A 115343-nucleotide genomic window follows, 5' to 3' on the forward strand; every position below is an offset into this window, starting at 1 on the left:
TGCTGAAATTAAATTTGGAAACGGTCATTACATTCTAAGAAATGGTGTATGGTACAAAGTAAACTGTGATTTTGTGTCAGCAGTTGATGACTACCTCAGCGATATTGATATTCATCCATTCTCATTTCCCATATATTCTCATGATGATGAGGGCGACTATAATGAGCTGGTTGCTAAAACAAACAGCGGTTTTTGTTTGATGGATAAAAAGAATATCCAAATTGGTGGACCTTATGACAAATTAGAGCACTGTGATTTAATAAAGGGTGGAAATGAATTTGTTCATGTAAAATTATACAGAAGCTCAAGCACACTCAGCCACCTTTTCTCTCAAGGATTTGTGGCTGCGGAAGCGTTTATAAAAGACCTTGATTACAGAGAGAAACTGAACCCGAAATTGCCTGCATCAATCAAATTGTCTGACCCCAAACCAAGGCCTGAACCAAGTAAATATAGGGTGGTTTATGCAATTGCTACGACCAAGGATATACCTAAAGAGCTCCCATTTTTTTCAAAGGTTACATTAAAGAATTCTTTAAAAACATTAAGGGCATTAAATTACAATATTTCTCTATCTAAAATAGATATTGACCCCCATTGGTTAAAGACTAAAAAGTGCAAGCCAAAGAAAAACTAACAAGAGACTATACTCCCAATAAAAACCTCACCGTTCCCGAAACCGAATCTGCTCAGCAACTCTACCTAAATTGAAAATGGAGATACGTTGGCTGAGCTCTTGTAGTCTGGTTGCTGCCCCAAAACACTTTATGACTCACTCTCTGTCTTTTGTTGTGTCCCAAGTTTCAGGGGCGAAATTTCATAAGCCAGCGTTTTTCGGTAAGCGAGTTTGTAAATAAACACGACTAATGCTGAAGCAAGGATAAACAGTGAATAAAAGTAAGGGACGGATTTGATGTGGCGTAGGGCTGTCAGCCAGACGCCTCCGGGTGGAACCCAGTAAAGCGGTAATGTTCCGATGACAGAAATCAGGAATGCCCAGAAAAGTAACCATAAGAACAGTTTCACCAGCACATCGGCATGATCAAGCAGTTTATCTTTTGTCGCGAAAACCCAGAATACGGCAATTGCCAGTGACATTCCGGCGACTGATTTGGCGTTTGATTCTACATAAGGGTAAAGCTGTAATTCAGTCGAGTAGTCCAGATTAATTGAAAAGTATCCCAACACGATATTTACGATAAATACAAACTGAGCGCCCCAGAATGGAAAATGGAGCAGTTTCATTTTCTTCAATAAAGGAAAGCCGATGAGAAAATGCCAGGTTAAAAACCATCCGGCCCAGCCAATTGTATAAGTCGTCAGTGCTGTCATTGCATTATTCATGGCATATCTTGTGTAATTCTCTTTGACGGATAAACCGAGTAAAACAGACTTCGATCATGCATACTACGTTGATTTCCCCACTCATTCGGGCAAAATCACGCAAGTAATGATGCGGAGGAATTTATGACGGCATGTCTTTTTATCGGTGGTGCGCGCAGTGGGAAATCACGTTATGCGGAGCAGCAGGCGTTGGCGCTTCTGGAGCAGCGTTTGTCTGAAGGTGCGGCGGCCCGGTTACATTATGTGGCGACGGCGATTGCGTTTGATAGGGAGATGCAGCAGCGGATTGAACTGCATCAGCAGCGGCGCGGGCCGGAGTGGTGTAATCATGAATCGCCGGTTTTGCTCGCACAGACACTGGCGCAGTTTCAGGCGCAGGATGTGGTGCTGGTTGACTGCCTGACGCTGTGGCTGAACAACGTGATCTATAACGAGGGTGAGACAGCTACGGTAGCGATGATTGAGCAGCAGGTGCAGGCGCTGGTTGATGTGCTGAAGGATTCTCCGGCGACGATTTTATGTGTTTCCAACGAAGTCGGTTTGGGTATTGTGCCGATGGGCGAAGTTTCCCGGCTGTATGTGGATCATGCCGGGTGGATGAATCAGGCGATTGCGGCGGTGGCAGAACAGGTGACTTTTATGGCCGCCGGTCTGCCGATGCAACTGAAAGGTCGCTGATTTACGCAGCGTGCGAAAAGATCTCGCCCAATGCCTGTAATAACTGCTGGTTGTCCTGATGGGATTTGATCGCCACCCGGTAATGCCGGGCTGATAAGCCGGGGTAGTTGGCGCAGTGGCGGATCAGAATTTTGTGGTGCATCAGCGCATCCTGCAAATCCAGATCGGGCTGATTAAGGCGGAAGAAAATATAGTTGGCGGTCGGCGGATAAACCGTCAGCGCGGGCAACTGCGATAAGCCCTGATACAAAGCGTGTTGTTCGGCTTTCAGCCAGCGGTAGGTTTGCTTGGCATAAGCGTGATCCTCAAACAGGATTTCTCCGCCCAGTGCAGCGAATGCATTGATGGTCCACGGCTCCCGGATATCCCGCAGCGGCGTAAGCACCTGCTGGTTGGAAGAGAGCAGATAGCCGAGACGCAGCCCCGGAATGGCGTAGAACTTGGTCATCGAGCGGAGCAGAAACAGGTTGGGAAAGTCACGCAATGCTGCGGTCAGCCCCGGATTCTCCGGGATAAAGTCGATAAATGATTCATCCACAAACAGATTAATATTCAGTTCTGCGGTACGTTGCAGCAAACGCTGAAGTAACGTTGTTTCCGGCATCAGCCCGGTCGGGTTATTCGGCGTACAGAGAAACAGACAGTCCAGCCCGTCATGCAATGCATCCAGCAGACGTTCCGTCACCTCAAATCCTTCTTCTTCCCGGAGCATAAAGGCTTCAATGTCACACGAGTAACGGGTCAGTGCCCGGCGATATTCAGCAAAGGTCGGCTCGACGATCAACGCCCGTTGCGGGCGGGTTTGCTGCACCCACTGGAAAATCAGCTCCGTCGCGCCGTTCCCGGCGACAATATAATTTTCATAACTTTCCGGAGAAGTATTCTGCTGCGGCCAGTGATGACGGGCAATCGCCTGATGTAACTGCTGATAATCGATATCCGGATAACGTTCCACACAGGACATCTGGTCAATGATGGCATCCCGGAGTGTCTGCGGCATGCCAAGCGGATTGATATTGGCGCTGAAGTCCAACAGATCTTCGGCGTTCAGTCCGTACTTTTCCGCCATTTGTCGCGTATTACCGCCATGTTGCCCGCTCTTTGCCATGTCTTAATACTTCTGTGCCATATCTCTGTGTGAATGGCTGACAATGTAGCGGATTCCTCCCTAAAGCTCCAGTGATGAGTTAATACGTCTGTGCCTGTGTTCTATGCCACCACCGGAGCCTCTAAAAACTGCCGGATATGTTGTTGATTACCATTCGGATCTGAACCCTGAGCAATGTCGTAACACTGCTGGGCGGTCTGATGAACCAGCCCGGTGAGGGCTTTATCCAGTTTACCGTCATTGGCCATTTCATCAATGATAGTCAGTACATCTGTCAGTGACATGCCTTCCCGGTAAGGGCGGTTCTGCACTAAGGCCTGAAAGACATCAGCGACTGCAATAATTCTGGCTTCGATACTTAGCTCCTGTTTTTGTGGGTGGAAAGGGTAACCGACACCATTCAACCCTTCGTGATGGAATGCAGCCCAGCGGGCAATCTCTTCCATTCCCTGAATATGACGCAATATCTCATAAGTCTCATAACTGTGCTGATTGATGATGGAGCGTTCGATATGGTCGAGCGGGCCGGGTTTTTCCAGAATTTCATCGGGAGTGAGCAGTTTGCCCAGATCGTGCAGCAATCCGGCGATTTCGATACGGATACATTGCTCGGCAGACAGGCCATAAGCCTCGCCAAGAAAGCGGGCAACATCGGCAACTCTGACCGAGTGTTGTGCGGTAAACTGGCTCTTCTGGTCAACGATATAGGCCAGAATCAGTGAAAGGTGTTTGATCTCATTGAGAGACAACATATGGTTACTGGCTAAGCGTCCCATATCCCAGGTATAGCGGGTGACATGACGATTTTGCAGCGCAATCCAGAATGCTTCCGAATCGCTGGCCTTGTGAAATGCATCGACCAGCACCGGATCAAAATAGCTGCCGGAATATCGATTGATTTCTTCGTGAATATCCTGGCAGGCGAGAAGAATATCGCTTTCATAGTGAGCGGCGCCCAGCACATCAATCCGATCGGCAAGATAAATCAGATTTGCCATCTGGGCATCGTAGAAAGAGAGGTTCAGGGCAGCCAGTTCCTGCCAGGGTGTGTGGTGGTAGCGTATCGGCAGGGCAAACTTTTGCAGGGGAGGAAAGTCTTTCAGCAGGCGATAACCGATCTCACAATGGATGTGTGCATCTTTCCAGTTAAAATGGTTGACCAGATTCTGGTGCATCTGGGTGGTCGATACCCCGCAATCGTGGAGCATTCCCAGTTCAAATACATATTGTAAGTCACTGTCACTCAGGCCGATCTTTTGCCCGAGCTGGCTGGCAATATAGCCGACCCGTTTACCGTGATTGGTGTCATCGACCCCGACCAGCGAGACAGCGGTTTCAATGGCGAGAATCATCTGTCTGAGATCGACGTTCAGGGTAGTATTTGGTTCCATCAGATTCCCCTTCAGACTTGTCATTACTATATATTCAGCATAGTTCACTCTGAGGAGAATCCTGATGGTTTTGATATGTACTCCGGCACGTTATTGGGACAATCTCCCGCTATTGATGCAAAGAATATTATCCGTTTCCCTGTGTTCAGTTTTCCCAGCGATAAATCGTCCAGTGATTTTTCCCTTCAGCCTGTTGGTGGAGTTGTGCTGCCGGGTTGATGAGATAGACATAATCGGCCTGCTGACACAATGGCAAGTCATTGATTGAGTCGGTGTAGAAGTGAACGGCTGAAAAAGGCTGTGGCTGAGCTGCGACCCAGTTGTTCAATCGCTGGATTTTGCCTTCCCGGTAGCTGGGAATACCGTGGATCTGCGATGTGTAGCAGTTATTCTGCTCCACGAGATCGATGCCCAGCGCCTCAGAAATACCGATTTTTTCCGCGACCCGGTGGACAATAAAACTGACGGTGGCGGAGATAATCAGCATTGGTGTGTCCTGTTCGGCTAACCGGTCGATAATGCTTTGTGCTTCACGGAAAACCCGCGGCAGCACCCGCGTGGTGACACATTCTTCAACCAGCGTATCCACAGTATTTTTCGGCAGTTGAGCCAGCGGTTCGAGCGTAAAATTGAGATACGTTTCCATGTCCATCTTTCCCGCCGCGTACAGATCCATCATGTAACGGTCCTGCGTTAGAAAATCCGGGTCGGTGACAATCCCTTTATCGACTAAAAATTCGTTCCATATCACAGAGCAATCCCCGTCGATCAGGGTGTCATCCATATCGAAAACGTACAAAGGGTTGGACATATTAATTTCTCACAGGTTGTATTTCGTTCAGGTTAAATAAAAGTTCCAGCTGATGTCCAGCCGGAAGCAGTCTTTCTGAGGAGCGGTTGAGCAAATCAACGGTCAGGTGTTGTGAACCGATAGCCGTGGTATAGCGGATCACATTGCCCAGTAACTGATGACTGATCACGGTGGCCGCTTTCGGGGCAGAAATATGCGCGCCATACTGCCGCCCGGTTTCTCTGACGTAAATCGATTCGGGACGAATGGCAACCTGACCGGAACAGTCGATGCCGAACCAGTCTTTGGCCGTCGGTGCATCAATGAGATTGTAGTGGCCCATAAATCCGGCGACAAAGGTGTTGACCGGTTGAGTATAAATACTTTCTGGGCTGCCTTGCTGGACAATCTCTCCCTGATTCATCAGAAAAATCCGGTCGGAAAGCTGCATCGCCTCTTCCTGATCGTGGGTGACAAAAATAGTCGTCAGCCCGAGTTCTTTCTGAATGTCCCGGATTTGCTGGCGCAGATTCTTCCTGATTTTGGCATCCAGTGCCGAAAGCGGTTCATCCAGCAACAGAATCCGCGGCCGCATGACCAGTGCTCTGGCTAACGCGACCCGCTGGCACTGACCGCCGGAAAGCTCATGCGGGTAATGTCGCTCTTTTCCTTCTAACTCAACCAACTTAATAAAGCGCTGAATTTCTTTCCGGGCAGTTTGTTTGTCCATGCCTTTCATTTTCAGACCGAAGCCAATATTGTCGGCCACAGTCATATTGGGGAACAGTGCATAAGACTGAAACACCATGCCGATTTCCCGTTTCTGCGGGACTTCACGGGAAATGTCGTTGCCGTTGACCCAGATTTCTCCGCCGTCGATTTGATCCAGTCCGGCAATGCTGCGCAGCAGGGTTGATTTCCCGCATCCGCTGGGGCCGAGCAGGGTGATGAATTCACCTTTTTCGATAGTAAAGTGAATATCGGCAAAAACAGTTTGTTCACCGAATGCTTTGGTGAGTTGGTTAACGTGGACATAGCTCATTGTTGGGCTCTCATGGTTGTACTCTCATCGCTGTACTCTCATTGCCGGGCATCCCGGTTAAAGCGGCTGGCAAGCCAGGTACAGAGAAAAATAAACAGGAAATAGGTCATTACCAGCGCGGAAGTAAAGTGGCCGCTGGTCTGGCGCATGTTATACAGATAAACCTGCAGGGTTTCGTAACGGGTGCCGACCAGAATATTGGCAAACACAAACTCACCGAGCAGAAAAGAGAATGACAGAAATAGTGAAGCCATCAGTCCTTTTTTCAGGTTCGGCAGAATAATCAGCAGAAACGCTTTGGTGGTGCTGGCGCCGAGCAGATGGGCGGCATCAATTAAATCGCGCAGATGAATTGCCAGCAGGTTATTGGCAATGGCCCGGTACATAAATGGCAGCGCGATGGTGAAGTAAGTTCCGATCAGAATCCATGGCGTGCCGATCAGAGAGAGATCACTGTCGGCGTAGAGTTGTAGCAATCCCACGGAAGAGACAACCGGTGGCACGGCAAAAGGCAGCAGGATCAGGATATTCATCACTTTATCCAGTTTCGGATAGTAATAGAAAATGACGAAAATCATCGGTACAACCAGCACAGTTGCCAGCAACAGCGCTGCGATACAGACGAACAGTGAACGTCCGAATGCGGCCAGAAAACGGGGATCGGCAAGTAACTGTAAGTACCAGTCGAAGGTGAATCCTTCGGGAAGGATGGTCGCGCCCCATTGTTGCGCCAGTGCATAAGCAAATGTCGCCGCAATGGGAATCAGTAAGATGGTGAGAATCCCGTAGACGACACTTTTGTGGTAAATCAGATTAGTGTTTTGCATCAGAACCTCTGGTCTTTCTGCTCTGGGTCTTTTCACTCTGGGTATGGCCGCTCTTGGTGATCAGCCATTGGTTGACCACCGTCACCAGCGCCAGAATGGCGATCAGTAATACGGAGATTGCCGCAGCAAGGTTGGGTTCGAGGAACAGGTCGCCGGAGACCAGACTGGCAATCCGGATGGTGATCAGATTGTAGTTCCCTAAGGTGAGTGCATACGCACTGGCGTAAGCACCGATAGCGTTGGCAAACAGGATAATGAAAGTCCCGAACAGCGCCGGGGCAAGTACCGGCAGGGCGATTCTGAGCCAGTACTGACGTGTATTCGCGCCAAGCAGAGCCGCGGCTTCCTGCCAGTCTTTTTTCAGCGCATCGAATGCCGGATACAGCAGCAGTGCGCCGAGCGGGATCTGAAAATAAGTGTAAATTGCCAGCAGTCCCCAACGGCCATACAGATTGAATTCATCCAGAATACCGAACTTGCGCAGTAACAGCGTGAGTGCGCCGTTGGTGCCGAGAATAATGATAAAGGCGAATGCCAGCGGTACACCGACGAAGTTGCTGCTCATATTGGTGAAAGCAATCACCATATCGCGGATGCGACTGTTGAGATGGCGCAGAGATGACACCAGCAATGCAGCGATAAACAGACCGGCCAGACTGGACCAGAAAGCAATCCACAGACTGTTACCGAAGCCCTGAAGAATAAAAGGGGAGTCGAAAATCTCCCGGTAATTTTCCAGTGAAGCCTGTGTGCCGTCGCTGAAACTGTTGGTCACGACCCACAGCATCGGGGAAAGCTGGAAAATATAGAAAAACACCGCAAACGGGATGATCAGCAGTAATGGCTGCCATTTTTTCAGCCGGGCAAACCGGGTGACCGAATGGCTGTGCCGTACAGGGCTGATTCGCATATCATGAGTTTTCAATGGCGCTGTCACGCTCTCTTTATGATTCATCGGAGTATGCCCTCTGCACTAGGTTTGTCGTGAAGCAGTCCGAGTAACTCACACAGCACACCACAGATGTCGGTCTGGGCGATCAATGCTGACTGCTGGTGACTGAAGCGGTCGCCGATGACAAACAGAGGCACTTCACGCTCTTCTGCCAGGGTGCCGCCGTGGGAACCGTCATTGTTCATACCGTGGTCACTGGTGATCAGGATCTGATAACCGGCAGCAATCCACTGCGGCAGGAAGTCCGATAAAATCATATCGGCTTTGCGGGCGGTATTGCGGTATTGTGGTGAATCGAGACCGTACTGATGACCGCTGTCGTCAATGTTCATCGGATGGATCAGCAGAAAATCCGGGTCGTAACGGCGGCGCAGATGTTCGCCATCCAGAAACAGTGCTTCGTCGGGGTAATGATCCCAGTGATAAAACAGGCCATGTTGAATATTGAGTGCCGGGTCGTCGGTAAAACGGTCTTCGACCGGATGATAAGGCGAACGGTTGTACAGTTCACTGACCCAGTGATAGGCCGCAGCTGCGGTTTTTCTGCCTTGTTGCCTTGCCAGGCTGAACACCGACTCGTGCTCAGAGCAACGGTTGATGTAATTATGCACAATTCCGCTTTCCACCGGACGAACGCCGGTCAGCAGGCATTCATACAACGGACGGGAGAGTGACGGCAGTTCGCAGGTAATCGGATATAAGGTTGCTTGCTGAGATTCGATCAGGCCATTCAGGTAGCCCAGACATTGCCGGGCTACTGAATGATTGAGGCCATCGAGAACAACAAGAATAACTTTATTGCTCATCAGACTGCCTTACTGCTGGTGGATGAGGACATTTTCCTGCCACTGACGCGGCAGACGGCGGGCTGATTTTTCCCAGGCATTGAAGTTACTGATTGGATGAACGTTTTTATACTGAGTGTTATCCAGCAGTTTGGCTTTGGTTTCTGCCGGTAATTCAATATTGGTCCGGATTGGGCGGGCATAGCCGTTTGCCAGATTAATCTGTCCCTGATCGCTGAAGATATATTCACGGGCCAGTTTGGCAGCATTCGGGTTTTTCGCGTATTTATTGATGATGGTGGTGTAGCCGGAAATCACGGAACCATCCTGCGGAATGCTGACAGTAAAGCGGGAGCGATCAATTTTATCGCGGTAGTTCAGCGCGTTGAAATCCCACAGGATCGCGACTTCAACTTCGCCTTTTTCAAGGTTTGCCAGACTCGGGTCGGTGAAAGACAAGCGGCCTTGTTGTGCCAGTTTGCCGAAGAATTTCAGCGCAGGTTTCAGATTGGACTCATTGCCTCCATTGGCAAATGCCGCGGCCAGCACCGCATTATTGGCCTGAGATGCGACACCAACATCACCGACCGTGACTTTATATTTTCCTTGCAGCAGGTCGGCCCATGTCTTCGGTGGATTTTTTACCAGATTGTTATTGGACATAAATGCGATGGTGCCAGTGTAAGCCAGTGCCCAGTAACCATCTTTATCTTTGGCCCAGTCGGGAATTTCATTCCAGGTCGATGGTTTATAGGGCTGAGCCACACCTTTCTGCACGGCAATCCGGCCAAAGGCAAAGCCGACATCACCGATATCTGCGGTGGCGTTTTTCTTTTCAGCAGCAAATTTAGCAATCTCCTGAGCAGAACTCATATCCGTATCCTGATGCTGAAGATGATATTTGCTGTCCAGATCCCGCCAGGTATCTTTCCAGTTGGCCCAGCTGTCGGGCATGCCTACGCTGTAAACCTGTCCTTCTGATTTTGCTGCCGCAGTCAGTTCGTCAAGTGATTGTGTTTTTGCTGCTGCGCCAAAAGTAAATGCGAGTGAGATAAGTGATGCTGTTTTAAGCAGGGTTTGAGTGGTGCAAATGGGTTTCATAAAGCCGTCCTCTGGACTAGTTCAGTTTGTTCGACTTTCATCCTATTGGGCAAATGTGACGATTCATTGGCTGTTTTTTAAATTATTTATGACGGTTTGGTGAATCTTTTATGCACTGTATTGCCTGTATCAGCACGAGACCTTACATTGAAAGAAGTCTCTGTTGGACTAGATCAGGAAAAGAAGAAGTCAATGACTCAGTTAGCCAGAATTAAAGATGTCATACGGGAACAAATTCGCGGTGGGGCAATGGGCAGTCGTCAGAAGTTGCCTTCGGAGCGGGAGTTGTGCGAGCTGTTTTCGACCACACGAATTACGGTGAAAGATTCTCTGGCATCACTGGAAACCGAAGGTTTGATTTACCGGGAAGAACGCCGGGGCTGGTTTGTTTCGCCACCGAGAATTCACTATAACCCGCTGTCGCGCAGTCACTTTCATCAGATGATCAGTGAACAGGACCGGATTGCCGAAACCCGTTTGATTCAGGTCCAGAGCCGGATGGCTGCCAGTGAAGAAGCGAAGTTGCTGACTCTGACAGAAATGACGCCGCTGCATATCATTAAAAGACTGCGTTTCATTGATGGGCGGGCGGTGCTGTATGTTGAGAACTGCCTGATTGCCCGGTGGTTTCCCGATATTCTCGAAGAAAATCTGACCCAGTCGCTGACTGCGCTGTATCAGCAGAAGTATGGTTATGTCACCAGCCGTTCCCGTTTCCATGTGATTTCAACTTCTGCTACTGCGGAGGTGGCAAAAGCGCTGAATATTGCAGCAGGTCAGCAGGTGCTGAAGATCTGCCGGGTCAACTATAAACAGGATGGAGCAGTGATCGATTGTGAATTCGAATACTGGCGTCCGGATGCGGTGATGATTACCATCGATAGTCATACGGAGCATGGCTGACCATGATGGATGATGCGGATATATTCAGAGAATCTCAGACTGTCGGATTCAGCATGTTTTCAATAGCTTCCGTGTCGAAGACCGCATACCCCTTTCGGGTAGTTTTATTTTCGAATTGATTTATATCATCTCCCGTTTTTGCCGGGCATTGAACAATCCGTTCCAGTCATCAATAAAATTTCTGGAACTGCATATGAGCAAATCAAAGCTGGTGGTGATCGGCAATGGCATGGTCGGACACCGATATCTGGCTGACTTCGTTGAAAAAGCAGATCTTTCCCAATGGGAAATTACCGTCTTCTGTGAAGAACCTCGGGTCGCTTATGATCGGGTTCATCTCTCTTCTTATTTCTCTCATCATACGGCGGATGAGCTGTCTCTGGTCAGTGAAGGATTCTATGAAAAACACGGGATTCAGGTGTTGGTCGGAGAGCGGGCGATCAATGTGAATCGCGAGCACCGGATTGTTTATTCTGCGAGCGGACGTGAAGTCCGGTACGACACCTTAATTCTGGCAACCGGTGCTTATCCGTTTGTGCCACCGATTCAGGGCAATGAAGGTAAAGACTGTTTTGTCTACCGAACTATTGAAGATCTGAAAGCGATTGAAGCTGCGGCGAGAAAAAGTCAGCGCGGTGCGGTGATTGGTGGTGGTCTGCTCGGGCTGGAAGCTGCCGGGGCACTGAAAGCCTTGGGGCTGGAAACACATGTGATTGAATTTGCTCCGGTACTGATGGCAGAACAGCTGGACCAGCAGGGCGGGGCGCAGTTACGCCGGAAAATCGAACAGATGGGCGTTCAGGTTCACACCGGAAAGAATACGCTGGAAATTGCGCCGCAGGGTGAACAGGCAAGAAATACCATGCAGTTTGCCGACGGAAGTGCGCTGGAAGTCGATCTGGTGGTGTTCTCGGCCGGAATTCGTCCTCAGGACAAACTGGCCCGTCAGATGAAGCTGGATATTGCGCCACGCGGCGGGATTGTTATCAATGATTTCTGTCAGACTTCTGATGAGTATATCTATGCGATTGGCGAGTGTGCGTCGTGGAATAACGCTTTCTTCGGACTGGTTGCACCGGGTTATAAGATGGCGACGGTTGCTGTCGACCATCTGTTAGGCGGTTCTGCGCAGTTTGAAGGGGCCGATATGAGTGCCAAACTCAAACTGTTGGGCGTGAAAGTCGGTTCAATCGGTGATGCGAATGGCAGAACTCCGGGATGTAAGAGCTACGTTTATCAGAACGATGCGCAGGACGTGTATAAAAAGATTGTGGTCTCCGAAGATGGTAAGCAGCTCTTAGGTGCGGTGCTGGTCGGTGATACTTCCGATTATGGCGACCTGTTGCAACTGAAACTTAATGAGATAGAACTGCCGGAAAATCCCGATTCATTGATTCTTCCTTCACATGCCGGTGCAAAGAAACCGGCTTTGGGTGCGGATGCACTGCCGGAAACTGCGGTGATCTGTTCCTGTTTTGATGTCACTAAAGGCAAGATTGCTCAGGCTGTTGCCGACGGACATCATACGTTTGCTGCTGTGAAAGCCGCGACGGGTGCCGGAACAGGCTGTGGCGGGTGTATTCCGCTGGTGACATCGGTGCTGAATGCCGAGCTGGCAAAATCGGGTATCGAAGTGAAAAACGATCTGTGTGCACACTTTGCCTATTCCCGTCAGGAGCTGTTTCATCTCATTCGTATCGAAGGGATTAAAACTTTTGATGAACTGCTGGAAAAACATGGTCACGGCTACGGCTGTGAAGTTTGTAAACCGGCGGTTGGTTCGATTCTGGCTTCCTGCTGGGGAGAACATATTCTCAAACCTGAGCTGGTCAAACTGCATGATACCAACGATAACTTCCTCGGAAATATGCAAAAAGACGGCACTTATTCGGTGATTCCGCGTATGGCCGGTGGTGAAGTGACGCCTCAGGCGCTGGCGGCTCTGGCTGCTATTGCCGAAGAATATCATCTTTATACCAAAGTCACCGGTGCTCAGCGGATTGGCCTGCTCGGTGCGCAGAAAGATGATTTACCGGCGATCTGGCAGAAACTGATCAGCGCCGGATTCGAAACCGGTCAGGCCTATGCCAAAGCCCTGCGCATGGCAAAAACCTGTGTCGGTTCGACCTGGTGTCGTTACGGTGTACAGGATTCGGTTGGTCTGGGTGTGGCGATTGAGAATCGCTATAAAGGCATCCGGACGCCACATAAGATGAAATTCGGGGTTTCCGGCTGTACCCGTGAATGTGCCGAAGCGCAGGGAAAAGATCTCGGAATTATTGCCACTGATGCCGGATGGAATTTGTATGTGTGCGGGAATGGCGGGATGAAACCCCGCCATGCTGACCTGCTGGCAAGCGATCTGGATCGGGAAACTCTGATTCAGTACATCGACCGTTTCATGATGTTTTATATCCGGACGGCAGCGCCACTTCAGCGCACTTCGGTGTGGCTGGGAAATATGGAAGGGGGAATCGATTATCTGCGTGATGTGATTGTCAGTGACAAACTGGGAATTAATGACCAGCTTGAAGCCGATGTTGCCCGGCTGATTGCTGAATATCAGTGCGAGTGGCAGGCCACTCTGGAAGAACCGACTCAGCTCAGACGTTTTGCTCATTTTATCAATTCAGACCTGCGGGATGACAATGTAGTGTTTGTTCCGGAACGGGCCCAACACCGTCCGGCGACGGTTGAAGAAAAATATCCCGGTCAGAGCCGGGGCGATATTCTGCATGTCACACTGGAGGAAGAAGCATGAGTTCAGAGACGATTCATCATTTTGCCGCGACCGGTCATTTTGAAAATATCTGTCAGATCGAAGACATCACTCCCGGAACCGGTGTATGTGCGCTGGTCGGCGGAGAGCAGGTCGCGGTTTTCCGCCCGGATGCCTCGGAGCAGGTATTTGCCATCCATAACATGGATCCGTTTGCCCGCTCGAATGTGCTTTCCCGTGGATTGATCTGCGAACATCAGGGTGAATATTGGGTTGCCAGCCCACTGAAAAAGCAGCGTTTTCAGCTTAAAACCGGTTTATGTATGGAAGATGAACGCTTCAGTATCCGGACTTTTGCCGCCAGAGTCACCAACGGTTATGTGGAAGTTTCTTCAGGAGAGAAGGAATAGACCAAACGCTCCGGGCAGGAGCGTTTTCCTATTCAATCTTTCATTTTCAGAGGAAATAACCATGTTTACAACGCCAATTCAGAAATGCGGCGATAATGCGCTGCGGATCAAGCAATTGCTTAAGGAGAACCCACTCGGATTCTGGATCAGTTCCGCAATGGCCGGTGCTTATGTCGGGCTCGGGATTATTCTGATTTTCACGCTGGGAAATCTGGTTGACCCGTCGATTCGTCCATTGGTGATGGGAGCAACCTTCGGTGTTGCCCTGACACTGGTGATTGTCGCCGGATCGGAGCTGTATACCGGTCATACGATGTTTTTGGCGCTGGGTGCCAAAACCGGTCAGATTTCATGGGCTGATAATCTGAAAATTCTGCCACAAACCTGGCTGGGAAATCTGCTGGGCTCTGTTCTGGTGGCGGCACTTTATCTGTACGCCGGTGGTGGGAAATTACTGCCGGATGCATCGAGTCTGATTCATAAAGTAGCACTGGCAAAAACCATGGCTCCGGCATCGGTGCTGTTTTTTAAAGGTGTTCTGTGTAACTGGCTGGTTTGTCTGGCAATCTGGATGTGTCAGCGGGAAACCGGTACGGCACGTTTCATTGCCATCTGGTGGTGTTTACTGGCCTTTATTGCATCGGGTTATGAGCACTCGATTGCCAATATGACAATTTTTGCACTGTCCTGGTTTGGCAATGCAGCAGACGGTTACACCATGACCGGAATCGGGCATAACCTGTTGTGGGTTTCATTAGGAAATGCTGTCTCAGGTGCAGTGTTTATGGGACTGGGATACTGGTATGCAACACCGGCTGCACAACGTCCGGTTGTCGATAGTCAAATGAGCTATCGGCAGGCTCAGACTAAAGCCGGATAATTATTTTTCAGATTACTCATCTGTAACATTTAATTACTAAAATCAACAACCTCTGCTAGAGTATGAGCTCGGTTTTATTTATATCAATAGTGTGAGGCAATTTTTTTGGGAGCATCGCTGGTTATTTAGATTCCGGCGATGTTTTTTCTCGCCTTTGCTAAGCTAAAATGAGTTCGCATTTAAAAAAGAGTTTGTCTTATAGCACTGCCATGACAGATCGAAGGATTGATATCTGACTCATGGCATCGTGATATATGAAGTGATTGATGTACAGAGGAGCATTCGGTGGAACCAAGGATTAGTATTATCACACTCGGTGTGAAAAATTTAGAAACTTCATATAATTTTTATTCTTCACTCGGCTTTACTTCGCCGCAAAAACCGGCTGATGGAATTATCTTTTTTAAGACGGGTGGTGTCTGTCTTGCACTTTATCCGTTAGATGAGCTGGCAAGTGATGTCTCTCCGGACTTCTCGCCACAATGTTCCGGATTCTCAGGTGTAACACTGGCGCACAACACACGTTCAAAAGAGGAAGTTGATGAAGTGTTGGCACTGGCAGTCAGTGTGGGGGCAAAACTGGAAAAACCGGCGCAGGATGTTTTCTGGGGAGGTTACAGCGGATACTTTTCTGATCCTGACGGTTACCTGTGGGAAGTTGCCTACGGTGACTGCTGGGATTTTAACGAAGATGGAAGTCTGGTGATTCAGTAAAAATTTAGTGTAGTTTAGATAAACCGAAATATAAGAAATGCGGAGAGGGGGAGCTCTCCGCAAAAAGTGACCCGTTGGATTGAGGGACCGGGTCGTAAACTGAATTTACGTTTATTTATAACAAAACGATTTAACACAAAATCAATCGGTTATGAAATTATCGGTAACGAAAGTACTCTTTCAGATATTTGTTTGCTGTAGAAATTGTAGTTTCTGGATCTTTCGGTAAGTCGTGTTCAACGATGTACCATTTCACCCGGATTTTCTGGGCTTCCGGCAGAATTTCGTCCCATGCAAGCAAACCGTCACCCGCGCCGATGGCAGTAAAGTTGCCTTCATCATTCCGTTCGCCGATAGCGGTATTGTCTTTCACATGAATCGCGATGACCCGCCCGGCCAGACTACGGATTAGTTCAGCCGGATCTTGTCCGCCCCGGAATACCCATGCAACATCAGCTTCTATTTTCAGGTTTGCCGGAGAAGTTGCATCAAGCATCCATTCCAGAGCTAGTCTGCCATCATATTTTTTCATTTCGAAATTATGATTGTGGTAAGCAAGGGTCAGACCGTGACGACGTAGTTTGTCACCGATCTTGTCCAGCTCTCTTCCCATTTCGCGCCATGCTTCAGCAGACTGAGGGCGTTCCTCGGTACCCAGCCACGGCATCACAATAATTTTGTTGCTGATGGCTTTATTGAATTTGATGACATTTTTCAGGTCATTGCGTAATGCAGCCAGCTGAACATGGTCAGAGATCGCTTTAATATTATATTTCGCCAGCAGACGATTCATTTCTGCAGCCTGAACACCGTGGTCTCCAACCAGTTCAATGGCGTGATAACCAGCCCGGGAAGCCATAGCCAGTTGTTCTTCCAGTGTACCGACGTTTCTCAGGGTATACATCTGCAGTGCAATTCGCTGTGAATCCTTATGGTGCAGTTCGTTGGCACTGACAGCGAAAGCACTCATGATGCCGCAGGACAGCAAGAATAATTTTATAAATTTATTAAATATTTTCATGTTGTTAGCTCTTTTCATGAATACATAGGATTGTTGACCTATCGTGGTTGAATTTAATTGCTGCAAAACATCACGAAAGATCATCAACCCCTAATAGTATTCGGTTAATGTGAGGGTCTTTCTCTCCAGAGGCAAAGTCGTCAAAAACTTTACTGGTTTTGGTAATCATGTGTCGTGTGATAAATTCTGCTCCTTCCTGTGCGCCTTGTTCTGAATCTTTCAGACAACATTCCCATTCCAGGACTGCCCAACCGGAAAAGTCATACTGAGTCAGTTTGCTGAAAATTTGTGTAAAGTCGATTTGTCCGTCTCCGAGAGATCGAAAGCGACCGGCTCTGTTGGTCCAGTCTGCATAACCGCAGTACACCCCTTGTGATGCATTCGGACGAAACTCTGCATCTTTGACATGGAAGGCTTTAATCCGGTCGTGATATTTGTCGATAAACCCCAGATAATCCATTGCCTGAAGTAGCATGTGGCTAGGGTCGTACAGAATATTTGCCCGTGGATGGTGATCGACTGCTGCGAGGAAACGCTCGAAAGTCGTACCATCAAACAGATCTTCTCCCGGATGAAGTTCGAAACAGACATCGACACCATAATGGTCAAAGGTATCGAGGATCGGCAGCCAACGACGTGCCAGTTCAGCAAATCCATCTTCAATCAGATGATCTGAGCGTTGCGGCCACGGATAAACGTAAGGCCACATCAGCGCACCGGAAAAGGTTGCATGAGCGGTTAACCCAAGGTTTGCTGATGCTTTGGCAGCCAGTTTTAACTGTTCAGTTGCCCATACCGTACGTGCCGGACCGTTGTTACGCAGCGATTCCGGCACAAACTGATCCATGAGTGGGTCATAAGCGGGATGTACTGCGACCAACTGCCCCTGAATATGGGTAGAGAGTTCGCTCAGTTCCAGACCATAATCTTGCAGGACTGCAAGGATATTCTCACAGTAGCTTTGATCTTCTGCTGCCCGTTCTAAATCGAAAATCTCCGGATTGAGTGTCGGCATTTGTACAGCTTTATAGCCTTTTTGCGCTGCCCATTCCGCAATGCCTCTTAATGTATTAAAAGGTGCCTCATCGGAAATAAACTGAGCAAGAAAAATAGCCGGACCTTTCATGTGACTCATAACGAATACCTCAAATAATGGAGGGAGAGTGGTGTTTCTCCATCTCCCTCATCAAAAATTACAATGCTTCCGCCTGACTGGCGTTTTTAGTGTTTTTTTCCTTGAATGCCAGAATAAACAGTAGTGCGATACCGGCAGCAAAAGATGCTGGTAACCACCAGAAGCTTGCCCAGTTGTCGGTGGTCAGTGCTGCTTGTCCGTCAAGGAAGCGGTTATAGATCATTCCGGCAACCTGTGCGCCTACCAACATACCGATACCGTAAGTGACCAGAACCAGAAGTCCCTGAGCCTGCCCGCGGTTTTTATCGGTACACTGTTTGTCGATATAGATCTGACCGGTAACAAAGAAGAAGTCATAACAGATACCGTGTAGCGCGATACCAAGCATAATCATCCACATCACAGAATCCGGTGCACTGATAGCAAATAGTGCATAACGCAGTACCCAGGCGAACATGCCGACAACCAGCATCCACTTCACACCCAGATGACGGAAGAAGAGTGGCATGAGCAGCATAAAGATGATTTCGGAAAACTGACCGAGAGTCTGGATTCCGGCGATATTTTCAACATTCATGGCACTCAGGAAAAGTTGGGTAAAGTTGTAGTAGGCTGCCAGTGGAATACAGATAAGGAATGATGCCAGCATGAAGACAAAGAATGCCGGACTTGCCAGATCTTTCACGACACTCAGGCCAGAAATTTCCTTAAACGAAATCTGTTTGCCTGATGATTCGGGTTGCGTATCCGGCAGGGTAAAGCTGTACAGCCCCAGCAGAGCACTGGCAACGGCTGCCGTATATAAAGGAAGGGCTGTTTTTTCAGCAGTAATACCGAGTGCTCCGCCCAGCACAAAACTGATAAACAGACCTGCGACAATCCAGCCGATTGTGCCGAATACCCGGATCGAAGGGAATTGTTTCTCCTGATCATCGATATTACGGAAAGCTATCGAGTTGGACAGCCCCAGAGTCGGCATGTAACACAGGTTATAAATCAGCAGTATGATGATGAAAACCGTGGGATTTTCTATTGTCGACGGGGCCAGAAACAGAAAGACTGCTCCGGCAATATGTAAGAGTCCCAGTACTTTTTGCGTAGCGAAGTACTTGTCTGCAATCAAACCGATAAAAAACGGAGCAATGACGGCAGCGATTGGGTTTACGGTATATGGCCAGTGGGTCAGATCGCCCATGCCGACTTCAGACATATATACAGCGATTGAAGTGTACCAGGCACCCCAAACGAAAAACTGCATAAACATCATGGTACGAAGTCTGGACATAATAGATGTATTATTTTTCATATTGTTATCCATATTCAATGGTGAAAATGTAGGGTTGTTTCCAGGTTATTAGTGTTTAGTTAATTAACATTTCAGGTTATTCGACAGAAACCCACCGTTTCTCTTTCACTGAGCGCAATGATGCGTCAATGAGTCGGGCAGCCCGCAGACCATCCGTAAACGTTGGAACCCCCAAAGGTGATTCACCCAGAATGGTGTCGTAGACATCTTTGATGAAGGCATCAAAGCAGTGACTGTACCCCTGAGCGTGACCGGCCGGAGTCAGAGAGAGACGTTTTTGTTCATCAGAGCCCTGACTGGGATCACGGACCAGTAACGATCTCGATTTACGAGTGCTGACCCATAGTTGTTCCGGTGTTTCCTGATCGAATTCGATACTTTGTTCACTGGCGTCGATCTCAAACCACAGACGGTTTTTTCGTCCGGCTGAAACCTGACTGACGGTGAGAGTTGCCGGTGTATTTTTGTTGGTTCGCATCAGCAGTGTGGCGATGTCTTCGGTTGTGACTTTGACCTTTTCGGCATTTTCATCGGTGGTGTGGTGGCTGCTGAATGTTTCTGCTGTATCGCTGTTGCGTTCTGACTGCGCTGTATGGAAGTTGGCAACAAGTTCGACAAAACGCTCGCCCGTGATCCACTCAACCAAATCACACCAGTGGCTGCCAATATCGGCGAATGCACGTGATGCGCCACCCTGTTTCGGGTCAACCCGCCAGTTATTATCGGTTTGATCCAGTAACCAGTCCTGAAGATAACTACCATGTATCAAATGTAACGCACCGGTTTCTCCTGATTCGATCAGGGCTTTGGCCTCCCGGACCATCGGGTGATAACGGTAGACGAATGGAACTGCATGAACCACATTATGCTGTTCTGCCAGTGCTTTCAGTTCCAGCGCATCTTCAAGAGTTGTTGCCAGTGGCTTTTCGCAGATGACATGTTTACCTGCTATCAGTGCCCCCTTGGCGAGTTCGTAATGAAATCGGTTTGGTGTACAAACATGAATGACATTAACTTCTTCTGAATCAAAGGCTTCCTGTGCATTATCAAAAACACGCACTTGCCATGATTTAGCAACTGCTTCTGCCTGTTCCCGGTTCGCATCGACCAAACCGACCACATTGACACCCGCTGCTTTCAGTGAACGAAAGTGTACATGCGCGATCATACCGGTTCCGATGATGACCGCATTAATGTTCGCTCTGCTCATTTGTATTCCTTGACTTGTTGATGAAACATTTAATGTAACATTACATTTTGTTTCATGATGGTATACAATGCATTCGCTGAGAAAAAGAATTAAGTCAGTTTTCCGGCAAAATTCATGGTCTCTATCACAGATAGGCAGGTTAATGTGAAATTCATCACATTCATGCTCAAAATGGTGCTATTGAGGATAGGTAGAGAGATGTAGAGATACATGCTAAATTCACTCTAGTTTTGAATAACAACATCATGATTACAGGCAATAATATGCGTCCATCCGTCGCTGATGTGGCAAAGTATGCAGGGGTTTCAACTGCAACTGTTTCCCGGGTTCTGAATGACAGCCCGTCGATACGGCCACATACCAGAGAAAAGGTCCAGCAAGCTATTGAAGCTCTGGGCTATAAATTACCCGGAACTCCGGGATCGAAAGTTGTCGGTACCAAACCTGTGATGGTTTTGGTTCCTGATATCAATAACCCTTTTTACAGTGGAATCGTCACCGGAATTGAAGTTGCTGCCCGGGAGAAAAACTACTCTGTCATGTTGACCAATACCCAGGGAGAAAGCTGGGTTGAACTTCGTTATCTGGATATGCTTGAACAGAATCAGGTATGCGGTGTGATTAGTCTGGATCCAATGAATGAACAGATGAAACTGCCGGGAAAAATCAGCAAACTGCCCTGGATTAACTGCTCGGAATATGTCCCTGATTCAGATGTTGCCTACGTCAGCATTGACCATAAACAAGCGGCACAAGATGCAGTTCTCTATTTGGTTTCTCAGGGACATACGAAGATTGCCATGGTGAATTCTGACGAACGTTATATCTATGCCCGGCAACGGCGGGAAGGTTATGAGGCAGCAATGGAAAGCGCAGGATTAACCATTGAACCGGGTTATCTTCAGGCCATCGGCGGTATCGACTATCCGTTGGGAGAGCTTGCTGCCAGACGTTTGCTGACACTGCAAAATCCCCCGACTGCAATATTTGCAGTGTCCGATACACTGGCGATTGGGGTGATGAAAGCCGTTTTCCGCATCGGGAAGAAAATTCCTGATGATGTGGCCGTGATCGGTTTTGATGACATTCCAATTGCAGATATGTTTGAACCTTCACTGACCACTATTTCTCAGCCGACATTTGAAATGGGACAAACCGCAATGAAAATGCTGATCCAGCGCATTGAAGGGCTGGACGTGACTTCTAAACAGATTAACCATTCTTTAATTATCCGGGATTCTGCTTAGACTGGTTAACCTTTATTGGCCGGATTTTATTCAGTCTGTTCAGGAAATTATGCATTTATGTGATAAATGCGGTTTCGCTACCTGAGCAATCATAGGTTTGTTATCCGGCTTTGACGAATCTCTCAGGTTCGCCGGACAGAAGTGGATAGAATACGGCGATTAATCATGGAAGTAACCTGCAGAGAAGACAATGTCAGGGACGTAGCAGATGAGTAAAATGTAATAGATATAATGTCATTACATTTTCAGGCGGAACCTGTTTGTTCTTGGTAGGAAATTGCCAGAGTTTTTTAATTTGTATGTTTGGGATTTAAATAAAAGTTGGAGGATTTATGCCCTATCAATTTGCTTTGATTGGCGACATTGGTGGAACAAACGCCCGGCTGGCGTTGTGTGAACTTGCTACAGGGAAAGTCAGTCACGCAAGAACATATGCCTGTGCCGAGTATCCCAGTCTTGAATCGGTGATACAGCATTATATTGGAGAATCAGAAGCGGAAATTAAACAAGCCTGTATTGCGATTGCATGCCCGGTTCAGGGCGACTGGATTTCAATGACCAATCATAGCTGGCAATTTTCAGTCGGGACACTCCAGAGTAATCTCGGTCTTGAGACCTTTAAGGTCATCAACGATTTTACGGCGGTGTCGATGGCAATTCCGGTTCTGAGCGAATCCGATGTTGTTAAAATCGGTCCGGGAACCGCGGTTCAGGGGAAACCGATCGCAATCTATGGTGCCGGTACGGGGCTGGGGGTTGCACATTTGCTGCAGGCTGGTAATGAATGGCTGAGTCTTCCCGGTGAAGGTGGGCATGTTGATTTTGCACCCGGCAGTCAGGAAGAAGATCGCATTTTAGCAGAGTTACGTAAAGCGTTTGGCCGGGTCTCTGCTGAACGTTGTCTTTCCGGACAGGGGATTGTGAATCTTTACCACAGTCTTGTGCGTGCTGACGGCCGTGAGCCGGAAGCGTATGAACCGAAGGATATTGTTGAAAACGCACTGGAAGACAGTCAGGCGGACTGTAAGAAGGCTCTGGAACTGTTTTGTGTGCTGATGGGGCGTTTTGCCGGTAATCTGGCACTGAATATGGGAACCTTTGGCGGTGTTTATATTGCCGGTGGTGTTGTTCCCCGGTTTGTTGAGTTTTTCCTCAATTCCGGATTCCGGGCGGCTTTTGAAGACAAAGGACGGTTCAACACATATTTACAGGATATTCCTGTATTCCTGATCACCCACAAAGAGCCGGGATTACTCGGTGCCGGTGCTTATCTGAGACAGTCACTAGGGCTTTCTCTTTCCCACCAATAAAACGGCTTCCGGAGGCTGTCAGCTTGTCGTCATTGAGCATGATGCTTATTCACATTCTGACAGCCACCGGGCCAGTTGTTCACACAACCATATCGGATTATCTAAAGGAATATCATGCCCGTCATCCGGGTTGCTGATAAAATCGGCCTGCCAGTGCATCGCCATAGCCTGAGTTGCCTTATAGCTGACCAGACGATCTTTCAGGGAAGAAATGAACAACAGACGGCAGTCAGGTTGTTTCCCGCTAAAAGTCAGCGATGCGGTGAGCTGACGAACGAAATTCATGCGCTGCATCGGATAACGGTGATTGAGTAATGTCCAGTGTTTCACGATATCTGTGTTGAGTGGCTGGTTGGAAATCATAGAATAAATCAATGCTTCCCGTGTTGCCGGCTTTGAGAACAGCGCCCGAATGATTTTCAGGTAATTCTTTGGCAATAAGCGTTGATAGAATGGTGTGAACTCTTTGGTGCTGGTATTGATGCAAACCAGATGCCCGACTTCTTCCGGATACAGTTCCGCCCATTTCAGGGCAATCATACCTCCCATTGATATAGAAATAATGTCGATTTTTCCGGCTGGTTTCAGGCGGGCACGGATACTTTCAACCATGCCTTCAATTGTATTGGGTGAACGTTCCGCAGAGCGTTCACCACATCCGGCGATATCGGCCAGAATAATATTCTTGTGTGGGAAACGGCTTTGTAACACATCCGGAAATATCCCCCAGTGATATTTTCCCCGGAATAATCCCCGGATCAAAATCATATCGGAACACACCGATGCTTTTTTTCCGTTCATTTCTGACATGCCTGCAAATGTTTTGCGCTGCGGTTAAAGTTCGTACTGACCGGACGGGATTCAACCGCCGTTAGAGAATTAATCCTCCGGTATGAAAAGTATAGAACCACAGCAGGGCGAAGCAGAGAAAAAGCATGGTAATTGCGTAGCGCCAGTTCATTTTGAGCAGGCTGATTGCACTGATTTCATAGCGGGACTGGATGCTGAGCTGGACGCCGGAGAAAGGAGAGAGACCGATACCGAGTGACCAGCCCATTAATAATGTCATTCCCAGCAGATTCGGATCGCTGACCGATGGTGAGAGCAAACTACCAGCCAGCACCACGCTGGTTACCGGATGCATACCGGTCATTGCCAGCCCGACCAGAATTAAAACGGTGATGCTGGCTTCCATTGGGCCAAAATGAGTTGGAGCGAGCTGAATATTCAGCGAGGAAAGCGTTGCGGCGACTCCGGCTGCGAGTAACGCTGCGGCAGCAAACAGCACGACTTCCCCGGCAGAACCGGCAATACCGGATTCAATGTGTTGCCGAAAGCGGAATAATCCTCTGATGCCATGTGTTGTCATCAGCCAGATGAAGGTAAAGATAATTGCGGTGAGTGTCACCAGTGTCAGAACACTGATCTGCGGCTGCCATTCATGCATACCGATGACAATAAATGCCAGCAGACAAGGCATCCAGAGCGAGTGTATTGCAATCGGGTAGCCGTGTAGCTCCCGCACGTCGGGTTGTCTGGTGATTTCCCATGCGCTGAAGGCGATACCGGCGATACTGATAGGAATGCCGTATAACACCAGTGTGCTGAGCTGGGCTCCGGGAGAGCTGAGCAGTGCCAGTCCCATTGCTGCAAAGAAAGGCGACCAAAAGGCACAGATACAAAACGCTCTGAGGAGTAAGATTCCCTGAAGTGGCGTGACCCGGCTCTGACTTGCCAGCCGGTCACCAACAATAATCACTGAGGACATGTTCAGGACTGCCCCGAACAGGTGTGTGCCCAGTAATGTACGGAGAAGTGCGCCTTTACCTTTCGGTAAACTTTCCTGAGTACGGATATTCTCAGTTGCAAAAATCTTCAGGAAACCAACACCAATCAACATGTTAATGACTTTCTGATTGGCTTCCATCGCCTTGAAAATGTAGGTGAAATCAGCATGGTTTAACAAACCGAACAACAGACCGGCCAGCCCGACGCCCAGCAGAATGAAGATCTGTCTTTTTTGGGTCGTTTTGAGTGAAGGGAGCAGAAAACAGGAAGCGAGCCAGACGGGAATTCCGGCCCAGTACACCGGAACAAGATCACTGAAGGCAGAGATGACGGATATGCTCAGACTAAGCATCAGCATCCAGCCACAGACGTTTGCTATTTTTTCTTTCATTTCGAATCTGCCACGATAAATAAAGTAACCTACGCCAACCGTTAATATCATGACCAGAAGGTAAGGATGATACCCGGCAATTGTGTTCTTCACACCCGTGAACATGTCTTCAGAATACGCCGTCGAACCAGAAAGCATGCCGTAAGGCAGGAGAAACAGGGCAGATAATTACCGGCATATGCTTCGGGGTGTATACCGTTAATCATACGCATTAACAAAAATAACAGCAATAGATTGCTTAGATATTGTACGATTTTTTTTGCAATATTTTGTTCTTACTGACTCACTTTTGAGAATAAAAGGTTCTTTGCCCTGAGAATATGGTGTTGTGCTGTGGATTGGTCTAAGAGAGCGTTCCTTCAGTCTCAGAGCTGCGTATCACTGTAAGAGTAAGCCTTGAAGCGCATCATTGGTGCACAAAATAGAATAACGGCCGCCATAAATTTGTGGTATCAATCACTTGTACAGTGTTCAGAATCGTAGGTAAACTCGATGATGAAAACGGGCGTTGTCGCGAAAAATAGCCTATATACCCCAATAACCTCAGGATTCAGTTTCGTCGATAGCTGAGGTGAAACAGCGTATTGAGACATTGTCGTTTTGCATCGGCAATCGGGTATACAAAGTCACTCGGCAGTGACAGAGGGACAGGGATGAGTGATGTAGATTTCCACGAATATGCAACAGCTTGTGATCACTGTGACTGGGTGAATGTGATTTCACCGATGCGGGCAGGAGATCAACTGCACTGTGCCCGTTGCGGGCATACTATTATTACCTTACATCCCAATGCCGCATCACAATTGTTAAGCAACGGATGTTCGGCGGCACTGATGTTTATCATGTCGCTGTGTTTTGTGTTTCTGGGATTTTCTTCAAGCGGCACCAGCCAGCAGATCACCCTGCTGGACTGTATCTACAGCCTGATGGGTGAGCACTATATTTCCCTCGGTATTATTGTCACACTGACCTTACTGGTTTTGCCGATCGTTTATCTGACGGCGGTGATTTTGATTGCTTTGGCCATGCGGAAAGGGAGAATCCGCCGGAGCTATTACGGACTGCTACACACATTGAGTGCATTACAACCCTGGCTGATGGTTGATGTTTTTCTGTTGGGTGGTCTGGTCGCTTTAGTTAAACTGCATAGTCTGGCGGATATCCAGCTGGGATTGTCCTTTTGGGCTTTTTGCGCCTTTACTATTCTGCTGGTCAGGACGGCTTCATTTGTCGATAAACGCTGGATCTGGTACCGATTATGTGGACCGGCTCCAGAAGTGGCTGTCCGTCAGGCCTCGGCATTATCTCAGGGGCTGAAAGGGTGCCAGTATTGTGGTGCTCTGGTTCCGGAACAGAAACATAAGTGTCAGCGTTGCCATCATGTTTTGCATCACCGTAAAAAAGGAAGTCTGGGCAATACGCTTGCTTTATTAATGGCTGCCTGCGCTTTATACGTTCCTGCCAATCTGTTCCCGATCATGATTACCACATTTCTGGGCAGAAGCGAGCCATCAACCATCATGGGTGGTGTCATTTTATTATGGGGACTGAAATCATATCTGGTGGCTATGGTGATTCTGGTTGCGAGTATTCTGGTACCGGTGGCAAAAATTCTGGCACTGTTCTGGTTATGCTGGCAAACCCGTTTCCATTCTGCCGGTTTGCTTCAGCAAAAGCAGACACAACGAATCTATCAGATGACAGAATTTGTCGGGCGCTGGTCGATGGTTGATGTGTTTGTGGTTGCTATTTTGTCGGCACTGGTCCAGCTTGGTGCTGTGATGAATATTATTCCCGGCGTTGCAGCAATCTCTTTTGCTGCTGTTGTTATTCTGACGATGCTTGCTGCAATGTCGTTTGATTCCCGGTTGCTTTGGGACAAATCTGAGGAGATCACCATTTGAGTCGTTCATCATCTTCTGTGAAATCCGAACGCCGGATGCATTTTAATTCAATCTGGTTCGTTCCTTTTATCGCAGTCATTGTAGCCGTGTGGATGTTTGTTGAAAACTGGTCTCAACAGGGGCCGGAGATCACGGTTGTGGCAGAAAATGCGGATGGTCTGGAAGCGGGAAAAACCAAGGTGAAAGCCCATAATGTGGATGTCGGCGAAGTGACCGATATCCGGCTCAGCGATGATTTTAATCATGCAATTATCCGAATCCGGATGCAACAGGGCTCCGAAGGAATGCTCAATAGCGAGACTCAGTTTTGGGTAGTGAAACCCAGAGTCGGTAAAGAAGGGATCAGCGGTTTGGGAACAATCCTGTCCGGTGCTTTTATTAATGTTAATCCGGGAAAGCAGGGCGCAGGGCGTGAGCATTTTGAGATGCTGAAACAACCACCATTATCGACAGCAGATAATCAGGGAATCCGTCTGAAGCTTTACTCGACTGATAATGCCAAAATGGAGGTCGGTGCACCGGTACATTTCCGTGGTTTCGAGGTCGGCTATATTGAGAAAGTTGATTTCGATGTGGAACGAAAAGCGATCACTTACCGTATCTTTATCAACGCACCTTATGATGCTCTGGTTCACAGTAATGTTCAGTTCTGGATGACGCCGGGATTGTCGATTGAAGGAACTGCAAAAGGATTGGAAGTACGTATGGATTCTTTGCAGTCTCTTATTTCCGGCGGAATCTCATTTGGTATGACAAATAGTCAGAGTACAGGAACAGTTGTGGAGGATCTGACTGAGTTCCGGCTTTTCTCTTCTAAAGATGCTGCAGCGAATAACCGTTATGACAAATATATCGACTATGTCATGTTGATTCAGGGCAGTATTAGCGGACTGCTGCCGGGAGCGCCGCTGGAATATAACGGTGTTCGTCTCGGCACTGTCAAAGAAGTTCCGTTCCATGGTGGGGCAATCAAGAGTGCTGAAGATATTCGGATGCAGTCGATACCGATTCTGGTTCGTTTTGAACCGCAGAGAATTGAATCTCATCTCAGTCATACGGAGATTCATCTGGATGAGTGGAAGAAAATGTTAGCGCAAGGATTTGCCGGAGGAATGCGGGCGACGCTGAGTAGCAGTAATCTGCTGACCGGTGCTAAAGTCGTTTCGATCACGTTCATCAAAGATCCCGCGCCACTGAAGGAAACGATGTATCATGGCTACCCGCTCTTCCCGACAGTAAGCAGCTCTCTGGCTTCCATGCAGGAAAAAGTCACGCTGATTCTGGATCGTCTGGCGAAGTTGCCGGTCGAGCAGACGGTCGGACAACTGAATAAAACGCTGGTTTCTGCCGATGATACGCTCAAAGAATTACATGCCGCCAGCCGGAACCTGAAACAGTTGCTGGAGCAGGAAAAAACTCAGGCTGTCCCTGACAGACTGGTGACTGCATTGGAAACTCTGAACGAGACCCTGAGTGACTATCAGGCTCAGGGTGCTCTGGGGCAGAATATTCAGCAAAGCCTTGATGCTGTGCAACGCAATCTTGAAGCATTGTATCCACTGTTACAGGATCTGCGTCAGCAGCCGAACTCGATTATTTTCGGTAAGCAGCATGAACAGGATATTGAGCCACAGGCGACAAAGGGGAGAAGTGAATGATATCAGCACGTGTACTTTTGTTATGGATGATGCTGGCTCTGATCGGTGGTTGTTCGGGAAGTTCCGCATTAGAAACCACACAGTATCTGTTGCCGATGTCTGAAACTGTTCCTGCCATGCAGCACGAACCGCAGATCCGGCAACCGATTCAGATTAAAGCGATCAAAATGCCGGGATATCTGGAAAAGCCAAATATCGTAATGGTTGATCCGGATGGACAGGTCTATCTGGCATCACAGAATTTGTGGGCGGAGTCTCTGAGTTCTCAGTTGGAAAAGATGACCTTGAGACGTTTGAAAGAGCGTTTACCTGCTTTGACATGGATTCCTTCATATCAGTATATCCGGCCGAAACTATTACTCGATATCGAGGTGTATAACTTTCACGCCGATATGAAGGGTAGAATTATCGCCTCCGGACACTGGTCACTCTGGTCGGACTCGAAACAACTGTTGCATGAAGCATCATTTGAAAAATCAGTGCTGATGCAGGAAAACGGTTATCCGGCAATGACAAAACAGTTGTCCCGTATCTGGCTGGAACAGGTGATTGACCCGATTGCTGTCACCCTGACTCACCTCAAGTGATTTCTTCACTTTATCCTGTGGCGGATACCGGCACGGGCATTCCGATTGTGCTTTCCCGGTATTAATGTTCTGAAAAACCGTTGCATCTTGTATTTCAGGGTGCCGGGTTATGATTTATTAATGAAATAACCGTTATTTTTATGATTCTCACTAAAGAATGCGTGATTCAAACCGCTAAAATGATGTCCGGTGATGATTTTTATCTCATTACTATTTCACAAAAATAAGACATTCATTTTTTCTGGGATAGCATTTATGAGTAGGTAATGATTTAATGTGACCGGTAACATAGGTAATCTGATGCACGGTAACGTGACTGATTTAGAGATGTTTCACAGATACTTTCTTCTATCTTTATATTGTTCACCTATAGTTAATAAGTAGAAAACATGTGTCATGCAGTGGGGAACTTTTTCTCTGATCCCATGATGTGTTGTAAATAAAAACAAGACGATAGATTGTTTCACAAATTTAAGGAGTGCTTCCTATGCAACTTAGCTTGAAAAGGAAGATCGTTCTTTCTGTCATTGCTGCTATTACTCTAACGGCAGTAATTCTGGTTATTGTCAGTTATCAGTCTTTTAAGAAAGACAGTTGGCGGGCGATTCAAAGTGAGAGTCAACATACATTGCAGGCTTATGCTAAAGGGATTAGTGAGTGGTTCCACGATAAGCAACTCGCAATTGAAGGGCTGAAAGAGGAAATTGAGCAGAACCCTACGCTGGATGTTGTACCTCATTTAAGACAAACACTGAAGTCTGGCGGGTTCGGATTAAGTTATTACGGTAATGAAAAAGGTGAAATGTTCAGACAGGATCCTTCCCTGAATAAACCGGGATACGATCCTCGGGTCCGGGGTTGGTATAAACTGGCGAAGTCACAGGATAAAGCAGTAACGACCGATCCTTATATCAGTGTCACAATGAAAACTCTGGTTGTAACACTTGCCGATCCAGTCCGGCAGAATGGCCAGCTAATCGGGGTGGCAGCTTCGAATCTGGCTCTGGACCGCTTAATCGGTGATGTACTGAAAATGTCGGTGCTGGGAGACGGATATGCCATTCTGGTCAATAAAAAGGGAACCGTGGTTGCCCACCCCAATAAAGATTTGATCCTGAAGCCAATCAGTGAAGCGATTCCACAGTTGACGGTTCAGTCTCTGTCTCAGGCGTCCGATTCCGGAGAGCCGCTGTTTATCGATATCGGTGGAAAAGACAAAGTCGTGATGGGTAAAGGTATTGAGCATACTGACTGGATGCTGATCATGATTATGGATCAGGCGACACTGGAAAAACCGATGAATGCTTTGCTGGTAAGTCAGATTACGATTGCTATCGTCATCCTGATTGTTATGGCACTGCTGACATCATGGGTATTGTCCAGACAGTTAAGTGCAATTGGTGCTATTGGCTCGGCTCTGGCAGAAATTGCTGAAGGTGATGGTGATCTGACTAAACGCCTGGAAGTCAACAGTCAGGATGAACTGGGGATGTTGGCCGACCGGTTCAACAAGTTTGTCGATCGTCTCCACGTCATGGTGAAAAAAGTCAGTGATGTATCGATTGCCCTGAATCATAAAGCCGACAGTGCTGCATCTGCAGCGGCTCAGCGTAGTAAGCAGTTGAGAACTCAGCAGGATGAGATCACCATGGTGGCAACAGCAGTTACTGAGATGGCTTCAGCAACCGCTGAAATTGCCGGAAATGCTGAAAATACAGCGAAAAGTGCCAATCAGTCGGTTGAGCTGGGTGCCGAAGGTTATGAACAAATGCAGAAGAGTATGCAGTCCATTAACCAGTTGGCGGAAGAATTGAACCGGGCTGCAGGAATTATCGGAGATCTTGAAGTTCACGCGAACGAAATCTCAACCATTCTGTCGACAATCCGTGCCATTGCGGAACAAACTAACCTGCTGGCACTGAATGCTGCGATTGAGGCTGCAAGAGCTGGAGAGCAGGGACGTGGATTTGCTGTGGTTGCCGATGAAGTCCGGGTTCTTTCTCAGAGAACTCATGCTTCCACCGAAGAGATTCAGTCTAAGATCGAAGGTTTGCAGAAAGTAACAACCAATGCAGTGAGTGTGATGCAGGAAAGTCACCATCTGGTTGAAAATAGTGTGCAGGATTTCAGTCATACTGGTGAAAAACTACATGCGATCAGTGAGTCGATCACCATGATTAGTGATATGGCGACACAGATTGCTTCCGCAGCGGAAGAACAGTCGCTGGTGACTGCGGATATCAATGGAAATACTGAATCCGTCCGGGAAGTGAGTGACCAGATGACTCATGAAGCACAGATTGCAGCCGAAGAAGCTCAGGAAGTGCACCGTTTGATGACTGAACTGGGACGGGAAATTTCACGGTTTAAACTCTGAAACACCGGAAAATACCAATGAAGGTGAATTGAACGAAAATATAAAGCCCCGGTCAGAAATGATTGGGGTTTTTTATTACAGAGTCGCTAATATAAAAATGATGACAGAGGAAGTGATCGATGAAAATTATTAACGCACGTTTAAGAGGTTCAGACGTTCTTTATTCGATTCAGATAAAGGACGGTATTTTTCAGGCGATTCAGCCGCAGGGTGGTATTTCTCACGAAACGGCTGATATTGATGCAATGGGCAAGTTTGTTGTGCTCCTTTTGTTGAACCTCACATCCATCTGGATGCGGTTTTGACTGCCGGTGAACCCCGCTGGAATATGAGTGGGACGCTTTTTGAAGGCATTGAGTGCTGGGCAGAAAGGAAGGCGACACTGAGTATTGACGATGTTAAGCAGCGGGTACTGACGACCGCAGAACTTCTGATTGCTAACGGAGTGCAATATGTTCGCACCCATGTGGATGTAACAGATCCGGAATTGATTGCTCTGAAAGCGATTAATCAACTAAAGCCTATACTTCAGCCGTATCTTGACCTACAGATTGTTGCTTTTCCTCAGGAAGGCATATTCTCTTATCCCAACGGTAAAGACTTGATGGAACAAGCGCTTGAGATCGGTATTGATGTCGTTGGGGGAATTCCGCATTTTGAATTTACCCGGGAATATGGCGTTGAATCAATGCACTGGGTGATGGATTTTGCCCGCCGGCATGGAAAGCTGGTGGATGTTCATTGTGATGAAATTGATGATGAAAACTCTCGTTTTCTGGAAGTATTGGCAACGGCTGCACTGGAACAGGGTATGGGGCCAAAAGTTACGGCCAGCCACACTACTGCCATGCACTCTTATAACAATGCTTACTGTTCTAAGTTATTCCGGTTGTTGAAAAAGTCACAGATTAACTTTGTTTCCTGTCCAACGGAAAACCTGCATTTGCAGGGGCGTTTTGATGAGTTTCCAAAGCGACGGGGAATTACCCGGGTGAAGGAGCTTCATCGGGCTGGGATCAATGTGGCTTTGGCACAGGACTCGATACAAGACCCGTGGTACACACTGGGGAACGGAAAGCTGCTCCGTGAACTGGACTTTGCAATTCATGCCTGTCATATGATGGGATATGAAGATTTAGCTACAGCGCTGAGTTTTATTACCGATCATGGTGCCAGAGTGCTGAATATTACTGAGCGGTATGGTATTGCTGAAGGAAAACCTGCCAGTCTGATTATTCTGAACGGGAAAGATGATGTATCTGTTCTGAGAGAACAGAGTGATGTTTTGTGGTCCGTCAGGGAAGGAAACGTTCTGCTTGAACGTCAGCCTGCAACGATCAGACAGAGTGTCAGGCTGAGTTCTCAACTCAGACAGGATATTTAATATTGTTGGTGATTTTTTAATCTAAACAAGTTAATCTGTTGCAAATAAAAAATAATCTCTTTCAAATAAGAAAGTTATGATGAGCGTTTTGTTATGAGTGATTATTTTACTGGTATCTGAAAACGCTCTGAAAATAATGCTAATATGATTTGAGAATTCGCGACTATGGATAGTGCAAATTCGCCTTTGGGAAGTGAACGACATTTGCTGTGGATTATTCAACTGGCACCGGTGCTGGTTGTTGGTTGCCTTGCAGTGTTGTTGAACGGTTATCTGTATGAGGCTGACAGAAAGAGATTTACCGAGAATAGTGATTCGCTACGCTATGAAATGACGGTCTCAGAGAAATCGTTGATGCAGCAGCATGTGGCTCTGATTCATAAAGAGTTTGAACGGCAGAAATCATATCTCATGCAACGCCTTCAGTCCCGGGTTCGTCAGCGGGTTTATGATGCTTATGAGATGATTAACCACCTCTATTATCAAAATAATGTCCTTTCTCCGGAAGAAATCAAACATTCAGTAACGCAGGCATTACAGTCACAGGGCTCTATTGGCCGTTCCGGTTATTTCTTCATTCAATCCCGTCGTCATTCTCAGCAACTGGGAGCTCTGGCAGAGAATATTCAGGTATTTCCGGCTTCTTTCCATCCTGACTCACCCGTCTCTGATGCATTTATGGCACAAATTGAGCGTAAGGGAGAGTCTTTCTTTCGCTGGAAAGTTCAGCCGCAGTTCCATCAGTCTTCAGTTGAGAGAATGGGATTCGGTAAGTATTTTTCCCCGTTGGGATGGGTTATTGGTGCGGTCGAAAATGTTTCGGCAATGGAATATGACGTCCAGCAGTCGTTATTGAACTGGATTGACCAATATCCTTACGAGCAGGTTCGCCATCAAAGTGGTGATACCTATGTCATCTCTGTTGTTGATCGCAATGGTCAGATTCTGGCTCATAGCGAGCCGTCTTATATCGGCAGACAGCTTGAAGGTATACAGACATCAACAGAGAAAACCGTTCCCTGGTCAACCTTCGGTTTATCTCATCTTCCCGGCAGTTTCGTGCAGGGGCAGATGAAATTCAGTGATGGTCTGACTGCTGAAAATTCGATTCTTTATATGGATGGTCTGGGTAAGTGGGGCTGGACGATTGTCGCTGGTTTCCCGATGACGCGTTTTGATGATTATTTTCAGCAGAAACTGGCTCATATGAAGCGTAAGAGTGATGAGGCATTGTGGAATATCGTTGTCTTCAGTGCCTTGTTTTCGGGGATGATTCTGTTGATTTCTTATTATGTCGGCAGGATGATCGCCGGGCGCTTTTCCCGCTATCAGGAAAAAATTCGCCAGCATATTCAGCATGTTGAAGATGCCCGGGATCAGATGCATTTTATGGCAATGCATGATGTCCTGACATCGTTACCCAATCGGATGATGTTTCTGAATGGTATCAACCAGGAAATTTCAAGACTCCGTTTTAAATCGCCGGAACAATATCTGGTTGTTGTATTTGTCGATCTTGATGATTTCAAAAAAATCAATGATAAATATGGTCATGCGATTGGTGATCAACTGTTGGTCATGGTTGCTGAGCGTTTTAAACACCTGCTGGATGAGCATGAATCCGTTGCCAGATTCGGGGGCGATGAGTTTGTATTCCGTTTTTCGGGATTTGCCCGGAAAGAAGATGCAGAACAGAAAGTTTCGCGAATACAGCATGTATTTGATGAGCCATTTGATCTGGATGGTACTCATTTACATACAACCTGTAGTATCGGAGCAAGTCTGTATCCCGATGATGGTGAATCCGCTGAAGAGCTATTACATAAAGCTGATATTGTGCTTTATCAGGCGAAGAAAAATCAGCGGGGAAGCATCGTTTTCTACAATCAGGATATTCATGCGCACCTGCAACATTTTCTCGCGATTGAAGCCCAGCTTGAACATGCGTTGAATAAGCAGGAATTGTTTATCTGTTACCAGCCGTTAGTTCACGTCAAAACATGGAATGTTCTTGGTGTTGAAGCATTGGTCCGGTGGAATAATGATGTGCTCGGCGTCGTGAAACCTGAAGAGTTTATCCATATTGCTGAAGATGTCGGCCTGATCTATCCGTTGGGAAATTACATTTTTGAGCGGGCCTGCCGGGAAGTTCTGGCAATCAGTCCAAACGGTCTCTGTGCGCTGACTCTGAATGTGAATGTCTCCGCCAAACAGCTACTGGCTCCGGGATTTGTGCGGGATATTGTTGCGATTGTCCACAAAGTTGGAATCGATATTCACCGAATTCATTTGGAAATTACGGAAAGTGCATTTATCCGGGAATTCCGGCAGGCCCGTGAAATTTTACTGTCTTTGAAGCGGGAAGGTGTTCGGATCTCACTGGATGATTTCGGTAAAGGTTATGCCTCTCTGAGTTATCTGAATCAGTTACCGATTGATGAGGTTAAAATTGATAAGAGCTTTATTGATAAAATGTTATGCAGTGAAGAGAGCCGTTCTCTGATTAAATCGATACTGGCAATTGGGCAGTCTGCTCATTTCAATGTAGTTGCCGAAGGAGTTGAAACCCATGCCCAGTTACTGGAACTGACCAATCATTCCCCGACAGGTTGTCTGGCTCAGGGTTATTACTTTGATAAACCAATGAGTGTCGAAATGATTCAGGAAAGAATGCGGTCGTCAAAACGCTGGGGTTGTGGGCTCCGGTGAACTTCATCTGGCTGCCTCCGATAGCCAGAATTCCCTCTAACTTACTGCAAATAGCATTTATATAGGCACATAAATGAATATTCGTAGGATCAGGCAAAAATACGGTAATAATGGGCTATAAGCCTGTCGATAACTCACGTTATATTTCACTATCAGACAAAGAATGATGTTGTTGTAACTTCGTTTGAAGTGAGTACCGGTTAACGGGTTCATTGAGTTATATGACAAGGGAGTCATCCAGATGAGTGAAGATATAAATCAGACAAGAAGAAAAGCGATGAAAGCAACCGGTGCAGTTGGTGTCGGTATGATGCTTTCAAACCCAGTGAATGTTCTGGCAAGTCAATCCGGTGCTGAGGGTAAAATCCAGTCGCGTGGATACGCTGCTTTTGATACCTCGGGAAAACTGGCACCATGGAAATTTGAGCGTCGCCCGGTCGGAGATAATGATGTACTGATTGATATCAAATATGCCAGTATCTGCCATTCTGATATCCATCAGGAAAAAGGTCACTGGGGACCGCAACAGTACCCACAGGTTCCGGGCCATGAAATGGTCGGGATTGTTGCTGCTGTCGGTAAAAATGTGACTAAATTTAAAGTAGGCGACCGTGCTGGTGTCGGCTGTATGGTCGGTGGCTGCCATGACTGTAATACCAATGAAGAACAATATGGTGCTGATACCATCTTTACTTATGGTTATCCGGATAAGCGTTCTCCAACTGGGATTTCTCAGGGTGGATACTCCAATAACATTGTTGTAGAAGACCACTACGCAGTACATGTTCCTGAAGGCGTGAGCTTTGAAGAAGCAGCACCGCTGATGTGTGCAGGGATTACCACTTATTCTCCGCTGATGCGTGCCGATCTTAAACCCGGGACAAAAGTAGGTGTTGCGGGTATTGGCGGCCTGGGTCATATGGCGGTGAAAATTGCACTGTCAAAAGGTGCTGAGGTTTATGCTTTCACCACATCGCCTTCTAAAGTCAAAGATATTCTGGCCTTTGGTGCCAAAGAAGTTATTGTTGTTGATGATATTTCCAAATTGGGTAAGTACCGAGGTCAGATGGACTATATGATCTCGACGATTCCATATGGATTTGATGTTGTCGCGTATGCCGCTGTTGTGAAGCCATACGGTACTTTTACTCAGGTAGGAATGCCTGAAAAATTTGAAGTGACTATGAATGCGCTGAGTCTGGCTGCATCACGGGTTAACTTCAATTCGTCTTTGATCGGTGGAATGCAAGAAACTCAGGAAATGGTGAATTACTGTGTTGAGCATAATGTATTACCTAAAATTGAGATGATTAGTGCTAAGCAGATCAACGATGCCTGGGAAAATGTGGTTAATAAGAAAGCAAGATACCGTTATGTAATTGACGCATCAACCTTCTAATCTCATTTATCAGATAGTTTGTTTCGAAAGGGCGATAGTTTATCGCCCTTTTTTATATCCTATGCGCAGTAAGTAATGGATGAACAACGAATTCTGGACAATATGATGTTCTTATAGCAAAGTAAAACACGGTTCTAACAACAAATAAGGATAAGGACTCAGAATGTTTAGTCATATTGTCGTCGGCTCAAATGATATTGAAAAATCAAAAATATTTTATGATGCACTGATGGAAGTGTTAGGGTATTCAGCGGGGATAATTGATGCGAAAGGCCGCTGTTTATACATTAACCCCGAGGGGAACTTTGTTGTGACTTCACCAGTTAATGGGGAAGAAGCAACTTCTGGCAATGGGATGACAATCGGTTTTAAAGTTACTAGTCCAGAATTGGTTGACGCATGGCATGAAGCCGGGGTTACTAGCGGTGGGATAGCATGTGAAGATCCTCCGGGAGTTCGTTCAAGCGCTGGTCGGGAAATGTATTTAGCTTATCTGCGGGATCCGACAGGAAACAAGCTCTGCGCTATGCATCTTATATCACAATGATGGCTAGCTTAAGCCTTTCTTCATATCAATAAAAATCATCCCGGCTTGTCCGGGATGATTTTTAGGTTCTATTGGCAGGATGCCGTTAAAGTACTGCTGCGATCGCTTTACACAGTGGCAGCATATTTGCTTTGGTCATGCCGGCGACACTAATACGTCCGGAGCCGACAATATAGATAGCGAATTCACTCTTCAGACGAGCAACCTGTTCAGGGCTCAGGCCAGAGAAAGAGAACATACCGTTTTGACGGGCAATGAAACTGAAGTCCTGTTGAACACCTTGCTCTTTCAGTGTTGCGACAAACAGATCGCGCATTTCCTGAATCCGTTCACGCATTTCGGCCACTTCCTGAATCCACTCAGCATTAAGTTCCGGATTGTTCAGAATGGTCGTGACAACAGCTGCACCGTGTGCCGGTGGGTTTGAATAGATCGAACGAATGATGCTTTTTACCTGAGAAAATGCAGTTGCAGCAATTTCTTCTGATTCAGCGACCAGAGTAAATGCGCCGACACGCTCGTTATACAGGCCGAAGTTTTTCGAGAATGAGCTGGCAACCAACAGTTCTTTGTTATAACGGGCAAAGATCCGCAGTCCGGCAGCATCTTCTTCGACACCTTTCGCAAAACCCTGATATGCAAAGTCGAACAGAGGAATCAGTCCTTTTTCTGCCATGAGTTTTGCCAGTGTTTCCCACTCTTCAGCCGTCGGATCGATGCCTGTTGGGTTATGGCAACAACCGTGAAGCAGAACGATATCTCCGGCAGCCGCATTTTGCAGATCAGCAACCATGGCCGAGAAATCTTTATCTTTGGTCTCTGCGTTATAGTAGCAGTATTGTGCCGTTTCCAGACCAGCAGCTTTGAATACCCCGTTGTGGTTTGCCCAGGTAGGGTTGCTGATCCAGATTTTGGTGCTGCTCAGATGGCGTTTGATAAACTCACCGGCAACCCGCAGTGCACCTGTGCCGCCTGGTGCCTGAGATGTTTTGGCTCTTTTGCTGGTAACAATTTCTGCATCGGCACCAAACAGCAGCTTTTGTACTGCCAGAGCATACTCCGCCATTCCTTCAATGGTGAGATAAGATTTTGTTTTTTCTGATTCGAGCAGAATTGCTTCTGCTTTTTTGACCGTCGCCAGAATCGGTGTTTCGCCGGATTCATTTTTATAAATACCGACACCCAGATTGATCTTCTCTGCACGTGGGTCGCTTTTGAACTCTTCAGTTAAGCCAAGAATGGGATCAGCCGGTGCTGCGACAACTTTTTCAAACATGTTTCTCGTCCGTGTAAAATTGAAAGGAAAGGGTGAATTTTTATGCCTGTTTAGAGGCATGCCAATGCAATTATTTATACATCTATGACTATCTTGTTACAACCGTCACATGATGAAAAAATTAAATAATTTCTGCTTTTGTCCAAATCATGTGGGAAACGGTTTTTTCAGACATAATTTATACTCAGTTAACCTCACGCAAAATAAAAATGCCACCGATTAGACGGTGGCATTATCAATAATAACAGATGTAAAACAACCAGATTAGAAGTTGGCTGAACGAGGTGTTCTCGGGAATGGAATTACGTCACGGATATTCCCCATACCAGTCACATAAGAGACCAGACGTTCGAATCCGAGACCGAATCCTGAATGAGGTACTGTACCGTAACGACGCAGGTCGCGATACCAGCTCATGCTTTCCGGTTCGATTCCCATATCCAGCATCCGCTGATCAAGAATGTCCAGACGCTCTTCACGCTGTGAACCACCGATAATTTCACCAATTCCCGGAGCCAGAACGTCCATAGCGGCGACAGTTTTACCATCGTCGTTCATACGCATATAGAATGCTTTGATATCTTTCGGATAGTTTTTCACAACAACCGGCGCTTTAAAGTGTTCTTCAGCCAGATAGCGTTCATGTTCCGAAGACATGTCAATTCCCCATTCGACCGGGAATTCGAAGGTTTTACCGGAATCAAGCAGGATTTGAATGGCATCAGTGTAATCAACCTGAGCAAAATCTGATTCAACAAATTTTTCCAGGCGGCTGATCACTTCTTTATCGATCCGTTGAGCGAAGAATTCCAGGTCGTCACGACGTTCTTCCAGAACTGCTTTGAAGACATACTTGAGCATGTCTTCGGCCAGTTTGGCAACATCATCCAGTTCTGCAAATGCAACTTCAGGTTCAACCATCCAGAATTCAGCCAAATGGCGGCTGGTGTTGGAGTTCTCTGCCCGGAAAGTTGGACCGAATGTATAAATTTTGCTTAGAGCACAGGCATAAGCCTCACCGTTTAGCTGGCCGGAAACCGTCAGAAATGTCTCTTTACCGAAGAAATCTTCATTAAAGTCGATATCACCTTGCTCTGTGTGAGGCAGATTAGTCAGATCCAGTGTTGAAACCCGGAACATTTCTCCGGCACCTTCACAGTCCGCAGCAGTGATCAGTGGGGTAGAAACCCAGAAAAATCCCTGTTCATGGTAAAAACGGTGAATAGCCTGAGAAAGACAGTTACGGACACGGGCAACGGCACCGATCACATTGGTACGTGGACGCAGGTGAGCGACTTCACGTAAGTATTCAATCGAGTGACGGGTTTTTGCCATTGGATAGGTATCAGCATCTTCAACCCATCCGACAACTTTGACTGCTGTTGCTGCCAGTTCAAAGTCCTGACCTTTTGCCGGTGATGCAACAACCTGACCTGTGACTTCGACAGAACAACCGGTTGTCAGTTTTAAAACTTCTTCATTGTAATTATTCAGATCATTAGGGACCACGGCCTGAATCGGGTCGAAACAAGAGCCGTCATAGATGGCAAGAAACGAAATTCCGGCTTTGGAATCACGACGTGAACGGATCCAGCCACGGACAGTGACTTCACTGTCAACTGCGAGCTTACCGCTTAATACGTCAACAACAGGCGCGTACGTCATAGTAATGTTTGTATCCTTTGGTTAATTATTACAAATAGTTAATTATTACAAATCAAGTGGTTATGCCATATGTGTCAGTGTCGTTATCTGACAGGAATCTTTCCCCGGCATCAATAGCTCCTAACAATACACTAAAATCAATGACTCTTGAATGGTTTAGCGTGAAGAAAGCCGGAGAAACACTATTCATTTACGACGCTTTTGACTACGGATTCGAAAGATATATGGTGCTGGGTGTTGCTTTCAACTGTGCCGTCATACCTGCCACGTGCTTTTCGCCACTTATTTTTTAATTCACCACTATGTCGCAAATCGACATCGGTGAGGCGTTTCGAAACATATCAACATAGAGGCCAGCCGATAACATCAGCGTGTAAGGACGATATGCCCTGAATGAAAGGTCAGCATGGAGAAAAATAAATGTTTACAAAGAATGATTCGATAGCCGGTTTCGATGATGCGGTATGGGCAGCAATGCAGCTTGAAGCAAAGCGACAGGAAGAACACATCGAGCTGATTGCATCAGAAAACTATACTAGCCCGCGTGTCATGGAAGCGCAGGGCTCTGTACTGACAAACAAATATGCCGAGGGCTACCCGGCGAAGCGTTACTACGGTGGCTGTGAGTACGTTGACCAGGTGGAAAGTCTGGCTATCGAGCGTGCTTGTCGTCTTTTCTGTGCTGATTACGCCAACGTTCAGCCTCACTCAGGTTCTCAGGCGAATGCTGCTGTTTACATGGCATTGTGTAATCCGGGCGATACGATTCTGGGAATGAGTCTGGATCATGGCGGTCACTTAACCCATGGTGCAAAAGTCAGCTTCTCCGGAAAAATCTACAATTCTGTTCAGTATGGTCTGAACCCGGAAACAGGTGAGATTGATTATGATCAGGTTGAGCGTCTGGCGAAAGAACACCGTCCGAAAATGATCGTTGCCGGTTTCTCTGCTTATTCAAGAAAAGTTGACTGGGCCCGTTTCCGTGAAATTGCCGACAGTGTCGATGCATACCTGTTTGTCGATATGGCTCACGTTGCCGGTCTGGTTGCAGCAAAACTTTATCCTAACCCAGTGCCATGGGCTGATGTTGTAACAACAACAACTCATAAAACACTACGTGGACCACGTGGCGGTCTGATTCTGGCACAAAGCAATCCTGAACTGGAGAAAAAACTAAACTCAGCAGTTTTCCCCGGAGGTCAGGGTGGTCCGTTGATGCATGTCATCGCTGCAAAAGCCGTTGCTTTCCAGGAAGCATTGCAGCCTGAGTTCCAGGAATATCAAAAGCAAGTGATTCTTAATGCTCAGGTGATGGCCGAAGTATTGAGTGGCCGCGGATTCGACATCGTATCTGATGGCACAGATAACCACCTGTTCCTGTTGAGCTTAATCAAGCAGGGATTAACCGGTAAGGCAGCGGATGCTGCACTTGGCCGAGCCAATATTACTGTGAACAAAAATGCAGTACCAAATGACCCTCAGTCACCGTTTGTGACATCCGGGTTGCGTATCGGATCTCCTGTAGTGACGACACGAGGATTTAAAGAGAAAGAATGTACGCTTCTGGCTGGCTGGATCGCCGACATTCTTGATGTCCTTGATGACGAAGCGAAGCTAGAGGAAAAAATAGAAGAAGTTAAGTCACAGGTTATCGCGCTTTGCGCTGAATTCCCTGTGTATCGCTAAGTCTTGCTAAGGATTATCTGGGAGTAGTATCTATGGAGCGTTATTCTGGATTTGGACTGTTAAAACACAGTCTGGCCTATCACGAAAACTGGCAACGTGTCTGGCGTAATCCAAAGCCCAAGAAAAAATACGATGTAATTATCATCGGGGGCGGCGGTCACGGTTTGGCGACGGCTTATTATCTGGCTAAAGAACATGGCATCACGAATGTTGCCGTGATCGAAAAAGGCTATCTGGGCGGCGGTAACACCGCCCGTAATACCACGATTGTTCGTTCGAACTATTTGTGGGATGAAGCAGCTCACCTTTATGAGCATGCAATGAAGCTCTGGGAAGGACTTTCTCAGGATCTGAACTATAACGTGATGTTCTCCCAACGCGGTGTACTGAATCTGGGTCATACCTTACAGGATATGCGTGATATCGAGCGTCGTGTCAATGCCAACCGTCTGAATGGCATCGATGGTGAAGTTTTAGATGCCAAGCAGGTACAGGAAATCGTACCGCATATGGATTGCTCTCAGGACCGCCGCTATCCGGTAATGGGTGCTTCATGGCAGCCACGAGGCGGGGTTGCCCGTCACGATGCGGTCGCATGGGGTTATGCCCGTGGTGCCGACAGCTTCGGTGTTGATCTGATCCAGCAGTGCGAAGTCACTGATATGGTGATTGAAGATGGTGCGATTGTTGGAGTGAAAACCAACCGTCACGGCATCATCAAAGCAAACCGGGTGGGTTGTGTGACTGCCGGAAACTCCGGTGTGATGGCGAAAATGGCTGGTTTTGAAATGCCGCTTGAGTCTCACCCGCTGCAAGCTCTGGTATCTGAGCCGATTAAACCGATTCTGGATACTGTTGTGATGTCTAACCACGTACACGGTTACGTCAGCCAGTCTGATAAAGGTGACCTTGTTATCGGTGCCGGTATCGATGGTTATAACGGTTACGGCCAGCGTGGTTCATATCATACGATTGAACATACGCTTCAGGCGATCGTTGAGCTCTTCCCAATCTTTAGTCGTGTACGCATGAACCGTCAGTGGGGCGGTATCGTTGATACAACACATGATGCCTGTCCGATTATTTCGGATACACCGGTTGAGAATCTGTTCTTCAACTGTGGCTGGGGTACGGGCGGCTTTAAGGCGACTCCCGGATCCGGGAATGTCTTTGCTGCAACACTGGCAAAAGGTGAAGCACATGAGTTGGCGAAACCGTTCTCGATGTTTCGTTTCCACGATGGTGCGCTGGTGGATGAACATGGCGCAGCGGGCGTAGCACACTAAGCGAAGGAGAGCATTATGTTTCACATTTATTGCCCGCACTGTCATGAAGTGCGGGAAGAAGAAGAGTTTCATGTGAAAGGTCAGGCGCACATTTCACGCCCGCTTGACCCGGAACAATGTACAGATAAAGAGTGGGGTGAATACCTTCACTTCCGGGCCAACCCTCGTGGGTTGCATCATGAGATCTGGTATCACGCGCTTGGGTGCAGAAAGTTTTTCAATGTGTCACGGGACACAGTGACTTACGAAATCAAGCAGGTTTATAAAATGGGTGAACAACCTGAAAGCATGGCGAAACAGGGCTAAGGAGCGGAACAATGAAGCAGAAAAATCGCTTGTCGTCAGGTGGACGTATTGATCATTCAAAACCGCTGAATTTTACTTATAACGGTCGTCGTTATCAGGGATTTCAGGGTGATACGGTTGCATCAGCATTATTAGCCAATGGTATCGACATCGTTGGCCGTAGTTTCAAATACAGCCGTCCCCGCGGTATCGTGGCAGCCGGTGCAGAAGAGCCGAATGCAATTTTACAGTTGGGTGCAACTGAAGCGACTCAGGTTCCGAACGTCCGGGCGACTCAACAAGAGCTGTTCGACGGTTTGGTGTGTGCATCAACCAATGGCTGGCCAAGCGTTGAGAAAGATTTCATGGGCGTTTTTGGTAAAGTCGGCGGAAAGATGATGCCTCCGGGATTTTATTACAAAACGTTTATGTCTCCGGCTTCAATGTGGCCGACTTATGAGAAATATATTCGTAAAGCTGCCGGTCTTGGCCGTTCTCCGCTAGAAAACGATCCGGACACCTATGATCACATCAACCAACACTGTGACCTGATGGTTGTCGGGGCTGGCCCTGCCGGTCTTACTGCTGCACTGAGTGCTGCGCGTGCCGGAGCAAGAGTGATCATCGCTGATGAACAGAGTGAGTTTGGCGGCAGTCTGCTGGGTACTCAGGATTTCATCGATGGCAAACCTGCACTGGAATGGGTGAAAAATGTTGTTGCTGAACTGGAAACTTATCCGGATGTAACCCTGCTCAAACGTTCGACAGTCAATGGTTACCACGACCATAACTTCCTGACAATTCATGAACGGAAAACTGATCATCTGGCCGATCGTGCCGGACCGAATCAGGTTCGCCAGCGTCTGCATCGGGTTCGTGCTCGCTGGGTTGTTCTGGCAACAGGTGCTCATGAGCGTCCGCTGGTTTACGGAAACAACGATGTTCCCGGATGTATGCTTGCTTCTGCGGTTTCAACATATATCAACCGTTATAGCGTTGTTCCAGGCGAAAAACTGGTATTGATGACCACCAATGATGGTGCTTATCAGACCGCGATCGACTGGTTTAATGCCGGCCGTGAAGTTGTTGCTATTGTAGATACCCGGGCGAAACCAAAAGGTGATCTGATCGACCAGGCTCAGGCTCGTGGTATTCAGGTAATTACCGGCAGTGCTGTGATTGATGTTGAAGGGAAGAAACGTGTTTCCGGCGCTGTCATAGCAAGTATTGACAGTGAAGGGGACAAAGTTACCGGAAACGTTCGTACGATTGCGTGTGACACAATTGCCAGCTCAGGTGGCTGGAGTCCGGTTGTTCATCTGTCCTGCCACACTGGCAGCCGTCCGACCTGGGATGATGAAGTGATTGGCTTTATTCCGGGCAGAACAGTACAACGTCAGTTGACTGCGGGTTCTATCAACGGTCTGTTCAGTCTGGAAGAAGTACTGAAACAAGGTGTTTCTATCGGCCAGAAAGTCACCGAACTACTTGGTTTTACAGCGGAGAAAGCTGCGGTACCACAAACGGCAGTAATCAAAGAAGGTCCGGCAATGGCGTTGTTCCATGTGCCGCATACCAAACCGACTTCCCGCGCTCCGAAACAGTTTGTTGACTATCAGAACGATGTGACAGCTGCCGGGATTGAGCTGGCAACACTGGAAGGTTTTGAATCAATCGAACACGTTAAACGTTATACCGCAATGGGCTTTGGTACTGACCAGGGTAAATTGGGGAATATCAACGGGATGGCGATTGCTGCGAAAAAACTGGGTCAGACGATCCCGGATACGGGAACGACAATTTTCAGACCGAACTATACGCCGATTACATTTGGTGCGATCGCCGGTCGCCACTGTAATGACCTGTTCGATCCAATGCGCTATACCGCAATGCATGAATGGCATGTTGCTCACGGTGCGAAATTTGAAGATGTCGGTCAGTGGAAGCGACCATGGTATTACCCACGTGGTAACGAAACCATGCAGGAAGCTTTGAACCGTGAATGTAAAGCTGTGCGTGACAGTGTCGGCGTTCTGGATGCATCGACTCTGGGTAAAATCGATATTCAGGGAAAAGATGCCCGGGAATTTATCGGACGTATTTACACCAACGCCTGGGCGAAACTGGGTGTCGGTAAATGTCGCTATGGCCTGATGTGTGGCGAAGACGGCATGGTTTTCGATGACGGTGTGACTTCCTGTCTTGGTGAAAACCACTTCCTGATGACGACTACAACAGGTGGCGCGGCCCGCGTTCTCGAATGGCTGGAGTTCTACCATCAGACCGAATGGCCTGAGCTTGAAGTTTACTTCACCAGTGTAACTGATCATTGGGCAACAATGACGATTGGTGGTCCGAATAGCCGTAAGCTGCTGTCTGAACTGACGGATACCGATCTCAGTAATGACAACTTCAAGTTCATGGACTGGAAAGAAGCAAAAGTTGCAGGTGTGCCTGCCCGTATCTTCCGTATCTCGTTTACCGGAGAGCTTTCGTTTGAGATTAATGTTCAGGCAAACTATGCAAAATATGTATGGGACAAACTGTTTGAGCACGGAGAGAAATACAATCTGACACCTTACGGTACAGAAACCATGCACATCCTGCGTGCTGAAAAAGGTTTCATCATTGCCGGACAGGATACAGATGGTTCTGTCACGCCATATGACCTGAATATGGGCTGGTGTGTCGGTAACAATAAACCGTTCAGCTACATCGGTAAACGTGGTATGGCACTGGAAAGTAATGCCCGCGAAGGCCGTAAACAACTGGTTGGTCTGAAAACCCTTGATCCGAAAATCGTGTTACCTGAAGGTGCACAGGCGGTCAATAATCCGAATCAGCCTATACCGATGGAAATGCTGGGCCATGTCACTTCAAGTTACTGGAGTGCGAATCTGGATCGTAGTATTGCGATGGGATTTGTGAAAAATGGCCTGCAACGGATGGGTGAAAAGGTTTACTACCCACTGGTTGACGGACGTGTGGTTGAAGCTGAAATTTGTAGCGCTGTATTTTTTGATCCAAAAGGAGAACGCCAGAATGTCTGATGTATTAAGCCCTGAAAAACAACAAGCTTCAGGTTCTGATCTTGTGGCGGTGATGGACCAATATTCCTCAACGCCAGCTGAGACACCACTGCATATGAGTAAAAAGTCGTCTGTCGCGCAGGGGTCTGCTTCTGCCGGTGTGACAATGAAAGAGATTGCCCTGCTTGGGCATCTCACTCTCAGAGGTGACAGTAACGATCAGGGGCTGGTTGACGCCGTGTCGAAAGTTCTGGGACTACCGTTACCGACGCTGCCACTGACTTCGTCTGAGAAGGATGGGAAAGCGATTTGCTGGATGAGTCCTGACGAATGGTTAATTCTGGTTCCGGGCGAGCAGGCTTATGATGTGGAAGTGGCACTCCGGGAAAATCTCACCGGTCATTTCTCAATCGTGAATCAGAGTGGCGGACAGACGATTATTGAACTGAGTGGTCCTCAGGCGGTAAATATCCTGAAGAAAAGTACCACGCTCGATATTCATCCGAAAGAGTTTCCGGTCGGAAAGATCGCCGGATCAGTTCTGGCGAAAACTTCTGCTGTATTTCGTCGGGCTGACGAGCTGCGCTGGCAGATAGTCGTGCGTCGAAGCTTTGCGGATTACATCTGGCGGTGGCTTTCTGATGCCGGCAAAGAATATGGTTTATCCATTGAAAAATAAGCAATGAAGTAACTGCCGGGTTTTTACCCGGCAATTTTTATTGGAGTAACGAATGACCCCTTCTTCTGACACCTGGATTGTGACTGCAAGCTGTCCAAGCCGTTTAGGCACTGTTGATGTCGTGACCCGTTTCATGGCGGAATCGGCCAACTATATCAATGAGATCCATTCATTTGACGATCGGGTGCTTGATCAGTTCTTTTTGCGTATCGAGTTTACTCCGGAAGATGAGAATTTCTCTCCCGAGCAGTTTAACGAAAACTTTGCCGCGCGGGCCGAACCATTTGAGATGACCTGGCAACTCTATCCGGCAGCGAAAAAAGACCGGGTGGCGATTCTGGTTTCGAAATTTGACCATTGCCTGAATGACTTACTGTTCCGTTACCGGACTGGTCAGCTCAATATTGAAGTGCCGGTGATTATTTCAAATCACCCGGATCTGGAGCCGCTGGCAAAGTGGCACGATATTCCTTATTACCATCTGCCGATTACACCGGAGACCAAACGGGAGCAGGAAGAACAGATTTTACAGCTGGTCGAACAGTATCAGGTCGATTTGGTTGTGCTTGCCCGCTATATGCAGGTGCTGTCACCGGAAATGTGCGCCGCACTGGATGGCCGGGCGATCAATATTCACCACTCACTGCTGCCCGGATTTAAAGGCGCCCGCCCTTATCATCAGGCCTGGGAGAAAGGTGTGAAAATGGTGGGTGCAACTGCCCACTATGTGAATAACGATCTGGACGAAGGCCCGATTATTACTCAGGGAATTCAGCCGGTTGATCATGCTCACTATCCTGAAGATCTGATCTCGAAAGGGCAGGATGTAGAGCGGATTACATTGTTCAATGCGGTTCGTTACCATGTCGAACGCCGGGTCTTTCTCAGCGGCAACCGGACGGTGGTTTTCAGTAACTAGTTTTTAAGTCACTGGTTTTTGAGTGGTGAACAGAATTGTGCTGTCGGAGTTTCTGAAGGTCATCGAAACAGCTCACATTAAGCAACATTTTACAATGAAATGATGATAAAGGGAGCCTTCGGGTTCCCTTTTACGTTTCTCGTCGACATCAGTGGTCAGGATGTCGTTTTAAAACATGTTTACATCACCTGAATCACCAATAATTCAGCACAAAACAAGAAACGGATTTTCGTAGGAGCGAGCAATGAGTATCAGCGTATTTGATCTGTTTAAAGTTGGAATTGGGCCATCCAGTTCTCATACAGTTGGCCCGATGCGGGCAGCCAGTATTTTTGCTGAAGACTTAGTCAGCCAGCAGTTATTGGAAAGTGTTGAGCGGGTTGAAATTAAATTATATGGCTCGCTCAGTGCGACAGGTGTCGGACACGGGACCGATAAAGCCGTTGTCATGGGGCTGATGGGCTATCAGCCGGATACGATTGATCCTTCGGTAATCGAACCGGCTATCAAAGCGACGATAGAAACGGGAACGTTGCGACTGGCGAAGCAGAAGACCGTTGCTTTTGACTGGAATACCGATCTGCTGTTTATTGATGAAGCTCTGCCATACCATCCGAATGCAATGCATCTGACAACCTACGGAGCAGATGATGCCGTTGTGACGGAAAATACTTATTATTCTATCGGGGGTGGTTTCGTTCTGGACGAAGCGTCGATTCGTGAAACGGAATATGTTACGCCTCAGATTAAACTTCCTTACGAATTCACGACCGCAGAAGAGTTACTTGCAATGTGCCAGAAGAACCAGTTGCGCATTAGTGAGCTGGTCATGAAAAACGAGCAGGCCTGGCGGACGGTGCCGGAAATTCAATCCGGGATTGATCAACTATGGCAGGTAATGCAGGAGTGTATTGCCAACGGTATTGAGCAGGAAGGTATTCTTCCTGGCGGCCTTCAGGTGAAGCGGCGTGCGTCTTCACTTCACCGTTCATTGATGCAGGCTTCCGATGAAAACGTTATATACAGTTCGCTCAGTGGAATGGATTGGGTCAACCTCTATGCACTGGCAGTGAATGAAGAAAATGCAGCAGGTGGGCGGATGGTCACGGCACCGACAAATGGTGCGGCAGGAATTGTACCAGCGGTATTGATGTATCACATGAATTTTCATCCGAAGGCAAAACCGGAAGATGTGAATAAATTCTTTCTGGCAGCCAGTGCCATTGGCGCATTGTGTAAGATGAATGCCTCGATTTCCGGGGCAGAAGTCGGATGTCAGGGTGAAGTCGGGTCTGCCAGTGCCATGGCAGCAGCAGGATTGGCAGAAGTGCTTGGCGGAACCCCGGAACAGGTCGAGAATGCGGCTGAAATCGCTTTGGAGCACAATTTGGGGCTGACCTGTGATCCGGTCGGAGGATTGGTTCAGGTGCCTTGTATTGAACGGAATGCGATTGCAGCCGTGAAATCCATCAATGCTGCTAATATGGCGTTACGCGGTAATGGAGAGCATTTTATTTCACTGGATAAAGTGATCCGGACGATGCGGGATACTGGCCGGGACATGCAGGATAAATATAAAGAAACTTCCCGCGGCGGATTGGCGGTGAATGCTATCGAGTGTTAAGCCGATTCATAGCACCAGTATGGCATTTATATTCACTTATTATTGCAATGAATGTTATGTTGCTGGTGCTTCCATTCTAACTATGAATGTTATCAGATTCTAATCAACATGATGCTGATAGACTTGTATAAATAAAAGCCGTTAAGTTATGCTGAACGCCCCATTTTGATCTGGTCTGATGAGTTGTGTTGGTGCAAATCTCACATTTTATGCAAATTTGTTGCAAAAATTTTCACATTTTAGTGATCAATTTTCCCTTCTAAATCTGCCACAAAGAGCGCTTTGTGGTCCTTCTTTGCTATGTTTGCGACCTCGATCAATTTTTATTACGCCAATAAGTAAATTTTAGGGGGCGGGGTATTTATTTTAAGGTACAAATGTTGCTATTTTGTTGCTGTCTAACATCTATAGTTAGTAAATTGTTAAAACCTCCACAATTACAAAGCAAAATGGAGTCGTGCAATGTCAGTCTTATTAAATAGCTCGCTCAAGAAAGAATATCCGCAAAAGGAAGTCAGCCGTATCGGCTTTTTGTTGTTGAACAACTTTACAATGATCGCGTTGGCGTCAGCTGTTGAACCTCTGAGAATGGCAAACCAGCTTAGTGGTAAAGAGCTGTATGATTGGTATACGATCACAGAAGATGGAGAGCCGGTTTCGGCGAGTGATGGTATTACTGTGACTCCGGATACATCAATTAATGCGGCTCCGAAACTGGACACTCTGATTGTTGTCGGCGGTGTAAATATTACCCGCAGTTATACACGTCGTCAGGTCAGCTGGATTCAGTCTCTGGCTCGTAAGCATGTGTGCCTTGGCGGTGTCTGTACCGGCCCTTATTTACTGGCCGATGCCGGTGTGATGGATGGTTATGAGTGTAGTGCTCACTGGGAATGTATTGCTGCCTTGCAGGAAGCATATCCCAGAGTGACATGCTCGAATCACCTGTTCGTGATTGACCGTGACCGCATGACCAGTACCGGAGGTTCGGTACCGATGGATATGATGATCAATATGATTAAGCGTGATTACGGACATCAGCTGGCCGCGAGTATCTCTGAGATGTTCATTTGCGACAGAATCCGGGGTGAAACGGATTATCAGCGCATTCCGCTCCGCCATGTTCTGGGAACTGCACAGCCCAAACTGGTTGAAGCAATCACACTGATGGAAGCCAATATTGAAGAAACGATCGAGCTGGACGAGCTTGCCGCGTATGTCGGACTTTCCCGCAGACAGCTGGAGCGCCTGTTCCAGAAATATCTTCAGTGTCCGCCATCAAAATACTATCTGAAATTAAGATTATTCAGAGCCAGACAGTTGTTGCGTCAGACATCGATGTCAATTATCGACATCGCAACGGCATGCGGATTTGTATCATCTCCCCATTTCAGTAAGTGTTATCGTATTCATATTGGTATTTCACCAAGAGCCGAACGTCTGGGGCACGGCGAGACCGAACTGGAAAATGTACTACTTGCAACTGAAGTGGTGGAAGATAACCCGGTTCAGGCTGATTTTTCTGTTCTGGATGTTCCCAGCCTCCGTTCGTCACGTGCTTTATATGAAGCGCAATATGAACCGACTTATGGTTCAGTTCTGGTCTGATTTTTCTCTCTTCTTTCTCAAAGGCCGCCGGGTTTGCCCTGCGGCCTTTTTTATCCTGAAAACGACGGCCTGAAAACGACGCTTCAGGTTACGCAAAAGGTGTCCTGAGTGACGTTTTCAGAACACTACTTGGTTGCAGTAATACCTATTCTGAGTACCAAGCTCACAGTGAAATGAATCAGGTGAAAAATGGACTCTAGGGAATTGCATAATGATGCGATCGTTATCGACGGACTCGTGATAGCGAAATGGGATCGTGATTTATTTGAAGATATGCGTAAAGGCGGGATCACTGCTGCAAACTGCACAGTATCAGTCTGGGAAGGCTTTCAGAATACGGTCAATAATATCGTTGAGATGAACAATCTCATTGAAGCAAACAGCGACATCATCACAAAAGTTCGCACAACCGACGATATCCGCCGGGCGAAGCAGGAAGGTAAAACTGGTGTGATGATGGGTTTCCAGAATGCACATGCTTACGAAGATCAGCTCGGTTATGTTCAGGTATTTAAAGACTTGGGTGTTGGTGTCGTTCAGATGTGTTACAACACTCAGAATTTAGTTGGAACCGGTTGTTACGAGCGTGACGGTGGTTTATCCGGTTTCGGTCATGAGATCGTGGCGGAGATGAACCGTGTTGGTGTGATGTGTGACCTTTCCCACGTTGGTGCCAAAACTTCAGAAGAAGTGATCCTGGCGTCGAAAAAACCAGTCTGTTATTCCCACTGTCTGCCGAGCGGACTGAAAGATCATCCACGTAATAAATCCGACCAGGAACTGAAGTTCATCGCCGATCACGGCGGTTTTGTCGGAGTCACAATGTTTGCACCGTTTTTGAAAAACGGTATCCACTCAACAATTGAAGACTACGTTGAAGCAATTGCTTACATATTCAATTTGGTTGGCGAGGACCAAATCGGAATCGGGACCGATTTTACACAAGGTCATGGCCAGCCCTTTTTTGAATGGTTAACTCATGATAAGGGCTACGCACGTCGCCTGACTAACTTTGGCGAGATTATCAACCCGGAAGGTATTCGTACCCTTGGTGAGTTTCCTAACTTAACTGACGCTCTGTTACGGCATGGTTTCACTGAAACCCAGGTCCGGAAAATTATGGGCGAAAACTGGCTACGCGTTTTAGGTGACGTGTGGGGTGAATAATCCACATTCACTGCGTTCAAAATTAAATTAAAAGGAGAATTCGAAATGGGAGTACACGCACCTGAAATGCCAATACTGGTCGATGATGAGACTGGTGTCTGGACAACCGACGCATTGCCAATGCTTTATGTTCCCCGTCACTTCTTCGTCAATAACCATATGGCGATTGAAGAAGAAATGGGTGCAGAACGTTATGCAGAAATCCTCTATAAAGCGGGTTATAAGTCTGCTTACTACTGGTGTGAAAAAGAAGCAGAAGCTCATGGTATCGAAGGCGATGCGGTCTTCGAACATTACATGAAGCGTCTGTCTCAGCGTGGCTGGGGAATTTTCACCATTGAGAGTTTAAATATTGCCGAAGGGACTGCGCGTGTCCGTCTGGATAATTCAGCGTTTGTCTATCAGTACGGCAAAGTAAACCGCAAAGTTGATTATATGTTTACCGGATGGTTTGCCGGAGCGATTGATCAGATCGCCAAAAGCCTGGGTTACACAGTGCAAACCCAAGCAGTACAGGTCCAGAGCGCAGCAGAAGAAGGGTGTGACTACGGTATCTTCGAAGTCTCGCCGCTGGTCTGATAACACATATATAAATACAAAGTACTGATAACTAGAAAGTATTAGTCAAGGAAGACAGCCTTATCCGGTCGGAGATAAGGCTGGTATAGAGGTGAAGCATGTCTCAGTTTGATATTCTGTTCCAACCGTTAAAAATCAATAATCTGACGATTCGTAACCGGATTGTCAGTACCGCTCACGCCGAGGTATACGCAACTGACGGCGGTATGACGACTGATCGCTATGTAAAATATTACGAAGAAAAAGCCAAAGGCGGCTGTGGTCTTTGTATTTGCGGCGGCTCCAGTGTGGTATCTATCGACAGCCCACAAAGCTGGTGGAGTTCGGTCAACCTCTCAACAGACAGAATCATCCCTCATTTCCAGAATCTTGCCGATGCTGTTCATAAGCATGGCGGTAAGATCATGATTCAGATTACCCATATGGGACGTCGTTCGCGCTGGGATGGTGAAAACTGGCCGAACCTGATGTCACCATCGGGCATCCGTGAACCGGTTCACCGCGCAACCTGTAAAACGATTGAAGAAGAAGAGATCTGGCGCGTCGTCGGTGACTTTGCCAAGGCAGCTGTCCGGGCAAAAGAAGGTGGCCTTGATGGTGTAGAACTGTCTGCGGTTCACCAGCATATGATTGACCAGTTCTGGTCTCCTCGGGTGAACAAACGGACTGACCAGTGGGGCGGCACGTTTGAAAACCGGATGCGTTTCGGTATGGAAGTTCTTAAGGCTGTCCGTGAAGCGGTTGGTCCTGATTTTGTGGTTGGTATGCGGATAACCGGTGATGAGTTCCACCCGGACGGCCTTGACCACGAAGAAATGAAAAAAATCGCGGCTTATTATGATGCAACAGGCAAGGTGGACTATTTCGGCGTGGTTGGTTCCGGCTGTGATACACATAATACGCTGGCAAACGTTATTCCGAATATGAGTTATCCGCCGGAGCCGTTCCTGCACCTGGCTGCCGGTATCAAAGAAGTAGTTTCTGTACCTGTAATTCACGCACAGAACATTAAGGATCCGAATCAGGCAAAACGTATTCTTGAAGGTGGTTATGTCGATTTCGTCGGGATGACCCGTGCGCATATTGCCGATCCGCATCTGATTGCCAAAATCAAATTAGGTCAGACTGATCAGATCCGTCAGTGTGTCGGTGCAAACTACTGTATCGACCGTCAGTACATGGGTCTGGACGTTCTGTGTATTCAGAACGCTGCAACATCCCGTGAATATATGGGACTGCCACATATTATCGAAAAAACAACCGGTCCGGTGCGTAAAGTTGTTGTTGTCGGCGGTGGCCCTGGTGGTCTGGAAGCTGCGCGTGTCGCTGCTGAACGTGGTCATCAGGTCACACTGATTGAAAAAGGCGAAGAACTGGGCGGACAGATCACTATCGCGGCGAAAGCTCCACAACGTGATCAGATGGCCGGGATTACCCGCTGGCTGGCGATGGAACTGGATCGTCTGGGCGTGGAAATTATTCTTAATACCGCTGCAAGCGCAGAGATGGTTCGGGAAATGAAACCGGATGTCTGCATTCTGGCAACCGGCGGACGTCCGTTTATCGACCAAAACCCGGAATGGGGCGCGGAAGAAGGTCTGGTTGTTTCCAGCTGGGATATTCTCAACGGTAAAGTTGAACCGGGTAAAAACGTTCTGATTTACGATACGATCTGTGAGTTCTCCGGAATGTCGGCAGCCGATTACCTGACTTCAAAAGGCGCTCTGGTTGAGCTGGTGACCGATGATATTAAACCGGGTGTCGGTATCGGTGGAACAACATTCCCGACTTATTACCGTAGCCTGTATGAGAAAGAAGTCATCATGACCTCTGACCTGATGCTTGAGAAAGTTTACCGTGAAGGAGACAACCTGGTTGCGGTACTGGAAAACGAATATACCGGTCAGAAAGAAGAGCGGGTTGTGGACCAGATCGTGGTTGAAAACGGTATTCGTCCGAACGAAGAACTGTACTACGAGCTGAAAGGCGAGTCGGTCAACAAAGGTCAGATTGATAACGAAGCATTATTTGCTGCTGCACCTCAGCCGGTGTTATCAGAAAGTGGCAATGGCATGATCCTGTGGCGTTTAGGTGATTGTGTGTCACAACGTAACACCCACGCTGCGATCTACGACGCATTACGCCTGTGTAAAGATCTCTAAGGAGGTGCCTATGAACCTTGAATGGTTGCTTCCCATTTTAGTTGTAACCGCCAGCGTGCTGGCGGTTCTTGGAATGGTAAGACGTATCCGCATGTGGTTGCGGGGACAGGCATCCCCGGTTTCCATCATCGGTGGCTTGATGTCAATGCCCCGGCGTTATCTGGTCGATCTGCACCATGTAGTCGCCCGGGATAAAGTCATGTCAAACACGCACGTCGCGACGGCGGGTGGGTTTGTCCTTTCAGTATTGCTTATCTTTGCTGTTCACGTCTTTGGTGTTGCCAAAGAAATTCTCTCGTACGTGTTACTTGCTTCTCTGGCGCTGATGTTTACGGGAGCGCTGTTTGTTTTCCGTCGTCGTCTGAACCCACCTTCGAGATTGTCGAAAGGCCCGTGGATGCGTCTGCCGAAAAGCCTACTGATGTTTTCAGTCAGCTTCTTTATCATGACACTGCCGGTTTCTGGTGTGTTACCGGAGCAGTTCAGTCACTGGGCAATTGTTGCTGTGTTATTGGTTGCGATTATCTGGGGCATGGGCGAAATGTTTTTCGGCATGGGCTGGGGCGGTCCGATGAAGCACGCTTTTGCTGGTGCGCTGCATCTGGCATTTCACCGCAGACCGGAGCGTTTTGGCGGTGGTCGCTCAACCGGGCTGAAACCTGTTGATCTTGAAGCCGGTAAACTCGGTGTCGAGAATCCATCTGATTTCAAATGGAACCAGTTACTGGGATTTGATGCCTGTGTGCAGTGCGGTAAGTGTGAAGCGATGTGTCCTGCATTTGCGGCCGGTCAGCCGCTGAACCCGAAAAAACTGATTCAGGATATGGTCGTCGGACTAGCTGGTGGTACTGATCAGCGTTATGCCGGTAGTCCGTATCCGGGGAAAGAAGTCGGTCATGCAAAGGGCGACCCGCATCAACCGATCGTCGGTGGCGTACTGAATTCAGAAACACTCTGGTCCTGTACAACCTGTCGTTCCTGTGTGGAAGAGTGTCCGATGATGATTGAACACGTGGACGCGATTGTCGACATGCGTCGCTTCCTGACACTGGAAAAAGGACAGACACCGGAAAAAGGCGTCGAGGTTCTGGAAAACCTGATCTACACCGATAACCCGGGTGGTTACGCCCCACAGCGTCGTTCACACTGGGCTGCGGATCAGTCACTGAATCTGATGTCTGATGTGAAAAGAGCGGATGTACTGTTCTGGGTATCCGATGGCGCGTTTGATATGCGTAGCCAGCGTATTCTCAAATCTTTTGTACAAATACTCAAGGCTGCCAAGATCGACGTTGCCATTCTGGGTGATGAAGAACTGGACAGCGGCGATGTTGCCCGCCGGTTAGGTGACGATGCAACTTTCCAGCGCCTGGCGCGCCGGAACATCGAAACACTGGAAAAGTATGAGTTCAACTGTATCGTGACTACCGATCCTCATGCATTCCACTGTCTGAAAAACGAATATCCGGATTTCTATCCGGAAGGGAAGTCACCGCAATATCAGGTCTGGCATCACACCACGTTTATCAATCAACTGGTTGAAAAAGGTCTGATCCATCTGCGTCCTTATCAGGGTGGCAAAGTGACTTACCATGATCCTTGTTATCTCGGTCGCTATAACGGTGAATACGATTCACCTCGCTCAGTCCTGACACAACTGGGGATTGAAGTGAGTGAAATGGAGCGGTCCGGATTCCGTTCACGTTGCTGTGGCGGTGGCGGTGGCGCACCGATTACCGATATTCCGGGAGAGCGCCGGATCGCAGACATGCGTATGGATGACATCCGGGAAACCGGGGCAGAACTGGTTGCCGTCGGTTGTCAGCAGTGTACGGCCATGCTTGAAGGTGTGGTTGAGCCAAGACCTGAAGTGAAAGATATCGCTGAGCTGGTCGCAGAAGCATTACTCGAAGAGAGTGAGGCAGATTTGGCAGGTGCCGGTGTATGGACACCGGGTACTCAGGCTGAAACGGTGTAGGAGAGAGCTATGAGTGAAATAATTGTACGCCGTGATCGCCGCGTCGAATGGATTATGCGTAACCGGCTTCATCCACAACATGACAGCTTTGTCACTCAGCCGGCAGAGGAGAGAGGCCCGAGCGGCCTTATCCGCCGCTATCCGCACCGGGTCGGTTTTATCGGCCCTAACGGAATCAAACGGATCGATCGTCTGCATGGCAGTGGTGCACCGTCATTCTCCGTACGTTCTCAGGGTGCCTCAGCAGAAGTTCAGTTGCCGTTACATACGGTCGCTGAGCCCGAATATTACATTGTTGTTGTCCCTGATATGCCGGGAGGCCGTTTAAGCAGCCATGACCGGGATGTATTAGGACAGGCACATCAACTGGTGCAGCAACATGGCGGAGCCGGTGCAGTGATGGCGGTTGTCTTTGGCACGCATCGTGAAACTCAGTTTGATACTGCCGGTGCTGACCGATTGCTGAATCTTTCCGGTGAAATCTATGAAGGTTACTGTCCTGAGCAGAAAGCCGCCGCATTAAGTCAGGTTGAAGCTGAATATTCACCGAAGCACTGGTTGTTCCCGGATAGCATTTCCGGTGGCTTTGAACTGGGTGCACGTCTGACGGCATTGATCGGTGAACGTCCGGCGACACAGGCCTGGCAGGTCAATTCGGAAGAGACGGTCTGCCGTGCAGCCGGAGGCCGAAGCGATATTAAGCGTGCCACACCCAGATGTCTGCTTCTGGCAGAAGAGTGTGCCCCACAAATTGATGAAACACGTCACGAAGCACTGGAAGTTCAGCTTCAGGAAGCAACACCAATTCAGACCTCAATTGAAGACTTGGGACAGGTTGCAATTGATCCACAGTCCGTACCGCTGACGGAAGCAGAATTCATCCTTTCTGCCGGTAACGGGATTCACGACTGGGATCAGTTCCATCATGCTGCGCAGGTACTTGGTGCCACTGAAGGGGCAAGCCGTGTGGCGGTGGATAACGGATTCATGCCACGTTTCAGACAGGTTGGTGCAACCGGTTCCTGGGTGACGGCCCGTGTTTATCTTGCTGTTGGTATCAGTGGTGCGATTCAGCACTTACAGGGAATTGGTGGTTGCGACAAAGTGATTGCAGTCAATACCGATCCCGGATGCGACATGGTTAAACGGGCTGATCTGAGTGTGATTGCTGACAGTAACGAGCTGCTGGCGGCACTGATTACTCTGATTGAAGGCCACCAGAAAGAGGAGCTGAAGGATGCAGCCTAGTTCACCGAAATCATTAGTTGTTAAAACACTTGTCTCGATTGGTGCTCATCCCGACTCTGGTCGTCCGCGTCGTGCGATGACAGATTCCAGAGCCGTGGAACTGGCACTGAATCTGCCAGACAGTGAACTGGAAGTTGTTCATGCCGGTGACCCGCATCATCCGGCCCTCGGTTATTACAGTGGTATGGGATTATCCCGTATTCGCGTTTTGGCACAGGAACCTCAGGCAGATGCCGTTGACACTTTAGCTCAGTACTTTCAGGAAGAGATGCCTGATATCGTGCTGACGGGAACACGGGCCGAGAGCGGAGAATCGTCAGGGTTATTACCCTTCTTTCTCGCTCAGCGGCTTCAGTGTCCGGTTGTCATGGGTATTGCAGAAATTATCTCTGTTGAAAACGGGCAGGCCAAAGTGCTTCAGGCTTTACCCCGGGGACAGAGAAGAGCTCTGACCGTTCCTTTGCCTTTTGTTGCCAGCGTAGATATGGCGGCACAGCTTCCAAGGCAGAGTGCTTTCGGAATTGCCCGCCGTGCGCAGATTGACGTAAGTAAGGTCGACAGTGTGACACTCGATAATGAGTGGATGAATTGGGAGGAAACACCGGCGAAACCGAAAGTTAAACGTTTGAAGGTGGTGAAAGCCAAAACGGCAGCAGACAGGTTCAAAGCCGCGACTGCAAAAACGGCGTCTTCAGGTGGTCAGGTCATCAAAGATCAGCCAGTCAGTGACATGGCTAAGGCGGTTTTTGATTTGTTGCTTGAAGAAGGCGTCATTCGTCAGAAATAGCGAGCTCATCCGGTGGCAGGGATTTACCGGATGAAAAGCGAACGTCTGTACATATCGTAGACAGATGGAATTCATGAGGGATCAAATGAAAACGATAGTAGATTCTCCAAAACGTCGAAAGCCCGTATCGCGTCTTAAGTATGACACGGATTATTGTGTCGGGCAGGATAACGTCAAGATCTGGGGGTTGGATATTCACAACCCCGTATTCGGTATCAGTGTTGGTTTGATACTGTTATTTATTATCCTCACATTAGGTTTTCCTGAAGGAGCAAAAGCAGTACTGACACAGGCACGGAGCTGGTCAATCAATCACTTTGACTGGCTGTTTATGGCGGGTTGTAACCTGTTTGTGCTCTTTTGTCTGGTTCTGCTGGTCTTACCGGTCGGTAAAATCCGTCTTGGTGGGGTCAATGCAACACCGGAATTTTCGACTTTATCCTGGTTCAGTATGCTTTTTGCTGCGGGAATGGGGATTGGGCTGATGTTCTGGAGTGTTGCCGAACCGGTTGCTTATTATACCGACTGGTACGGTACGCCGCTGAATGTTGCGCCACGAACCGAAGATGGCAAAGTATTGGCACTGAGTGCCACAATGTACCACTGGGGATTGCATCCATGGGCTATTTACGCAGTTGTCGGTCTGGCACTTGCATTTTTTGCCTATAACAAAGGATTACCTCTGACCATTCGTTCTGTATTCTATCCGGTTCTCGGAAAACGTTGCTGGGGAACAATGGGGAACATCATTGATATCCTTGCTGTTCTGGCGACAATTTTCGGTCTGGCAACCTCTTTAGGTTTTGGTGCACAGCAGGCTGCCGGTGGTCTCAGCCATCTTTTTGGTATTAGTAATGGTCTCGGGACACAGATTGCCTTTATTGTTGTCGTCACTATGATTGCAATTATTTCTGTTTCCCGCGGGCTTGATGGTGGCGTGAAAATACTCAGTAATATCAACATGCTGATGGCAGCTGCTTTGATTGCATTGCTGATCATCATCGGTCCGACAATGGAAATCTTCAAGACCGTCGGGACTATTACCCGTGGTTACGCCGAAAATTTCATTCCGCTGTCAAACTGGATTGGCCGGGAAGATACAGACTGGTTCCATGGCTGGACAGTTTTCTACTGGGCATGGTGGGTTTCATGGTCACCATTTGTCGGTATGTTTATCGCCCGGGTTTCCAAAGGACGTACGGTGCGTGAATTTATCACCGCAGTACTGCTGATTCCTGCACTGGTTACAGTGATCTGGATGAGTGTGATGGGTGGTACGGCGATTGAGCAGGCAACAACAGGTGTCGGCGAACTGGCCAACGGTATCACTGATGTTTCTAAAGCGATGTTCCAGATGTTTGATAATCTGCCGATGACATCCTTGCTTTCCGTCATGGGGATTGCACTGGTACTGCTGTTTTTCGTGACGTCATCGGACTCTGGTTCTTTGGTTATCGATAGCATTACCGCCGGCGGTAAAACTGATGTTCCGACCGCACAACGTGTACTATGGGCTTCACTGGAAGGCGTCATTGCCATCGCACTATTACTGGGCGGAGGCGATCAGGCTCTGACAGCATTGCAGGCCGGTGCGATAACAACCGGACTTCCGTTTACTCTGGTTCTGATTGTGATGTGCTGGAGTCTGTACCGGGGTCTTGCGACAGAGAAACATTTGTATTAGAGAAACATTTGTATTAAGACACTGGTGCTGAGAATATACACACTTAATATATTTGTACGAACGTGCTTTGACATGTAATGAAATCAGGGTTCAGTATCTGAACCCTGATTGTTCCACACCAAGGAGAGAAATAATGATGTATGCCGAACTGGTTGATATGGACGATTTCACTTTTATGATGGGGAAGTTTGGGATTGCCGCCAGTAACGAAGAAACCGATTGTGATAAGCTCAAAGTACAAATAAAGGCTTGGTTAAATCAGGCAGATGAAAAGGAGTTGCGCTCTTTCTGGGAAACCATCGATCGGATTGAAGACGATGGCATTCTATTGCCGGATGTTGAAAATATTATTTGCTGGAGCCGTCAGCTTGATCTTCCCCGGTAGCAATAGTTATATTTTTCTATCATTCGCGCAAAGGCCTCATCAGAGGTCTTTTTGTTTTTATCCTCCCAAACAGGAATGGAATGTAGTCTGCCTTGGTATTGAAGGCATCTGGGGCTGCTTCAAATCCAGACAAACACGATTGATTTAAACTTAACGTTTTAAATAATGCTGATACGTGTATTTTTCCGGATTCAGGCTTGTTCTCGTATACTCAAAAATTCTTCCATCGCTAAGTTTTCCAACTGAATGGATACGAATCAGAGGTCTATCTGGAGACACATCTAAAGAAGTGCAGATATTTTCGTCCGGCATAATCGCTTCAAAATCTTGAATTGCACCGTCAATTTTAAAACCCAAATCTTGTTCTAAATATTTGTATTTAGACCCTTCTAGCGAAAGAAGATTGATTTGTGGGAACAAGGCAACTGGCATATATGAATCTTCGTAAATCGACGGGATATCATCGATCAACTTAATACGACGGATAAAGTACACCTTTTCTGAAGGGGCTATTTTTAAAAAACTGGCTATCTTTTCATCCGGAGACATCAACTGAAACTCCACAACCTTATAAACCAAACGCTTATCCGAATCCGCAAGCATTTCTTTGGTTGTAACAAGGTTCGACATGGAATTGGCCATCGCTTTACTAATCACGCTAGAACCTGAACCCTGGCGTGTTTCGACCAACCCAAGTTTAACAAGCTCTTCAATAGCCTTACGTACTGTACTCCGGCTGACCGAATAGAGTTCAATCAGCTCTTTCTCTGTAGGCAAGGAATCTCCAATTTGTAACTCATCCGAATCAATACGAGCCTTTAGATCCAGCATTACTTTCTTATACAGCATGATTCCCCCTTTGTTTGTTGCCAATCATTATTACATACAAAAGATACAAATCAATAACCAATTAGCCCTTATCAACCAAAAGTAACTTGCCCATTACTCATCATAGCTTGTTACTAATTTATATCTTTAAAAATAAATTGATCATGATCTCGATTCTATTTAGTTTAATTTGTTATTTATTTGTCATTATGAATAATCACCAAAGCAGACATCATTACTAAATGAAAAAGAAACAAAAATACGGTGGTCATATGAACATAGAGAAGATATCCAGAGACTTGATTCCCTTATTGGGAGGGAAAGAGAACATTAGTAGTGCCGCTCATTGTGCCACTCGATTGAGACTCGTCCTTGTTGATGATAGTCAGTTAAACCAAGCAGAAATCGATAACGTTGAAGGTGTTAAAGGTTGTTTTGTCAACGCCGGACAAATTCAGATCATTTTTGGGACAGGGCTAGTCAACAAAGTGTATGCGGAGTTTGTTTCTCAGATCGGTTTAAGTGAAACATCAAAGGCTGAGCTCACCAATATCGCGACACAAAAGCTTAATCCTTTTCAGCGCATAGCCCGACTTTTATCAAACATCTTCGTACCCATTATTCCGGCTATAGCATCAGCAGGTCTACTCATGGGATTGCTTGGCCTTGTTCGTTCCAATGGTTGGGCAGCACCCGACAGTGCATTATTTATCATGTTGGATATGTGCAGTTCCGCTGCCTTTATAATTTTGCCGATCCTGATTGGTTTTACCTCCGCTAAAGAATTTGGCGGTAATCCATTTCTAGGTGCCGTTTTAGGGGGCATTCTGACTCATCCGGCGTTAACTAATGCCTGGGGAGTGGCTTCCGGCTACAACACCATGGACTTTTTCGGTATTGATGTGGCTATGATTGGCTATCAAGGTACTGTATTTCCAGTGCTACTCGCCGCTTGGTTTATGAGTAACGTTGAGAAGCAGCTGCGTCGTATTGTTCCTGATTCTATCGATCTTATCGTTACCCCTTTTGTTACAGTCATCCTAACTGGTTTTGTCGCATTGTTGTTCATAGGTCCTGTCGGGCGAGCACTCGGTGATGGCATCACTCTCTCACTCAGCTTTATCTATGAACACATTGGCTGGCTTGCTGGTTTTTTGTTTGGCGGTACCTACTCAATGATTGTCATTACCGGTATCCACCACAGCTTCCATGCAATTGAAGCTGGCCTGCTAACCAACCCTGAAGTGGGAGTAAACTTCCTGTTACCTATCTGGTCGATGGCTAACGTGGCGCAAGGTGGCGCATGTCTTGCGGTAGCATTTAAAGTAAAAGATACCAAAGTTAAGGCCATAGCCGTTCCAGCGGGCATTTCCTGTATGTTGGGCATTACAGAAGCGGCTATCTTCGGTGTGAATTTACGCTATGGAAAACCATTCCTTGCGGCACTTATTGGCGGTGCTTTGGGCGGTGCATACGTTGTATTAACCAAAGTTGGTATGACAGCCGTAGGAATGACAGGTATTCCGGGCATGGTTATCACGCAACCTAGTAGTTTGCTGAACTATATTATTGGCATGTGTATCGCCTTTGGAGGTGCATTTGTTATTTCTTACCTCATCTCTGCGGTTAACAAAAAATAAGCACGAGTTATTCGTTTTCACTTTGCAATATAGATATAAGAAGAGATTTGTTTATGTATAAGATTTTTTATCAACCCGAAGGCTACTGGTTTGGCGACTGCATGCCCTATTGTGAAGATGGTGTGTTTTATCTTTACCATCAGCGTGATACTCGTAATCCAGGCCCGATGGGCGAACCTTTTGGCTGGTCACTTTGTACCACATCAGATTTTCGCCATTATCAAGAACATGGCACTGCGATAGAACATGGTTCAAATGATGATCAAGACCAGTACATCTATGCGGGTAGCGTGTACCAAACATCCCAAGACACCTATACCGCTTTCTATACGGGCGCCAATAAAATATTCAAAAAGAAAGGCATTCCTTCGCAAAAGCTAATGCAGGCAACTAGCCATGATTTAATTAATTGGCAAAAGAATGGGAATGCAGAACAGATCGTGCCACAAGAAGGCTACGACGTATTTGCTTGGCGTGACCCGTTTATTGTCTGGAATGATGAGAAAGAAGAGTATTTGCTGGTGCTCGGAGCCAGAGCCCCTAGTGATAACAGAGAACGTACCGGTCGTTTAGTTTCTTTTACCAGTAAAGATATGAACAAATGGGACTTTCAGGGAGACTTCTGGTATCCGGGATTGTTCACCATGATTGAAATGCCTGAGCTATTTAAAATTGGCGAGTGGTGGTATCTGATTGTTTCTGAGTTCAGTGACAAAAACAAAATGATTTATCGAATGAGTCGCAGCCTCGATGGCCCTTGGATTGCACCTCATGATGATGCTTTTGATGGCAGAGCATATTATGCAGGCCGCACAGCGACGAATGGCTCCAATCGTATTCTCTTCGGATGGGTGCCAACAAAAGAGAATAATGATGATTTGGGCAACTATGAATGGGGAGGCACTTTCGTTCCTCAAGAAATTTACCAACGACCAGACTACTCGCTGGGCGTAAAACCTGTTAAATCGGTACTGGATGCATTTTGTATTAAGACGGCGTTGGCAGATGTCCATTTACAAACGATTGATACTCATAAAACACATGTTCTCACTGAGAACAGTTCAACCTGTTTCACTCTTGAAGCAACCGTGAAAATTGCAGCAGGTACTCGTGGTTTCTCTATTTTTATTTATGGAAATGAATTGGAAGAGGCTTATGAATACCGTTTTTCTCTTAACGAAAAACAGCTTACTTTCGACAAAACACCAAACTGGCCTTGGTACCAATATATGAATAAGGGACTGGAGCGACCAATTAATCTGCAAAATGATACCGAGTACAAACTATGTATCATCGTTGATGACGATATCGCTGTTCTGTACATCAATGGCACGGCATTGAGTGTTCGAATGTATCAAAAACCGGGCACAAATCTTAGTGCCGGAGTTACCGATGGTGATATCGAGTTAACTAACATTGTGTTGTCTAAACTGGAACAATAACGGATAACGGTGATGGTCATCTAAAATAGATGTCCATCACTGTTTATAACCACCAATATAGTAGCCACTTTTAGAATGAGAAAAAGTATGAGATTTCTTAGCTCAATTCACCCCGACATTGTCGGGGTGTGGATAGAGACGGCCAGATAAAACAGGCTATCTATAAAGCAGAAGCCCCATTGCGGGGCTTCTTAGACATCTGCCTGAGCAGATGTTTTGGGGGAGCCGGAGATTATTTCTTGGTTTCTTCCAGATTATTCAGAACGCGATCTGAATACCAGTCGATAAAGTTAATTACACCGAACTCAAACGTTTGTGAGTAAGGTCCTGGCTCATAACCAAGTGAGTTGATACCACGTTGGTTCTCTTCACCCAGAATACGGTCCTGATCGTTGGTAGCATCCCAAACCTGACGCAAACGCTCCGGATCATAATCCTGACCTTCGATTGCATCTTTGTGCACGAACCATTTGGTTGTCACCATACTTTCCTGAGCCGAAATCGGCAGTACCCGGAAGACAATGAAATGGTCACTTTGCATGTGGTTCCATGAGTTTGGTAAGTGCAGGATACGCAGAGAACCAAGTTGACGGTTTTTGATGCGGCCCAGCAGTTTTTCACAACCCTGATTACCGTCAATGGTCATTACTTCTGTGCCTTCTTTCAACGGCATACGGACCAGTCGGTTACGGACACCGAAGTTTTTGTGCTCATGAGGAATTTTCTCTGCATCCCATTCACTCGCCATGCGTTTGTAGTGAGCAAGGAACTCTTCAGAAGCGCGAGGATCGTTTGTATCATCCCATTCCAGCAGCGTATTCAGAAGCTCTGGGTGGCTACCGGCACAGTGATAACACTCACGGTTGTTTTCGATAACCAGTTTCCAGTTGGCTTTTTCGTACATGTTGGATTCAACCGCAAGTTTGGTGTTTTCCACATCATACGGTTCCATGTACTCTTCAAGTGTTGCCAGAAACTCATCGAAATCAGATTCAGGTGGGGTATCGCCCATACAGATAAAGATAAATCCGCCAGCTGTTTTACAGTGAACAGAGCGCAGCTTATGTTTTGACATGTCAAAATCATCGCCCATTTCTGTTCCTGCATAGAGCAGATTACCTTTAGTGTTATAAGTCCACTGGTGGTAAGGACAGACAAGGTTCGCAACTTTTCCCCGGTGTTCCAGACAGATGCGGGAACCACGGTGCCGACAGGTATTGTGAAAAGCATTCACGGAACCATCAGCATCACGGACAATCAGAACCGGGTTTTGAGCAATCTCAACAGTAAAGTAATCACCTTTACTGGGGATTTCACTCGTCATCCCGACAAACAACCATTCCTTCTGAAAGATCTCTTCCACATCAATCCGGAACATTAACGGATCATTATATAAGGGACGTGGTAATGAGTAATTCGGTTTACGTTCACTCAGTAGTTCGGTCATTTTATCGCGGGCTATATCCAAACTTGCATAGCTAATATTGAGTAAATCATTCTGTGTCATTGCTTCTATCTTCTTATCAGGGGGTTAGTGTTATACCCGAGCCGGGCTTCCTTGCTACATGTCTCAATCCCCGCCCTTACAAAAAATAAGGGAATGAGTCAGTGTCTTGGCGTATCGTGCACGTTTATATTATTCAGGAAGAGTCTATACACGACATGTAATGATGCTGTTTGAGACAAAGAGAAAAAAAAAACAAAATAAATGACTGTATTAGACAATAGGACGTCGTTAAGAGATAAATGCATTTTTGCGTATGCCTGAACAATACGACCAACCTCCATGGAGGGATATAATAATACAACACCGTTGCGGAGATGCCGGATATGAATACCCCGAACAACACACTTGCCCTTAGTAGTGCATTTATTCCCGTCACGACACAGACATGGAGTAATGGTCGTCATATTGTAAGATGTGTGAAGACTATACAAGAAACGTGGGATACCAAGACATTCTGTTTTATGGCTGACCAGCCAATAATGTTCTTTTTTAAGCCGGGTCAATTCGTGACGTTGGAACTTGAGATTGCCGGAGAACAGATATTCCGTTCATATACGATATCCAGTTCACCGTCTGTTCCTTACAGCTTCTCTATTACTGTGAAACGCGTGCCGGGTGGTCTGGTGTCAAACTGGCTGCATGACAATATGGAAGAAGGGTTTGAATTGGCTGTTCATGGCCCGGTCGGAAACTTTAACAGTATCGACTTCCCGGCAGAAAAAATCCTGCTGCTATCCGGTGGTGTAGGGATTACGCCGGTGATGTCAATGGCGCGCTGGGCTTATGACACCAATACGGATGTGGATGTTGTTTTCGTCCACAGTGCCAGAACACCACGAGATTTGATTTTCCACCGTGAGCTGGAATTCATGTCTTCACGGATTTCTAACTTCAGCCTGCACCTGATCTGTGAAAGGCTGGAATCGGGGCAGAACTGGTCTGGATACCGGGGCTTTTTCGATGAAATTAAACTGAAAATGATTGCGCCTGACTTTATGGAGCGGGAAATTTTCTGTTGTGGACCGACACCTTACATGAATGCAGTGCGCACCATGCTGGAAAATGTCGGTTTCGACATGCGTAACTATCATGAAGAAGCGTTTGGTGCAACACCGGATGTGGTTGAAGAACAAGCAGTTCACGATGCTGAAATTGCAGCCGAAGAAGCAGATGCAATCCTGCCGAGTGAAATGATTGAAGTCGCATTCACTGCCAGCGATAAGACAGTGCAGATTGCTCCCGGAGAAACCGTTCATGCGGCTGCTGCGAAAGTCGGCCTGACGATTCCTAAAGCTTGTGGTATGGGAATCTGCGGTACCTGTAAGGTGAAGAAACTGCAAGGTGAAGTCGAGATGACCCACAATGGCGGTATTACTGATGAAGACGTCGAAGACGGATATATTCTGTCTTGTTGCAGTGTGCCACAAGGTGATGTGGTGGTTGAATACTGATCGCCGGACAAAATCGAATTGGCTAATTGCTGATCTGTTGCCCGCACATTTAAATTACCGAATCCCCGGACTATGCTCCGGGGATTTTTTATAGTGTTTTTGAAGTAGTTGCCGGAACCAATTGGGGATTACTGTCCGTTTGAGCAATTTTAGCATGTGACAATGAGGTATTTTCGCGTATAATAACTTGTTTGTTTTTATTTTAAGTTATTGATATTTATAGAGTTTGAGATGATCATATACAAAGAGTTTACATTTGAAGCCGCCCATCATCTGCCTCATGTTCCTGAAGGCCACAAATGTGGGCGTCTTCATGGGCACTCTTTTCTGGTCCGGGTTTGTGTCGAGGGTGAAGTTGATCCTCTGACTGGCTGGGTCATTGATTTTGCAGATATTAAGTCTGCATTTAAACCGATTTATCAACGCCTCGATCACTATTATCTGAATGAGATTGAAGGGTTGGAAAACCCGACCAGTGAAGTATTGGCCCGGTGGATCTGGGACGAACTGAAACCGAATCTGCCACTGCTCAGTCAGATTGAAGTGAAAGAAACCTGTACGGCAGGGTGTGTCTACCGCGGAGAATAATACTCTGGCAGGAACTGTCAAAGATACACCTGACTAAAACGCCCTTCGTAATGAAGGGCGTTTTGATCAGTATATTGTACGGTTGATTCTGAATTTAGCAGGTAACTTTGACCGCCAGGCCACCTTGTGAAGTTTCACGATATTTCGCATTCATATCTTTGCCGGTTTCCAGCATGGTTTCAATGACCTTATCCAGAGAAACCCGTGGTGCAGATGAGCGTCTCAGTGCCATTCGGGTTGCATTGATTGCTTTGACCGCTGCAATACCGTTTCTTTCGATACAGGGAACCTGAACCTGCCCGGCGACAGGGTCGCATGTCAGACCGAGGTTATGTTCCATCGCAATTTCTGCGGCCATACAGACTTGTTCCGGGCTTCCGCCTAAAAGTTCTGCCAGCCCGGCAGCTGCCATGGAGCAGGCGACGCCCACTTCTCCCTGACAACCCACTTCGGCTCCGGAGATAGAAGCATTGCGTTTATACAGGCCACCGATAGCTCCGGTGGTCGCCAGATAGCGGATGTAATCCTGTTCGTGAACAGTCTGAATGAATTTGTCGTAATAGGCGAGTACCGCAGGAACAATCCCACAGGCTCCGTTGGTCGGTGCAGTAACGACACGTCCGCCGGCGGCATTTTCTTCATTGACGGCAAAGGCATACATGTTTACCCAATCGATCACAGCCATCGGATCGTTTGATGTCCGTTCAGAGGTTTGTAGTTGCTGATTGAGAGCCGCTGAGCGTCTGGGCACCCGTAGCGGTCCGGGCAGAATCCCTTCGGTTTTCATGCCTCTTTCCATACAGTCCCGCATGGTCTGCCATACTTTACTCAAGTGAGCATAGACTTCTTCCTGGCTACGCAGGGCTTTTTCATTTTCGATAACCAGCGTACTGATAGATAAACCGGATTCACGACACTGGCTAACCAGTTCTGAGGCGCTGGTATAAGGATACGGTACTTTATCAGATGATTCGATGGATTGTCCGAAATGCTCTTCATCGACAATGAATCCACCACCGATCGAGTAATAGGTTTTGGAAAAGATGCATTCATCATTCTGCCAAGCATGAATTTTCATCCCATTTTCATGCAGAGATAAATTGCTGGTATGGAAGGTGATTCCATCTTCTCTCAGAAAATCAACCTGATGGTCATAGCAGGCGATAGGTAGCTTTTCAGTCTGTTCGACCTGATGAATAAATGCAGGGATTTTATCGATTTCTACCGATTCGGGGCTATTTCCGGCCAGTCCGAGAATAGTTGCAGTATCGGTCTGGTGTCCTTTCCCTGTCAGTGACAGCGAACCATAGACATCAACCGTAATCTTGGTCACATTGGGCAAAAGTGCTTTCTGGTATAGCTCGTCAATGAACTGTTTCCCGGCCTTCATTGGCCCTACCGTATGAGAGCTTGAAGGACCTATGCCGATTTTAAAAATATCAAAAACACTAATCATAGATGGCTTACTCACAAACAGCTTATATCAACAAAAATAACAGCAAAATATCGTTTCACCCAGACATGACTCAGTGGTGTCTAAGCGGGTTGAAATCGCGGGGGAGAGTACATGACTCCTCCTGTCTGCACAACTGATAATATGCTTAATTCATGGATATTTTCAGTATATATGAACTGCTTCAAAGTGCGAGGTTTGTTCAGATGAACTCTACTGCAAAAAACATCATGAAAGGTCGGCTGTTCCTAGAAACTAAGCCCGATATATGCACCGTACATACGGTATTCATTTTTACCACTGTCAGCCGTTCTGTAATACCGGGCATAGCTCGCCAGCCGGAGATTGAGGAATGAAAGTTCCACGCCGACTTCAGGATAAACACCGATGCTCAGATCAGAATCACAGTCTCTGTAATCGTAATTGTTTTGCGCATAGTTGTAGTATTTGTCGCATTGTTTATGCTCACCGGTAAAGAAGCCCGCTCCCATATAAGCTTTTAACGGCCAGGTGCCGGTTGTTAAATGAAATCCTGCGTTGAGTCCTTCGTAAAGATTCTGATCATGGGCGAACCACATGGCAGCGACATTAAACTCTGTGAAATCTGTATAGGGAGCCCGGAATCCAACTTCGAATACACCACTCTGGTTTATATCCTCATGCAGATATCCTATATAGCCAACCCGATCTCCTTCGGCTGCATTGGCATAGAGCGTTGAGAGACATAATGGCATGAATAAAAGAAATTTTCTGAACATGATTAAATTCCAAAAGTACCTGAAAGGAGTAGATGAAATCACTATTTTCAGGAAATGAAAAGACAGTTGGCGCTTTTATAGCAAAATAGTTGTTATGAAGCATGAGTCTTATAGATTCCCCGTGTGTATCTGTTTTTGTAGCGCATGAACAATCTGAGCTGTGGCTCCCCAGATAAAATGCCGCTGATAAGGAATAGCGAAAACCTTGTGGCGGGCATTTTTAAGAACAAACGTATCGTGGTGCAGATTGCGGGGATGCAGCAGATAATCTGCCGGTACTTCAAATACTTCATCGACCTCGCCGGGTTCGATAGTGACCTGATAATCCGGGGAAACGAAAGCCAGTACAGGGGTGATAGAGAAGTAGCTGATAGTCTTCAGTTCTGGCAAACAACCAATTAGTTCAACATGGCGGTGAGCAAGTCCTATCTCTTCCCAGGCTTCTCGGATAGCAGTTTCGTAAACGGATGCATCTCCCCGTTCGCATTTTCCACCAGGAAAACTGACCTGACCGGGATGATGTTTGAGCTGTGCTGCGCGCTTGGTAAATATAACATTCAGTCCGGATGGTCGTTCGACAAATGCAACCAACACGGCAGCCTTACGTAAGTTATGGTCCGGAATATGGGCGACACGCTGTAGTGATTCTGCTGAGTAATCACCGGGCTGGCGAAGCTGAAAGTTTCTTAAAACAGTCATTCGGGTCAGATGCATCTTCACTCTCGGCTATTCATTGCGGGAAACTGTTCCGGAATGAAAAATCAATAGATTCTGTTATTGCAATTATCATCACTCTGATTGTAACGATAGCACAGGTAATATCCGGCTGAGTTTGTCGAATGTTTCCTGATATTCACTTTCGCAGACACTATCTGCCACAATACCACCGCCAGCCCAGACGTAAAGCCGGTTATGGGTTGCAATCAGCGTCCGGATGGTAATGCTGGTATCCATCTGACCATCCCGGCTGATATAACCGATACTGCCGCAGTAAACACTCCTGCGGTGAGGTTCCAGCTCTTCAATGATTTCCATCGCCCTGATTTTGGGTGCTCCGGTAATTGAGCCTCCCGGAAAACAAGCCCGCAGCAGATTGGCTGACGTATAGCCATTGCCCAGTTCAGCTCTGATCGTGCTGACCAGATGGTGGACCGCCGGAAAACTTTCTATATCAAATAACTTCGGAACATGGACACTACCCGGTTTGGCTACCCGGCCAATGTCATTGCGTAGTAAGTCGACGATCATCAGATTCTCGGACTGATCTTTCTCTGCTGTTGCCAGTGCTTGTGCATATTGCTGATCAAGGTGTTTATCAGGGCTGCGTGGCCTTGTTCCTTTGATCGGTTTGGTCTCAATAATGTGATCTTTATACTGGAGAAAACGTTCAGGAGAGATACTTAAAATCACGCCTTCTTCAATACGGAGATAAGCCGAAAACGGTGCCTGATTTTCATTTTCCAGCCGTTGATAGGCTTCCCATTCACTGCCGGTGTAGTCTGCCTGAAAACGCTGAGTCAGATTGATCTGATAGCAGTCTCCGGCGTGCAGATATTCATGAATGGCATTAATTTTATCCCGGTATTCTGAAGCAGTCATGTTGGCCTGCCAGTCTGATGTCAGATAAAAAGGATGTTGCACGACGGTTTGCTGAGCGTTGAGCCAGTTTTCTGCCGCTTCGACATTCATGCCGACAAAAGCCGCAGTTTGTTGCTGGTGGTCAACAACCAGTGCCCAGGTATAAATGCCGACAGCCATTTCCGGCATAGAAATATCATGCTCTGCATATTCAGGTAACTGTTCGACCCGCCGCCCTAAATCATAAGCAAAATAGCCGAGAGCGCCGCCAGCGAAAGGAAAGTCAGTGATTTCATCAAGAAAAGGGACATATTGATGCTGATATCGTGTCAGCAGTTCAAATGGATCATCCGGTGAAGATGTCCGGGTTTCTCCTTCCTGAATTAATGTAACTGCTCCCTGCGTTTTTAATGTTGCTACTGGCTGAGCAACTAAAATATCGTAGCGGCTGTCTATATGTTCAGATGGTGAACGCAGCAACATCGCCCAGGGCAGATTTTCGATGCGTGAGAAATACTCTGGAGCGAGTCGGGGATGATAAGTGATCGATTTGTGTTCAATAGGTCGGTTAGTTGCATTCATCATGGCTGGTCATTTGTATAAACTGTGACGAAAAGTCTGATCGCCGCATGGCTTGTTGATGAAACCAAGAGTATCATAAAAAGCAATGACTATAAGTAATATAAGCCCGTGAAATCTCCGGTGAATGATACGGTTTGGCTGCTTTTTAGCCATAATTTTTCATCCGGAGTCACCCGGAAGCAAACATAATGAGGTAAGCAATGACGCTAATTCGTAAGGAAGATGTGATCAGTAGTGTGGCTGATGCGCTTCAGTATATCTCTTACTATCATCCGCTTGATTTTGTCCAGGCCCTGAAAAAAGCATATGACCGTGAAGAGAGTCAGGCTGCGAAAGATGCTATCGCCCAGATTCTGATTAACTCCCGCATGTCCGCCGAAGGTCACCGGCCAATCTGCCAGGATACTGGCATTGTCACCTGTTTCGTCAACATTGGGATGAATGTTCAGTGGGAAGGCGATATGACCGTTCAGGAAATGGTTGATGAAGGTGTTCGTCAGGCATATACCAATCCGGACAACCCGTTAAGGGCGTCGGTACTGCATGACCCGGCAGGTAAACGGATCAACAGCCGCGATAACACACCTGCTGTCGTTCACGTAAATATGGTTCCCGGCGATAAAGTTGAGATTCAGATTGCTGCCAAAGGCGGCGGTTCTGAAAATAAAACCAAAATGGTGATGCTGAACCCTTCGGATGATATTGCTGAGTGGGTTGAAAAGACATTGCCGGCAATGGGGGCGGGCTGGTGTCCGCCGGGGATGCTGGGAATCGGCATCGGTGGTACGGCAGAAAAAGCCGCCGTACTGGCGAAAGAATCTCTGATGGAACATATTGATATTCAGGAGCTGATCGATCGCGGCCCGCAAAATTCTGAAGAAGAACTACGTCTGGATATCTTCAACCGGGTAAATCGACTGGGTATTGGCGCACAGGGACTGGGCGGTTTAACCACTGTCGTTGATGTGAAGATTAAAACGGCACCGACACATGCGGCATCCAAGCCGGTTTGTCTGATCCCGAACTGTGCGGCAACCCGTCATATTCATTTTACTCTGGATGGTAACGGACCGGCTGAATTTGTTCCGCCAAAACTGGAAGACTGGCCGGATATTGTCTGGGAAGCCGGAGAAAACACTCGCCGGGTTAACCTTGATAGTGTCACGAAAGAAGAAGTCCGCAGTTGGAAAACCGGTGAAACACTGCTGTTGTCCGGTAAGATCCTGACAGGCCGTGATGCGGCACACAAACGTATTCAGACGATGCTGCAAAATGGTGAAGGTTTACCGAAAGGTGTCGATTTGAAAGACAAATTCATCTACTACGTTGGTCCGGTTGACGCGGTTCGTGATGAAGTCGTTGGCCCTGCCGGCCCGACAACCTCAACCCGGATGGATAAATTCACCGATATGATGCTCGATGAAGTTGGTGTAATGGGCATGATCGGAAAAGCAGAGCGGGGCGCAGCAACGGTTGAGTCAATCAAAAACCACAAAGCGGTTTATCTGATGGCTGTCGGTGGTGCTGCTTATCTGGTCGCGAAAGCAATTAAGAAAGCCCGTGTGGTTGCGTTTGAAGATCTCGGAATGGAAGCGATCTACGAATTTGAGGTCGAAGACATGCCGGTTACTGTTGCGGTTGATTCCAACGGTGTCAACGCACACCAGACTGGTCCGGATGTGTGGAAAGTGAAGATTGCGGAAGCAGGTAAATAGATTTTATCCACAATGCATCGAAGCCTCTGATAAATTCAGAGGCTTCTTTATTTCAAGCGCTTATTTAGCAGACGAAATACTTTAAATTTTTACCCAGTTTGGTATGGTCTGCTACCGGTTAATTTTTACGAGAACAGTCATGCAGTGGTTAAAGAAGATCATCCTGATTGCCGCCATCATCGTCGCCAGTCTTTACATGGCAAGTGTTGGGTTTCTGACTTACCTGTTTTCTTCTGCTGATGACAAGCCGCAGGAGCAGCAGGTTGTAGAACAGAGCGTAGTCTCTGAACCTGCAAGTGCAGAAAATCAGTAATTTGAAGTTACCGCGAACTTAAGCGTTAACCGGAAACTTCAGAAGGCAAAAAGCAGGGTGGCAAGTTGTACATCCCTGCTTTTGTTCCCTCCGATTTGGTGGTTGCTATCTGTTTTTCTCTTCAGTTTTCTGGCTGTATGAGCCGGTTTCTACCGGAACCTGATAAACCTCTTCCTGAATCACTGACGCCAGATTTAAGAATGTCTCATAAGTGGAGCTGAGTAATAATCGATTTTCCAGCCACTGGGGAATATGACCCGCGGCACTTCCCTGGCCCTGATAGGTGACCTGAACCTGCTGCTGGTTGAGTCGGATAACCTGCCATTGTCCGATGACATTCTCCATCCGGACATAGCCTTTCTCCAGTGGGTAATCCCCGCCGACATCCCGGACACTAATCGTTAGTTGTTGTGTCTGATGATCATAGTGAATGACCGAGTCGATCAACATATCCCGGTCTTCTACCGGCCAGGGAGCACTGTAATACACATGAATAACACGTTCATTGGCGGAAGGTCTGGCCTCAATGACGAGCCGCCGACAGTTCGCAATCCAATCTGGCCCTCGTTGTTCATCATGCAGTAAGGCAATCAGTGCCCCTGGTTCCGCCTTAACAATGGCAACTGCTCTGACTGCCATCTGCTCTGTTTCCGTTATCCGGGAATAAACTTTAACTGTGCCGTGCTCTTTATAAAGTGTCCATGGCTCAGTTGCATGTGCAGGAAAAAATGTATTCAGGATGTTCAGTGCAGCAAGTAAGATGAGTCTTCGCATATAACGTCCTTCAGGATTCTCAAAGTATTTCAGGAGTGCGTTTCCGTTATCTTAGCGGGTTTGCGGAGAAACTTCTTGAGATAAAAGGAGTCTGTCGCGCAGGTTTCATACCGAAACCGGAATGACTCTGGTGAGGTGGCGCCAACTGGTCCGATTAATGCGGGCATTGGAATGGTTGCAGGAAGCTAAAGCGGGTGGCTGGGTTGCACAGTCATGTGGTTATCACAGTACCAGCGCGTTTATTGCTGTGTTTCAGCAGTATTTAGGATGTTCGCCGGGAAGAGTACTCATCACATGATCAAGGAATGAGATAAATACAGAAGCAATAGATTTTGTGTAAAATATAAATAACTTGAAAGATAGATACGTTCAGAGCATACCATAAGGAGCTATATGTGATTGTTGTTGCCCGGTTTTCTTTTCCACATGAGGCTCATATTGCCAAAGCCAGTCTGGATAGTGCAGGTATTGAAAGTTATATCGCTGACGAGTATACCGTGAATACACAATGGCTATATTCTGATGCTATTGGCGGTGTTCGTTTAATGGTGGCAGAAGAAGAAGCATATGAAGCCTGCCAGTTATTGAACAGTGACTTCTCAGAATCAGTAGAAAGTGAAGCTGATGTGATTGAGGAATCAAAGGATATATGTCCTCACTGTGGTAGCTCTAATCTGGTTGTGTATACCAAAGGTAAGCGTCCGGCCTTTCTGGTTTTTTTATTGCTTGGTTTTCCATTGTTTTTTTACAAACATGGTTACAAGTGTAATGAATGTGGCATGTTTAGTGAAAAGCTTTGAGTGGTGGTATCACGATAAATAACCATTCTCATGGTTAATATGAAAAAAGCGAGCTCTCCAGCCAGAGATCTCGCACATTGTCATTCATAATCATTAACGCCGGGAAATTTTTAAACGCTGGCCGAACAAATTGATCAGAGCGCCGGAGACAATCATCGCACCGCCCAGATAAGTCCAGAGTGATGGAATCTCGTTAAAAGCAACCACACCAATCAGGATTGAGACAATAATCTGCACATAGGCAAATGCTGAAGCTCTGCCGGCATCTTGCGTCTGCATCGCTTTCGTCAGGCCGTACTGACCAACCTGCGTGAATACCCCGACCAGAATCAGTAAAATAATGAGATTGAAATCTGGCATGATGAAATCATCACCAATTAACAGAGAAGAAACCGGGAGGGCGACCAGCGGAAAATAAAAGATGATGACAGAACTATCTTCAGTCCGGCTGAGCTTTTTCACAATGACATAAGCAATCGAGCTGCCGAATGCACCGAGTAAGGCAAGTAAGACACTTAATGGTGGAAGTGCTGTGCTTATCTCGGTCCCGGAATCGGATTGCAGGATAAAATACAGGCCGAGCAGACACATGACAATGCAGATCAGGGTTGCTGGCTGGATCCGTTCTTTCAGAAAGATGACCGCCAGGAGTGCTGTAAACACCGGGTGCATGTACTGAAGAATGGTCGCTTCGGCCAGTGGAAGTGTGGTCACGGAATAGTAAACACACATCAGGGACGCAGTTCCGACAGCACCACGGGCAAAGAGTAACTTATGATTGTTTCCCCAGATGGAGATTTTTTTGCGCTTTACATCCAGATAACTGATGATAAGCGACACCAGTGCTCTGGCGGCGACAATTTCAAAAACAGGAACACCGTACTGACTTCCGGCTTTGACACAGGCAGACATCAAAGCGAAACCCAGAGCAGAAAGAAACATAAACCGGACACCTATCGGGAAAATAGGTTGTTGAGATGATTTCATTTTTACAACAGATTACATCGAAAGTGAGAGGCTATACTGTACTCTGCTTATTATGACTTGTCTCTCTTTGGTTAGAAATTTTCAGTGAGTGTTTTCTACATGAATTACGATGAATACAATGATTTTTGCCGTTCATTACCGGCGACGACTTATGTGATGCAGTGGAACGATGCTCATGTATGGAAAGTCGGTGGGAAAGTTTTTGCGATTGGCGGACTCGCTGCAAACGGTCAGCCGGCATTTACTTTTAAAACCTCAGAACTTAACTTCGATTTTCTCAGTGACCAGTCAGGGTATAAACCCGCGCCTTATTTTGCTTCCCGTGGGATGAAATGGATCCAGCATTATCGAAGTACGGCTGAAACCGATGAAGAACTTATGTATTACCTGAAAGAGTCCTATCGGCTTGTTTCTCTGGGGCTGAGCAAACGCAAGCAGAAAGAACTGGGATTGAATCAGGAAACTCCGGTCTGAGGTGTTAAGACACTTCTTTCAATGATTGTTGCAGGCATTTGAGCTTGCAGATAGTCAATTAAACTTCTGACAGAAGGCAGCATTCCTTTGGGCTTCGGATAGAGCATATGAATGATATGCCCTGATGCATGCCATGGAGGTAAAACCTGTTCCAGCAGACCTGATTTCAGTGCCGCCGATACGATAGGTTCCGGCATCAGTGCAACACCAATACCATGAATGGCAGCTTCTAACTGGACCCGTAAGTCTCCGGTCGCCAGTCTGGGTTCCAACTGTAAGATCTGATGTTCTGATTCCCGGCGCAATGGCCAGTGTGCCAGCCGGTCCTGCATATCCGATAAGCGACTGATAATTTGTAATGTGTGTAGTGCTTCCGGGATTTCCGGTCGGCCTGACAGGTTGAGATAATTCGGGCTGGCGACCATGATCCGGCGAGCCTGTCCCAGTTCTCTTGCCACATAGTTGTTCGAGTCTTCTATCTGATATTGGGCTCTCAGAGCAATATCGAATCGCTCTTCAATCAGATTCACGTGGCGGTCAGTCGCATCTAATATCACCGTGACTTTCGGATACGCAGCCATATAACCCGGCAGAATCGGAGCAAGATAATTTTGTGCCAACAGGACCGGACAGCTGATCCTGATTGTACCGGTCGGTTCGGATTTGAGTTCCAGAATACTTTCATAGGCACTTTGCGCACCTTCAATAATGAACTGACAACGTTCGTAAAAGAGTGAGCCGGCTTCGGTTAGCGTCACTGAACGCGTTGAACGCTGCAGCAGTAAGACACCAAGTCGTTTTTCCAGTGCGGCAACTCTCCGGCTGAGCCGGGTTTTTTCAATGCCGGTCGCCCGTGCCGCTGCTGTGAATCCCTGATGCCGGACAACGGCTGCAAACAGGGCGAGATCATTTAAATCATCCATTCTATTGTTGCATTTATGCACTAATCTGGGGTGTTTTACTAACTTATCAACGAAATGGTGCAACGGTAAAGTAAAAACTGTGAAAATAACATCAAAGGTATCGAATATGACACTGACCCGACTGCCCGTTGCCGGTGCACCGAAAAAACCATTGGCACCACTGCGAAAAATTGCGATTGAAGAACACTTTATGAACCCCGATGCCATGCATCCGGAAGAAACTTTTAACCCTGTCGAATTTGCCAGAGTCAGCGGTCTGGAAACAGAATTTGTTCAGGTGGTGATGCAGCGCATGAAAGATCTGCATCATAAACGAATTGAAGAAATGGATGCGGCAGGAATAGATGTTTCGATTCTGTCGTTGACGGCTGCAGGTATTGAAGGAATTGCCGATGCCGGCAAGGCGATTACTGCTGCCCGGAAAGTCAATGATGCACTGGCAGAAACCGTTGCCCGGAGCCGGGGACGTTTTCTTGGATTTGCCAGCCTGCCGCTTCAGGATACGGATGCAGCATTACAAGAGCTGGAACACGCTATCGGTGAGCTTGGTCTGAAAGGCGTGATGGTTAATGGTTATGTACAGGATCCTGACAAACGGATTGGACATTACCTTGATGAAGCCCGTTTTGCGCCGGTGTGGGAAGCGATTGCTGCACTGAAAGTCCCGGTTTATATTCATCCCCGGCCGTCACTTCCTCAGGTTCGGGAAACACTTTATGCCCAACATGCCGAGCTGGCTGGTGCAACCTGGGGATTTGCGCCGGAAACCGCCACTCATGCTCTGCGTCTGGTCTATAGTGGTTTGTTTGACCGGCATCCGGAGTTAACGGTAATTCTGGGACATCTGGGAGAAACATTACCGTATTTCTCATGGCGGATTCAGCGCTGCTTCGAGTTTAATCCGCTTGGTCATCAGGTCAATAAGCGTTTACAGGATTATCTGTGTGAAAACTTCTATATCACCACCAGTGGCAATAATTTCGATCAGGCGTTGATTTGCGCCATTCTGACGATGGGAGCAGACCGGATTATGTTTGCCAGTGATTATCCGTTCGAAATGTCAGATGATGCAGCCCGTTGGATTGAAACCGCACCGATCAGTGAAAATGACCGACGGAAAATAGCATATGGCAATGCTGAGCAGTTATTCGGGCTTCGTTAATACCCGGCTAATTATTTAGAGATGATATGAAGCACATCCTGTCAGGAAAGGGTCATCATTACCGGGATAACAGAGCTGAGGCTGCATTTTAAGGTCGGTTGGGTATATAATCAACGGCTTAAAACAGAGCAGAGTAAGTGAAGGCGGAATAGATGCGGCAGATCGGTCAGGATGTTTCGGAGTTGATTCAGCGTGGGCTGGATTCGAATATAAAAGTAGCGGTAACCGGTCTTTCCCGGGCCGGAAAAACTGCTTTTATCACATCATTGCTGAATCAGATTCAGTATCTGTCGACACATCACCATTTACCTTTTCTCGCTGCAAGTCAGGAACAGCGTATCATTGGCACCAAACGGATCCCGCAACGGAATCTGATGGTTTCAAGATTTGATTATGAGCAAGCGATTGCAGCGTTACAAAGTGATCCACCAGACTGGCCGGCACCAACAAGAGATGTAAGCGAAACCCGGGTTGCAATCAAGTACCGTCCGGAAAAAAGAACTAAGCGTTTGCTGGGAAAATCCCTGACGTTACATATCGATTTGATCGATTATCCGGGAGAATGGCTGCTGGATTTGCCATTGCTGGAGATGAGTTTTGAACAGTGGTCAACTCAGCAGACTCAACAGTTGAGTGGTACAAGAAAAGAGATGGCAACTGCGTGGATGGCAGCCAGTCAGTCTCTCAATTTGAATGATGAAGCGGATGAGCAGTTACTGGCTGGTATTGCCAGTGAGTTCACGGACTATCTACATCGTTGTAAAGCGGCCGGGTTACACTGGGTTCAGCCCGGTCGCTTTGTTCTGCCGGGAGAACTGGCTGGTGCTCCGGTGTTGCAGTTTTTCCCGTGTCTGCAACCCGAGGGGAATGTCTCTCGTCGTTCACTGACCCGACGTGCCACAACAAACTATGAAGTATTGAAGGCCCGTTATGAAGAGTATCAGTCGAAAGTCGTACAGGGCTTCTACCGGGAATACTTTTCAACCTTTGATCGGCAGGTGGTGCTGGTGGATTGCCTGAGCCCACTGAATGCCGGACATGACTCTTTTCTGGATATGCAGCATGCGCTGGTCCAATTGCTGCAAAGTTTCAAATATGGTCGCAGTGGTCTGCTGTCGCGACTATTTTCTCCCAAAATTGACAAAGTGCTGTTTGCCGCGACAAAAGCCGATCATGTGACTCCGGACCAACATGCTCATTTGCTGCATTTACTGAATCAGATGGTTCAGCCTGTGTGGCAGAATGTATCCTACGAAAATGTTGCCATGGAATGCATGACCCTCGCTTCGGTTCAGGCGACACGGGCCGGCTATATTGCAACGCCGGAGGGTAAAATGCATGCGATTCAGGGAACGACACTTGGCGGAGAAAGTGTGACACTGTTTCCGGGGGAAGTTCCGGAAAAACTTCCTTCACCGGGGTTCTGGCAATCCCACAGGTTTGATTTTACCGAATTTCGTCCATGCGCTGTAGAAAGTGGTCAGCCATTACCTCAGATCCGTCTGGATGCCGTGCTGGAATATTTAATCGGAGATAAATTGCGATGAGTCGTTATCAACCGAAGCGTGTGTTCAAACAGGAACTGGAATCATCTGATGAGAAAACCTCGGCGTTGCTGGCAAACCAGCAATTTCATGATGAGACTTTTCTCCCTGCCGAGTCCGGAACAACATCCGGATCTGAAGCGTCGGAATATACTCCGGCTGATTTGGCAGCGGTTATCCGGCCTAAAGGCAAAACACGTTGGTTCCGACGACTGACCGGATGTACTTTTGTCGGACTGGTGGGCTGGCAGGCGGTCGATACGGTGATTTCGGCATATCAAGCCGGAGAATGGCTGACATTAGGCTGGACTGCTTTACTGACAGCTTTGGGATGCGCCGGTATCAGCGGGTTGTTTAAAGAGTTTCTGACCCTGCGTTCATTGAGAAAGCATTTCAGCCGTCAGTCTGAAGCGGAAGTTTTGATTCAGTCACAGAGTGTTGGTCAGGCAACAGAGCTGTGCCGTAAAATTATCGATGGTGCTGCGAGCCATCAGTCTCTCAGTCAACCGCACATTGAACCGCAACATATTGCCGAGTGGGAAAAACATCTTAACAGTGCTTATAACGACCGGGAAATCCTGGATCTGTTTGATCTGTTTGTGCTGAAGCATCTGGACGAGAAAGCAATCCAGCTTATTTCCCGTTATGCGACGGAGTCGGCGGCGTTGGTTGCGGTAAGTCCACTGGCTGTTACGGATATGTTGCTGGTTGCATGGCGAAACCTGTCCATGATTAACCGGCTTTCCGATCTTTATGGTGTCCGTCTCGGTTATTGGTCCCGGATTCGTTTGTTGCGGACAATGTTTGTCAATATGGCTGCTGCCGGAGCCAGCGAAATTGCGATTGATGCCGGAACCGATCTGCTGTCTGCCGGACTGGCCGGGAAAATATCAGCCAGAGCCGGGCAGGGCGTTGGCGTTGGTATCCTGACAGCCCGGCTGGGGCTTCAGGCTGTGACACTTCTGCGGCCACTTCCCTGGGTGCCGGAGCGTAAGGCGAAACTGACCAGTGTCAGAAAAGCGGTCGTTTCCCGGGTTTTGGGATTGATAAAATCCTAGAACGACCACAATGCGGAGTAAGGTATTGCTTCGGTAATGGTTGGTTCTCTCTGAAATTGTATTTGAAGTCATAAAATATAAGCCGGTTTGTTATGAAACTGTGATAATGGTGCACCGGCTTTTATTGTTTCATCTTTGTTTCTTGACGAAAATTCAGTGTTGATAGAAACTACTGTCAACTTTTCCTTACACGTTTAGGTTATAATTCTGTGCGTCTAGAAGTCTTTTGTGAAGACCGTCTCGGGCTGACCCGGGAGTTGCTGGATATTCTGGTTTCCAGAAACATCGATTTAAGAGGCATTGAGATTGATATTTCCGGAATCATCTATCTGAATTGTCCGGATATTGATTTCACAACGTTCAGTGAGCTAATGGCTCAGATCCGGATGATTTCAGGGGTGAAAGATGTCCGGAAAATTCAGTTTATGCCGATGGAACGACATAACACGGAACTGATTTCCCTGCTTAATAACCTGCCAGATGCAGTTCTCTCGATTGATTTAAAAGGTTTTGTCGACACCGCGAATCATGCGGCTTTGTCATTGCTCAATAAGCTGGAAAACGAAGTCATTGGTCATGCGATTTCCACGCTGGTCCACGCTTTTAACTTTTCCCGCTGGCTGGAGGGAAGTAAGTCCCGTCAGCGGGAAGAAATCGTACTCAACGGACTGGATTATGTACTGGAGATTATGCCGGTTTATATTCAGAGTGAGTCGAATGAATCTATCCTTGCCAGTGCCATGGTGATTCTGCGGGCCAAACATGTCAATCATGAAGTACAGCATGTTCACTTACCTTTGCATAGCGAGCTTGGGTTTGAGCATTTTGTTGGTGTTTCAAACCGGCATAAGAATTTGATCAATCAGGCAAAGAAACTGGCGATGCTGGACCAGCCGCTGTTGATCGAAGGGGAAACGGGAACGGGAAAAGAGATGCTGGCGAAAGCCTGCCATAACCGTTCGGAACGTTCGTCAAGACCGTTTCTGGTCGTGAGCTGTGCATCGATGCCGGATGATGTTGCCGAGACTGAACTGTTTGGACATGCTCCGGGATCTTTCAACCATCAGGAAGGCCACAAAGGTATTTTCGAGCAGGCCAACGGTGGAACCGTATTTCTCGATGAAATCGGTGAAATGAGCGCACATTTACAGATTAAGTTATTGCGTTTTTTACAGGACGGAACCTTCCGCCGGGTTGGTGAAGAGCATGAAGTTCATGTGGATGTCCGGGTGATTGCATCGACCCGGCATAATCTGGCTGAACTGGCGGAATCGGATAAATTCCGGGAGGATCTGTTTTACCGGCTGAATGTTCTGACATTGTCGATCCCGCCACTGCGGGAGCGTCCCAGTGATGTTCATCCGCTTCTGGAACTGTTTATTGCCAAGCATGTCCGTAATATGGGGATGAAAAAACCTCATTATGATGAAGCGGTGATTGAACAACTGTCAAATTATCAGTGGCCCGGGAATATGCGTCAGCTGGATAATATGGTTCTGAGAGCTCTGACCGAAATGCCGGATGATGAGCTGAAAGAAGAGTATTTCCACCTTCCCGGAGTTGAATCCGTCAGCGGTGGATTGGGGCTTCTGAATCTGGACGGTTCTCTGGACGAAATTATGAAAGACTATGAGGCCAAAGTTCTGGAACGGCTTTATCAGTCATTTCCTTCAAGCCGGAAACTTGCCAAGCGTCTCAATGTTTCCCATACCTCGGTTGCTAATAAATTGAGAGATTACGATATTCGCAAACATTAAAATTTTCCGGGGAGCTTTTCATTTCCAATGACTGATTGCCTTATCTGATTCTTCCCGGAATGATTGATAACAGGATAAAAATATTTTATGAACGGACAGGTTTACGATATTGACGGTGATATTGTCATTCGGTCGGCCCGACTTGATGATGCCCGGATGATTGCCCGTTATTTCAGTGATAACCGGAAACATCTGAAACCCTGGGAACCGAAACGGGAAGAGGAGTTTTTTGTTGAAGCGGGCTGGGCACAGCGTCTGATCAAACTCAGAGAATTACAGAGTATGGCTCTCGGCTATTATTTGTTGATTCTGGATATGTCTGCTAACGAAATGGTTGGTACCATTTCGTTTAGTCAGATTTCGCGTTTTCCACTGCATAGTTGCTATGTCGGTTATTCTCTGGCGGAGAAGGCTCAGGGGAAAGGGATTATGACCCGGGCATTGAAAATGGCCTGCCGGTATATGTTTGAAGCGCAGAATATGCACCGGATTTCGGCGACTTATATGCCACGCAATGTCCGTAGCGAAGATGTTCTGAATCGCCTGGGATTTCAGTATGAAGGAAAAATGAAAGACTATCTGTTGATTAATGAGCAGTGGGAAGATCACCACATGACATCACTGATTAACCCTGACTGGCAAGCCAGAACAGCATCGTAAATATTCCGGGCCGTGTTTTATCCGGATTCGGCCCTTTTCTGAAATCTTCATTCAAGCATAGAAATATCTGTTAAATGGTTAACTATCAGTCTGTTAAACCAATAGCAGCAACGGTTTCTGTACCTGAGTCTCTGGATCTTGAGTCGCTGGGAAAATATCCATATATTCATCAAAGTTTGTGATTAATATTGGTGTGGTCATGTCATATCCGGCATCTCTGATGGCTTCAATATCGAAGTGGAGCAGTTCATCTCCCTGTGAGACGTGCTGTCCGGCTTTGACCAGAGAAGTAAAGAAACGACCATTGAGCTGTACCGTATCGATACCGACATGAATTAATAATTCGGCTCCCCGGTCACTTTTAATACCAATCGCGTGTTTGGTTTTAAAAAATGACTCGACAATCCCATCGACCGGCGAGTACAGGATGCCGGAATCCGGGATGATCGCGACTCCTTTCCCAAGCAGTTCACTGGAGAACATTTCATCGGCAACTTCAGGTAAAGAGATGACTTTGCCTTGTAATGGACTGAAAATCGTTTCCTGAAGTGCTTCTGTGCTGGCAACAACCTGTTGATTTTTTTCTTCCGGAATAACTTCAGGTTGTGTTTCTTCTTCCTGAGATGCTTTCTGTGGTTCCCGGTAAAATAACAAAGTCAGCAGGGCCGCCAGCAGCATTGAAGTGAAGGTTCCGAATGCAGCTGCATAAACGGTATAGTCAATACCTTGTGGTGGAATATACTGTATCAGGCTCAGAATGCTCGGGAGCCCGATATAGTATGCTTTTGTCTGGTAGAAACCGATAATTCCGCCGCCGATGGCTCCGCCGATACAACCAAAGATGAAAGGCCATTTTCTGGGAAGATTTACTGCATAAATCGCAGGCTCGGTGATGCCAAACACGCCGGTTAAGGCTGCTGAATTAGACAGCGCCCGGGTCTGTTTCTGGGATGCTTTCAACGATACGCCGATACTGGCTCCGATCTGACCGAAAACTGCGGGAAGTAAAAGAGGTGTCAGTATATCAAACCCACTGACTGCCAGATTATTAATGATGATCGGTACGGTTCCCCAGTGCAGACCGAATATCACGAAAACTTGCCAGAATGCTCCGAGTATCATCCCGGCTAAAACCAGATGGCTTTGAGAGGCGGAAAACAGCAAATTAGCCAGACTATGGCTGATTGAAGCCGCGATTGGACCGGTTACCAGAAAGGTTAACGGAACAGAAATTAGTAAGCAGAAAAAGGGCATAAAAAGATTAGCGACTGAAGCCGGTAATATTTTTTTGAATACGGATTCAATGTGAGCATTCAGCCAGGTTGCAAAAATGACCGGAATCACGGATGAGGTATAGTTGATATAACTGATCGGAATGCCGAGGAAGTTCTCCTGAAGCAGTGCCTGACTTTGCAGTTCTCCTTCAAACAGACCATTGACCTGAGTTAGAATGGAAGGATGAATCAGGGCGCCGCCAATCGCCATACCGACAAAATAGTTACAGCCGAATTTACGGGCTGATGTGTAACCAAGAAAGATGGGTAAAAAGAAAAACAGAGAGTCTCCCGCCGCATTTAATATTCTGAATGTACCGCTGTCAGTATCAACCCAGGTAAGTGCAACCAGAAGTGCCAGTAAGCCTTTGAGCAATCCGGCTCCGGCCAGTACGCCAATCATTGGGGAGAAAATGCTGGAAATCGTATAGATCAGGCTGTTAAGCAGGTTTTTGGGCGAGAAGGGTTCTCGGGTTTTAGTGCTATGCAGATGTGGCTGAATTAAATCATAAAGTTGTGCGACATGGTTGCCGATGACTAGCTGAAACTGACCGCCACTGTTCACGATGGCTATAATTTCCGGCATCTGTTTCAGTTGTTCTGTCTGAACAAAGGCATCCTGTTTGAGGATAAAACGCAATCGGGTTGTACAGTGAATCATACCCTGTACATTGGCCGCTCCACCGATATATTCGAGGATTCGTTCGGCCGTCTTCTGGTCGGTTTGCTTCACTCACGCCTCCGCCTTATGCATCCTGCTGGCGTCTGACCCGCTCAATATGAATGGTCAGAAACATCATCTCTTCCTGAGTCATTGCATGTCTGAATTTCTGTTCGACATACAAATAAATTTTTTGCGTACACTCGAAAGCCTGCGGATACTGGAGCCGGACCGACTGAAAAAGTGTGTCATCGTCATTCTGAACAGAACTCCGGTGGAGCAGGCGATGAGCAAAGAATTTCAAATGTGTGACCAGCCGCTGATAGTTGATACTTTCTTCATCCATATCAATACGAAGCTGATATTTGATCATCTGGATAATGTCGCGGATCAGATTGGTAATCTCCATCGTGTTATGCATGTCATCGCTGAGCTGAGCATTCACAATATGGAGAGCAATGAATCCGGCTTCATCTTCTTCAAACTGAATCCCGGAGGCTTTTTTAATCAGGTGAAGCGCTTCCTGACCGACTTTGTACTCACTGGGATAGAGTTTTTTGATCTCCCATAGCATGACGTTTTTAACCGATTTTCCCTGCACATAACGTTCAATAGCAAAGTAAAGGTGATCAGCTAGTGATATTCTGACACTGGGATGAATTTCGCCCGGGAGTGTTTTTTGCGCCAGTTCAATGATGTTTTCGGTTGCCATCAGTAATTCGACAGGAATTCGCTTCAGCAATTCATGGTACTGAGAGTCAATACTACCGTCGTTTGTCTGTTCGAGACTAAAAACTTTTTCTATTTTTGAGGCGTCTAAGGTCATACCTGGCTTCATCTGAAAGCCAAGTCCTTTTCCCATCACGACGACTTCATGACCTTCAGGGTCAAGAGAAATCACAACATTGTTGTTCAGAACTTTTTCAACATGCATATTCGGTGTATCAGGACTGTCCTGTCGGTTCGGTTTATCCACTTCTTTGTGCCGGTCTGGTGTTGTGTTTGATCATACCTCAGTTTGACACGAAAGTGTGTTCTGAAGAGTAAAAGATAACTAAATGGTCTCAACCCAGATTCATCAGATCGCCAGAGCTGCTTGTCTGCCGGGACACCATAGGAAGACTCAGGTATATAAAAAACCCAGGTGAATTGATCGGCATTGTCTGATCCAACTCTGGCCCGGGTTTTCCCTGTACTGCAGTTAACCTGCCGAAGATACTGATGAATAAAAGAAGTGACAAGAGTCGCCCCCAATATGTGTGAATACAAGCACAGTATTTACAAATCTATATTTACATATTGTTAGTCAAAGAGACTGGATGCATAAAAGGTCGATACGTTTGTATTGATTGTTGACAATATATTTTCTTCAATAAATTCATTTTAAAAATAACTAAATATTTATCAATTAATTATACCATTTTCGTTCTTGTTTCTAATCAAAGTTAATTTTAGACATTAGTCTAAATTGTCAACAATCTGCTTGCGAAGATTAGTCGGAGTGGCTATTTTTTATGCAAAGACTGATATCAGAGTACAGAAAGAAAAGAGATTGAAATGAGTCATGAGACCTTATTGCTTCAGACAGAAAAAGATAATACCAAGTCAGAACACCTGACGGACTCGCTGATCGAAGCCATTGTTCAGGGAGATATTGCACCGGGAAGTAAAATTTCTGAACCGAATCTGGCACGTCAGTTTCAGGTGAGTCGGGGACCGCTGAGGGAAGCATTGATGCGGTTAGAAGGTCTTGGCCTGATTGAGCGGATTCCTCACGTTGGTGCCAGAGTCATAGCACTGTCCTACGAAAAACTGGTTGAACTTTATGCGGTGCGGGAAGCTCTGGAAGGAATGGCTGCCCGGCTGGCTGCCCGGTATATCACAACGGCTGAGCTGGACAATCTGGAAGCTTTGCTGGAAACACATGCCAGTCATATCAATCAGATCGAAGGCGCTTCTTATTTTCACCAACATGGTGATTTCGATTTCCATTACTGCATTATTAAAGCCAGCCGTAATCAACAGCTGATCCGGCTTTTGTGTGATGAATTATATCATTTACTCAGAATGTTTCGTTATCAGTCACCCAGAGCCCACACCCGGCCTGATGAAGCGCTCGGAGAGCATCAGTTCATTCTGAGAGCGATTCGGGAGCGGGATGAAGAACTGTCTGAAATGTTGATGCGGCGTCATATCGCAGGCAGCAGGAAACTGATTGAAGCCCACATGCTGTCAGAACAGGGAGAATCATGATGAATAGTCCGGGAAAAAAATTCAGAGAAGCGGTCCGGAATAATCAACCGCTGCAAATCGTCGGCACGATTAATCCGTATTGTGCCATGATGGCACAACAAATCGGGCATCAGGCTATTTACCTTTCCGGTGGGGGAATCGCGAATGCATCCTATGGCGTTCCTGATCTGGGGATTACCACGTTGAATGATGTATTGGTCGATGTCGAACGGATTACCAATGCCAGCGATCTACCTTTGCTGGTTGATGTTGATACTGGGTTCGGGGGAGCATTCAGTATTGCCAGAACAATCCGTTCGATGGAAAAAGCCGGTGCGGCTGCTGTTCATATCGAAGATCAGGTCATGCAAAAACGCTGTGGACATCGTCCGAATAAGGCGATTGTCAGCTGCAATGAAATGGTCGATAGAATTAAAGCCGCAGTAGATGCACGTCTTGATACCGATTTTGTCATCATGGCACGCACCGATTCCCTGGCTGTTGAAGGCATGGAGAAAGCAATTGAGCGAGCCATTGCTTGTGTTGATGCCGGTGCGGATATGATTTTTCCGGAAGCGATGACCGAGCTGGGGCAGTACGAACAGTTTGCTACAGCACTTGAAAATGCAGCCGGACGACCGATTCCGATTCTGGCAAATATCACGGAGTTCGGACAAACCCCGTTGTACGGTTGTGAAGAACTGGCTGGTGCCAAAGTTAGCATGGTGCTTTATCCGCTTAGTGCATTCCGGGCGATGAACAAAGCTGCGGAAATGGTTTATCAGCATCTGTTACATACCGGAAATCAGCAGGCGCTGCTTCAGCAGATGCAAACACGTCAGGAGTTGTACGACTATCTGAATTATCACGCATACGAAGATAAGCTCGACCAGCTGTTTTCAATGCATCAGCCCGGTCACTAGATGTCCGGGATTCGCCTGTAAAAAGGATATTATCCATTACGTGAAACAAACCCTGCCGACTGGAAGTATCTCCCCACAACCGGGGAACAGATTGTCCGTCAGAGACACAGCGGTCAGGGAACAAGGAGCTCAATATGCCAAACAAGGAATTGGGAGGCGCAGGGTTGCGGGGGCAGAGTGCCGGAACAACCGCTTTATGTACTGTCGGAAAAACGGGAACAGGGTTGACCTACCGTGGTTACGATATTACAGATCTTGCCAATCATGCACAGTTTGAAGAAGTTGCTTATCTGCTACTGAAAGGAAAACTGCCGAATCAACAAGAGTTAGACGCTTATACCACTCACCTGATGCAGTTAAGAGGCTTACCTCAGGTACTGAAGGAAGTTTTAGAACGTTTGCCGCCGGAAACCCATCCGATGGATGTCATGCGAACCGGATGTTCTGTGCTGGGAAACCTCGAACCGGAAACAGATTTTTCCGGGCAACTGATAGCAACCGAGCGTCTGCTGGCTTGCTTCCCGGCAATTATCTGCTACTGGTATCGCTTCAGCCACGATGGTGTCCGCATTGATACCGAAGATCACAGTGAAGCTTCTACCGGCGGATATTTCCTGAAGATGTTGTTAGATCGCACACCCGATGAACTGTTCCGTCAGGCCATGCACTGTTCACTGATTCTGTATGCTGAACATGAATTCAACGCATCGACATTTAACGCCAGAGTCTGTGCTTCAACATTGTCAGATCTCCACTCTTGTGTGACCGGGGCAATCGGAACCCTGCGTGGACCGTTGCATGGTGGTGCCAATGAGGCTGCCATGGCAATGATTGAGCAATGGGATACACCGGAACAGGCTGAGGCCGGTCTGCTGGAAAAGCTGGCCCGCAAAGAAAAGATTATGGGATTCGGTCATGCAGTCTACCGGGAATGTGATCCCCGGAACGCACTGATTAAACAGTGGTCCCGGCGTTTATCACAGCAGGTTGGCGATCATCATCTCTATGCAGTTTCAGAACGTGTGGAAGCGGTGATGAAACGGGAGAAGGGATTATTCTGTAATGCCGACTTCTACCACGCATCCGCCTATCACTTTATGGACATTCCTACGCCGCTGTTTACACCGATATTCGTCATCAGCCGTTTGACCGGCTGGGCCGCACATGTCTTCGAACAGCGGGAAAACAACCGGATTATCCGTCCGAGTGCCGATTATCAGGGACCTGAGCATCAACACTGGATTCCTATTGAACAGCGTTAACCAAGGACAGACGAATGAGTCAGAATGTAGATTTCAATCAACGGCAACAACCAGACGCGTTACTGGTTCAGATTGCCGATTATGTGGACAATCAAGTTATTGCATCACAGGAGGCTTATCAGACAGCGCGTAATTGTCTGATCGATACGCTGGGATGTGGTTTGCTTGCATTACGTTTTCCCGAATGTACTAAGCATTTAGGTCCTACAGTACCGGGAATGACTGTGCAGCATGGTGCCAGAGTTCCGGGGACATCTCATGAACTTGATCCGGTTACTGCAGCATTCAATATCGGTTGTATGATTCGCTGGCTTGATTTTAACGACACCTGGCTGGCAGCTGAGTGGGGGCATCCGTCTGACAATCTGGGGGGAATTCTGGCAACGGCTGATTATCTGAGCCGGGTTGCTGTTTCTCAGGGAAAAGCACCACTGGTGATGAAAGATGTCCTGACCGCGATGATCAAAGCCCATGAAATTCAGGGTGTTCTGGCATTGAAGAATAGCTTTAACCGAGTTGGCCTTGACCATGTACTCTTGGTACGTGTTGCGTCAGTTGCGGTTGTTACCAAGATGCTTGGCGGTGACCGGCAGCAAATCATTGATGCATTGTCTCAGGCTTGGGTTGATGGTTGTTCGCTCCGGACTTACCGTCATGCGCCGAATGCTGGATCCCGTAAATCATGGGCCGCCGGTGATGCAACCTCACGAGCGGTACGACTGGCGTTGATCACCATGAAAGGTGAGATGGGAATTCCGACAGTCCTTTCGGCACCGCAATGGGGGTATTACGACGTGCTGTTTAAAGGAGAGGCTTTTGATATTGCTCAGGACTTTTCCAGCTATGTCATGGAGAATGTACTGTTCAAAATTTCTTTTCCGGCAGAATTTCATGCTCAGACTGCCGTTGAATGTGCTGTCGGGTTACATCCACAGGTTAAGAACCGGATTGATGACATTGACCGGATTGAAATCACGACCCACGAGTCGGCAATCCGGATTATTTCTAAAGTCGGTGAACTGGCAAACCCGGCCGACAGGGATCACTGCCTGCAATACATGACAGCAGTACCGCTGCTGTATGGTGATTTGGTCGCCGAACATTACGAAGATAGCTTCCATCTCGGCGATCCCCGGATCGATCAGCTCCGGGATAAAATGGTGATTCAGGAAGATTCCCGCTACAGCCGGGAATATCTGGAACCCGATAAACGTTCAATTGCCAATGCGATTCAGATTTTCTTCAAGGATGGTTCACAGACTGAAAAAGTGGAAGTGGAATATCCGATTGGGCATCGTCGTCGCAGAGAAGAGGGAATTCCGGTTCTGGAGAAAAAATTTATCCGTAATTTGCAGACTCGTTTTCCACAGGGACGCGTCGATGCCATTACAGCATTGTGTCTGGATCAGGCAAAACTGGAGCAGATGCCGGTTGATGAATTCATGACACTGTTTGTGATCAATTAACTTCCCAAAGTAGCCCGGTATCAGGAGATACCGGCCACCGACAATGGGGGAAATGATGTCTACATATGAACGAGAATATCAATTTGCCAAAAATCATCCTGAGCAGTTCTGGGCCGCAAAGGCTGAGCAACTGGACTGGTTTCAAAAGCCTGAGACTATTCTCAGCCGGGATGAAAATCAGATCGAACGCTGGTTCCCTGACGGTATCATGAATACGTCCTGGCTGGCCTTAGATTATCACTGCCAGCAGGGACGGGGAGAACGGACGGCGCTGATTTATGATTCTCCGGCAACCGGTGCCCGGAAACAGTGGTGTTACCGGGAATTGCGGGATGATGTCGCGAAAGTTGCCGGGATGCTGGCAGCCAGAGGAGTGACGCAGGGTGATCGGGTGGTTATCTATATGCCGATGATTCCGGAAGCAGTGATGGCCATGCTCGCCTGTGCCCGTCTCGGAGCGATCCATTCTGTTGTGTTTGGTGGCTTTGCACCGAATGAATTGGCCGTCAGAATCGAAGATGCTGAGCCGAAAGTGTTGATCACAGCTTCATGCGGGATTGAGTTCAGTAAGGTCATTCCCTACAAGCCGATGGTTGATAAAGCGATTATGGATAGTCGCTGGAAGCCCGAGCATGTGATTGTCGTACAACGCCCGGAGTCTCCGGCTCTGCTGAATAAAGAAAGAGATGCGGACTGGCAAGTATTATTTGAGGGTGCATTACCACATGAATGTGTCCCGGTACGGGCGACGGATCCGCTGTATATCCTCTATACATCCGGAACCACCGGGAAACCGAAAGGTGTGGTGCGGGATAATGGCGGACACGCCGTGGCAATGAAATACTCGATGTCGGCAATTTATCACATGCCGCAGGATGGTGTTTTCTGGGCGGCTTCCGATGTTGGCTGGGTTGTCGGTCACTCTTATATTGTCTATGGACCGCTGATCCATGGTTGTACAACCATTCTCTATGAAGGCAAGCCGGTCCGGACACCGGATCCGGGCGCTTTCTGGCGGGTTTGCGATGAATATCAGGTTGATGTTCTGTTTTCTGCACCAACAGCGTTCAGGGCGATCAAGAAAGAAGATCCGCAGGGAGAGTTTATCCGCCGTTATTCGCTGGAGCGCCTGCAAGCAATTTTTATGGCCGGAGAGCGTCTTGATCCACCGACGCTTGAGTGGGTTCAGTCTCATACCCATAAACCGGTGATCGACCACTGGTGGCAGACTGAAACTGGCTGGGCAATTTCCGGTAATCCGCTGGGAATTGAACCAATGCCGGTAAAACCGGGCTCGTCAACTAAAGCGACACCGGGTTATGTAGTTGAAATTCTCGACGAGCAGGGGCAGCATCAGCCATGTTGTCAGCAAGGGTATGTTGCGCTCAAGCGTCCTTTGCCTCCGGGATGTCTGCCAACCGTCTGGCGTAATCATGATCGGTTTGAGTCAGGTTATCTCAGCCAGTTTCCGGGTTACTATGTCTCCGGTGATGGCGGATATATCGATGAAGACGGTTATCTGTTTATCATGGGCAGAATCGACGATGTTATCAATGTTGCCGGACACCGTTTATCCACAGGAGAAATGGAAGAAGTCGTCGGGTCACATCCGGCGGTTGCCGAGTGTGCTGTTGTCGGGATTCACGATGAACTGAAAGGGCAGTTGCCTCTCGGACTGGTTGTACTGAAAAACGGAACGAAAATGGATATACACCAACTGGAGTCGGAACTGATCGGGCAGGTCAGGGAACAGATTGGAGCCATTGCCTGTTTTCACCATGCGGTTGTGGTTGAGCGATTGCCGAAAACCCGTTCCGGAAAGATTCTGCGTCGGGTGATCCGGCAGATTGCCGACGGGGAAAACTATACGGTTCCTTCTACCATTGATGACCCGGCAAGTTTGTCTGAGCTGGAGAATACATTGCATCATCAGAAAAGCGGATGACTGGCAGGTATTTCACTATTGTAAGTTAAAGAATAGTTCCTGTAAGTTAAAGAATAGCTCCTTGTAGATCACTTTGGCAGATACGAACACGGATACGAAGCCTATCCATGGGGGGAATCGATATCAGCCTGACACCTGCAAGGAGCATATTTGGTATTGCTTCTCTGATTCAATCTGATTTGTCTGCAAACAAATCAGGTTGAATCAACTCATGTCACCACGGGAGTGGGCCGTTAGCATTAGAAAAGGTGCCGGTCGGACCATTTTCGTCAAGAAGTGCCAGCCGAACCGGTTCCCGGGCGGCTTCCTCTACGCTGCCTGTCCCGGAAAAATTATTCATCTCCGTTGCGGTAAATCCCGGGCAGACCGCATTGACTTTTATGTGAGTTGATTCAAGTTCAATTGCAAAGCTGAGTGTGACCGCATTTAATGCCGTTTTGGTGGCGGCATAGATACCGGCGAATTGACGAAATGGATTGGACGGATCAGCATTCAGAGTCAGAGAACCATTCATACTCGACATGTTGACAATCCGGCCGGCCGGAGCTTCACGCAGCAGTGGCAGCATGGCCTGAGTAACAGTGACGACACCGAAGACATTGGTTGCAAAGAGGCGTTGCATTTCGTCATAAGATACATGACTCAAAAAGCCTGACTGGACTAATTCTTCCATACTTCGTCCGGCTTGCCCTGCGTGTGAAATGCCAGCATTGTTGACCAGAATGTCAAGGTGACCAAATCTTTCCCGGATGTACTCAGCAGCTTTGGCAACAGATGTCGGATCGGTGACGTCAAGCTGTACTGCCCAGGCATTTGCTCCGATACTGGCGGCAGCGGCGGTGCCACGTGAAAGATCCCGGGCGCCAATCAGTACGATAATATCTTTCGCTGCAAGTTCTTTAGCAATTTGCAGGCCGATACCTTTGTTGGCTCCGGTAATAAGCGCGATCGATTTTTTAGCCATATAATTTATCTCCTGTGAGATGACGATTGCCATCAGAATACCGGCAAGTTAAAATCTATTAAATGGAACATTGCTCCGGTTTAATATACGGAACATTGTTCCACTTATCAAGTGGTGTGATTGAGAGATAAAATGAAAAAATCTGTAAGTGACAGCAAACCCAAGCGTGTTCGTGCCGACGCCCAGCGAAATATCGAAACTTTATTACAAACGGCATTGGCGGTTTTTTCTTCGTCTGGCGTTGATGCACCGGTACGGGAAATTGCAGAAAAGGCTGGTGTCGGGGTTGGGACGATCTATCGCCATTTTCCGCGACGCTCCGATCTGGTTGTCGCCGTGTTTCGTAATGAAGTGGATCTGTGTGCGGACTGCGGGCCAGAATTTGCTGCCAGTTTTCAGCCTGAAGAGGCATTGATGAAGTGGGTCGATTGCTATGTCGATTTCATTACTGCCAAGCGAGGACTGGCTACGGCTCTGAATTCGGAGGATCCTGCATTCAGTGACCTGCCCGGATATCTTTTACAGCGATTACGCCCGGTGGTTCAGAAGTTGCTTGATGCCGCTGCAGAGGACGGAAAAATCCGTAAAGATGTTGAACCGGATGATCTGTTGTATGCCATTGCTGGTTTATGTACGTCTCCGGGCTGTACCGAACCTCATGATGCCCGGCGGATGATTGCTCTCTTTGTCGATGGATTACGCTATGGCGCCACAGGTGCAAGTTGCTGATTCATGACTACTTTATCATACGCATAATGAAATAACTGAAAACAGCCGTGATTGCCTGAAGAGTGTCCTGGATTCTGTATCTTATGCTGACTTGGGTATAAAATGGAAGGTGTTCCTGTTGTCCTTACTGAGGTGTGTGTATGGTTAAAATTCGTTTGGCGAAATCATCGGATCTCGCTGCTTTGGAAAAAATGATGTATGACCTGCACGATGAGCATCATCTGGCCTGCCCACAACACTTTAAGGTCGCAAAAGAAGCGATGGAAGAGAAACGGATTGCTGATTACCTTGAGTCTCCGGAAGGTCTGGTCTTTATTGCTGAATTAAACGATCAATGTATTGGCTTTGTTTCCGGTCATTTTGCCGATCTAGTCTCTTCGGTCAGCCGGAATGTATTTATGGGCAGCATTGATGAATTTTATGTATTGCCCCAATATCGTGGACAGGGAATAGGCAGCCAGCTTCTGAAACGCATTGAAAAAGAGTTTGATGATTATGGTGTTCAACAGATGTTTGTTGAAGTCTGGGATTTTAATCAGTCCGCGATCAGACTCTATCAAAACCTTGGATTCGCTCATCATATTCATTGGTTAAGAAAGGGAATTCGGTAACTATACCCAAATGACCTCAAGATGCGGTTTCAGCGGGAATCACTGGGTACAGAGACAAGGCAGAGATTTGAGTCATAGCCATTCTATGGTGAAAATGTATATAACGGAGTAGATTTGATGCGTTAAATCTGAAAAAGTAATCCACATTTGGATTCATTACCCGGGCGAACTATATCACCCGGATTTTTAAGAAAAGGTCTACACGCGCTAGTAAAGCACAAATTTTTCAATTGCTTCTGCCACACCGTCCTCATCATTCCCTGCGGTGATATAGTCTGCAATGGCTTTAGTCTGCGGCATTGCATTGCCCATCGCTACTCCCAATCCGGCATATTCGAGCATATGGTGATCATTTTCAGCATCTCCAATACACATGACAGACTCTGCCGGAATTCCCAAACGTTCAGCAACAGCCTGAATACCAAGTCCCTTATTACTTTGTGGGTTCAGAAATTCAAGAAAGAAAGGTGCACTTCTGACAATCGTAAATTGCTCTGCCAGATAAGAGGGCAGTTTTTCATATGCCTGAGATAGTTTTTCTGGTTCGTCGACCATCATTGCTTTGATCATCGGATGATCATCAGACAAAGTGTCAAAATTGATTTCGTGCACTTCAATGCCATTCAGTCTGGCTTCCAGACGGGTATACTCGGTACTTTGCGGGGTGATTAACCCGAGTGTCTGACTAAATGCATGAGTATTGACGTTTAATTCCCGGGCAGTACGTTCTATTATTCTGGCATCAGCGGTACTGATGACCTGCTGACGGATGATTTCACCGGTCATCACATTCTCGACGAACGAACCATTGTAATGTACGACATAGTCGTGCTCGCCATTCAATCCTAATTGTTCCAGATAAGAACGGAGTCCTTCGATAGGACGCCCTGAAGATAAGACAATTCTGATGCCTTTATCTTTTGCTGCCTGTATAGCAGCCAGGGTTCTGGCCGAAATTTGCTTTTGACTGTTCAGCAGAGTGCCATCCATGTCGAGTCCAATCAGTTTATACATGATTTATCACCGGTAACTTCAGAATATGTGGGACTAAAAAAGTGGAACGGGTATTGAATCAGCGTGATAAATACCCAAGCTGCATCAATATGCGGGAGTTCCACAACAAACACAAGTATAACCTTAGTGAGAGCTGAGTCACATATATCTGGATGACCCGGTGGATGACATTATCTCAGAACGTGGGCTTTACCATCAGTTCAGGGAAGAGTCTGATGAATATACTCTTCTGTCTTAATATGATTATCCTTTTGAATTAAATCACTATTATTAACTTATTAAGTTTTATTAATATCAATAAATGATGGGTTTAATTTGACCTTCTGACAAGCTTCTATTAAGGTCTGCGACTCGCATGATATGACTGTTGAATTAGGGTTCATTTTGAGTATTTATAAAGTCAATGAAATCTTTCAAACCATCCAGGGTGAAGGAGTTTTTACCGGAGTTCCTGCTGTTTTTATCCGCCTGCAGGGATGTCCGGTTGGATGTTCGTGGTGTGATACCAAACAAACCTGGTTGACGGAGCCGAAGGATAAGCGTTCTGTAGAAGAGATCATTGTCAAAACTCAGGATAGTCCGCATTGGTGTCAGATGAACACCGAGGAAATTATCCGCTGTTATCATCAACAGGGATACACAGCACGACATATCGTGATTACCGGTGGAGAACCGTGCATTTATCATTTAACTGAGCTGACAAAAGCTTTTGAAGAGCTTGGTTGTCGCTGTCAGATAGAGACCAGCGGTACTGCAGAAGTACAGGTATCGGAACAGACCTGGGTGACAGTGTCACCAAAAGTTGCCATGAAAGGTCGTCTGCCGGTGTTGGGCAGTGCAATGTTACGGGCAAATGAAATTAAGCACCCGGTCGGCACCCGTAAGGATATTGAACAGCTGGAGCAATTACTGCGTCAGAATCAGGTGTCTGATGATACAATCATTGCTTTACAACCGATTAGTCAGAAACCACGTGCAACAGAGTTGTGTATTGAGGTTTGTACGGAGCGGAACTGGCGTTTATCTATTCAGACTCATAAATACCTGAGTATTGCCTGAGGAATTCCCATGAAAAAAGCTGTTGTTGTATTTAGCGGTGGTCAGGACTCCACCACTTGTCTTGTTGAAGCCCTGCAAACCTATGATGAAGTGCATGCGATTACTTTTGATTACGGGCAGCGGCACCGGCTTGAGATTGAAACGGCACAGCGGTTGTCATCCCTGTTAGGCGTAAAAGCACATAAAGTGATGGATGTCGGTTTGCTGAATGAGTTAGCGATCAGCTCTCTGACCCGCGATGATATTCCGGTCTCTCATGAGTTGCAGGAGAATGGATTACCCAATTCGTTTGTTCCCGGCAGAAATATCCTGTTTCTGACTCTGGCTGGTATTTATGCCTATCAGATCGGTGCTGAGTCGGTCATTACCGGTGTGTGTGAAACCGATTTCTCCGGTTATCCGGACTGTCGCCACGAGTTCATCCAAACCATGAATCGTGCGCTGGTTCAGGGAATGGACAGAGTAATGACGATTGTGACTCCATTGATGTGGCTGAACAAAGCGGAGACCTGGGCAATGGCTGATCATTACGGGGCACTAAAACTGATCAGAGAACAGACCCTGACATGTTATAACGGTGTGATTGGTGATGGTTGTGGTGAATGTCCTTCCTGTCATCTGAGAAAAGCCGGGCTGGATGAATATCTGCAAAACCGGGAATCGGTACTACAGTCTTATCTGAATAAAAATTGAACTGTTGTTGGTGTCAGAGAAGCTACCTAAATATACAAGAATAAGTTAACTGTTTGAAATAGATAAAATAATATCAGAATCATTCCGGGCGATATCCGATCGCCCGAGTCTAAGTAACATCATCTCTTCTTATTCACTATCTCATATGTCATTTCTCTTTCAGTAAAAGATTTGCATCCTGCATGATATATACAGGGAATCAATTGGTTAAATTTTGGTCTTTTACTCGTTTATTGATATAACTATGGTCTAACATAAAGTTGAGGGTAAAATTAATCCTGCATCTTGCGGAGAAGTGTCTTATGTCAACAACATGGCTGACATGCTTGCTGAATGAGAAAGGGGAACTGGTGTCCAGCAACCAGCGCCATGAGGATGCTTTAAGTCTGGAAAATTTCACCTCTTGGTTTTTTAACAGTCCGTCTAGCTTGCAGCCTCTGCAAAGCAGAGATTTTAACTCTCTGCTTCTTTCCCAGGAAGAACCTGTTGAACTTTCTATTCTGATACAGGAAGAGCTCTGGGGTGGATCATTGATGAGGATGCATCCTATTGATGGGGATTTTCCGGAAGCGATTTTTCTCTCGCTGCATAATATTGCCAAATCTCCGGTACAGATACTGGATGAGGCGAATGTCCGGTTGATGCAGAAACAGATGATGCAACTGGAAAGCGATCTACATTACCTTGTCGATATTATCCCCGGAGTGATCTACCAATATGAGCGTCGCAGTGATGGTCATGCCTGTTTTCCTTACATCAGTCCTCAGGTTGAAACCTTACTTGGGGTTAAACCGGAGGTGGTTGCTCAGGATGCGACCACACTGCTTCAGGCGGTTCATCCGGATGATCGCCAACGGGTCTATCACAGTGTTCTCCGGGCTGAAGCTTCCCAGAATGAATGGGAATGTGAATTCAGAGTTATCCATCAGGGAAAAATCTGTTGGTTATATGGGCACTCTGTCCCAGTTCATAATGATCAACACCGCCAGTTATGGTCCGGACTGATGATCGATATTTCGGATAAAAAGACACTGGAGCTGAAGTTACAACGGGAATCAACTATCGATCCGCTGACCAACGTCTTTAACCGTCGTTATTTTATGTACTCTCTGAACCGGACTTTTACCTCCGGGTTTAAAAATAAGGACTGCGTCAGTATCCTTGCGATTGATTTCGACCATTTTAAAAAGGTGAATGACCAGTACGGACATGATGCCGGAGATGAGGTGTTGAAACAGGTCACCTCGGCGATCAAGCGGCATATCCGGCGTTCTGATATTCTTGCCCGGATGGGGGGAGAAGAGTTTAGCGTAATTCTGCCATCCACTGAGTACAAGGATGCTGTCAAAATCGCCGAAAAATTACGGAAATGCGTCGAAAATACAGCAGTACACTATCTTGATAGTGCTATTCGTATCACGATTACAATCGGTGTGGCTTCGGCTGAAAATAGTGATCTGAACGAAAAGGATTTGTTACGGCGGGCGGACAGAGCATTGTACCGGGGCAAAGCTGCCGGTAGAAATCTGGTCATGTAAATTTGTGTTGTATTTGATGTGTTGTTTCAGGGAAATATTCGTGGTACATCTTTCCAAACTTGATAAGGAAGGAATTGTATTGCATGGAAATTCGTATTGATTCTCTGGATGATGGCGCTGTCATTCACCTTTTGGAAGAACATCTGGCAGACATGTACGCAACATCGCCGCCGGAAAGTGTCCACGCTTTAGATGTTGCCAGCTTAAAAGCAACTTCAGTCACTTTTTTCAGTGGCTGGCGTCATGGTGAACTACTCGGTTGTGTTGCTATCAAGCAGTTAAGTGATACGCATGCTGAGCTGAAATCGATGCGTACGGCAACTTCAGCCCGTCAGCAGGGCGTTGCATCAATGTTATTACAGCATATGATTGAGGTGGCGAAAGGGCGGGGCTACCGGCGTCTGAGCCTGGAAACTGGCTCAATGGCTTTTTTCGAACCAGCAAGAAAGCTGTACGAGAAATTCGGTTTCTCTTATTGCGAACCTTTTGCCGATTATCAGCCCGATCCCAATAGCATGTTTATGACGTTGCTCCTTTAGTACAGAAACAACAGTACAGAAACAAACAGTACTGAGACAAAGTATTGGGACAAATAATGCAGAGGCATAAATACTCAAGCGCGGGTATGTTAAGAAAAAATGTGTTGGCAGCCGGTTCCGGCAACCAACACATTTTCAGTCAATATATTCTGAAACTAGCGGATAAGATGTAATCCGCTGGGAAGCGTCTCACCAAAGATACGCTTCGAGTCGTTCTCTGAGATTTGACTGACTTCATTCACCAGTGCGCTCCAACTTTCCGGGGCTTTGCTTTGTCTGAGTTTTTCTATGACAGTGGCACGAAGCTCATCGGAGATATCAACCTGACGGTCTCCGGTTTTCCGACACATCATCATGGCCGCAAAACCGATCATCGGTTCTTTTTTCCAGTCCTGTTGCAAGAGCTCCCCAAGCCAGTGGCCGATCTGCTCTCTTGGGATGACTTTATGCTGGCTCCCGTAGAGAAGAGCTCTGGCAGCCAGACGGCCGACAGCCCACCAGTGAGCCTGAGCATATTGTGTCTGACGGATGGCACGTTTGATAAACCAGTTTGTCAGCAGCACTTTATCTTCTGTTTCCAGATGTTCCAGAGATGCAGCCAGACGAACCATCGCTTCATAGCCTTTTTCCTGAGCGGCTTTCGCTTGCTTACTACTGTTGTGAGCTCCGGGATGGAGGTATTTGGCAATGTCAGCCAGAATAGTTTCCTGCTGTTCCTGATTGAGTCCTCCGGAGACCCGGCGCCAGAATGTCCACCAGTCGCTCCAGATCTGATGCTTCTGAAATTGAATACCTTGCTGATACAAAGACCAGATCTGTTCGATACGCCAGCTATCTACCGGGTCACCAAATCCCGGACGTAGGGTGAATCCCGCCAGCCGGAACCAGTTTTTCTCATGATCTTCTGAGCGCCGTCGTCTTTTTTTGCCCTGGGCCAGCCGGTCGAATAACTGCCGGTTGGTTGCAGCATTCCACTGTTCCTTTTTCCCTAACAGGCGTTCCAGAGACTTATTCAGCGTCCGGGTTTCTCCCTGTGCATCACTGTTTTTATTGCCGCTGTACAAGCCGGTGATTAGTTCACTTGCTTTTGCCAGACCGGGAACATCTGCCGATGGGGAAGCATCATGGTGCTGATGATGACGAACTTCAAATTCCAGTTGCCAGCGCTGCTGCTCATTATCGGCCTGAACACATTCCAGTTTTAGCGTACCGACTGGTGTGAGCTGGGTAGAAAGAAAAACTTCGGCGCGTTCTTTCTGATTGGCGTCGAGTAATTGATCGGATGTCCGTTCCAGCGAGGTAATATACGGTGGCAGCGGGAAGAAGCTATCCGGATCAACATCCGTCAGCAGACCATTCTGAATGGGAAATTCTCCGTCAAGGCTGTCATGGAGTGTGGTCAGCAGATTAAAACGGACCGGTTCGCCGAGAGTGAGAGAAAAGCGACGGCTGGACAGCCGGATTTCATGGCCTTCTTCGGTCCCTTTTGCCAGCAGACAGATTGCCTGAGACTGCTTGTTTTTCCGGTTTTCCAGATGCAGAAAATACGAGCGGGCGGCACCACCGCCGATTTTCAGCTGTGCGCCCCGGCAGGCTTTCAGATAGCCGACAGCTCCCAGAGCGACGGCCTGATCCGGATGTGGATTATCAAGCAGAGTGACTGGTTGTCCGGTCCAGTCCGAGAGAATCTGAGTGAGCCGCTCCTGAATCAGGTCACTGTTGAAAACACCACCGTTTAGCAGCAAGCCGATAGGTGACATTTGCTGATCCGTTGATCGGGTTAGCGTCGGATGTTGAGCGAGAAATGCGGCGATGTGTTTTGTGACTGCCGGATCTGCGGCATACGGCAGGCCGAACTCCAGTACGGCTCCTTTTCTTTGAGTAGGCAGTGTATCCGGGGTGGTGTGCGGAAAGAAACCATCCAGAACCATCTGCTGTACCTGGGTTTTACTCAGGGTAATGCTTTTGGTTCCACCCAGTAGTTTTGAGCCACTACCCAGCAGAGTAATTTTTGCTAATTCCGGCGATTGGGTGGTGAGCAGGTTTTCTTTGGTATTCCGGGTTTGCTGAATGAGTTTACTCAGCCGGGCAGCACTGAGTTTTTGTATTTGTCCACTATTTTTTTGTGAGAGCTGCTGCTGAGCAAACTGCTGCTCGGCAAGATGTGCCAGTGCCAGATCGATATTATCACCACCAAGCATCAGGTGTTCTCCGACACCAACCCGATCCAGCTTCAGTGAATCTTCTGCCAGTGCCGCAGTGATCAGGCTGAGATCCGTTGTTCCGCCGCCGACATCACAAATCAGAATGACCGGAACATCTTTCAGCTGCGTGGTTGCCTGTGACTGATGCCGGGTATACCAGTCATAGCAAACAGCCTGAGGTTCTTCGAGTAACCGGACATGAGGTATTCCGGCAAGTGTTGCCGCTTCCAGAGTCAGTTTCCGGGCACTCTCATCGAATGATGCCGGAACAGTCACGACAATATCCTGCTGTTCCAGTGGATAGGCGGGATGGTGATAGTTCCAGGCCTGACGAATATGGTTGAGGTAACTGGCACTTGCCGTGACCGGCGAAACTTTTTCAACATCCTGAGCTCCGGCCCAGGGTAAGATAGCTTCGTACCGGTCTACGGCCGGATGAGACAGCCAGCTTTTAGCACTGGCGACCTGACGTCCTTCAATCTGAGCGCCTAACTCTCTGGCCCATTCTCCAATAATGACCGGAGTGAAATCACCGGAAACAGGCTTATGTTCCCAGGGAAGGGTGATGTCGTCAGACTGTATTTGTCCCTCAGCCGGATGAAAACGAAATGAGGGAAGTGTCGCTTTTCGGGCAACTTCTCCGGGGCCGATCAACTGATCAATTTCGAAGAGCTGAACCGGGCATCCGGATAAGTCTTGTCCATTCTCACAATAGGCCACAACAGTATTGGTTGTGCCCAAATCGATACCGACCAAATAATGTGGCGTCGCCATAGTTATCCTTCACGTACGTCGAATTCAACGTGCCATTTCTGGCCGTTATCTCTGGCAATGGCTTCCAGATAAAGGGTACCGATCTCTGTGACGTGAGTGGCCAGCGTGACCGGGACAATCTGGCCTTCTTTCCGTCCTTCCGTGACAGGGAGAGTGACCTGAATTTCGGGAAGCTCCTGAAGTTCATCAGTTGACCATGAGTCCAGATGTGTTCCGGCCGGGTCATCCCGCCGGACGGTTGAACCGAAAAACTGAAAGTGAACCGGCTGACCGATTACCAGACCGAATTCCTGTTGATCCATCGTCACACTGGCACCTTCTTCCATGCCGAAGGGTGCAACACACATAGCTTCAAGCGGTGGTGCCATTCCCGGAATCGCCGGCATAGAACTTTCAATACCGACATAATAAGCACTGGCTAGACCGCCACGGATGCGAACACCGCTTCCCTGACGTACCACACCATAGTATGCCGCGCCCTGTGCGACTGCCAGATCGAGGTTGATACCGGTCAGTTTTCTGGCCGGATTTGTTCCGGCATCCGTCAGCCAGCGATTGACTGTTTCCAGCAGACGTTCAGCAAGTAGATCGGATTTCAGTACACCACCGTTGAGCAGAATCGCACTGGGTTGGATAAATGCCGGTGCTGTGTTGTCTTCCAGACCGGGTATACCACCAAATGGCATCGTTGATGCAGGCTCAGAAATAACACCGGCCTGTTTAGTCAGAAATGCTGCGATATGACGGGTAATTCCAGCATCCTGTGCGTATGGCAGCCCCATCTGAGTGAGCGCTCCGCGCGCTCTTTGCTGTGGATGTTCATGGATGCCAACCTGAGGGAAGAAACCATCAACCAGGGTCTGGCGAACTTCTTCCTGAGTCAGCTCGGTTTTTAAGGTCGAGCCGAAAAGTTTTGAGCTTCTGCTGGGAACAACAATAGGAACAGCCGTCAGTTCTGCATCATTGAGCAGGGCTTCTTTGGCATCGCGACAGGCATGAGTGATAGCCTGAATCTGCCAGGGTTGCAGGTCTTTGCCTTCCTGAGCCAGCTTCATTTTCAGACGATAGGCGAGGGCCAGATCCATGTTGTCGCCGCCCAGAAGAATATGCTCGCCCACGGCAACACGTTCAAGAATCAGGTTTCCGTCGCTCTCTTTGACTTCAACAAGAGATAAGTCGGTTGTACCGCCGCCGATATCAACGACCAGAACGGTATCACCAATCGTGACGTTGTCACGCCATGAATCACCATTCACATCGATCCAGCTATAGAGTGCGGCCTGCGGTTCTTCAAGCAGTGTCCGTTGATGCAGGCCGACATTCTTCGCTGCTTCTGCGGTTAAATCACGCGCAGCCGGGTCAAAAGATGCCGGAATCGTGATGGTAACATCCTGTTCAGCCAGCGGATATTGTGGAAACTGATGATTCCACGCCTGTTGCAGATGCTCCAGATAAAGCTCACTGGCCCGCAGTGGTGACAACTTGCTGACTTCTTCCGGACTTCCTGCCGGCAGGAAAGCTTCCCGGCGATTGACACCACCATGACACAGCCAGGATTTGGCACTGGCGATAAGACGGATCGGGGTTTTACTGCCCAGATTGCGGGCAATTGCGCCAACCAGAGCCTGCGGCTCTTCACTCCAGGGCAGAATGCGGGCACTGGGAGACATTTCGTGTTCATGAGGCTGATAGACAAATGAGCCTAACTGGGACAAAGACTCTACAGTTCCCGGAGCAGTCATTTGAGGCACAGGCATCACTGTAACCTGTGGGTTTTCTTGTTGCATATCGACGTAAGACAGAACACAGTGCGTGGTTCCGAGATCGATACCGACACAGTAACGTGCATGCTGTTCCATTACAGTTCCACCTCTGCCGGAGCAATCACCGACACATCATAATCTTTGGCAATCTGTGGCAGACGTATTTCTGTCACCATCCATCCTTTATGGACCAGCAAACCCTGATAAGGTGCGCTGCCGGTGACATTGCCGGTCAGGCGAATTGCCTGTGGGTTAAACCCGGCTTCCACTGTAATCCGGGTTTCCTCTGCTTCGCTGCGAACCGGTTCCAGATGCAGATATTCATCCAGCACTTTTTTCCCGCCACTGTGAATGACACGCGCAGCAGCACCCACTTCTTCATCGGAATAATGGATGATCTCTTCATTGAGAAAATCGACCAGCCGGGCTTCTTTCTGGAACAGTGCAAGGATTTGTAATGCAGAATCGGTTGATGTAGTTGCTAGTTTGGATTCAACGACTTTTTCGACGATCTTTTCTACTTCAACAACTTTTTCAACCTCAACGATTTTTTCAACCGGTTTTTCAACAATCGTCTCGACCGGCTTCTCTACAATCTTTTCTACGACTTTCGCCCGGCGACTGATAACCAGAATCAATAAAATAATTGCACACAGAGCCAGAATGGCATGGAGCATATCGAAAGTTGCCGGCATTGTGTTTAAATCGAAGTTCATATGCAATTCTCTGCTACATTAAAATGATGCGCGAATAGTAACACAGACGGGCATAAATCCATGTATGAAGTCACTGGTTTTCCCATGATTGCTATCCTATTCGCTGAATATTTGTCCATCCTGTTCGTCCTGTGGCATCCCTGATTCGCTTTTTGAAATTATTTCATTATGATCACGCCTTTGGACAAAATACCGGGTATTAGGTTATGAATTGCAATCGGGTTGTCTGCTTCGATCTGGAAATGTGTTGCTGGAATAAGAATGGCGTCGGAACGACCGGAGAGATTATTGAGATCGGACTGGCTGAAATAGCACTGGATGAAGGGAAAATCGTTAAAAGGGCACAGTACTATGTCAAACCCGAACAGGATGAAGTCTCTCTTTTTTGTGCTGAGCTGACTGGTATCACTCCCCGTAAACTGGAAAAGCAGGGACGACCACTGGCACAGGTTGTTCAGTCGATGATTAAAAATTTCGGTTCAACCAACAAAGTCTATGCGGCGTGGGGCAGAGACGACCTGATTCTGAAGCAAGAGTGTGAAGCGAAAGGGATCGAGCCGCCGATCCATGAGTTTATTAATCTGGCAACTTTATACCGGATTCAGCACCGGATGAAAGAGCGCCGTATCGGACATAAAGAAGCACAAGAGTCTGCCGGGATCGAGTGGGAAGGCCGTCAGCATTCGGGTTATGTTGATTCCTATAACCTGGCCAGACTCGCACTGAGTATGTTATAAACCGACCACGCTATAGGATGATACCCGACGATTTTCAGGATGAAGTGTCAGAGTGTTGCGACCGTGACCAGAATGACACTTCCGACAATCATTATTCCACCCACCCATTGCTGCATAGTCATTTTCTCGTGGAAGCGACGCTTGGAAAAATAGAGTGTGCCGAGAATTTCTACCTGTCCCAGAGTTTTGACCAGTGCCGGATTGATCAGTGCAAATCCGGTGAACCAGCCGATAGAACCCATCGAACTTAACAATCCGACTTTGGTACTGAGAAGTGGTGATTTCCTGACGGGTGCAAGTATGTCGCGGCACCGATAGATCTGAATACTGCATAACAGCACAGACTGTAGGGCAAGGACGTACCAGATCGTGACACCGGCACTGGTGATAATAGAGCCTTGCAGTGTATGGCTGGCGAGTGCTGCCGTAACGGAAGTCACCGCGAAGCAGAATCCGCTGCCCAGCCCGGCAAGAAATGACATATCTTTGTGAATATGGCGTAAGTTACTCAGTCTGATAGTCATGACCAGAGCGCCGAAAACACCCAGTGCAATACCACTCCAGGCGGTCAGGTTCAGCGAATGGTTGAGTAACGGAATACCGAGCAAGGCTGCCAGAACCGCTTCGGTTTTTGCCAGTAATGTTCCCAGCGCAAAACTTCCCGACTGGAAAACCCTGAGCATCAGGTAAGTTGCCAGCACCTGAGCAAGCGCACAAACGGTCGCATAGAAAAGAAATAATCCGCCGGAAGGAAAAGTGATCTGACCGACGAAGTGCCAGCATACAATGAGATAGAGGCTGACCAGCGGCAAACCGTATAGTGAACGGGCCATGGTGGCGTGCAGAAAGCCCTGCTCCTGAGAGAGTGTTTTTTGATAAGCAGTTCGGAGAGACTGACAGGTTGCAGCAAATAACGTCACAAGAATCCACATCTTCAGGAATCCTCTGTCGAAAAAGGGAGCTCAGCATAGCTTCTGGGGCGATGTTTGTAAAAAGATAAGTTTATTAAAAAAGCCACCGAATAGTGTTGATTTGACTGAAATGATGCTGATGAGTTACATCAATCAGCATCATGTTGTCAGTATTATTCGGCGATCAGGCTTCCCCATAAATCATATTCGTCGGCATGTTCAATCATGACATCGACCAGATCGCCCGGTTTTAAAGTCGTTTCATCATTGAGATAAACTAAACCGTCAATTTCCGGTGCATCGGCGTAGGTCCGGCCAATCGCTCCTTCTTCGTCCACTTCGTCAATCAGCACTTGCATTCTGGTGCCAATGCGGCGTTGTAGCTTTGCTGTACTAATTGCTTGTTGCAATGCCATAAAGCGTTCGTAGCGTTCCTGTTTGATGTCCTCAGGAATCTGTTCAGCCAGCTCATTGGCTGTTGCACCTTCGACCGGAGAGTATTTGAAACATCCGACCCGATCCAACTGAGCTTCCTGCAGCCAGTCGAGTAAGATCTGAAAATCTTCTTCGGTTTCACCGGGGAATCCGACAATAAAGGTGGAACGAATGACCAGTTGAGGGCAGATCTCACGCCATTTCTTAATTTTGTCCAGTGTACGTTCTGCCTGTCCGGGGCGTTTCATCATTTTCAGAATCCGCGGGCTGGCATGTTGAAAAGGAATGTCCAGATAGGGCAGGATTTTGCCTTCGGCCATCAATGGAATAATGTCATCGACATGTGGGTAAGGATAGACATAATGAAGCCTGACCCAAATCCCCAACTGACTCAGATTTTCACTGAGCGCTTTCAGATTCTGTCTTACCGGTGTTCCGTTCGAAAAACCCAGACTGTGTTTGGTATCAACGCCGTATGCACTGGTGTCCTGACTGATGACTAATAATTCTTTTACACCAGCGTTTTTCAGTCGTTCGGCTTCACTGAGAATTTCACCGACCGGGCGGCTGACCAGCTTACCGCGCATTGACGGGATAATACAGAAAGTACAGTTGTGGTTACAGCCTTCGGATATTTTCAGATAAGCATAGTGCTTTGGTGTCAGCTTTACACCGTGATCGGGAACCAGACTGGTATATGGATTATGTTCCGGGCGGGGCACAAACTGATGAACATGCTCCAGCACATTTTCGTAGGCGTGCGGGCCGGTAATTCCCAGAACGTTGGGGTGAACTTCCCGGATCTCATCTTCCCGGGCACCCAGGCAACCGGTCACAATCACTTTACCGTTTTCGTTCAGTGCTTCGCCAATGGCATCCAGAGATTCCTGTACGGCACTGTCAATGAAGCCACAAGTGTTAACGATAACCAGATCGGCATTCTGATAATGACTGACAATGTCATACCCTTCGGTGCGTAACTGAGTCAGGATACGTTCAGAATCGACAAGGTTTTTCGGACATCCCAGAGAGACAAATCCGATTCTGTGTCCTGACACTTGGGTGGTATTCATTTCTTCTTGTTGTGCCAGTGTTTTTTGTGCCGTATCCAGAGTTGTTGTTTGATTTGGCGTATAAGTATGAACTGTCATTGCTTTATTTTGCTACCTAATCGTTTTGTTATGGACGTTTTATACCCAAATGACCTCATTCAGCAGAAATGCTTTGAGGTGACTTGGGTATAAAAGGGCACACATTATAGCGGACGTGCAGAAATTGAACAGAAGAAGTCGCCCCTGATTGGCAGACTTTCATTCTGGAAATTAAAGTATGTATTCTGGAAATAAAAGTATGGTCGCTGGATTGTAAACCGGAGCAGCGTCTCCGGTTACAGTTTATCTGTTGCGATTAATTTTGCCCGGATGAACTCACTATGATCAACATATAAAAGTTCTGCGGTTTTACGAATTACTGCGTCTTCAAAAGGATCGATATAGCCATCGGCGTGAGCAACGCCCCACATGGCTCGAATCAGTTCAAAGCGTCGTTCCTGCGATAAGGCTCGGAGCTGAGAAGTAAAATCATATAATGAAGCGGATTCCCGGACTTGTGCCTCGGCTTGCGCCAGCAGATTTTCGGCTTCTGTCTGGGTGAGTTGACAGAGTCTGATTAACAGATGAATTTTCGCATCTTTTTCTGTCTGAGAAATTTGATGGTCTGCTCCGGAGACTTCGGTTAGTAAACAGGCTATCGCCAGTTCGGGTCTGTCTTCCTGATGACCCAGATCCTGACCGTCAAGTAATTCTTTGAAAAGGGAGGTGATAGCATTAAACATAATTTTTCTCACTGACAGATTTTTGTTACCAACTGTTGTTACCAGAAGTTAAGAAATATCACAGGGTAAACAGGAAAGAAACGTTATCGACCCAATATTACTCTTATTTTAACCTAAATGTCCTCAGGGTACAGTCTTAGTAAGCGACGTAGCTATAAGATGATGTAAAACAGTTGCTCTGTAGTAAAACGGGTTGAAAGAACGATTATTGTTCATCCTTGTTTGTTTTGACCGCGATAAATCAGTGAGGTTCACTCTACAGGCCGGTGGAATTTCAGGAAAAGTATTCTGCTGCCGACCATGAAACAGTCATTGACGAGGGAATCGGTTTTGTATTAATTTGGAGTGACTAGTCACTCCAAAATGTAATTTTATGAACAAGAAAAAACTTCAGATTGTTGAAGCGGCCATTCGTTTATTTGCCCGGGATGGTGTTGGCGTTACCACGGCAGCGATTGCGAAAGAAGCCTCGGTTTCCAACGGGACTCTGTTTAATCATTTTGAAACGAAGCAGGCGTTGCTTGATGATGTTTATCTGTTCATAAAACGGAATATGGCCGCAGAAATACTGGATGGTGTCGATTTTTCTGCCTCTGTCCGGGAGATATTTCTTGCTCAGTGGCTCTCTTTTGCCAACTGGTCTTATGATCATCTGACAGAATATCAGGCACTGAATGTTCTCCATTCATCTCAATTGCTGGGAGAAAGAGCCCGCCAGTGTGGAGAAGATTTATGGGAACCTATATTTGAGAAGCTGGCGGAAGGTCAGGAGAGCGGCACTTTGAACGCTATCAGCCCTGAACTGTTATGTATTACAGCTCAGAGCTATCTCCATGCTGTTGTCGTTCATATCAACCGGAAGAATTACTCCCGGAGCGAAGCTGAGGTCATTTTCAGAGAGGCGTTTACAATATACTGGCGTGGGATTGCATCTTCTGCATCAAATTCAGGGGAGACAGATTAACTTATGTATCGTATTGACCGGAAATTACCGGTACTTGTGACCGGAGCAACAGGATATGTGGCCGGATGGCTGGTAAAACGCTTGCTTGAATCGGGTGTGACAGTACATGCTGCGGTTCGGGATCCGAGTGATCAGGAAAAACTCAGGTATCTGAATCAGATAGCTAAATCTGCTCCGGGGACAATTCGATATTTTCAGACGGACCTGTTGGATGAAGGCTCGTATGCTCAGGCGATGGAAGGATGCAGCATAGTTTTTCACACGGCATCACCGTTTCGGCTTCAGGTCAGTGACCCGCAAAGGGAATTACTCGAACCTGCGATTCAGGGAACCCGGAACGTACTGATGCAGGCCAATGCAACATCTTCGGTCCGGCGGGTTGTTCTGACCAGTAGCTGTGCCGCAATTTATGGTGACAATGCTGATCTAACTCAGATAGAACATGGTATAGCGACCGAAGCCATCTGGAATCAATCCAGTTCTCTGAGTCACAATCCTTACTCTTTTTCCAAAACTGAAGCAGAGAAAGAAGCATGGCGTATTGCTGAACAGCAGCAACAATGGACGCTGGTCGTCATTAACCCATCTCTGGTTATGGGACCTGGCATTCATCCATATGCCACATCAGAGAGTTTCCACATTATTCGCCAAATGGGAGACGGAACAATGAAAGCCGGTATACCTGACTGGGGAGTCGGGGTTGTTGATGTTCGTGATGTGGCGGAGGCACATCTGTCGGCTGCTTATACAACTCATGCCCGTGGCCGGTATCTCATATCCGGTTATAACACCAGTTTTCCCGAAATGGCCCGGCAACTGCTGCCAAAATACGGAAGTCAGTATCCGATACCGAAGCGGGTACTTCCTAAGTTTCTTGTCTGGTTATTCGGGCCGATGGTGAATTCCGCAACAACGCGGAAAAATATTGCTCTGAATGTCGGTTATGGCTGGAAAGGTGACAATACCAAAAGTATTGGTGAATTAGGCCTGAAATACCGGCCTCTTTCTGTCACGATGAACGATTTTTTTCAGCAGATGATCGAGGCGCGGTTGCTGCACCGATAACTGTCGGAAGCATCCGGACTCCGGAAGCTAAATCTCTTCGCTATCTTCCTGTAAACTCAGTTGCTCAAGCATTTCGACAACATCTGCTGAGGTATGCTCATGTGCATAAAGAATCAGTGCGAGGATTGCATCCCGTTTATGTTCCAGAGGCGCTTTTTCCAGAAAAATCTGCATGATATGACTTTTGATCAGAGATAACTCGTGTTCGACAAAACCTCTGCCTTCTTCTTCGCCCTCGTTTTCTTCCGGAGCATTATCAAACTGACAGAACAGATAATCGTCTGAAGAGGTGACTTGTAACAGCCGTTCCGGAAGCCATATTTCTCCGGTTACGATTTCCGGATCGTTGGGTAAGGCATTAAGGATATGAATGAATTCAGAAGCTTTCACGTTATCTGTCGTCTCGTCCGGCAATTCTCTGTAAGTGTAGTGGTACTAAAAACAAAAAATGAAGGGATATGTCAGGTCATTGTTTATTGTAAGCGAATGTCCCGTTTAAAGCGCGAAATGTGTCTAAAGATCCGGCGTTTATCACATCACCGGATGAATATACATCAAAATAATCGCGCCTGCACCTGATAGGTCTGATACACCCGGATAACCTCAAAAGGAGAGATTCTGTATGCCTGTAACCTGTCTTATTCAAATCGGTATTTCATTCATATTGTCTTATTTTTTCAGCAGGCAGCGAACCGGGACGGGAAAACGGACACTCATATACCAAATTCAGTGATGAGAGTTTATTCATGTATCAGTCAAGTACTTTGGGGTTTTCCTATATCGAACAGTTTCGTTGTCTGGCCGATCAGTGTGAGAACAATTGTTGTCATGAATGGAATATCACCATTCATGAGGATCAGGTTCAGCATTACCGGAACAATTTTCCGCCACTTTATGATTTGATTGTCAGAGAAGACGATATCTACCGTTTGCGGCGGGATGAAACCGGAAATACATGTGCGGCACAGGATCAGGGAATGTGTACTGTTCACCGCGATTATGGCGAATCTCAGCTTTCTGATACCTGTATTGATTATCCCCGTTTATATCGCTCACTGAACCAGTTTTACTCACGGGCCGGTACGATGAGCTGTCCGGATATTGCCCGTCGTTGCCTGTTCGATGAAAATCCTTTTGAGTTAATACCGACACAGTTGCCGGAGAATCATCAGCATGGGAAAGGGCTGTTTCCTGCTCAGATTGAACAATTAACTCAGGATATATGGGCCCGGACGATCTCTGCTTTGATCACAACAGTACAGGATAAAGATCTGAGCATTGAAGCAACGCTGGCAATGTTGTTGACGCTGGCACCGAAGCTGGAAAGTACGCCGCGGATCGAGTGGCAGACATTGATTGAAGATGCAGGAAA

At 47.3% G+C, this 115343-nt stretch carries 98 protein-coding genes and 1 pseudogene (2 of these 99 only partly in view); 62 read left to right on the plus strand and 37 right to left on the minus strand.

What is annotated here, in order from left to right; genetic code table 11:
* Positions 1-637, plus strand: the 3' end of a protein-coding gene (locus OCU74_RS07290) for a TIGR04141 family sporadically distributed protein (protein ID WP_087479096.1). It extends 980 nt beyond the left edge of the window; 637 of the gene's 1617 nt are visible here — the last part of the coding sequence; its start codon lies beyond the left edge, outside the window; its stop codon occupies positions 635-637.
* A 128-nt stretch (positions 638-765) separates the two neighbouring features.
* On the opposite strand, the gene OCU74_RS07295 is transcribed toward OCU74_RS07290, so the two are convergent.
* Positions 766-1344 carry a hypothetical protein gene (locus tag OCU74_RS07295; RefSeq protein ID WP_087479097.1) on the minus strand — a complete coding sequence of 193 codons (579 nt, stop codon included), beginning with the start codon at positions 1342-1344 and terminating at the stop codon, positions 766-768.
* A gap of 123 nt (positions 1345-1467) precedes the next feature.
* On the opposite strand from OCU74_RS07295, the gene cobU reads away from it, so the two are divergent.
* The gene (cobU, locus tag OCU74_RS07300) at positions 1468-2022 is read left to right on the plus strand and encodes a bifunctional adenosylcobinamide kinase/adenosylcobinamide-phosphate guanylyltransferase (protein ID WP_087479098.1); all 555 of its coding nucleotides are present in this window, start codon (positions 1468-1470) and stop codon (positions 2020-2022) included.
* A 1-nt stretch (position 2023) separates the two neighbouring features.
* On the opposite strand, the gene cobD is transcribed toward cobU, so the two are convergent.
* From cobD to OCU74_RS07340, 8 genes are all read right to left on the minus strand, one after another.
* Entirely contained in the window at positions 2024-3130 is a 1107-nt protein-coding gene (gene cobD, locus OCU74_RS07305; RefSeq protein ID WP_087479099.1) for a threonine-phosphate decarboxylase CobD, read from the minus strand.
* A gap of 101 nt (positions 3131-3231) precedes the next feature.
* On the minus strand, positions 3232-4521 hold the full coding sequence (locus OCU74_RS07310) for an HD-GYP domain-containing protein (RefSeq protein ID WP_087480055.1): 1290 nt from the start codon (positions 4519-4521) through the stop codon (positions 3232-3234).
* A 145-nt stretch (positions 4522-4666) separates the two neighbouring features.
* A complete protein-coding gene (locus OCU74_RS07315; protein WP_087479100.1) occupies positions 4667-5332 on the minus strand; it encodes an HAD family hydrolase in 666 nt (221 codons plus the stop codon).
* A 1-nt stretch (position 5333) separates the two neighbouring features.
* Positions 5334-6353, minus strand: a complete 1020-nt coding sequence (locus OCU74_RS07320; RefSeq protein ID WP_087479101.1) for an ABC transporter ATP-binding protein — start codon at positions 6351-6353, stop codon at positions 5334-5336.
* A gap of 38 nt (positions 6354-6391) precedes the next feature.
* The gene (locus OCU74_RS07325) at positions 6392-7180 is read right to left on the minus strand and encodes an ABC transporter permease (RefSeq protein ID WP_087479102.1); all 789 of its coding nucleotides are present in this window, start codon (positions 7178-7180) and stop codon (positions 6392-6394) included.
* On the minus strand, positions 7167-8090 hold the full coding sequence (locus tag OCU74_RS07330) for an ABC transporter permease (protein ID WP_087480056.1): 924 nt from the start codon (positions 8088-8090) through the stop codon (positions 7167-7169). The genes OCU74_RS07325 and OCU74_RS07330 overlap by 14 nt, the downstream gene beginning before the upstream one ends.
* Before the next feature lie 41 nt (positions 8091-8131).
* Positions 8132-8938: an alkaline phosphatase family protein gene (locus OCU74_RS07335; RefSeq protein WP_087479103.1), complete on the minus strand. Its 807-nt coding sequence runs from the start codon at positions 8936-8938 to the stop codon at positions 8132-8134.
* A gap of 9 nt (positions 8939-8947) precedes the next feature.
* A complete protein-coding gene (locus tag OCU74_RS07340) occupies positions 8948-10018 on the minus strand; it encodes an ABC transporter substrate-binding protein (protein ID WP_087479104.1) in 1071 nt (356 codons plus the stop codon).
* Between the two features lie 192 nt (positions 10019-10210).
* Here OCU74_RS07340 and OCU74_RS07345 point away from each other — a divergent pair, with 192 nt between their 5' ends.
* The 5 genes from OCU74_RS07345 (at position 10211) to OCU74_RS07365 (ending at position 15644) form a co-directional block, all read left to right on the plus strand.
* Positions 10211-10921 carry a UTRA domain-containing protein gene (locus tag OCU74_RS07345; RefSeq protein ID WP_087479105.1) on the plus strand — a complete coding sequence of 237 codons (711 nt, stop codon included), beginning with the start codon at positions 10211-10213 and terminating at the stop codon, positions 10919-10921.
* A gap of 193 nt (positions 10922-11114) precedes the next feature.
* Positions 11115-13682, plus strand: coding sequence for a nitrite reductase large subunit NirB (gene nirB / locus OCU74_RS07350; protein WP_087479106.1), 2568 nt, complete (start codon positions 11115-11117; stop codon positions 13680-13682).
* On the plus strand, positions 13679-14050 hold the full coding sequence (nirD, locus tag OCU74_RS07355) for a nitrite reductase small subunit NirD (RefSeq protein WP_087479107.1): 372 nt from the start codon (positions 13679-13681) through the stop codon (positions 14048-14050). The genes nirB and nirD overlap by 4 nt, the downstream gene beginning before the upstream one ends.
* Before the next feature lie 61 nt (positions 14051-14111).
* Positions 14112-14930: a nitrite transporter NirC gene (gene nirC, locus OCU74_RS07360; RefSeq protein WP_087479108.1), complete on the plus strand. Its 819-nt coding sequence runs from the start codon at positions 14112-14114 to the stop codon at positions 14928-14930.
* 285 nt (positions 14931-15215) lie between these two features.
* Complete coding sequence (locus OCU74_RS07365) at positions 15216-15644, plus strand: VOC family protein (protein ID WP_087479109.1); 429 nt, start codon at positions 15216-15218, stop codon at positions 15642-15644.
* A 157-nt stretch (positions 15645-15801) separates the two neighbouring features.
* Here the strand turns inward: OCU74_RS07365 and OCU74_RS07370 are convergent, their stop codons facing one another.
* The 4 genes from OCU74_RS07370 to OCU74_RS07385 form a co-directional block, all read right to left on the minus strand.
* Entirely contained in the window at positions 15802-16665 is an 864-nt protein-coding gene (locus tag OCU74_RS07370) for a sugar phosphate isomerase/epimerase family protein (protein ID WP_261856164.1), read from the minus strand.
* Between the two features lie 70 nt (positions 16666-16735).
* Positions 16736-17800: a sugar phosphate isomerase/epimerase family protein gene (locus tag OCU74_RS07375; RefSeq protein WP_200807639.1), complete on the minus strand. Its 1065-nt coding sequence runs from the start codon at positions 17798-17800 to the stop codon at positions 16736-16738.
* 58 nt (positions 17801-17858) lie between these two features.
* Complete coding sequence (locus OCU74_RS07380) at positions 17859-19106, minus strand: MFS transporter (RefSeq protein ID WP_087480058.1); 1248 nt, start codon at positions 19104-19106, stop codon at positions 17859-17861.
* Between the two features lie 76 nt (positions 19107-19182).
* Positions 19183-20316 carry a Gfo/Idh/MocA family protein gene (locus OCU74_RS07385; RefSeq protein WP_087479111.1) on the minus strand — a complete coding sequence of 378 codons (1134 nt, stop codon included), beginning with the start codon at positions 20314-20316 and terminating at the stop codon, positions 19183-19185.
* A 263-nt stretch (positions 20317-20579) separates the two neighbouring features.
* On the opposite strand from OCU74_RS07385, the gene OCU74_RS07390 reads away from it, so the two are divergent.
* Entirely contained in the window at positions 20580-21563 is a 984-nt protein-coding gene (locus tag OCU74_RS07390) for a LacI family DNA-binding transcriptional regulator (protein WP_159457369.1), read from the plus strand.
* Positions 21564-21895: 332 nt separating this feature from the next.
* Complete coding sequence (gene glk / locus OCU74_RS07395; protein WP_087479113.1) at positions 21896-22873, plus strand: glucokinase; 978 nt, start codon at positions 21896-21898, stop codon at positions 22871-22873.
* Positions 22874-22918: 45 nt separating this feature from the next.
* On the opposite strand, the gene OCU74_RS07400 is transcribed toward glk, so the two are convergent.
* On the minus strand, positions 22919-23674 hold the full coding sequence (locus OCU74_RS07400; protein ID WP_234993511.1) for an alpha/beta fold hydrolase: 756 nt from the start codon (positions 23672-23674) through the stop codon (positions 22919-22921).
* Positions 23675-23744: 70 nt separating this feature from the next.
* A complete protein-coding gene (locus OCU74_RS07405; protein WP_234993512.1) occupies positions 23745-25145 on the minus strand; it encodes a hypothetical protein in 1401 nt (466 codons plus the stop codon).
* 560 nt (positions 25146-25705) lie between these two features.
* Between OCU74_RS07405 and OCU74_RS07410 the strand changes: the two genes are divergently transcribed.
* The 8 genes and pseudogenes from OCU74_RS07410 (at position 25706) to OCU74_RS07445 (ending at position 37617) form a co-directional block, all read left to right on the plus strand.
* The gene (locus OCU74_RS07410) at positions 25706-26956 is read left to right on the plus strand and encodes a PqiA/YebS family transporter subunit (RefSeq protein ID WP_087479114.1); all 1251 of its coding nucleotides are present in this window, start codon (positions 25706-25708) and stop codon (positions 26954-26956) included.
* Complete coding sequence (gene pqiB / locus OCU74_RS07415) at positions 26953-28614, plus strand: intermembrane transport protein PqiB (RefSeq protein WP_087479115.1); 1662 nt, start codon at positions 26953-26955, stop codon at positions 28612-28614. Before OCU74_RS07410 ends, pqiB begins: the two co-directional genes overlap by 4 nt.
* On the plus strand, positions 28611-29201 hold the full coding sequence (locus OCU74_RS07420; protein ID WP_087479116.1) for a PqiC family protein: 591 nt from the start codon (positions 28611-28613) through the stop codon (positions 29199-29201). The genes pqiB and OCU74_RS07420 overlap by 4 nt, the downstream gene beginning before the upstream one ends.
* Before the next feature lie 487 nt (positions 29202-29688).
* Positions 29689-31578 (plus strand): methyl-accepting chemotaxis protein, encoded by a 1890-nt coding sequence (locus tag OCU74_RS07425; RefSeq protein WP_087479117.1) that lies wholly within the window; start codon positions 29689-29691, stop codon positions 31576-31578.
* A 119-nt stretch (positions 31579-31697) separates the two neighbouring features.
* Positions 31698-32962 (plus strand): annotated as a pseudogene (codA, locus tag OCU74_RS07430) (cytosine deaminase).
* A 165-nt stretch (positions 32963-33127) separates the two neighbouring features.
* Complete coding sequence (locus tag OCU74_RS07435; protein ID WP_087479118.1) at positions 33128-35671, plus strand: bifunctional diguanylate cyclase/phosphodiesterase; 2544 nt, start codon at positions 33128-33130, stop codon at positions 35669-35671.
* Positions 35672-35912: 241 nt separating this feature from the next.
* Positions 35913-37070 (plus strand): NAD(P)-dependent alcohol dehydrogenase, encoded by a 1158-nt coding sequence (locus tag OCU74_RS07440; RefSeq protein ID WP_087479119.1) that lies wholly within the window; start codon positions 35913-35915, stop codon positions 37068-37070.
* A gap of 163 nt (positions 37071-37233) precedes the next feature.
* On the plus strand, positions 37234-37617 hold the full coding sequence (locus OCU74_RS07445; protein ID WP_087479120.1) for a VOC family protein: 384 nt from the start codon (positions 37234-37236) through the stop codon (positions 37615-37617).
* A gap of 85 nt (positions 37618-37702) precedes the next feature.
* Here OCU74_RS07445 and OCU74_RS07450 read toward each other — a convergent pair whose 3' ends face one another.
* Both OCU74_RS07450 and asnS read right to left on the minus strand, forming a co-directional pair.
* Complete coding sequence (locus OCU74_RS07450) at positions 37703-38893, minus strand: amino acid aminotransferase (protein WP_087479121.1); 1191 nt, start codon at positions 38891-38893, stop codon at positions 37703-37705.
* Positions 38894-39157: 264 nt separating this feature from the next.
* On the minus strand, positions 39158-40558 hold the full coding sequence (asnS, locus tag OCU74_RS07455) for an asparagine--tRNA ligase (RefSeq protein ID WP_087479122.1): 1401 nt from the start codon (positions 40556-40558) through the stop codon (positions 39158-39160).
* A gap of 420 nt (positions 40559-40978) precedes the next feature.
* Between asnS and glyA the strand changes: the two genes are divergently transcribed.
* The 16 genes from glyA to OCU74_RS07535 all read left to right on the plus strand — a co-directional run bounded on the left by glyA (position 40979) and on the right by OCU74_RS07535 (position 61664).
* The gene (gene glyA / locus OCU74_RS07460) at positions 40979-42244 is read left to right on the plus strand and encodes a serine hydroxymethyltransferase (RefSeq protein WP_087479123.1); all 1266 of its coding nucleotides are present in this window, start codon (positions 40979-40981) and stop codon (positions 42242-42244) included.
* 32 nt (positions 42245-42276) lie between these two features.
* The gene (locus OCU74_RS07465; protein WP_087479124.1) at positions 42277-43530 is read left to right on the plus strand and encodes a sarcosine oxidase subunit beta family protein; all 1254 of its coding nucleotides are present in this window, start codon (positions 42277-42279) and stop codon (positions 43528-43530) included.
* 15 nt (positions 43531-43545) lie between these two features.
* A complete protein-coding gene (locus tag OCU74_RS07470) occupies positions 43546-43836 on the plus strand; it encodes a sarcosine oxidase subunit delta (RefSeq protein ID WP_087479125.1) in 291 nt (96 codons plus the stop codon).
* Between the two features lie 11 nt (positions 43837-43847).
* The gene (locus OCU74_RS07475; protein WP_087479126.1) at positions 43848-46865 is read left to right on the plus strand and encodes a sarcosine oxidase subunit alpha; all 3018 of its coding nucleotides are present in this window, start codon (positions 43848-43850) and stop codon (positions 46863-46865) included.
* Entirely contained in the window at positions 46858-47523 is a 666-nt protein-coding gene (locus OCU74_RS07480) for a sarcosine oxidase subunit gamma (RefSeq protein ID WP_200807640.1), read from the plus strand. Before OCU74_RS07475 ends, OCU74_RS07480 begins: the two co-directional genes overlap by 8 nt.
* Before the next feature lie 52 nt (positions 47524-47575).
* Entirely contained in the window at positions 47576-48442 is an 867-nt protein-coding gene (purU, locus tag OCU74_RS07485) for a formyltetrahydrofolate deformylase (RefSeq protein ID WP_087479127.1), read from the plus strand.
* A gap of 244 nt (positions 48443-48686) precedes the next feature.
* Positions 48687-50066 (plus strand): L-serine ammonia-lyase, encoded by a 1380-nt coding sequence (locus tag OCU74_RS07490; protein ID WP_087479128.1) that lies wholly within the window; start codon positions 48687-48689, stop codon positions 50064-50066.
* Between the two features lie 462 nt (positions 50067-50528).
* On the plus strand, positions 50529-51674 hold the full coding sequence (gene gbdR, locus OCU74_RS07495) for a choline metabolism transcriptional regulator GbdR (RefSeq protein ID WP_087479129.1): 1146 nt from the start codon (positions 50529-50531) through the stop codon (positions 51672-51674).
* A 189-nt stretch (positions 51675-51863) separates the two neighbouring features.
* Positions 51864-52841: a dipeptidase gene (locus tag OCU74_RS07500; RefSeq protein WP_087479130.1), complete on the plus strand. Its 978-nt coding sequence runs from the start codon at positions 51864-51866 to the stop codon at positions 52839-52841.
* 45 nt (positions 52842-52886) lie between these two features.
* The gene (locus OCU74_RS07505) at positions 52887-53420 is read left to right on the plus strand and encodes a DUF5943 domain-containing protein (protein WP_087479131.1); all 534 of its coding nucleotides are present in this window, start codon (positions 52887-52889) and stop codon (positions 53418-53420) included.
* Between the two features lie 98 nt (positions 53421-53518).
* On the plus strand, positions 53519-55582 hold the full coding sequence (gene dgcA, locus OCU74_RS07510) for a dimethylglycine demethylation protein DgcA (RefSeq protein ID WP_087479132.1): 2064 nt from the start codon (positions 53519-53521) through the stop codon (positions 55580-55582).
* Between the two features lie 10 nt (positions 55583-55592).
* On the plus strand, positions 55593-57560 hold the full coding sequence (locus OCU74_RS07515) for a (Fe-S)-binding protein (protein WP_087479133.1): 1968 nt from the start codon (positions 55593-55595) through the stop codon (positions 57558-57560).
* Between the two features lie 9 nt (positions 57561-57569).
* Positions 57570-58808 (plus strand): electron transfer flavoprotein subunit alpha, encoded by a 1239-nt coding sequence (gene etfA, locus OCU74_RS07520; protein WP_087479134.1) that lies wholly within the window; start codon positions 57570-57572, stop codon positions 58806-58808.
* Positions 58798-59595 carry an electron transfer flavoprotein subunit beta gene (gene etfB / locus OCU74_RS07525; protein ID WP_087479135.1) on the plus strand — a complete coding sequence of 266 codons (798 nt, stop codon included), beginning with the start codon at positions 58798-58800 and terminating at the stop codon, positions 59593-59595. The genes etfA and etfB overlap by 11 nt, the downstream gene beginning before the upstream one ends.
* 85 nt (positions 59596-59680) lie before the next feature.
* Positions 59681-61279 carry a BCCT family transporter gene (locus OCU74_RS07530; protein WP_087479136.1) on the plus strand — a complete coding sequence of 533 codons (1599 nt, stop codon included), beginning with the start codon at positions 59681-59683 and terminating at the stop codon, positions 61277-61279.
* A 133-nt stretch (positions 61280-61412) separates the two neighbouring features.
* A complete protein-coding gene (locus OCU74_RS07535; protein ID WP_087479137.1) occupies positions 61413-61664 on the plus strand; it encodes a hypothetical protein in 252 nt (83 codons plus the stop codon).
* A 150-nt stretch (positions 61665-61814) separates the two neighbouring features.
* Here the strand turns inward: OCU74_RS07535 and OCU74_RS07540 are convergent, their stop codons facing one another.
* Positions 61815-62513, minus strand: a complete 699-nt coding sequence (locus OCU74_RS07540) for a GntR family transcriptional regulator (protein WP_087479138.1) — start codon at positions 62511-62513, stop codon at positions 61815-61817.
* A 221-nt stretch (positions 62514-62734) separates the two neighbouring features.
* Here OCU74_RS07540 and OCU74_RS07545 point away from each other — a divergent pair, with 221 nt between their 5' ends.
* Both OCU74_RS07545 and OCU74_RS07550 read left to right on the plus strand, forming a co-directional pair.
* The gene (locus OCU74_RS07545) at positions 62735-64132 is read left to right on the plus strand and encodes a sucrose-specific PTS transporter subunit IIBC (protein WP_315972454.1); all 1398 of its coding nucleotides are present in this window, start codon (positions 62735-62737) and stop codon (positions 64130-64132) included.
* 53 nt (positions 64133-64185) lie between these two features.
* Positions 64186-65574, plus strand: coding sequence for a GH32 C-terminal domain-containing protein (locus OCU74_RS07550; RefSeq protein WP_087479139.1), 1389 nt, complete (start codon positions 64186-64188; stop codon positions 65572-65574).
* Between the two features lie 232 nt (positions 65575-65806).
* Here the strand turns inward: OCU74_RS07550 and OCU74_RS07555 are convergent, their stop codons facing one another.
* Positions 65807-67081, minus strand: a complete 1275-nt coding sequence (locus tag OCU74_RS07555; RefSeq protein ID WP_087479140.1) for an aromatic ring-hydroxylating oxygenase subunit alpha — start codon at positions 67079-67081, stop codon at positions 65807-65809.
* A gap of 323 nt (positions 67082-67404) precedes the next feature.
* On the opposite strand from OCU74_RS07555, the gene OCU74_RS07560 reads away from it, so the two are divergent.
* Both OCU74_RS07560 and queD read left to right on the plus strand, forming a co-directional pair.
* Positions 67405-68532, plus strand: coding sequence for a hybrid-cluster NAD(P)-dependent oxidoreductase (locus tag OCU74_RS07560; protein WP_087480063.1), 1128 nt, complete (start codon positions 67405-67407; stop codon positions 68530-68532).
* 231 nt (positions 68533-68763) lie between these two features.
* Complete coding sequence (gene queD / locus OCU74_RS07565; RefSeq protein ID WP_087479141.1) at positions 68764-69120, plus strand: 6-carboxytetrahydropterin synthase QueD; 357 nt, start codon at positions 68764-68766, stop codon at positions 69118-69120.
* Positions 69121-69214: 94 nt separating this feature from the next.
* Here queD and OCU74_RS07570 read toward each other — a convergent pair whose 3' ends face one another.
* The 4 genes from OCU74_RS07570 to pabB all read right to left on the minus strand — a co-directional run bounded on the left by OCU74_RS07570 (position 69215) and on the right by pabB (position 73494).
* The gene (locus tag OCU74_RS07570; RefSeq protein ID WP_087479142.1) at positions 69215-70576 is read right to left on the minus strand and encodes an L-serine ammonia-lyase; all 1362 of its coding nucleotides are present in this window, start codon (positions 70574-70576) and stop codon (positions 69215-69217) included.
* A 245-nt stretch (positions 70577-70821) separates the two neighbouring features.
* Positions 70822-71331, minus strand: a complete 510-nt coding sequence (locus tag OCU74_RS07575; RefSeq protein WP_087479143.1) for a hypothetical protein — start codon at positions 71329-71331, stop codon at positions 70822-70824.
* Positions 71332-71439: 108 nt separating this feature from the next.
* On the minus strand, positions 71440-72045 hold the full coding sequence (locus tag OCU74_RS07580; protein ID WP_087479144.1) for a CoA pyrophosphatase: 606 nt from the start codon (positions 72043-72045) through the stop codon (positions 71440-71442).
* Positions 72046-72120: 75 nt separating this feature from the next.
* A complete protein-coding gene (gene pabB / locus OCU74_RS07585) occupies positions 72121-73494 on the minus strand; it encodes an aminodeoxychorismate synthase component I (RefSeq protein ID WP_087479145.1) in 1374 nt (457 codons plus the stop codon).
* Between the two features lie 197 nt (positions 73495-73691).
* Between pabB and OCU74_RS07590 the strand changes: the two genes are divergently transcribed.
* Both OCU74_RS07590 and OCU74_RS07595 read left to right on the plus strand, forming a co-directional pair.
* The gene (locus OCU74_RS07590; RefSeq protein ID WP_087479146.1) at positions 73692-75206 is read left to right on the plus strand and encodes a fumarate hydratase; all 1515 of its coding nucleotides are present in this window, start codon (positions 73692-73694) and stop codon (positions 75204-75206) included.
* Between the two features lie 139 nt (positions 75207-75345).
* Positions 75346-75519, plus strand: coding sequence for a hypothetical protein (locus OCU74_RS07595; RefSeq protein WP_159457370.1), 174 nt, complete (start codon positions 75346-75348; stop codon positions 75517-75519).
* Positions 75520-75624: 105 nt separating this feature from the next.
* Here OCU74_RS07595 and OCU74_RS07600 read toward each other — a convergent pair whose 3' ends face one another.
* Complete coding sequence (locus OCU74_RS07600; protein ID WP_087479147.1) at positions 75625-76293, minus strand: START domain-containing protein; 669 nt, start codon at positions 76291-76293, stop codon at positions 75625-75627.
* Positions 76294-76384: 91 nt separating this feature from the next.
* Here OCU74_RS07600 and OCU74_RS07605 point away from each other — a divergent pair, with 91 nt between their 5' ends.
* Positions 76385-76591: a helix-turn-helix domain-containing protein gene (locus OCU74_RS07605; protein WP_261856167.1), complete on the plus strand. Its 207-nt coding sequence runs from the start codon at positions 76385-76387 to the stop codon at positions 76589-76591.
* 97 nt (positions 76592-76688) lie between these two features.
* Positions 76689-77093 (plus strand): putative signal transducing protein, encoded by a 405-nt coding sequence (locus OCU74_RS07610; RefSeq protein WP_087479149.1) that lies wholly within the window; start codon positions 76689-76691, stop codon positions 77091-77093.
* A 93-nt stretch (positions 77094-77186) separates the two neighbouring features.
* Here the strand turns inward: OCU74_RS07610 and OCU74_RS07615 are convergent, their stop codons facing one another.
* Positions 77187-78080 (minus strand): DMT family transporter, encoded by an 894-nt coding sequence (locus OCU74_RS07615; RefSeq protein WP_087479150.1) that lies wholly within the window; start codon positions 78078-78080, stop codon positions 77187-77189.
* Positions 78081-78179: 99 nt separating this feature from the next.
* On the opposite strand from OCU74_RS07615, the gene OCU74_RS07620 reads away from it, so the two are divergent.
* Positions 78180-78554, plus strand: a complete 375-nt coding sequence (locus OCU74_RS07620; RefSeq protein ID WP_087479151.1) for an MmcQ/YjbR family DNA-binding protein — start codon at positions 78180-78182, stop codon at positions 78552-78554.
* Here the strand turns inward: OCU74_RS07620 and OCU74_RS07625 are convergent.
* Positions 78536-79477: a LysR family transcriptional regulator gene (locus OCU74_RS07625; RefSeq protein WP_087479152.1), complete on the minus strand. Its 942-nt coding sequence runs from the start codon at positions 79475-79477 to the stop codon at positions 78536-78538. The two genes, OCU74_RS07620 and OCU74_RS07625, sit on opposite strands and share 19 nt — an antisense overlap.
* A 106-nt stretch (positions 79478-79583) precedes the next feature.
* Here OCU74_RS07625 and OCU74_RS07630 point away from each other — a divergent pair, with 106 nt between their 5' ends.
* The 5 genes from OCU74_RS07630 to rimJ all read left to right on the plus strand — a co-directional run bounded on the left by OCU74_RS07630 (position 79584) and on the right by rimJ (position 85658).
* Positions 79584-80639 carry an amidohydrolase family protein gene (locus tag OCU74_RS07630; RefSeq protein WP_087479153.1) on the plus strand — a complete coding sequence of 352 codons (1056 nt, stop codon included), beginning with the start codon at positions 79584-79586 and terminating at the stop codon, positions 80637-80639.
* 152 nt (positions 80640-80791) lie between these two features.
* A complete protein-coding gene (locus OCU74_RS07635; RefSeq protein WP_087479154.1) occupies positions 80792-82186 on the plus strand; it encodes a YcjX family GTP-binding protein in 1395 nt (464 codons plus the stop codon).
* Entirely contained in the window at positions 82183-83241 is a 1059-nt protein-coding gene (locus OCU74_RS07640) for a YcjF family protein (RefSeq protein ID WP_087479155.1), read from the plus strand. Before OCU74_RS07635 ends, OCU74_RS07640 begins: the two co-directional genes overlap by 4 nt.
* Positions 83242-83450: 209 nt before the next feature.
* The gene (gene tyrR, locus OCU74_RS07645; protein WP_087479156.1) at positions 83451-84998 is read left to right on the plus strand and encodes a transcriptional regulator TyrR; all 1548 of its coding nucleotides are present in this window, start codon (positions 83451-83453) and stop codon (positions 84996-84998) included.
* Positions 84999-85085: 87 nt separating this feature from the next.
* Positions 85086-85658 carry a ribosomal protein S5-alanine N-acetyltransferase gene (rimJ, locus tag OCU74_RS07650; protein WP_087479157.1) on the plus strand — a complete coding sequence of 191 codons (573 nt, stop codon included), beginning with the start codon at positions 85086-85088 and terminating at the stop codon, positions 85656-85658.
* Between the two features lie 93 nt (positions 85659-85751).
* On the opposite strand, the gene OCU74_RS07655 is transcribed toward rimJ, so the two are convergent.
* A complete protein-coding gene (locus OCU74_RS07655) occupies positions 85752-87665 on the minus strand; it encodes a beta-glucoside-specific PTS transporter subunit IIABC (protein ID WP_087479158.1) in 1914 nt (637 codons plus the stop codon).
* A 13-nt stretch (positions 87666-87678) separates the two neighbouring features.
* Positions 87679-88569: a BglG family transcription antiterminator LicT gene (gene licT / locus OCU74_RS07660; RefSeq protein ID WP_200807642.1), complete on the minus strand. Its 891-nt coding sequence runs from the start codon at positions 88567-88569 to the stop codon at positions 87679-87681.
* Positions 88570-89150: 581 nt separating this feature from the next.
* Here licT and OCU74_RS07665 point away from each other — a divergent pair.
* From OCU74_RS07665 to OCU74_RS07685, 5 genes are all read left to right on the plus strand, one after another.
* A complete protein-coding gene (locus OCU74_RS07665; RefSeq protein WP_087479159.1) occupies positions 89151-89846 on the plus strand; it encodes a GntR family transcriptional regulator in 696 nt (231 codons plus the stop codon).
* Positions 89843-90748 (plus strand): methylisocitrate lyase, encoded by a 906-nt coding sequence (prpB, locus tag OCU74_RS07670; protein ID WP_087479160.1) that lies wholly within the window; start codon positions 89843-89845, stop codon positions 90746-90748. The genes OCU74_RS07665 and prpB overlap by 4 nt, the downstream gene beginning before the upstream one ends.
* A 134-nt stretch (positions 90749-90882) precedes the next feature.
* Entirely contained in the window at positions 90883-92010 is a 1128-nt protein-coding gene (prpC, locus tag OCU74_RS07675; RefSeq protein ID WP_087479161.1) for a bifunctional 2-methylcitrate synthase/citrate synthase, read from the plus strand.
* Positions 92011-92024: 14 nt separating this feature from the next.
* Positions 92025-93476: a bifunctional 2-methylcitrate dehydratase/aconitate hydratase gene (locus OCU74_RS07680; RefSeq protein ID WP_087479162.1), complete on the plus strand. Its 1452-nt coding sequence runs from the start codon at positions 92025-92027 to the stop codon at positions 93474-93476.
* 55 nt (positions 93477-93531) lie between these two features.
* On the plus strand, positions 93532-95421 hold the full coding sequence (locus OCU74_RS07685) for a propionyl-CoA synthetase (protein WP_087480065.1): 1890 nt from the start codon (positions 93532-93534) through the stop codon (positions 95419-95421).
* A 214-nt stretch (positions 95422-95635) separates the two neighbouring features.
* Here OCU74_RS07685 and OCU74_RS07690 read toward each other — a convergent pair whose 3' ends face one another.
* Positions 95636-96385, minus strand: a complete 750-nt coding sequence (locus OCU74_RS07690; protein WP_087479163.1) for an SDR family NAD(P)-dependent oxidoreductase — start codon at positions 96383-96385, stop codon at positions 95636-95638.
* 132 nt (positions 96386-96517) lie between these two features.
* Between OCU74_RS07690 and OCU74_RS07695 the strand changes: the two genes are divergently transcribed.
* On the plus strand, positions 96518-97114 hold the full coding sequence (locus OCU74_RS07695) for a TetR/AcrR family transcriptional regulator (protein ID WP_087479164.1): 597 nt from the start codon (positions 96518-96520) through the stop codon (positions 97112-97114).
* A gap of 140 nt (positions 97115-97254) precedes the next feature.
* The gene (locus OCU74_RS07700) at positions 97255-97725 is read left to right on the plus strand and encodes a GNAT family N-acetyltransferase (protein WP_087479165.1); all 471 of its coding nucleotides are present in this window, start codon (positions 97255-97257) and stop codon (positions 97723-97725) included.
* 207 nt (positions 97726-97932) lie between these two features.
* Here OCU74_RS07700 and yidA read toward each other — a convergent pair whose 3' ends face one another.
* Positions 97933-98739, minus strand: coding sequence for a sugar-phosphatase (gene yidA, locus OCU74_RS07705; RefSeq protein WP_087479166.1), 807 nt, complete (start codon positions 98737-98739; stop codon positions 97933-97935).
* A 360-nt stretch (positions 98740-99099) separates the two neighbouring features.
* Here yidA and queE point away from each other — a divergent pair, with 360 nt between their 5' ends.
* The 4 genes from queE to OCU74_RS07725 all read left to right on the plus strand — a co-directional run bounded on the left by queE (position 99100) and on the right by OCU74_RS07725 (position 102568).
* The gene (queE, locus tag OCU74_RS07710; protein WP_087479167.1) at positions 99100-99798 is read left to right on the plus strand and encodes a 7-carboxy-7-deazaguanine synthase QueE; all 699 of its coding nucleotides are present in this window, start codon (positions 99100-99102) and stop codon (positions 99796-99798) included.
* 9 nt (positions 99799-99807) lie between these two features.
* Positions 99808-100491, plus strand: a complete 684-nt coding sequence (gene queC, locus OCU74_RS07715) for a 7-cyano-7-deazaguanine synthase QueC (RefSeq protein WP_087479168.1) — start codon at positions 99808-99810, stop codon at positions 100489-100491.
* A 302-nt stretch (positions 100492-100793) separates the two neighbouring features.
* On the plus strand, positions 100794-102029 hold the full coding sequence (locus tag OCU74_RS07720; protein ID WP_087479169.1) for a sensor domain-containing diguanylate cyclase: 1236 nt from the start codon (positions 100794-100796) through the stop codon (positions 102027-102029).
* 83 nt (positions 102030-102112) lie between these two features.
* Positions 102113-102568, plus strand: coding sequence for a GNAT family N-acetyltransferase (locus tag OCU74_RS07725; RefSeq protein WP_087479170.1), 456 nt, complete (start codon positions 102113-102115; stop codon positions 102566-102568).
* Between the two features lie 155 nt (positions 102569-102723).
* On the opposite strand, the gene OCU74_RS07730 is transcribed toward OCU74_RS07725, so the two are convergent.
* The 3 genes from OCU74_RS07730 to OCU74_RS07740 are packed head-to-tail and all read right to left on the minus strand — an operon-like array spanning position 102724 to position 108025.
* A complete protein-coding gene (locus OCU74_RS07730; RefSeq protein ID WP_087479171.1) occupies positions 102724-105546 on the minus strand; it encodes an Hsp70 family protein in 2823 nt (940 codons plus the stop codon).
* 2 nt (positions 105547-105548) lie between these two features.
* Positions 105549-107405 (minus strand): Hsp70 family protein, encoded by a 1857-nt coding sequence (locus OCU74_RS07735; RefSeq protein ID WP_087479172.1) that lies wholly within the window; start codon positions 107403-107405, stop codon positions 105549-105551.
* Complete coding sequence (locus OCU74_RS07740; protein WP_087479173.1) at positions 107405-108025, minus strand: DUF2760 domain-containing protein; 621 nt, start codon at positions 108023-108025, stop codon at positions 107405-107407. Before OCU74_RS07740 ends, OCU74_RS07735 begins: the two co-directional genes overlap by 1 nt.
* A 206-nt stretch (positions 108026-108231) precedes the next feature.
* Here OCU74_RS07740 and OCU74_RS07745 point away from each other — a divergent pair, with 206 nt between their 5' ends.
* Positions 108232-108762, plus strand: coding sequence for a 3'-5' exonuclease (locus OCU74_RS07745; protein ID WP_087479174.1), 531 nt, complete (start codon positions 108232-108234; stop codon positions 108760-108762).
* A gap of 47 nt (positions 108763-108809) precedes the next feature.
* Here OCU74_RS07745 and OCU74_RS07750 read toward each other — a convergent pair whose 3' ends face one another.
* The 3 genes from OCU74_RS07750 to OCU74_RS07760 all read right to left on the minus strand — a co-directional run bounded on the left by OCU74_RS07750 (position 108810) and on the right by OCU74_RS07760 (position 111942).
* Positions 108810-109694, minus strand: a complete 885-nt coding sequence (locus tag OCU74_RS07750) for an EamA family transporter (RefSeq protein WP_087479175.1) — start codon at positions 109692-109694, stop codon at positions 108810-108812.
* Positions 109695-109846: 152 nt separating this feature from the next.
* Positions 109847-111259: a 30S ribosomal protein S12 methylthiotransferase RimO gene (gene rimO, locus OCU74_RS07755; protein WP_087479176.1), complete on the minus strand. Its 1413-nt coding sequence runs from the start codon at positions 111257-111259 to the stop codon at positions 109847-109849.
* 236 nt (positions 111260-111495) lie between these two features.
* Entirely contained in the window at positions 111496-111942 is a 447-nt protein-coding gene (locus OCU74_RS07760) for a tellurite resistance TerB family protein (protein WP_087479177.1), read from the minus strand.
* 373 nt (positions 111943-112315) lie between these two features.
* Between OCU74_RS07760 and OCU74_RS07765 the strand changes: the two genes are divergently transcribed.
* Positions 112316-112906 carry a TetR/AcrR family transcriptional regulator gene (locus OCU74_RS07765; protein WP_087479178.1) on the plus strand — a complete coding sequence of 197 codons (591 nt, stop codon included), beginning with the start codon at positions 112316-112318 and terminating at the stop codon, positions 112904-112906.
* Between the two features lie 3 nt (positions 112907-112909).
* Positions 112910-113971: an NAD-dependent epimerase/dehydratase family protein gene (locus tag OCU74_RS07770; protein WP_087479179.1), complete on the plus strand. Its 1062-nt coding sequence runs from the start codon at positions 112910-112912 to the stop codon at positions 113969-113971.
* 27 nt (positions 113972-113998) lie between these two features.
* On the opposite strand, the gene OCU74_RS07775 is transcribed toward OCU74_RS07770, so the two are convergent.
* The gene (locus OCU74_RS07775) at positions 113999-114361 is read right to left on the minus strand and encodes a VC1380 family protein (protein WP_087479180.1); all 363 of its coding nucleotides are present in this window, start codon (positions 114359-114361) and stop codon (positions 113999-114001) included.
* 356 nt (positions 114362-114717) lie between these two features.
* Here OCU74_RS07775 and fliB point away from each other — a divergent pair, with 356 nt between their 5' ends.
* Positions 114718-115343, plus strand: partial view of a flagellin lysine-N-methylase gene (gene fliB / locus OCU74_RS07780; RefSeq protein ID WP_087479181.1) — the 5' portion only. 589 nt of this gene lie beyond the right edge of the window; only the first 626 of its 1215 coding nucleotides appear in the window; its start codon is at positions 114718-114720; its stop codon lies off the right edge, out of view.

This window comes from Vibrio mangrovi, assembly GCF_024346955.1.
GTDB classification, from domain to species: Bacteria; Pseudomonadota; Gammaproteobacteria; order Enterobacterales; family Vibrionaceae; genus Vibrio; species Vibrio mangrovi.

Bases quoted from the DNA above. Each gene is read 5' to 3' on its own strand.
- OCU74_RS07295 (WP_087479097.1), bottom strand. From the start codon at position 1,344: ATGAATAATGCAATGACAGCACTGACGACTTATACAATTGGCTGGGCC.
- cobU (WP_087479098.1), top strand. From the start codon at position 1,468: ATGACGGCATGTCTTTTTATCGGTGGTGCGCGCAGTGGGAAATCACGT.
- cobD (WP_087479099.1), bottom strand. From the start codon at position 3,130: ATGGCAAAGAGCGGGCAACATGGCGGTAATACGCGACAAATGGCGGAA.
- OCU74_RS07310 (WP_087480055.1), bottom strand. From the start codon at position 4,521: ATGGAACCAAATACTACCCTGAACGTCGATCTCAGACAGATGATTCTC.
- OCU74_RS07315 (WP_087479100.1), bottom strand. From the start codon at position 5,332: ATGTCCAACCCTTTGTACGTTTTCGATATGGATGACACCCTGATCGAC.
- OCU74_RS07320 (WP_087479101.1), bottom strand. From the start codon at position 6,353: ATGAGCTATGTCCACGTTAACCAACTCACCAAAGCATTCGGTGAACAA.
- OCU74_RS07325 (WP_087479102.1), bottom strand. From the start codon at position 7,180: ATGCAAAACACTAATCTGATTTACCACAAAAGTGTCGTCTACGGGATT.
- OCU74_RS07330 (WP_087480056.1), bottom strand. From the start codon at position 8,090: ATGCGAATCAGCCCTGTACGGCACAGCCATTCGGTCACCCGGTTTGCC.
- OCU74_RS07335 (WP_087479103.1), bottom strand. From the start codon at position 8,938: ATGAGCAATAAAGTTATTCTTGTTGTTCTCGATGGCCTCAATCATTCA.
- OCU74_RS07340 (WP_087479104.1), bottom strand. From the start codon at position 10,018: ATGAAACCCATTTGCACCACTCAAACCCTGCTTAAAACAGCATCACTT.
- OCU74_RS07345 (WP_087479105.1), top strand. From the start codon at position 10,211: ATGACTCAGTTAGCCAGAATTAAAGATGTCATACGGGAACAAATTCGC.
- nirB (WP_087479106.1), top strand. From the start codon at position 11,115: ATGAGCAAATCAAAGCTGGTGGTGATCGGCAATGGCATGGTCGGACAC.
- nirD (WP_087479107.1), top strand. From the start codon at position 13,679: ATGAGTTCAGAGACGATTCATCATTTTGCCGCGACCGGTCATTTTGAA.
- nirC (WP_087479108.1), top strand. From the start codon at position 14,112: ATGTTTACAACGCCAATTCAGAAATGCGGCGATAATGCGCTGCGGATC.
- OCU74_RS07370 (WP_261856164.1), bottom strand. From the start codon at position 16,665: ATGAAAATATTTAATAAATTTATAAAATTATTCTTGCTGTCCTGCGGC.
- OCU74_RS07375 (WP_200807639.1), bottom strand. From the start codon at position 17,800: ATGAGTCACATGAAAGGTCCGGCTATTTTTCTTGCTCAGTTTATTTCC.
- OCU74_RS07380 (WP_087480058.1), bottom strand. From the start codon at position 19,106: ATGAAAAATAATACATCTATTATGTCCAGACTTCGTACCATGATGTTT.
- OCU74_RS07385 (WP_087479111.1), bottom strand. From the start codon at position 20,316: ATGAGCAGAGCGAACATTAATGCGGTCATCATCGGAACCGGTATGATC.
- OCU74_RS07390 (WP_159457369.1), top strand. From the start codon at position 20,580: ATGCGTCCATCCGTCGCTGATGTGGCAAAGTATGCAGGGGTTTCAACT.
- glk (WP_087479113.1), top strand. From the start codon at position 21,896: ATGCCCTATCAATTTGCTTTGATTGGCGACATTGGTGGAACAAACGCC.
- OCU74_RS07400 (WP_234993511.1), bottom strand. From the start codon at position 23,674: ATGAACGGAAAAAAAGCATCGGTGTGTTCCGATATGATTTTGATCCGG.
- OCU74_RS07410 (WP_087479114.1), top strand. From the start codon at position 25,706: ATGAGTGATGTAGATTTCCACGAATATGCAACAGCTTGTGATCACTGT.
- OCU74_RS07420 (WP_087479116.1), top strand. From the start codon at position 28,611: ATGATATCAGCACGTGTACTTTTGTTATGGATGATGCTGGCTCTGATC.
- OCU74_RS07425 (WP_087479117.1), top strand. From the start codon at position 29,689: ATGCAACTTAGCTTGAAAAGGAAGATCGTTCTTTCTGTCATTGCTGCT.
- OCU74_RS07435 (WP_087479118.1), top strand. From the start codon at position 33,128: ATGGATAGTGCAAATTCGCCTTTGGGAAGTGAACGACATTTGCTGTGG.
- OCU74_RS07440 (WP_087479119.1), top strand. From the start codon at position 35,913: ATGAGTGAAGATATAAATCAGACAAGAAGAAAAGCGATGAAAGCAACC.
- OCU74_RS07445 (WP_087479120.1), top strand. From the start codon at position 37,234: ATGTTTAGTCATATTGTCGTCGGCTCAAATGATATTGAAAAATCAAAA.
- OCU74_RS07450 (WP_087479121.1), bottom strand. From the start codon at position 38,893: ATGTTTGAAAAAGTTGTCGCAGCACCGGCTGATCCCATTCTTGGCTTA.
- asnS (WP_087479122.1), bottom strand. From the start codon at position 40,558: ATGACGTACGCGCCTGTTGTTGACGTATTAAGCGGTAAGCTCGCAGTT.
- glyA (WP_087479123.1), top strand. From the start codon at position 40,979: ATGTTTACAAAGAATGATTCGATAGCCGGTTTCGATGATGCGGTATGG.
- OCU74_RS07465 (WP_087479124.1), top strand. From the start codon at position 42,277: ATGGAGCGTTATTCTGGATTTGGACTGTTAAAACACAGTCTGGCCTAT.
- OCU74_RS07470 (WP_087479125.1), top strand. From the start codon at position 43,546: ATGTTTCACATTTATTGCCCGCACTGTCATGAAGTGCGGGAAGAAGAA.
- OCU74_RS07475 (WP_087479126.1), top strand. From the start codon at position 43,848: ATGAAGCAGAAAAATCGCTTGTCGTCAGGTGGACGTATTGATCATTCA.
- OCU74_RS07480 (WP_200807640.1), top strand. From the start codon at position 46,858: ATGTCTGATGTATTAAGCCCTGAAAAACAACAAGCTTCAGGTTCTGAT.
- purU (WP_087479127.1), top strand. From the start codon at position 47,576: ATGACCCCTTCTTCTGACACCTGGATTGTGACTGCAAGCTGTCCAAGC.
- OCU74_RS07490 (WP_087479128.1), top strand. From the start codon at position 48,687: ATGAGTATCAGCGTATTTGATCTGTTTAAAGTTGGAATTGGGCCATCC.
- gbdR (WP_087479129.1), top strand. From the start codon at position 50,529: ATGTCAGTCTTATTAAATAGCTCGCTCAAGAAAGAATATCCGCAAAAG.
- OCU74_RS07500 (WP_087479130.1), top strand. From the start codon at position 51,864: ATGGACTCTAGGGAATTGCATAATGATGCGATCGTTATCGACGGACTC.
- OCU74_RS07505 (WP_087479131.1), top strand. From the start codon at position 52,887: ATGGGAGTACACGCACCTGAAATGCCAATACTGGTCGATGATGAGACT.
- dgcA (WP_087479132.1), top strand. From the start codon at position 53,519: ATGTCTCAGTTTGATATTCTGTTCCAACCGTTAAAAATCAATAATCTG.
- OCU74_RS07515 (WP_087479133.1), top strand. From the start codon at position 55,593: ATGAACCTTGAATGGTTGCTTCCCATTTTAGTTGTAACCGCCAGCGTG.
- etfA (WP_087479134.1), top strand. From the start codon at position 57,570: ATGAGTGAAATAATTGTACGCCGTGATCGCCGCGTCGAATGGATTATG.
- etfB (WP_087479135.1), top strand. From the start codon at position 58,798: ATGCAGCCTAGTTCACCGAAATCATTAGTTGTTAAAACACTTGTCTCG.
- OCU74_RS07530 (WP_087479136.1), top strand. From the start codon at position 59,681: ATGAAAACGATAGTAGATTCTCCAAAACGTCGAAAGCCCGTATCGCGT.
- OCU74_RS07535 (WP_087479137.1), top strand. From the start codon at position 61,413: ATGATGTATGCCGAACTGGTTGATATGGACGATTTCACTTTTATGATG.
- OCU74_RS07540 (WP_087479138.1), bottom strand. From the start codon at position 62,513: ATGCTGTATAAGAAAGTAATGCTGGATCTAAAGGCTCGTATTGATTCG.
- OCU74_RS07545 (WP_315972454.1), top strand. From the start codon at position 62,735: ATGAAAAAGAAACAAAAATACGGTGGTCATATGAACATAGAGAAGATA.
- OCU74_RS07550 (WP_087479139.1), top strand. From the start codon at position 64,186: ATGTATAAGATTTTTTATCAACCCGAAGGCTACTGGTTTGGCGACTGC.
- OCU74_RS07555 (WP_087479140.1), bottom strand. From the start codon at position 67,081: ATGACACAGAATGATTTACTCAATATTAGCTATGCAAGTTTGGATATA.
- OCU74_RS07560 (WP_087480063.1), top strand. From the start codon at position 67,405: ATGAATACCCCGAACAACACACTTGCCCTTAGTAGTGCATTTATTCCC.
- queD (WP_087479141.1), top strand. From the start codon at position 68,764: ATGATCATATACAAAGAGTTTACATTTGAAGCCGCCCATCATCTGCCT.
- OCU74_RS07570 (WP_087479142.1), bottom strand. From the start codon at position 70,576: ATGATTAGTGTTTTTGATATTTTTAAAATCGGCATAGGTCCTTCAAGC.
- OCU74_RS07575 (WP_087479143.1), bottom strand. From the start codon at position 71,331: ATGTTCAGAAAATTTCTTTTATTCATGCCATTATGTCTCTCAACGCTC.
- OCU74_RS07580 (WP_087479144.1), bottom strand. From the start codon at position 72,045: ATGCATCTGACCCGAATGACTGTTTTAAGAAACTTTCAGCTTCGCCAG.
- pabB (WP_087479145.1), bottom strand. From the start codon at position 73,494: ATGATGAATGCAACTAACCGACCTATTGAACACAAATCGATCACTTAT.
- OCU74_RS07590 (WP_087479146.1), top strand. From the start codon at position 73,692: ATGACGCTAATTCGTAAGGAAGATGTGATCAGTAGTGTGGCTGATGCG.
- OCU74_RS07595 (WP_159457370.1), top strand. From the start codon at position 75,346: ATGCAGTGGTTAAAGAAGATCATCCTGATTGCCGCCATCATCGTCGCC.
- OCU74_RS07600 (WP_087479147.1), bottom strand. From the start codon at position 76,293: ATGCGAAGACTCATCTTACTTGCTGCACTGAACATCCTGAATACATTT.
- OCU74_RS07615 (WP_087479150.1), bottom strand. From the start codon at position 78,080: ATGAAATCATCTCAACAACCTATTTTCCCGATAGGTGTCCGGTTTATG.
- OCU74_RS07620 (WP_087479151.1), top strand. From the start codon at position 78,180: ATGAATTACGATGAATACAATGATTTTTGCCGTTCATTACCGGCGACG.
- OCU74_RS07625 (WP_087479152.1), bottom strand. From the start codon at position 79,477: ATGGATGATTTAAATGATCTCGCCCTGTTTGCAGCCGTTGTCCGGCAT.
- OCU74_RS07630 (WP_087479153.1), top strand. From the start codon at position 79,584: ATGACACTGACCCGACTGCCCGTTGCCGGTGCACCGAAAAAACCATTG.
- OCU74_RS07635 (WP_087479154.1), top strand. From the start codon at position 80,792: ATGCGGCAGATCGGTCAGGATGTTTCGGAGTTGATTCAGCGTGGGCTG.
- OCU74_RS07640 (WP_087479155.1), top strand. From the start codon at position 82,183: ATGAGTCGTTATCAACCGAAGCGTGTGTTCAAACAGGAACTGGAATCA.
- rimJ (WP_087479157.1), top strand. From the start codon at position 85,086: ATGAACGGACAGGTTTACGATATTGACGGTGATATTGTCATTCGGTCG.
- OCU74_RS07665 (WP_087479159.1), top strand. From the start codon at position 89,151: ATGAGTCATGAGACCTTATTGCTTCAGACAGAAAAAGATAATACCAAG.
- prpB (WP_087479160.1), top strand. From the start codon at position 89,843: ATGATGAATAGTCCGGGAAAAAAATTCAGAGAAGCGGTCCGGAATAAT.
- prpC (WP_087479161.1), top strand. From the start codon at position 90,883: ATGCCAAACAAGGAATTGGGAGGCGCAGGGTTGCGGGGGCAGAGTGCC.
- OCU74_RS07680 (WP_087479162.1), top strand. From the start codon at position 92,025: ATGAGTCAGAATGTAGATTTCAATCAACGGCAACAACCAGACGCGTTA.
- OCU74_RS07685 (WP_087480065.1), top strand. From the start codon at position 93,532: ATGTCTACATATGAACGAGAATATCAATTTGCCAAAAATCATCCTGAG.
- OCU74_RS07690 (WP_087479163.1), bottom strand. From the start codon at position 96,385: ATGGCTAAAAAATCGATCGCGCTTATTACCGGAGCCAACAAAGGTATC.
- OCU74_RS07695 (WP_087479164.1), top strand. From the start codon at position 96,518: ATGAAAAAATCTGTAAGTGACAGCAAACCCAAGCGTGTTCGTGCCGAC.
- OCU74_RS07700 (WP_087479165.1), top strand. From the start codon at position 97,255: ATGGTTAAAATTCGTTTGGCGAAATCATCGGATCTCGCTGCTTTGGAA.
- yidA (WP_087479166.1), bottom strand. From the start codon at position 98,739: ATGTATAAACTGATTGGACTCGACATGGATGGCACTCTGCTGAACAGT.
- queE (WP_087479167.1), top strand. From the start codon at position 99,100: ATGACTGTTGAATTAGGGTTCATTTTGAGTATTTATAAAGTCAATGAA.
- queC (WP_087479168.1), top strand. From the start codon at position 99,808: ATGAAAAAAGCTGTTGTTGTATTTAGCGGTGGTCAGGACTCCACCACT.
- OCU74_RS07720 (WP_087479169.1), top strand. From the start codon at position 100,794: ATGTCAACAACATGGCTGACATGCTTGCTGAATGAGAAAGGGGAACTG.
- OCU74_RS07725 (WP_087479170.1), top strand. From the start codon at position 102,113: ATGGAAATTCGTATTGATTCTCTGGATGATGGCGCTGTCATTCACCTT.
- OCU74_RS07730 (WP_087479171.1), bottom strand. From the start codon at position 105,546: ATGGCGACGCCACATTATTTGGTCGGTATCGATTTGGGCACAACCAAT.
- OCU74_RS07735 (WP_087479172.1), bottom strand. From the start codon at position 107,405: ATGGAACAGCATGCACGTTACTGTGTCGGTATCGATCTCGGAACCACG.
- OCU74_RS07740 (WP_087479173.1), bottom strand. From the start codon at position 108,025: ATGAACTTCGATTTAAACACAATGCCGGCAACTTTCGATATGCTCCAT.
- OCU74_RS07745 (WP_087479174.1), top strand. From the start codon at position 108,232: ATGAATTGCAATCGGGTTGTCTGCTTCGATCTGGAAATGTGTTGCTGG.
- OCU74_RS07750 (WP_087479175.1), bottom strand. From the start codon at position 109,694: ATGTGGATTCTTGTGACGTTATTTGCTGCAACCTGTCAGTCTCTCCGA.
- rimO (WP_087479176.1), bottom strand. From the start codon at position 111,259: ATGACAGTTCATACTTATACGCCAAATCAAACAACAACTCTGGATACG.
- OCU74_RS07760 (WP_087479177.1), bottom strand. From the start codon at position 111,942: ATGTTTAATGCTATCACCTCCCTTTTCAAAGAATTACTTGACGGTCAG.
- OCU74_RS07765 (WP_087479178.1), top strand. From the start codon at position 112,316: ATGAACAAGAAAAAACTTCAGATTGTTGAAGCGGCCATTCGTTTATTT.
- OCU74_RS07770 (WP_087479179.1), top strand. From the start codon at position 112,910: ATGTATCGTATTGACCGGAAATTACCGGTACTTGTGACCGGAGCAACA.